Source organism: Anaerobium acetethylicum (genome assembly GCF_900096945.1).
GTDB lineage: Bacteria > Bacillota > Clostridia > Lachnospirales > Lachnospiraceae > Anaerobium > Anaerobium acetethylicum.
Genome location: NZ_FMKA01000014.1, coordinates 1 through 100,039 on the forward strand (window position 1 = coordinate 1; position 100,039 = coordinate 100,039).

Consider the following 100,039-nt stretch of genomic DNA (forward strand, 5'->3'; position numbering starts at 1 on the left):
AGATTCAGGCACGAATACTTTTTGCACTTTTTTTGCTGGTACAAAATTTGTGGAAAAGACCTGCTGATTTTCAATCGGAAGCGATTTAATCAGCAGACACTAAGTATCATATTATATAAACGTTGTCAAAAGGTAGAAGGGGGAGATAAATCATTATGTCATACACAAATTCAAAAAAGGCTGTACTCGCTACTTATGAAATACTGAAAAAGTATTCCACAGAGGAGCATCCATTGAGTAATTTAAAGATTCAGGAGCATCTTAAGAGTGATTATGAGCTCAAAAAAAAGGTACCTGACACCATAAACTGGAGTTTATGGTGTCAGGTACCTTTTTTTACTTTTTTATTGTGGACTACCGTTTACTAATTCAAAATCAAAAAAGTGGATGACAAACCAATGATAATCCACACAAAATTAAAGTCAAAGATTCGTTCAACAACATGAAGTGAGGGCTGCTGGAATTAAGGGATATAATGTTTGTTATGTAAACAGAAGTCCTAAGATCAAGTCATCTATAGTGATAATACAGACAATGGAAAAAGGAGCTGTTCATCGAAGCGGCAAAAATACTTATCGAAAAAGAACGATTCATCAGATTTAAGAAGAACGTGGAGGACGAATCTATCAGCATAATAGAAATAACAAGGATACAAACAAGAACTCCATTAAGGCAAAGAAGCAAAGAACACTGCTGTATATCTAGATATATCAAATATGTGTAAATTTATTTTGTGCAAGATGATGAATAAATAAAAAGAGATAACTGGGAAATTGTCGAATTTTATATGTTTTCATTGCTATTGTTAAACAGATAGCATAAAATTATAGTTATGGTAATTTTGTCCATTTGCGGAAGACTCATATGGAATACTTTATAACAGCAGAAGCAGCCGAAAAGTGGAACATATCTGGAAGATGCATAACAGTATTATGTGATGAAGGAGGAATTGAAGGGGCATTTAGGAAAGGTAGCAGGTGGTGAATTTCTGCAAATGCGGAAAAACCAGAAGAGGGGCATAAATTGCGATATAACAATTAATTGATGTTTACAAGGGCTATATGATGGGAGTTCGGTTCCGGAATTTGGAAAAGTTAAACGCAATAGTCGATTGTATATATAAAGGCATCACGAGCCTGTATATGTAATTTTGTATAGGACTATGTGAGAACTGAATGGCCGGATTTTCCTGATGAAGAAGCAGGTACATTTGGGTATGGCGGTGATCATCGTAAACTTTGCCTTGAGTTAACGGAGAAGAAGATTAAGGGAAATAAGCTGATGGGAATCAGTAGAAACTAAGCAAATACAGATTTGAAATATTATTCAGCTTGAAAATGGGGGTACTGATGCATGTCAGTGATTACGCAGAATAAGCTCTTCGTGGAAGAAGAGAGATATAAAGAAGAAGTATATAGAACCTTTGATGGTATGGCATCTTCAGCTTCATCAGAGGTGAGATTAAAAAAGGCATCCATCACACGTGGAAGTTTTGATGATAAAGAAGCTTTTATGATGCAGGGGCAATTATCCGGTGCCGAAAAGAGAAGACGTGAGATAGAGCAACTTGTGGGTAAATTGTATGACAGGCCCTATTTTTCTCATGTAGAGGTATCGATGGAAGATGATGAGTATGACAGAGAACACTATTTCTTGTCGGACTGCGAGTCATTAAATGAAATGGTACCAGTTGGAAAAGATGGGTATGTTTTGCCATTTAAGCAGGATAGGGAAAGGCCAATTTCGGGTGCTTTATTTCATTGCTATCAGTCGAAAAAGGGCAGTTCGATATCCTATAGGGGACCTCAAGGGGATGAGTTTGTTTTTGTTCCACAGTCGATCTGTGATACGGATATTAAAAAGAGAAAGTTATTAAATGTAATACAGCTATATCCCACACCGGATGTATCTCAGAATTCTGCAGATGAGTTACTGGAATCAAAATTAAAGGAAAATCGAGATAACCCAACACTACGAAATATCATTTCAACTTTACAGCAGATGCAGTTTGAAATTATTAAGACAGATACAAAGACCAACTTTGTTGTCCAGGGATGTGCGGGATCTGGAAAGTCTCAATGTTTGTTGCACAGATTATTCTTTTTAAGAGATGAATTGTCTCAGGATGGCTGGAATGGAGTTCTGTTACTTACGCCTACAAAGTTGTTTAGGCAATATTCAGCTGAGCTTGTTAGAAGATATCAGTTGTCAGATATAGATGACTGTTCAATAGCGGATTTATATATAACGCTATTAAATGCATATGATGTACGATTTAAGGATCGTCAGTATAAATATCAGCTCACTGAGGAGTATTTACCGAATGGGTATTTATTTGCTGTCTACGAAGAGGAAAATGTCGTCAAAATTGAGCATGAAATTGATAATGCTCTCAGGAAATATGTACAGGCCGGTTGTAAGGCATTAGGCATTGAAGAACCTGCTGAGATTACAGCATTGGTTGTTGAGGATATCGTAAAACAATTAGATGAAGAAATGAAGGCATTTGATATCCGTGAGGAAGCTCTGCAGCAAAATGATGAATATCAGGAAAAGAGAAAAGAGTATGAGCAGTTGCTTAAGGATGTTGAGACTAATAAGAAAAAAAAGCAACGTTACACGGATGAAATTGAAAGCATAGCTGCCAGGCGCAGGGAGCTGGATCTGCTCGTTGAAACAGTAAATGAGGTTGAAAAAGAGAAGGCAGACTGGGTACATCAGCGTGAGAAGAGAGTTAAAGATGCGGTCAAAAAACTTGAAGAAGTCAGCAGAAAATTCGAGCGAGGAACAGATTTACAGGCGCCTGCGAAGTATGCGCAACAGTTGTTCATTGTAAAAAATCTGACTGAGGGTAGAAAGTTTTTAGAAGATGAGGAATATTTGGTCTTTTTGGATGAATATATTAGTCAGGCCAAGGCTGAATTGCAGGAGTTTACAAAAGATAAAAAGGTTAAGAATATTATTGATCGATATGCAAAGCGCGAACAGGAAGTTAACGGAAATCTTGAATCCATTTCAGGCGAGATAGAGGAGATGCTTACCAGAATTGAAGAATATTCTGAATGGTTACGAGAAGCTGCCAGTAATTTTGAAGGTGAAGAAGCAAGAATTACTTTATTGCGTTCTGAAATGGAAAGAGCCAGGTATTTCCTGGTTCGTTTAGAGAGTACTGTTTTCGAGCAAGAGGTGTGGAATGCATTGTCGCCTGTCAAAGAGCAGTACGGGATACAGAAAATACAGGTAGAGGAATTAAAGGACGGTAAACATAAGGAGAGCAGAATCTTATATAAATCAGATTTACTGTTTTACATTAGAATATACATGAAGCTGCATCCGGATGCTAACTTACCAGGATATAGCCTTATCTGTATAGATGAAGGACAGGATTTACATAGAGCGGATTATGATATTTTACATGGTCTATATCCAAAAGCTGTATTTAATGTGTTTGGCGATGTGAATCAAGTGCTCCATGCCACATGCGGCATTAGAGAATGGGAGCGACAGACTGGAATATCGACGGTCTATCCGCTTACAACAAACTATAGAAATACGGCTGCTATTGTAGAATTTTGTAACGAGCATTTTGATACTCAGATGGAATATGTCGGAGGCGTAGATAAAAAACAACGCCCGATTGTTGTCACAGATATAGATAACAGTTGGGATCGTATTGCTTCAGAAGATTTGGTAGTAATTGTAAAGGATAGGGAATCATACGAAGAATTCTGTAAGGATGCAGGAATAGAGACTGATAGCTTTGTGTATTTGGATACAACTTCTGTAAAAAGCACGGAAAAGCAAAAAGAGTGTTATTCAATATTTGCGGCAAAAGGACTTGAATTTTCAAACGTTTTTGTCTATGCAAAACATATGACAAAAAATCAGAAGGTGGTTGCGTGTACCAGAGCGATGGGAGGGCTATATTATTATGAATAGCAGAGCGGAAAAATTCCATCTTCAAAATAAGGAATTGGTACAAAACCTATACAATGGATTATGCAGCTTATTAGACAATTTAGAAATGAATACAATGCCAGGCGAAGAAGAAAAAGGGAGCCTGTCTGGTTTGCTGGATTCCTATGCAGAGTCATTAAAACGGCATGAAAAATCGAATATGGCTGTGATAAGGCGGGTAAATGCCCCGGGAGCTGATAGTTTTGATGAAAACAACGTAATAAAAGAACTATCAGGACATAACCAAAGCATAGAACTTTTGCTAAGACTTGGTCGTGAAAAGATGGTTGATGTTGCGGATAAACTGTTATTGGAAGAAAATGGAAAATTATTAGTAAAATGCGGATACTGTGAAGAAATAATAGTTGAGAAAACAGGGCGTCGCTATTATGTGCTGAGTTCAAAAGGTGAGAAATCATTTCGAAATAAGACGATAATCAATCAATTAAGAAAAGACGTCAATTCTGCCATAGTGCCAACAGAAATTATCTTTGAGACAAGCAAGTGGAGCAACATTTATTCGCAAAGAATAGACATGCTAAGTTTTTATTACAAGAATTACAGGCAAACATCCGATTACATTGCGTTTACTTTAGATGAGTTGAAAGAAATGGTTTTTGGATGTGAAATAGAAGACGGCCAGGATGTAAGATATACGTTTGCATGTGTATTTGAGAATGAGAGCAAGGATGAAAACGTGAATCAGTTAAAAAGCCTGGCGGGTTCTGGATTGATTGATCAGATACTTCTCTTAACTGAATCTGGCGAGCAACAGATGGACTTGGTTATAAAAGACGGACTGGATCCACAACTAATACCAGAGTTATCTTATTTCGTTATGCAATGATGGGGAGGGACATATGAGACAATCAGATGCCAGAGTCGAGGAAGTAAAAAGGCAGGCTTTTCAGACAAAGAATAAACTGCTAAATAAACAAATTTTGTCAGAGGAAGAATGTAAACAGCTTAAAACTGCCATTTGTAATTTAATAGCAGAAGAAATACATGAAACGCATGAAATGCAGGGGGAGCGGAGGGGAATGGATATTGATGAATTGCTGGCTGAATTCAATGAATATGCGAATCGCTCGAAGAGTATACTTGAAAGTATGCTTGCCTTGGTTTCTCAAGGACGTATACCAGGTAATGAGGATAGAAAAGAGTTTGAAACGACAATAGAGGAACTTTGTAAGAAATATGACTCAGTGTGTGCAATGGCCAGAGAAGAATTATTAGAGGATGAGCTTCCGGAGACGGGAAGTCCTGTTTTGGGGTATTATGAGGCTATTAAGAATAGTAAGTCAGCACTGCTTCGTAATCAAATGAACGAGGTCAAAGTTACGCTTGAAAGGTTTATATCCGTACAATCACTTTTAGAGCAGTATTCATCTGCTTTGGAACCATTTCAAAAACAGGCTGAGACGCTGCTTGAAAGAATTGTAAGCAGTGAGGTAACTGATTTTTCTGAGGTGAGTGAGGAGGTTGCGGGTCCTCAGTTATTTCTTCGTGCATTAGATTTCGATGACCTGGATTCAGCTGCAGGAAATGATTTGCTCGATTCATTAGAAGCGTATTATCCATCCCGTGTAGCAAGAGGCCTTTCAAAAGAGAGCTATTTCCTTCCAGGTTCGGATTCGGATGAAGTTACTCAAACAGCGGAAAATGCGCAGGAAGTGCCTGGGACTTCAACCTCTGAGGAAGGAACAACAGCCAAAGAGGAAAAGACATCCGAAGAGGAGCAGGCTGAGGAAATAGCTTCAGATATAGAGACTAAAATAGCAATAGCAGATAATGAAACTACTGAAGATAGGAAAGCTTCTGAAGAGGAGAATGAGGAACACTCGGAATTTACTAAGTCAATTGCAGCCAGAGGGCTTATTTTAGATGAGAAAAAGGATTTTGGTATTTTATTAAGCGATATAAGCGAAGCGGAAAACAAGAAGATTTCAGTGAGTGTTTTCTTGAATGATCTTAGAAAGGGAAATGTAAAGGCATTTAAGAGCATAATCCAGCAATTATCCAGATTCGGCCTGATTTCAAAGAGCATACTGGGCTTAAGATTTCATATGCAGGAAGGCACTGCGGAAAGCAGTCTGGATTTCCTGCAGAAAAAGGGTTATCTGAGAAAGTATAAGCTAATACCAGGTGGGGAGTTTTATTGTTCATCTCCCAGACTTGAAAAATCGTTAACTTATAAAGATGCGAGCAAGTTTGTTGAAGTAAGGCAGCTTTCTGTAGATACAATGGGTGTATTAATTGAGGATAAAGAATCCAGCGCAACCGCGAGAATGGCATTTCTCAATCTTTACATCAATAGTAATAGAAATTTCATTGAGAGACAGGTAAAAAAGCAGTCGGCAACGAATATACTTTTTGCAGAGGCATTCTTGTACAGGGCTTATGATACAGACCATCCAGAAGAATCTGAAATTTTAGCAGGTGCATTCTGGACAGGCATTGAGGAGTGTGACCGCTTTATTGCTGGTTTGGAGAAGCTAATTGAGGGTGCGGAGTCTGTTAACAGACTCATTATTGCATCGGCGAATAAAGACTTTGCCAAAAACATTGTCGAGGAGATTCAGCGCTGTAATTTCTCAAAACTGAAGAATGTTCCTATCTACTTGTATACAGTATCAGATGATGTCTACTACTCTTATTACACTGGAAATGAGGCATCGATTGGGGAGATATGGCATGCATTGGCAGACGCTGATCATGAACATGATGATCCGGTGGAATCTGATCCGGAGCCATCGTTTGAAGCAGAGAATGAAGATGACCATGATACTGCTCAAGACACAGATACTGAAGGGCAGGGTAAGCCTGAGCGTAAAGCTGTAGAAAAAACCAGATCGGTATCCGCTAAGAAAGAGTCAGCACAAACAACTAAAATAGCTGAGGCGTATGACACGGAAAGCATGGAAGTGACGCTATGCAGATTGATCAATGAAAAGAAGTATTATTGTGCACCCGCTTATGCAAGAGCACGCTCATTAAAGGATTCTTCGATGATCGAATTGTATGACAGAATCGCTTACGCATTGAATGATCCAATGAAGCGTTGTACATATTCAGCAGATGGTGTGTTTGATTTGATTCCGCAGAGGCATACAGAATTTTCGGACGCATTAGTCGTAGCAATTGGACTGAGAACTTTTTTCTCTAATCAGGTGCGATACGATTACAATATTAAGGCATTTTACAATGCAATAAAAGAGTATCCGGTATTAAGCACATACCCGTCCTTAAGTAATGTTGTATATAAACTTGTAGAGTTTAAGGATGCACAGAAAAAGGGGCTGGATGCTTATGCTGACTATAGGGCAAAGAGCATTTCCCAGTTAGAGGATGAACTGAAGAAGCTTCAAAGGGAAGCAAAGCTTTTCTTTGAAAGCACGATTGCAGTCAAGAAGGTCGAAAAGGCCAATCTGAGAAGATTCCTTGAGACCAAAAAGCTGCTTTTTGATGTGAATGGTGATATTGGCCAGTATATAAAGGCAGTAGCAGATAATGAGAAGGAGATTCAGCCTTTAATTGTTGAGTTTCTGCAAGATAATTTCATCAGAGAAGGAAATATAATATCAGAGGATACAATTGATTCTGATCTGCTTTGGGAGTTTATCTTAAACTATTGGGATCAGGCTGGAGAAAAGATGATGATGAAACTTCGTGCGGACTTAAAGAGCCATTTGCGAAATAACATCGTTAATATTACAACGAAGGCTGTTCAAATCATGATTCGCTGGTGTAGCCTTGTTGATAAGATTAATGACCAAACGGAGGATGCTAGTTCATTGGCATATAGGAAAATCCGTAAGCCATTGATTGCTGATATTGCGGAAGCACTGGACTATATTGGAAAGGATATAAATGCAGCTGAAGTTTCGGACGAGGAAAAAGCAGGTCTTGAAGTAATCAGATATACACTTGATGAGATTGGACATTGCATAGATGGTTCGTATGAAGAATATCAGAAACGCTATTTTTATGTGCCATTCCTATTCACGGATGATGTGCTGCTAGATGAGGCTTTTTGCCCTGATTTAGATGTAAGGTCATCTGAAATGGTTGAACTTCAGCCGGAATACCGTATATTAGAGCATGCAGGAAAAGTATGCAAGCGTCCGATGGATAGATGTTCGGAAATCCTCGAGGACGGTGGAGATGATTATGGTTCAGCACGTCTGCTTGCAGAATATATCGAAGCAACGGATGCGACAGCTGATATTGCATCAATAGAGAGAACTATAGAGGCAGGTGAAGAGTACGCAAAAGAGACAGCTAATCTTAGAAAGGAACAGTTTATAGGAGACCTGGAGCTCGCACAGAGTTATGGCCAGATCGACAACTCAAATTCCACGGAAGATAAGAAGGAGAAAATCCTTCAGATTGTCGATGCGTGGTATGAGAGCTCTCTTGAAAGTTCTAACTATGGATTCTTTAAGCGCATTACGGACAGCTACCTTGCAGAAATACGTAAGGAATCCAAGTCTCGTGAAAAGGACCTGATCGAGCAGCTTGAGGCATTTAAGAATACCAGTATAAAGGGGATTTCGGCAGAAGCCAAAGAGAAAAAGGTAGCCAGGATCCAGGCGGCAATAAAACAGCAGAATTATACAGTCTCTGAAGATCTTCTGGCGCGTGTATGGCAGCAGGATGACGAGCATGAAGAAATCATAGAAGAGGATTTCCTGCGTGAGTTCCTTGAAAATTATACTGATTACTATAAGCCTGTTGCCATGAGCCAGTCAAGTTTTGCCACACTTGTTAGTAGTCGTACCAGAAATAAGGAAGAGCGTGGTGGAAAGAGGCTTGCTGACAATTGGCTTCCGGGAGGAAGCAACCTTGGCAAGGATCGTTTGATTGCACTCCTGTCTGGCTTTGGCTTCAAAGTAAACAACAATTCTGTTCAGGCTCAGAGCTCTATTGGAAAATTCGAGAATTTCCTGGTAAGGAATTTGGTGGTACAGGGAGGAAAAAGAGAAAACTATACACATCCAATTGCTGCATTTGGTTCAGGTGCATCCCAGGAAGGATTCAGAGTAGTATGTATAAATGGCAAATATGACGCCGCGGGTTTGATTGACGTAATGAAGCAAATTGGCAATGCGAAGCATACAATGATTTTATTGGATTGTGCGCTTGATAAGCCTGAGAGACGAATATTGGCCAGAAAGAGCAAGTCGGAACTCGGGGATAAACTGTTTGCTGTCGTGGATAGAACTGTAATGATGTATATGGTAAGAAATTACGATGAAACCAAGGCAAACAGAATGCTTATTTCATTGATAACGCCATTTGGCTACTATCAGCCATATGTATGGGAATCATCAAATGTCATGCCGCCTGAGATATTCATGGGAAGAAAACATGAACTTGAAAGAATCGAGTCAGCGACAGGCGCAAATATTGTATATGGTGGTCGTCAGTTGGGAAAATCTGCATTGCTTAAGAAGGCAAAGGCAGATATTGATGGTGATGAAAACGGTGATCGTGCAGTTCTTATAGAAATTAAAGGATTGAACTATCAAGAAGCCGCAAAGAAGATTGGTCATGCATTGTATGACGAAGGTGTTCTGACATCGGACATTACGACAACGGATTGGGATGAACTTGCCAGAGCAGTGAAGAACCGTCTTCAGTCTGAGAAAAACAGAATACCTTATTTACTCTTACTGCTGGATGAGGCTGATACCTTTATTGAAAGCTGTGAGGAGATAAATTACAGGCCATTTGACTCCTTGAAGGAAATTCAGAGTATTGGTGTAGGGCGCTTTAAGTTTGTAATTGCCGGACTTAGAAATATTGTGCGCTTTAAGCATGAAGCTGCTCTGGGCAACAACAGTGTGCTGACACATCTTGAGGCGATGACTGTAAAGCCATTCCAGCCGGCTGAAGCACGTGAACTTATGGAGATTCCGCTTCATTATTTAGGACTGAAATTTCCCAAAGAAAATGAATCGCTCATTACGCTTATTCTGGCTAGTACAAACTATTTCCCAGGTCTGATTCAGATGTATTGCGCAAAGCTTTTATCGGCAATGAGAAGTAAGGACTATGCTGGATATGATGAGGCAGATACTCCAATTTATGAAATAAGTGAGGAACATATAAAGAAGGTGCTTGCGGATCCTGAATTTATGGATCAGATTCGAGAGAAGTATGTAATCACATTGAAGTTGGATGAAGATAACTATTATTACCTGATTGCACTTATTATGGCATTCCTTTATCACAATAACGGGTACAATGAGGGTTATTCTGCTGATGACATTAAGAATGCTGGTAATGAACTTGATATTGCAAAGATATCAAACCTGGAGGATACAAAGCTGGCTGCATTTATGGAAGAGTTAAAGGAACTGAATGTGCTTAGAAGTACAGATGAGACACGCTATTTGTTTACGAGATTTACTTTCTTCCAGATGATGGGAACAAGAACAGAGATAGACAGCAAGCTTGAAGAGTACATGGAGGACTGAACATGAAGAACATCTGGTGGAATCAGGTTACAAATGCAGTCCAATATGTATCGCAGATTACGCAAAGTATACTTGATGAGAAGAGCATTCTCATCAGGTATACAAGCTGTATGCCCTGGTACGCAGAACTAGAGTCATCAATAATTGAAGCAGTAAAACAGCAGAGTTCAGAAAAGAAATTTGTAAAGACTCCTGCGGCAACTGATCCGGGTGCCTATTTGTTAAGAGAATTCTGTAAGCCGGAAAAGAGAGCAACGTACAGACCAACAAAAGGGTATCCTAAATTTTTTGCGGAAAGTGACGATATCGTTCTTCATGATCGCTATCTGTGGGTACAGATTGATGATGTAAATTGTTTAGAGAACTGGCTTGCTTTTGTTTCTGAATATGTAAAGGAAAGGGGAAAGAATAAAAATACTGCTGTCTTTATCCTGGAGTGGGCAGGCGATGAACAGGCCAGTGTGAAGAAGGGGATAAAAATATTTTCGCTTGATGACTTCATTGGAGACTATGACAGAATTGTTTTTGCGGTTTTGGCATCTTCAAGCATTAGAGAAAGCGCGTTTATCAAGAAGTATATAGCTGAACTAGTGGCTAATGTGGCTGGTAATGATATTGAATTATGTGCGGAATGCATTCAAAATCATAAGCCTTTTCTTGAGAACCCACTGGCATTCATTAGGATGACTGTTGAAGAGAAAGAGCGCAGCGACGGGACCTGTTTTCGCTATACGAAAACCAGTGAAGAGGTCGAACATTTTATATGGCTGGCACAGATAAAAACGATTTATCCCCATTTAGAGGAGTACAGAGAAGAATTTGTTCAAAAGCATTCGAGGGCAATATCAAAGCAACTGCCAATTTCAGCATCATATGGTGAGATTTATAATGATCCAAAAGATGTTGAACTTGGAACATTAAAATATATGGCAGATAATGGATGCTTAACTTTGAGTACCTCTGAATACGAGAATTTGAAAAAATACAAAGATGCCAGAAATAAGTTGTCACATTTGGCGGCTCTATCAATTAATGAAATAAAGGATATGCTGAAATAGCAGTAAAGGGCGTGTATACTAATGTCCACATAAAGGTACCTGACACCATAAACTGCAGTTTATGGTGTCAGGTACCATTATAAAAACGATATTTTCCAGGGGTGAATGATGAACGCTAATGAAATACTGAAAGTATATTTTGGATATGATTCCTTCAGAGAAGGACAAGAAAGTATAATAAGCACCATAATGGCAGGACGAGATGCTCTGGCAATAATGCCAACAGGAGCAGGTAAATCTATCTGTTATCAGGTACCGGCATTACTGTTTCCCGGTATTACTGTCGTTATTTCTCCATTGATTTCCCTGATGCAGGATCAGGTTAAGGCATTGAATGAAGCTGGGATTCATGCAGCATTTATTAACTCGTCGCTCTCAGACTATCAGATTAGCAAGGCTTTAAGTGCAGCTGCTCAAGGGACTTATAAGATTGTTTATGTCGCACCAGAGCGTCTTGAGAGTTGGGAATTTGTTGATTTTGCCAATAATGCAGATATCTCAATGGTAACTGTTGATGAGGCTCATTGTATTTCACAGTGGGGGCAGGACTTTAGACCAAGTTATTTAAAGATAGTTGATTTCGTTAACAGACTTAAGAAGAGACCTGTTTTAAGCGCATTTACCGCTACAGCAACTGAAGAAGTAAAGAATGACATTGCATGTATTTTGAACCTCAGAAATCCGAATATTGTTGTAACAGGATTTGATAGAGAAAACTTATATTATCGTGTCGAAAGTATTAAAAAGAAGGATGATTTTGTTGTGGGATATATTGATGAGCATCCTGATGAAAGTGGCATAATATATTGTGCCACTCGTAAAAATGTCGATGCACTTCACGAATTGCTGTTTAAAAGAGGTGTCCCTGTAACAAAATATCATGCTGGAATTGATAATGATACCAGAAAGAAAAATCAAGATGATTTTATTTATGACCGTGCCCCGGTAATTGTGGCAACCAATGCATTCGGAATGGGTATTGATAAGTCGAATGTCCGCTATGTAATTCATTACAATATGCCACAGAGCATGGAAAGTTATTATCAGGAAGCCGGTCGTGCGGGACGTGATGGTGAGCCATCTCAGTGTGTTCTTCTTTTCTCAGCCCAGGATATTATGATTAACAAATTCCTGTTAGAACGAAAAGATTTTTCGGAGGTAGCGCTCGAGGATATTGAACTGATTCAACAGCGAGATGCAAGAAGGCTTCAGGTAATGGAAGGCTATTGCCGAACCACAAGCTGTCTTCGCAATTATATTTTGGATTACTTTGGTGAAAAGCCAGGAGCGCCATGTGACAATTGCGGTAATTGCCATAGGGAATACCGGGAAGCGGATATGACCAGGGAAGCAAAGTGGGTTATTAACTGTCTTGCTGAAACAAAAGGAAGATATGGGCTCAATATTGTTCTTGGAACATTGCTTGGCGCAAATAGGGCACGTCTTAAAGAACTGGGCACAGTGAATTATAAATCATACGGTATTTTGAAGGATAATACTGAGTCTGAGCTTAGACTTCTGATAAGCCAGATGATTCTTGATGGATATGTTTATCAGACTGAGGATCAATATAGTGTTTTTAGGATGGGAGATATTGCACCATTGCGAGATGAGAATAATCGTGTGATGATTCGTATGTATGAGGAGAAAGAGCCTGATAGAAGAGTAAAGTCTGGGAAGAAGAAAAGTATGGATTTTCTTACAAGTGCAGGATATGTATTGTTTGAAAAACTGCGCAATCTTCGTCTGGAGATAGCAAGAGAAGAATCCATACCGCCATATATCATTTTTAGTGATAAGTCATTGGTTGATATGTGTGTCAGAGTGCCGCAGAATAGATCTGAAATGCTTCAGGTGTCTGGAGTTGGTGAAGCAAAGTTTGACAAGTACGGACAGAGATTTCTTGATGCAATTAGGGACTATCAGGAGGCGCATCCGGATTCTGTAATCAGCATGAAGGAAGATGACGAGGAGCCATTTACCAATGAAAAACCAGAAAAATCAAAAAAGAAGAGTAAAAAAAGTGAATTCTTTCTTGCTGAGACTGATATCGATAAATTCAACTATTCAGATTTGTATTATATCAGCGACATCAAAGATGAAATGAACCGTATCTGTACAGTGGATAATGTGAAGAAGCTTACTGGAACAAAGATATGGGAATATCTTGTATCAGAAGGCTTGACAGAAGAAGCAGATCAGGGTGGCATATTTATCAAGAAGCAGACTGAAAGAGGGTTAGCGATGGGAATAAAGACGATTGAGAAGGTTAGCCAGGCAGGTAATCCGTATATGCTTTTAATGTATCCGGAAAATGTTCAAAAAATGATCCTGGAATATTTTGTTGGGCCAAGACCGGAGACGGAGGAACAGCAGTGAAAAAAGGTACCTGACACCATAAACTGCAGTTTATGGTGTCAGGTACCTTCATTAGGGGGGGAGGAAGCGGCCGCTTCACGATCATCAATCGTGAACGGCGACGGCTTCCTTTTTTATTCATTGCTTACTCGCTGTATATTTCTTCCGTTTCATGAGCACCGGCTGCCCTTTTGTTTTCAGCCTTCATACTAGTATCTGTGGCTGGTTTTTCTATAGTAAAGTTTTCCGCATCTGACAGTACAACATCAGGCATTTCCACACCAGCCATCTCAACAACTGGCTCACCTGCCAGAAAATCGAACTCTGCATTTTTATAGAATCGCTTCACAACCAGAAAACTGAATATCAAAATTGCAGTTACAACAAGTCCGCCCTCCGGACCAAACACGCCGCCATTTATGGCGTTTTCCTTCGGGTATGTTGTTGATATAAGTCCCTGCGTATTGGTTCCGCTGACAGGAAATCCAAATACATTTCCCTGGAAGTAATTCCACGTGATATGGTATCCGATACACATCCAGATGTTTCCTGATTTCAGATACATATAAGCAAATAACAGGCCTACTAAAAATATATTGAAATATGAAACAAAATTGATTCCTGGATTCATGGAATGTAATAATGAAAAAATGATTGAAGACACGATGACTACAACAGGCACATTTCTTGTCTGGCGCAATGCGGACATGATAAAACCTCTTCCATAGATCTCCTCTGCAAATCCAACAAGGATAAAGAGAAGCAGATAGACAAAAGTGTCCGTTGAAACCTGTGGTGTCCAGGATGCTACAACTCCACTTCCAGTCATTACGATAACCGCAAACACAATCGACATGGAAACTGCTCCAAAAAGAAGCCCTGCAGTCAGATCTTTTCCATGTTTTTTAATCGAGCCTAATCCCATATTCGATAGCGGACGTTTCATGATAAATCTCCAAGCAATCAATGGAGTAAAAATCATGATTAATTCCTGAGCAAACATTAGTATCTTTTCAAATGTACCCATTAATTTCAAGCCGTCCTCGGTTGTAAGATAAGTAATAGGATTGAAACCTCTGGCGACAGTCACTCCGGCTAATATTAATCCGCCAATAAAAGAACAGACTACTGTTAATGCAAAAAAGACTGCCGTTACCCCCAGTATCTTCCAGCCTGAGCGGACTTTCCCCTCATAGTTTTTGAACATCATATACCCTCTTTTCTTAAGTTTGTTATAGTAAATCTGGTTTGTTAAAACCCCCTGTTACATATTTTACCTGTAAATATGATGTAAATCAATAAAAATATCCATATAAAGGGGAATGATACATATTTGCTTTTTGTGTTGTATAAAAGAGATAGAAATTGACATATTCACTCGTTTTTGGTATACATAATATATAGAAACGGATTGTTACTTTAAGTAGGCGAGACCAGATACTATCTATGTATGATGCATAGGGCGTATTGGGTCTTTTTTTGTATTGGGGGATACATTCTAAAGAAAGTACAATTCGCTTTTTAAAAAGACAGAATTGCGAGAAGGAGAGGGCGAAGTGAAAAAGAGAATCGAGAAGAAACGAAAGGGTCCGAAAAGCATAGGAAAGCAGGTACTGTCAGTATTTCTTTCCCTAAGTATTGCAATCGGAGGACTGGCGCTCCCGGCTAAGGCAGAGGCGCAGGAAGCACTGGTCAATATTGCACCCGATGCAACGGCGGGCACCTCAGATGGGGCATACGGAGGCAGTGTGATTCAGAATGTAAATGACGGAAATGCCTCAACACAATGGCAGACGGCGGGTGTATGGCCAAGTACAGCAGTATTGCAGCTAGATGGAAGCCATAACATTTCGAAAGTTGTTGTAAAGATTGGAGGTGCTCCGGGAGAGGAATTGAAGAGAAGCGTAAATGTAACTGTCAGGTATGCACAGAACGGCATTACCAGTGATCTGATCACGTTCGGAACCAGGAGAAATCCCGTAAATGCAGACGCAGAGCTGACAGTGGACATCCCGGTTTCCGCATCTCATGTTTATGTGTCGCTGTCGGAGCCGCAGGACACAACGACTGCGACTCCGGGATTCTGGCCTGTGATCAGGGAAATTGAGGTATACGAAAAACAGGATGTCAGTTTATCGGCCTACAGCAATATTGCAAATGAGGCAGCGGTTTCAACGACCGGATCCAGCAATGGAAGCGAGGCAAACCTTACAGACGGAAATACAGGTACACTGTACAAGTTCCATGACGCGGCAATGAGCAGCGAAAAGGAAATCCTGTTATCCTATGGCTCGCCAAGAGCAATGGATGCATTTGGAATTGCATTCGAAAATGTAGGTGCAGCTGACAGTATTGATTTCGCATTTAGATACAGTATCCTTGCGAGGAATGGCAGTGGCGAATATGACACGATTGTTGCGAATGCAGCTGCAAATCGTACAGCCCAGTCATCCCAGCAATATAAATTTATTGAAAAGACTTATTCTGAAGTGAAGATCCTGATGCATTCCTGTACAACAAACGGCGGAACGTCATATGGCTGGCCGGCGGTGGCGGAATTTGAAATATACGGAAGTGCAGAAGCTGCAGACGACAGCAGAAGCATTGCATGGAATAAACCGGTACATGCATCTTCCGGAAAGTCTCTGGCGCAGAATGTCACGGACGGAAGTGTCACTTCGAGCTGGAGAGGCTCTTATTATCCGGCATATGTAGATATTGATCTGGAAAAAAATTATAATCTGAATACGGTAGAGGTATTTACGCCGGAAATCGGCTACTCCCAGTATACGATCTATACAAGCATGGATGGAAGGGATTTTGACAAACTGGCGGAAAAGACAGGCAGAGAATCTGCAAGTCCGGAGACCGGAGAAGTCTATCAGGCAGACGGGAAAGAAGCCCGCATTGTACGTGTATATCTGGAATACAATTCAAAAGAGACGGCGGCTGTAATCAATGAAGTGCGTGTGACTGGTACGGAAAGCACAACTCCGGTTCAGGAAACGCCGCCAGTCAATACGGCACAGTTTTCGGATACCGATTATGCAGTAAATGCTATGGTAACAGATGCAGAAACCTATAGTGAAGTAAACGGCATAATCGAAAGAAGATTAGGTGCAGAATATAAAAACTGGTTTACCCTGGAGCTGGCTGAAAATCCAAAAGCAGGACACGACTATGATTACTATGAACTTTCCATGACAGAGGGCAAGGTTCACGTAAAAGGAAATGATGGTGTTTCTTTGGCAACAGGCATCAATCATTACCTGAAATACTACTGCAATGTAAATGTTTCGCAGGTGGGAGACCAGGTCACAATGCCTGTGGCGATTCCTGCAATTGATGGAACTGTTTTCAAAGAAACAAAGGCAGAAGTACGTTATTCCTATAACTATTGCACCTTGTCCTATTCCATGGCATTCTGGGGCGAACAGGAATGGCGCAATGAATTGGACTGGCTGGCGTTAAACGGCGTAAATGTCGTGCTTGACGCAACAGGTCAGGAAGAAGTCTGGAGACGCTTCCTGGGTAAACTTGGATACGAGCATGAAGATATCAAAGACTTTATTGCGGGGCCAGCCTACTATGCGTGGGCATACATGGCAAACCTTTCGGGATTTGGCGGACCGGTTCATGATTCCTGGTTTGAAGAACGGACAGAACTTGCAAGAAAGAATCAGGAAATCATGCGCAATCTGGGCATGCAGCCGGTACTGCAGGGATACAGCGGCATGGTTCCGACTGATATCCAGGACTACGACCCGGATGCACAGATTATCCAGCAGGGAACCTGGTGTTCGTTCCAGAGGCCTGCGATGCTAGTGACGACTTCAGCAACCTTTGACCAGTACGCGGCAATGTTCTATGAATGCCAGACAGAAGTATACGGTGCAACGAGTGACTATTATGCCACAGACCCGTTCCATGAAGGCGGAAGGACAGGCAGCATGTCTTCGACTGATATTTCGAAAGAAGTGCTGACATCGATGCTTTCAGCGGACAAGGATGCGGTCTGGATCATTCAGGCATGGCAGGGCAATCCTACAACAGCATTGCTGAATGGTCTGGATGCCGTGGCAAATGGCAGCCAGCATGCATTGATCCTTGATCTGTATGCAGAAAAGACGCCCCATTATGCGCAGACCGGAAGCTCCTATGGCGATACGGATGAGTTCGATGATACTCCATGGCTGTTCTGTATGCTGAATAACTTCGGCGGACGTCTTGGCCTCCATGGCCATCTGGACAACCTTGCAAACAATATCCCGGCAGCATTTAACAGGTCCGAGCAGATCGCCGGCATTGGCATCACGCCGGAAGCCAGCGTCAATAACCCTGTATTATATGATTTCCTGTTTGAAACTGTCTGGCAGAGCGATGCCACACAGAACATGGAAGCAGTCAACCTTGATACCTGGTTGAAAGACTATGCAAAAAGGCGCTACGGTGCAGAAAGCGAATCTGCATATGAAGCATGGCTGATTTTACAGGATACCGTCTACAAATCGAGTTTAAACAATTTAGGACAGGGTGCGCCGGAATCAGTTGTAAATGCAAGACCGGCACTCAGCATCGGAGCGGCATCCACATGGGGAAATGCGGTTGTCAGCTATGACAAAGCAGAGCTGGAAAGGGCTGCGGCGCTGCTGCTGGAAGATTACGACAGCTTAAAGAACAGCGAAGGATATCAGTACGATGTCGTGACTGTACTCCAGCAGATCCTTTCAAACAGCGCCCAGGAATATCAGAAGAAAATGGCAAGTGCGTTCAATGCAAAAGATGTGGCGGGTTTTGAAGCGCATGCAGGAACATTTATGAGCATCATCGATAAGATGGAAGAAGTGACCAGTGCAAATGAATACTATCTGTTAGGAAGATGGGTGGAGCAGGCGAAATCACTTGGAACAAATGCTGACGACTTTTCAAAAGAATTGTATGAATTCAATGCGAAAGCCCTCGTAACTACATGGGGATCTTTCAATCAGGCAGAGACCGGCGGGCTGAAGGATTATTCCAATCGCCAGTGGTCCGGCCTGATCAAGGATTTCTACAAAATAAGATGGCAGCGCTGGATCAATGCAAGAACAAACGAACTCAAAGGCGCGGCTTATGAATCAAGCATCAACTGGTTCCAGTGGGAGTGGGAATGGGTAAGAAGCAATTCAGCACAAGGATATACCACGGCTCCGGCAGTAACAGAGCTGAGCGCACTTGGAGCAGAGGTTCTTGAACAATACGGAATACCAAAAAATCCTGCAGCAAATGCCGCGTATGACCTGGCATTAGCAGGCATGACGGCAACAGCCGGAAGTGAACAGGCACCTGGCACAAATAATGCAGAAGGGCCGGCAAAAAATGTTCTGGACAATGACAACAGTACAATCTGGCATAGCGCATGGAGCGGCGCAGACAGAAATAACTTATGGATCGATATCAGCTTAGGAGAAAGCAAAACCGTGAATGGTCTGCGCATGCTCCCAAGAAACGGCGGAGGAAACGGAGTCATCACCCAGTATCAGATCCAGGTAAGCAATGACAACGGAGCAACTTATCAGGAAGCCGCTGCAGGCAGCTGGGTAAATGATGCCAGCTGGAAGTGGGTACAGTTTGATGAAACGGAGGCTACAAACGTCAGACTGTATGCGGTGAATTCCTATTCAAATCAAAGCGGAAAGAATTTTGCCTCGGCAGCTGAAATCAGAATTACGGCGCCTCCAAAAGCAGAACGCGCAGTTACAGGAGTAACGCTTGACACCGCTGCAAAGACCATGACAGCTGCAGGAGAGACCTTCCAGCTGACAGCAACAGTTACGCCTGCAGATGCGGCGAACAAAAATGTCACCTGGATATCTGCAAACACAGCAGTGGCAACCGTAAGCGCTACGGGCCTGGTAACAGCAGTGTCCGACGGAACAGCAGTTATTGAAGCGGTTACAGAAGACGGAAGCAAAAAAGCAACATGCACGGTAACAGTTGCTGTTAAAAAGCTGACTCCCACAGAAAGCTTTATTCAGAGGCTCTACAGCAAAGTATTCGGAAGAGCAGCAGACGATGACGGAATGGGCTATTATACGGAACTGCTTGCCAGTGGCGAAAGAACCGGTGCAGAGGTGGGACGTGGATTTATAGACAGTCCTGAATTTGCTGAAAGGGCACTCAGCAATGCGGACTATGTGGAAGTCCTTTACAGTACTTTTATGAACCGCGCATCAGATGAAGGCGGAAAAGCATACTGGCTGAACTTCCTGGACAACGGCGTATCAAGGGATTTTGTATTCAAAGGATTCGTTGAGTCAGCAGAATTCACGGAAATCTGTGCTTCTTACGGAATCAGCAGGGGAAGTGTGGAGCTGGTAAAATACATGGACAAAAATCCTGCCCTGACCATGTTCACGAACCGTCTCTATGCGGAAGCGTTAGGAAGAGCGGGTGAGGAAGAAGGCCTTGAATACTATACAAAAGAGATCACACTCGGAAATGTGACTCCTGTACAGGCAGCGAAGAACTTTATATTCTCATCGGAATTTGAAGACAAAAAGCTTGGAAATGAAGCCTATGTAAAAGTGCTGTACAAGACCTTTATGGGAAGGGAATATGACGTGGCAGGCCTGGAATATCACCTGGACAGGATGCGCAGAGGCACGACCCGCGAAGAGATCCTCATGGGATTTGCAGATTCGCCGGAATTCGAAACTATTATGAGTACATTTGGCCTGTAAGCCTGAAGGCCTGGTACCTGACACCATAAACTGCAGTTTATGGTGTCAGGTACCAGTAGGTATGTCGAGTTATAGTTAAAATATTAACCGTAACTTGACTTTTTAAGAGAAAAAGATTAATATGTTATCTATGAATAAATTTAAGTTTTTAAGATCCCCTAATGATCTGAATATGGAAATTGCAAATAGAATGAGTGTCAGGAGAAAGGAGAAGAAAATAACACAGGTACAGCTTGCTGATTCTTCCAATGTGAGCTTGGGCTCCGTTAAGAGATTCGAGCGTACCGGAGAGATATCATTATCCTCACTTATTAAAATTGCATTTGCCCTGGGATGTGAAAATGATTTTGATGAATTGTTTTCTAAGAAGGGATATTCATCCATTCAGGAGGTAATTGATGAACAAAAATAAATCGCTAAGTGTAATGTAAAGAAGGAACCAGTGTTCGAAATGACGATTTCACACTGTTTCCTTCTTTGTTTTTTGTGCATTTAAACATAAGAAAAGCTATAATATAAATAGTAATAAAAACCGATAAACACTGTGAGGAAGTCAATAAGGGATAAAAATGAAGTGAAACAGGAAAGGGGAGGGAATTATGCGCATTGAGGGATACAATCAGATCAACAGCATCTACAAGACGGGACAGGTCAAGAAAATCGAAGCACCCGTTAAGACAGGAGCAACAGATCAGGTCCAGATTTCACAGGCGGGACGCGATTACCAGATAGCCAAAAAAGCAGTTGCGGAGACACCGGACGTCAGGGAAGAGCTGGTGGACTCGGTAAAAGCCAAAATTGATGCAGGCACGTACAAGGTGAATGCAGATGATTTTGCTTCAAAAGTAATCGAAAAGTACAAAAAGAACATGCTGTAACAGCATGCAAACCTGACCGGCAGCCTGAAAAGCAGGCTGCCGGTTGTGGGAAAATAGAGAAAAGAGATAATAAAAGCACACAGAGAAATGAGGTATGAAAAGTGGCCAGCCTGATGGAAGAATTGATGGATGTATTAGAAAAGGAAAGTGCTGAGTATGAAGTTCTGCTGGCCCTTTCGACAGAGAAGACGCCTGCAATCGTCTCGGGCGATATACCGGCGCTTCAGACGATCACCGACAGGGAACAGACCGTCGTGTCGAACATAGGCGGCCTGGAACGGAAGCGCGAGGAGATTGTAAAAGATATGGCGATTGTCCTGAACAGGGACAGGGGCAGCCTCAGGATTAAGAATATTATACAATTTTTGGAAAACAGGCCCGAAGAGCAGAAGCGTCTTGCCATAGTGCATGACCGGCTCAGCACTGCGGTCAGGGGAATGGTGAAGATCAACGAACAGAACAGGATGTTGATTGCCCATTCCATGGAAATGATAGAATTTGACTTGAATCTCTTCAGGAGCATGCGACAGGCTCCTGAAGTTGCAAACTATACACGCGGCGCAAACAATGCGGCCGTGCTTACAGGCAGCAGGGGAAGTTTCGACACGAAACAGTAGGAAAATGAGGTAGCATAATGGCAGGAATGGGAAGTTTATATACAGGATTATCAGGCATCCAGGCAGGACAGAATGCCCTGAACACAACTGCGCATAATCTGGCGAATGTGAATACGACGGGATACGTGCGGCAGCAGGTGCTTCAGGGAGATGCGGAATATTTCCGTGCAGGAGAAGCCTCCATCAGCAGGATGCAGGCAGGAATCGGCGTAACCACTGAGGACATCAGGCAGGTAAGGGACTTCTTCCTGGACAAGGCATACAGGACAGAATCCGGCAGGCAGAGCTTTTATGAAACCGGGTACAGCGTCATCGAGGAAGTAGAGACGCTTTTTGGTGAGCTGGAGGGCGTTGCGTTCCAGGGGGCCATGACGGACCTTCGGAATGCCATCTCGGAGCTGGCGAAAGACCCTGCGTCAACAGTGAACAGGAGCCTTCTGAAGCAGAAAGCGGTGTCCTTCATCGAGCGGGCAGCTGCAGTGACGGAAGGCCTTTCCTTTTATCAGGAGAACCTTGACGTCCAGGCAAAAGAGACGATTGCCAGGATAAATGAGCTTGGAAGTACGATCAACAGCCTCAACGGGCAGATCCTGAAAATCGAGGCAGGACGGGTCGAAAATGCAAACGATTTGCGGGATGCAAGGAACAGCGCCCTGGATGAACTCAGCACGCTCATAAAGACCGAATACAAGGAGGATGAAAATGGACTTGTAACGGTAAACGCTGAGGGAGTCCAGTTTGTGACCAAGGATTCTGTATACATGATGGAGGCTGCAGAAGATCCGGCTACAGGGTTCGTGGAACCGACCTGGCCACATCTGAAAGGAGCCAGGGTATTCGATCTTGAAAGCGGATGCTTTTCAGGCAACAACTCTGATATAGGCGGTCTGAAGTCCCTGATCCTTGCAAGGGGAATAAAGGAAGGAAACTATACGGATATCCCCGCTGCGCCTGACCGGGCGGATTACGCATCAGGAGCGGAATATGAGGCAGCCCTGACCCAGTATACAAAAGACAGGGATTACTATAACAGCAGCGTAGAGGCTTCCATACTCATGAATACCATGGCCGAATTCGACCAGCTCATCCACGGAATCGTAACGGGAATCAACGATGTTCTCTGTCCGAATACGGAAATTGAGGGAACGATCGATGGCGTCACCGGCACCTTTACTGTCCTTGATGAGGAAAAGGCCTCCTATGAGAGCGATGGGACCGTCATGGGAACAGAACTTTTTTCCAGGAGCGGCGTGGACAGATATGAACTGAAATCCCTCACTCTGGCCGATGGAACGACCAGGGAGGTTTATTTATACAGGCAGGAAGACCCAGGCGACATTCCGTCGCTCTACAGCGTCAAGAACCTGGAGGTAAATCCGGCGGTCCTGAAAGATATAGGGAAACTCCCGCTGACAACAGCAGAAGGCGATGTGGATTACGACAAGGCCGGGGCGTTAGAGGACATCTGGAGAAAAGATTTTGCATCCCTCAACCCGAATACCCAGGTCGTGAATACGTTCGGAACCTACTACAACAGCCTTGTGTCGGCCATCGCAAACGAAGGCTCCGTATACAGGAGCGTTTCAGAGGCGGAAAGGACAACAATCCAGGAACTGCAGAACCAGAGGCAGTCGGTGGCGGGTGTTTCCTCTGATGAGGAGCTGGCCAACATGATCAAATACCAGAACGCATACAATGCATCGTCGAGATATATGAACGTTGTCAGCGAAATGCTCGAGCAGATCGTGAGCAGTCTGGGTGCATAAAACACCACGAGAGAAAGAGAGGAAAGAAGATGGCATCTACATTTTTCGGACTTAATATTGCATCTTCAGGCCTGTATACCTACCAGACAGCCTTAAATACCACAGGAAACAATATAGCGAACGTGCAGACTGAAGGCTACACCAGGCAGGAGGCGGTGCAGAAGGCATCGGAAGCCATCCGTACCAGCCAGAAATACGGGACCCTTGGTTCGGGAGTTGAGACCACGGAAATCAGGCAGATCAGGAACCTTTATTATGACGTGAAATACTGGAACAACAGCACGAGCCTGGGCGAATATTCCACAAAATCCTATTACATGGCCCAGATCGAGGACTATTTCGAAGAGGTGAATAAGGACGGCTTCACGGCGGCCTTTGACGAGATGTTCAACAGCCTGGAGGAAGTGAGCAAAAATGCTTCCGATGTATCGGTGCGGAACCAGTTCATCAATTCCGCAGAGACCCTGGCGGAATATTTCAACAGTCTTTCCACCGGACTGGGGAACATACAGAAAGACTGCAATGAAGAAATCAAAAACAAGGTGAGCCAGATCAATACCTTTGCCCAGGAAATCGCATCCCTCAACAAGCAGATCAATGTCGTGGAGCTTACCGGGGAAAATGCCAACGACCTGAGGGACCAGAGAGCCCTTCTCGCAGACAGGATTTCCGAAATCGTTCCCATTGAAGTGAAAGAAGGGCGCATGGCGGAAAGCAGTCCGGGCGTCGGGGAAACGGGCGCAACGACCTACGAAATCACCATATCGGGACAGTCTCTTGTGGACACCTTCGAATACAACACCCTGGAGACAGTTCCAAGGGAGACACGGGTGAACCAGTCGGACATGGACGGCCTTTACGACATACAGTGGTCTAACGGCCTTGACTACAGCATGTCGGGAACCGGAGTGGGAGGCGGCCTGAAAGCCCTCACCGATATCCGTGACGGAAATAATGCAGACAACTTCACCGGGAAGATAGGAGCTTTCGGCAGCGCTCCTGCTGAGGATGGACAGGCAGGGACTGTGACCACGGTCAGGATTGAAGGTACGGGATTCACGGACATCAACAAGGCGACGCTTCCGGAAACAGGGACCATCGTGCTGAAGAACAAGGAATACACCTACAGCAGTTTTTCCTATGACAGCGCGTCGCAAACCTATACCTTTACCCTGACGGAGACCGTTGACAACGCATCCCAGGCGGCAATGCAGGGACGTGATGCCAAAGTGGGCGAGGCCGTGGACTATCTCGGCATACCCTACTACATGTCCCAGCTGAACGAATTCGTAAGGGCATTTGCAGGAGAGTTCAACAAGATCCACCAGACCGGACAGGATCTGAACGGCAGCCAGGGCGGCATTTTTTTCACAGGCGAGGATGCCCTGGACAGCACCAGGGAATATGGGCTGACTGTACAGGCGGGTGAAAATGGGACCACCTACAGCTCGAAGGATGACAGCCTTTACAGGCTGACTGCGGCAAATTTTACGGTTTCGGCAAAGCTGCTGGAGGATCCGAAGCTTCTTGCATCCACGACGGACCTCAGCCAGGGCATAAACGGAAATGATGTCGTTGAAAAGCTTCTGAAGCTCAAAAGCGACACAGTCATGTTCCGCGGCGGATATGCCTCTGAATTCCTCCAGTCGGTACTTTCCGACATAGCGGTGGATGCCCAGAAGGCAGACAGCTTCGAAGCGAATTATTCAAATATATCAAAATCCATCGTGAAGCAGCGCCTTTCGGTTTCCGGCGTGGACAGCGATGAAGAGGCCCTCAACCTGGTAAAATACCAGAACGCATATAACCTCAATGCGAAAATGATAACGGTCATGAGCGAAATCTACGACAAGCTCATAAATGAGACAGGCGTATAAGAGACTACAGAATGAGAATAACCAACGGGACTGGTATGTAGGAGACTACAGAATAAGAATAACCAACGGGACTGGTGTGTAGGAGACTACAGAATAAGAATAACCAACGGGACTGGTGTATAGGAGGCAACATAATGAGAATAACCAACGGAATGATGCTCGGGAACTCCCTGACCAATATAAATGCAAACAAGACAACTCTGGACATTCTGAACACACAGATGTCGACCCAGAAGAAGATCGCAAGGCCTTCTGACGACCCGGTCGTTGCAATCAGGGCCCTGAGGCTCAGGAGCAACCTGAACGAACTGAACCAGTACTATGAAAAAAACATCACAGATGCAAATGCCCTCCTGGAAGTGACAGAAGAAGCCCTGACAAACATGAGGGACATCGTAAAGGACGTCTACAGCGGCTGCGTCCAGGGATCCAACGGAACCCTCACAGCCCAGGACCGTTCCGCCATTGCAGAGAATTTCCAGGCCCTGAAGGAGCAGTTCTATGCCGAGGGAAACGCCGATTATGCCGGGAGGAATCTGTTTACAGGATACAAGACTGACAAGGACCTGACCTTCGGAGGCGATGACAGCACGGCTTCCTATAGCATAACGGAAACCTTTTCTGCAGATGACGTGGAGTCTGTCACCTGCATTTCCAATGGGCTTGTCCTGGACAAGAACAATCCGGCGGTGATTGCAGCAGCAGACATGCCGGCAAGCACCACCGTATACAGGATGCGACTTGCTTACAGCGGCCTTGATGGGCTGGCAGGCGGCACAGGCAGCCTCACCTATACGGACAACGACGGAAATATCCAGACCGTGGCCGTTACCGGCTATGAAAGCGCTTCGGATGAAGCATATCTTGCAACCCCGGCTGGCGGAATCAGCTACATTGCCGAGACGGGGGAACTGATTCTGGGAGAGGAAATCAGCAAAACCCTGCGTTCCCTTGAGAAACCTGATTCCATAAGCTTCACTTATGAAAAGACGGGATTCGATCAGGGCGAATTGAAGCCTGAGCATTACTTCGACTGCCAGGACAAGACGGATCCGGGAAACGTCATCCCATATACGAAGGAAGCCCAGAGCGTGGAATACACCATAAACTTCAACCAGAAGCTGAAGGTCAATACCGAAGGCAGCGACGTCCTGACGCATAGTGTTGGAAGAGACATAGACGAAATCCTGGAATCTATAAACGATGTGACGGCGGCAGAAAAAAAGGCGGCCGATATCAAATCCATGCTGGAAGATTCACAGTACGAAGGCAGCAGGCAAGCCCTGACCTCCATGCTCGAGGCAGCGGAAAAAGAACTGACCCTGAAATCCGACAGGATGCAGAAGCTCTTCGAAGCCGCCCAGACAAAATTCCAGAATCATGAAACAGACATAAACCTGCAGATCACGGACGTGGGCAGCAGGGTCAACAGGCTCGAGCTCACCCAGAGCAGGCTGGCAGCCCAGCAGACCAGCTTCGAGAAGCTCCAGTCCGAAAACGAGAATCTGGAGCTGTCGGATGTGCTCATCCAGTACACGGCAGCCAAGAACTCCTACGAGGCGTCCCTTACGGCGGCAAGCAGGATCGTGCAGAAGTCGCTGCTGGATTTCCTGTAGAATTCCAGGCTTTCTGAAACGCCAGGAACCATATGGTCCTGCGTGGCTGCTGTCCCTGCGCTTTTCGTGATTGCCGCTTCGCTGCACGCGAAAAGAAACCTCGTGCTGCGGCGCTATTGAACAGCTGCCATAAAAACAAAAAAATTAGACAAAAATAAAGGAAATAGTAGTACAGAATCCCCGGTTCTATGGTAAAATAAATCGTAGCTATTAAGAACTCCTGTCTTGCGAGGTGTTTTTATGCTGAATAGCTACAATAAGTGGAAGAAGTATTTCAGAATGTGAGGGCATTCAAAAAGGACGTTAACAGAAGGGCGGTGGGGAAGATGCTGGCACTCTCGAGAAAAAAGAATGAAGCGATTGTCATCAACAACAATATTGAAATCACTATTCTTGATATCAAAGGCGATCAGGTGAAAATAGGCATCTCTGCTCCAAAAGAAGTTCCTGTATATCGCAAGGAAATTTATTTGCAGATTCAGGAAGCTAATAAGGCGGCGGCAGATGCAGAAGGACTTGATGCTTTAAAAGAACTTCTTAAATAGTAGGAATAAAAAAAGGACGAAATCCCGAGGGTTTTGTCCTTTTTTGCTGGATAAAAAAGTGAAAGACAGCACTTTGCGGTTAAGTACTCAAATATCATGCCGATATATAATGTGAGTAAGAACAAGTTGTTTCTTACTGGTGATGAGGCAAAGTGGCGCATACAGCCAGTATGCATTGTCACAAAATTCAATAGCAGGATTGCAAAAATGCTGAATATCAGATGAGTGTTGAAAAACACGAAAGTATGATGATTGCAGAATGCGAATGAAAAGACATCAGAGCGGACATCAGAGCGGACATCAGAGCGGACATCGGAGCGGACATCAGAGCGGACATCAGAGCGGACATCAGAGCGGACATCAGAGCGGACATCAGAGCGGACATCAGAGCGGACATCAGAGCGGACATCAAAGCGGACATCGAAGCGGACATCAGAGCGGACATCAGGGCAGACATCAGAGCGGACATCAGAGCGGACATCAAAGCGGACATCATGGGGACATCAGGGGTACATCAGAGCGGAAATTAGGTATCAAAGTTTTAGAAAAAAGCTGCAAAACTGATTTGGGGTCAGTTTGCAGCTTTTTTTGCGCATTATGCGGTCTGCAAATCCGGACATGCCTTTTGGTACAGCGATGCAGGGGTCGGCGGTGGAATAAAGTTCCAGGCAGAGGGCGGTATTCATTCGTGTTATGGAGGGAATGAAATCCCTTCAATTAGAAAAAACGTTTTCCAAAAAACTAAGGAAATCTTCTAAATAACCGATAAACATTTTGAGAACAACAATCAGGGGCATGAAAGCAGGGGTTATGCGGAAGGCCTGAACATGAAGGATTAGGTGAGACGATGAGAATAATGACAAAAGCCTTTGGGGAGGCGGAAATTGACGACAGTAAAAAGCTTCATTTTGAGAACGGAATCATCGGATTCCCGGACATGAAGGATTATGTCCTGCTGTTCGACAGCGAAGGAGAGGACGAAGGAAAGCGTGCTTCCGTCATGTGGCTTCAGTCGACAGAGGAACCGATGCTGGCGCTGCCGGTGATGGATCCGCTGCTTGTGAGCGACTGCTACCAGCCATTCTTTGACGCAGCAGTCCTGTCATCCTTAGGGGAGACCCGGGAAGATCTGATGGTGCTATGTGCGCTGACAGTACCTTCCAAAATAGAGAACATGACAATGAACCAGAAGGCTCCGATCCTGATCAATCCGGCAACGAACAAAGCCTGCCAGATTATCTTGGAAAATCCGGAGCTTCAGATAAAATATCCTGTTTATGAAATTTTAAAAAGACGGCAGGAGAAGGCGAGCGCATAGCAGCCGGAAAAGAGAACTGACAGAAGCAGGAGAGTGCCGCTAACGTAAGGGGAATCTCCTGCTTCATCATGAATGAAAAACGTTAGGAGGAGACATCAATGTCAATCAGAATGTCAGGTATGGTTTCGGGAATGGATACCGACTCTATTGTAAAGGAGCTGGTATCGGCCTATTCGACAAAAAAAACTAATCTTGAAAAGGCCCAGACGAAGCTGGAGTGGAAGCAGGACGCCTGGAAGGAGCTAAACTCCAAGATATACAAGCTCTACAGCGGCAAGCTGAGCGCCATGCGCCGGGATTCCGGATACAGCATGAAGATGGCTTCAGTATCAGACGAGACAAAGGCTTCCGTTACGGCAGGGAACGGTGTGCCGGTCGGAACCCAGACCCTGGAGGTGGAGAGCCTTGCGAAATCCGGGTATCTGACCGGGGGAGTGCTCACGCCTGCCAGCGGGACTGTCAGCAGCAGCACGACGCTGGGGGAACTGGGGATTGCGGCGGACACCTCATTTACCATCAAGGCGGGGGACGGGGCCGAGACGGCAATCGAGCTGAAGTCGGGCACCACGGTTGCGGAGCTGCTGACTTCCATCAGGGCCACCGGGGTAAATGCCAGCTTCGACAGCACCAACCAGAGGCTTTTTATCAGCTCAAAACTTAGCGGCGAAGCGAACAATTTCACGATTTCCGCAGCAGGAGCGGACGCAGCGGCGATTGCGGCAAGCACGGCGGCTCTTGAAAACCTGGGCCTGAACGCAGCCGGCGGCGGATTCAAGGTAGAGGGGACGGATGCCTCCATCCTGCTGAACGGGGCGGAATTCACCTCCCAGACCAATTCCTTCAATATCAACGGCCTCACCATTACGGCTAAGGCGGAGACAGCTGCCGGTCAGGCGGTCAGCATCAACACGGCAACGGACACCGAGGGGATATACAAGGGAATCAAGGATTTCCTTACCGAATACAACACCCTTGTCAACGAGATGGATTCCCTATATAATGCCGATTCGGCAAGGGGATACGAGCCGCTGAGCGACGAGGAAAAGGAAGCTATGACCGACGACCAGATTGCGACCTGGGAGAAGAAGATCAAGGATGCGCTCCTTCGGAAGGACAGCACCCTGGGCACTGTTGGTTCCACGATGAAGAATGCCATGGCCCAGACCGTGGAGCTGGACGGCGTGAGCCACAGCCTTTCGGAATTTGGAATCAAGACCCTGGGCTACTTCGCATCAGATGAGAATGAACGGGGAGCCTACCACATTGATGGGGACAAGGACGATTCGGCGACCTCAGGAAATGAAGACAAACTGAAAGCTGCGATTGCAGCCGATCCGGACGGGGTGATCGGATTTTTCAAGGGGCTTGCGACGAACCTTTATGACAAGCTTGATGCGAAGATGAAGAGCACGTCCCTGAACAGTACCTATAAGATCTACAGCGACAAGAAGATGGCTGCCGATTACCTGGAGTATGAAGATAAGCTGGAGCAATGGGACGAGAAGATCGCGGATATGGAGGACTACTATTATAATCGCTTCTCCGCAATGGAGAAGGCCCTTTCAGACCTGGAGGCCAGCTCGTCGTCCCTTGCGTCTCTGCTCGGAAGCTGATTTAGGAGGGAATTAGAAAATGGAGTTAAAAAATGCATATTCCGCATATAACAATAATAAGATACTGACCGCATCGCCGGCAGAGCTTACCCTGATGCTCTATGAGGGGGCAATCAAGTTCTGCAACATCGCAATCATGGGAATCGAACAGGGCGATATCGAGAAGGCTCACAACAACATCGTCAAAGCAGGGAATATCATCAGTGAATTTCAGACGACGCTGGATGAAAAATACCCGGTGGCAAAGGATTTTGACGCGGTTTACAGCTACCTGATCCAGCGCCTGTTCGATGCAAACCTGTCAAAAGATGCGGCAGTCCTGGAGGAGGTCCTGGAGCACCTGAGGATGATGCGGGATACCTGGAAAGAGGTCATGGTCAGGTCGAGGGCGGTTGCTCGGTAGTGGTGAGGCCAGCAGGATAAGGAAGGATGTGTCCGACAGATGGAAATGATGGGAAACTACATGGATATCATGATAAGAAGCCTGGAAAAGAAGAACGGGATTCTGGAGCAGATGCTGGAGCTGAATGAGGAGCAGGGCAGGATGCTGGCGGAGCCGAAGCTCGACGAGGAAGCTTTCAGGGAGAGTGTCCGGAAGAAGTCGGAAATGGTCGAGGAGATCCGCCTGCAGGATGCCGGATTCGAAAAACTCTATGAGCGGGTGAAGTCGGAGCTTCTCAGGAACAGGGACAAGTACCGGGAAGAGATTCAGGAGATGAAGAGTCTGGTTGCCCTGGTCATGGATCATACCGTGTCTGTCAGAAACCTGGAAGAAAGGAACAAGACGTCGCTGCAGAACAGGTTCTGGAGGGAAAAGCAGGAGATCAGGCAGGCAAAGAAGACCACGCGGGCGGCGGCCAGCTATCTCAAGAGCAGCGGACTCATGGGGTATGTGGAGCCGCAGTTTATGGATAGAAAAAAATAGAAAAATTTTTAAAAAAAGTGGATTTGGGTGTTAAGTATCGGCCGGGGATGACGATATAATAGGTAAGCAGGAGCGGATTGGAGCGTACGGCCAGGATGCTTTTGCAGAAGTTTGCCGATGTGCTGAAAGTAAACATGGCGTTGAAAATTCTTTCGATTTGTTGAAAGTATTCATTGATGAAATTCAACAATAAAGCAACGTTATGCTTACAAGGACAAGTAAAAAGCAACAATTCAACAACTATTCAACATGGTGGTAGGTTCAAAGAGCTTAACTACAAATAAGGACAAGGATGTCTGGAAAACAAAATTCAAGGAGGGATTTTATTATGATCATCAATCACAATATGAACGCTATGAATGCTCATAGAAATATGGGGATGAACACAATTAACACAGGTAAGTCAATGGAGAAGCTTTCTTCAGGTTTAAGAATCAACAGAGCTGGTGATGATGCGGCAGGTCTTGCTATTTCAGAAAAGATGAGAGGTCAGATTAGAGGTCTTGACCAGGCTTCGAGAAATGCTCAAGATGGTATTTCATTAATTCAGACTGCTGAAGGTGCATTAAATGAAACGCATTCAATTCTTCAAAGAATGAAGGAACTTTCTACTCAATCTGCGAATGGTACACTAGATGACACTGTTGATAGAGCTGCTATTCAGACAGAAGTTAACAAGTTAAATGAAGAAATGGATAGAATAGCTTCTACAACTAATTTTAATGGTAAAAAGCTTTTGGATGGTTCTATTGGTGCAGGAGCTACAAGTGTAGCGGGATATGATAAGACTTTAACTTTAGCAACAGCAGCAGCAACGGTTACATCGGTAAACGGAGTTGATGCGAAAGCTGCCGATACAATTACATCAGCTGTAACTGGTTCTGAAGTAACGTTTACATCAACAGATGCAGCAGGAAATGCTACAACTAAAGTTGTGGATATAGCAGATGTTTTAACTGATAAAGAAACAGGGGGAACATTTACGGCTGCTACAGGTAAGCAGGGAGTTATTGACCTTACATCAGTTGGACTAGGTAGAATTGAGTTTACGGCTCAAGATGCGACTGCTGATGCAGCTACACTGGCGGCAGATTTGAATACTTTCTTTACTGCTGGTAAAGCAGTTGTTGGAACCCCTGGAGCAGGTGGTTCATTACAGCTTCAGGTTGGCGACTCAACTGATTCAGCGCAGAAGGTTTCTGTTGATATATCAAGTATGAGTTCATCATCTTTAGGCGTAGGCGGTCTTGATGTTTCAAGTCAAAGCGCTGCTACTGCATCTATAGACAAGGTTAAAAATGCTATAAATGCTGTTTCCACTCAAAGAGCTAAGTTAGGTGCAACACAGAATAGATTAGAGCACACAATTAACAACTTAGGAACAACTAGCGAGAACTTAACAGCAGCGGAATCAAGAATCAGAGACGTAGACATGGCTAAAGAAATGATGACATTCTCAAAGAACAACATTCTTAGCCAGGCAGCTCAGGCTATGCTTGCTCAAGCTAACCAGCAGCCACAGGGCGTTCTTCAGTTATTAAGATAATTGATAAGCTTATAAAAGCAATAATAAGGAGTCAGGGTGAAAACTCTGGCTTCTTTTGTGATTTTTTCGAAAGGGAATAAAGACGCTCCGGTCGCAGGCTCCCTCCGCTAAAGTACCAGGCACCATGTACAAAGTGTGAATGAATAATGAATAAAAAATGAACAAGCGAATTGCGGGCACGAAGATGCAGTGGTATCTGCCTCCGTGAACAGATAATGAAGGTTATTCGGTATCAACAAACAGAACTTCGGGTAAAAGCTACAACACTGATTTTGAAACAGAAAGACGCTCCGGTCGCAGGCTCCCTCTGCTAAGGTACCAGGCACCATGTACAAGATGTGAATGAATAATGAACAATAAATGAACAAACGAATTGCAGGCACGAAGATGCAGTGGTACCTGCCCCCGTGAACAGATAAAGACGCTCCGGTCGCAGGCTCCCTCCGCTAAGGTACCAGGCACCATGCACAAAGTGTGAATGAACAATGAACAATAAATGAACAAACGACTTGCGGGCGCAAAGATGCAGTGGTACCTGCCCCCGTGAATAGATAATGACGGTTATTCGATACCAGCTAACAGAACTTCGGGTAAAAGCCCAAACCCTGATTTTGAAACAGAGTTGCAGCTTTTATGTAACTGGTAGCAGAAAAAGCGTGCAAAGACTTGCATGAAGAAAGTAAGTGGGAGGTGATCGGATGGACATAGCAGCATTATCAATAATAATGAGTCAGTCAAGAGTACAGGAATCAGCTGGCATTTCGGTAATGAAGATGGCAATGGATACAGGAAAAGAATCGGCTGCCCAGATGACAGAAATGATGAAGAACATGGCAGTAGATCCTAATCGAGGACTGCATTTGGATGTTCGAGTATAGGTATTGATGAAGAGAAGAACGAAAGTTAAAGTTGGAATTATATGGATATGAGAGTCATGGCGAATATGGTACAGAGAAAGACTTTCTTCGCTCCTTAGAAGTGCAATGCGAAAATTAGAAAAAGGATTTGCCCAAAAAGATGAATATGAATGAACGTTATTTCAAAATAAATTAGATCAATAGGTGAGAATAATGATGAAAAAGAGAGTTATAAAATAGAATTCAATACGTACCAAGTTAGTAGTATCAATGATAGCGCTGTGTGTTCTACCGCTTATTATTTTAGGGATGGGTTCCTATCAGCAATTAAAATCCAAGCTGGATGAAAAGCTAAGATTGACAAGCACACAGACCTTGTCGCAGATAAATGAAAGTTTGCAGGAATACTTTAATGGAATGACTCAATTGATATCTGTGGCTACGGATAATTATCATATAAATCATATAAATGAAGGCGATCATATAACCTATGCAATCGATTTGCCGAAAAATATGAAGGAAAATAATGCAGATATCCTAAATGTGTATTATGGTCTTGCAGACAAGGGAATACATATATATCCCGAAACCGAATTACCTGATGATTACGATCCTACAACGAGACCCTGGTATCAGGATGCAGTTGCTAAGGAGGGCAATGTGATATTGACAACTCCGTATGAAGACGCTTCTACTGGAGACAATGTTATCACAATAGCAAAAGCAGTAGTGAGCAATGGCAAGGTTATCGGGGTGATTGCGATGGATTGCTCATTATCTACTTTGACGGAGAAGATAGGCCAGAAGAAGGTGGGAAATAGCGGCTATATTTTTCTCGCGGACCAGGAGGGCAAGATCATTGCACATCCTAACAGCGAATTGATCAATACGGATACGGCAGCAAAACTGTCATTTTGGTCACAGGCCAAAAAAAATGATAGCGGTTTTGTTGACTATAATTATAATGATGAAAATAAATTTGGGGTATTTCAGACGAATGCGATTACCGGTTGGAAACTGGTTGCGACTCTTGATGACGAAGAGCTTACGGATGATACGAAATCCATATTAAATACCACGTTCATAATTATTGCGTTGATGGCTTTGATATCAATTGGAGTTTCTGTATTTATTAGTTCTGGAATTTCAAAGAACATATCAATGCTCATGTATGTGTTTTCGAAAGCATCCCATGGAGACTTTACAGTAACAATTAAGACAAAAACAAAAGATGAATTTAAAGACTTGGCAGAGTCGTTTAATATTATGATTAAAGATGTATCAAATCTTTTAGGAAATGTGATCCGTTCAGCGGAAACAGTAGAAGAAACGTCCTCTCATCTGGCCTCTATGTCTTCAGAAGCAACACTTGCCGTAGGTGAAGTTGCAAAAGCAATTGACGAAGTTTCCAGAGGTGCAATTACGCAGGCAGAAGAGACGCAGGAAGGTGTCAATGGTATGGAACGGCTGTCAGTAAAACTGGATGAAATTAATGGGAATTCCGATGAAATGGATTTGATAGCAAATAATACAAAAGCGCTAAGCTCAAATGGTCTTATCATGGTTGAAACATTAATTGAAAAGTCCAATAAGACAAAAGCCGCTACGGATGAAGTGAATCGAATTATTGGGGATATGTATGAAAGTTCATTGCAGATCAGTAATATTTCAGACGCATTGGCAGCAATAACGGCACAGACTAATTTATTATCCTTGAATGCAAGCATAGAAGCCGCAAGGGCAGGCGAGGCAGGCAGAGGGTTTGCTGTTGTTGCCAGCGAAATCAGAAATCTGGCAGAGCAGTCTAAGAATTCGACAGAAGAGATAAAAGCAATTATTGAAGATATTCAGTCTAAAGCTTCTAGTGTGGCGGAATCGATCAAAGGTACAAACTTTGTTGTCCAGGAACAAGATGTTGCGGTTGTCGAGACGCAGCAAATATTTGATAAAATACTGAACTCCATTAGTGAGATGGCAAATAAAGTAAGAGAAATAAGGGAATCAATAAAAATAACAAATGAGAATAAATCGGCATTATTATCATCTATGGAAAATATATCAGCAGTATCTCAGGAAACAGCGTCTGCATCTGAAGAAGTAACTGCTTCCACAGAAGAAATAAATGCAACCATGGAAGAATTCACTAGATATTCTGAAAATCTGAAAAATGTAGCGGATCAACTTGGCGTAGAAGTTGGTAAATTTGTAATACAAAAATAGGGTCCGAATACGAAGGAAAGACTGATAAATTATAAAAGTGAAAATATGTACAGATGATTCAAATAGCGTCAGAACGAGGGGAATAAAAAAATATGAAAATAAAGTGGAAAATTGTGTCGGCATCCATAGGGATTATCGTATTATTGACATTATCAATTGTGTTATTTACTCATGAGAAAGTGAATAGCCTTGTTTTCAGTAAAAACAGTGAGGAATTACAGAATTATTCCAATATGGGGCTTCAGTTGTTCGAACGGTCGTATGAGGGCAGCTGGTCCATAAAGGAGGGCAGACTTTTTAAGGGTGATATACAGATTAATGAAAATTATGAATTGATTGATGGCTTTACAAAAGGGAGCCAGGTTCTTGCCACGGTGTTTCAAAATGATATGAGAATCGCGACCAATGTGCAGGATGAAAGTGGAAAGAGAATGATTGGAACGCGGGCATCTGAGGAAGTGATAGACCAGGTCATTAAACAAGGCAGGCCATATTTGGGCACTGCCAATATTCTTGGAAAGTCCGCCCAGACATATTATATTCCGATTAAGGATGAAGGCGGAACAGTAATTGGGATGTGGTTCGTTGGAATTTATACAGATGTGGTTTCGAAAAAGATTGATGATGCAATGATGATCATTGTCTGTCTGGCAGGCATATTATTAGTGGTCGCTGTTCTTGTAGCATATTTACTTGGGAATACCATTGCCAAAGGTATTAAAAGGATTCAGGACAGGCTGCATCTTATGGAAGAAGGAAAATTTGATTTCTGTTTTGAAGAAAAGCTGCTGAAGCGAAAAGATGAAGTTGGTGCTATTGCGCGTTCATCTTATAACATGCAGAGCAAGATAGCGGAAATAATAAAAAACATCCAGATTGAATCTGAGAATGTAAAAGGGATTTCAAGTCAGACTTTTAAGAGAATGGAAGAAGTGCATAGTAATATTGAAGATATTTTAGCAACAACAGAAGAGTTATCAGCAGGAATGGAAGAGACATCAGCTTCGACAGAAGAAATGAATGCCTCTGCCTGTGAAATTGAATCGGAAGTTTCTGACATGAAAGATCGCACATTACGTGGAGAGAATCTGGCGCATGAGATAAAACGGCGTGCAGGAAAACTGAAGGATGAGACAGGGAAATCGCATCAGAACGCAATTGAAATCTATGATAGGACCAACATACAGTTGCGTGAATCAATCAAGAGGACAGGAGCGATAGAAGAAATTAAGGAGCTGTCACAGACTATTCTGCAAATTACAAGTCAGACTAATCTTCTGGCCCTGAATGCCGCAATAGAAGCAGCCAGAGCGGGCGAGGCCGGCAGGGGATTTGCCGTCGTTGCAGATGAAATCAGAGTGCTTGCAGAAAATTCTAAAAATGCTGTATCAAGGATTAATGATATTACCTATAACGTATCAGAAGCAGTAGAAAGTGTTGTACAAGATTCAAAAGCATTGCTTGATTTTGTGGATAATCAGGTTCTGAACGATTATGAAATGCTTGTAGATACCAGCAGGCAATACGATCAGGATGCGGATTCGGTGCAGCAGGTTGTAACAGAGATTCATATAATTGCGGAGCAGTTATATGAAACGATCCAGCAAATGAGACAGGCTATCGATGAAATTACAACCGCAGCGGGCGAAGGCGCTCAAGGAACAACTGATATAGCAGCAAGAGTAGCAGATATTGCTTCCAAAACAGATGATGTGTTGCATCAATCAATGGAAAATAAAAAAAGTGCAGAAAAACTGGACGAAATGGCGGGCTTCTTTCTGTTATAGGTTTTAAATAACCTGTCGAAGAGGTTAATAGAAAAACATAAAAATCAGAAAAACTTTTAATAAATTTTGAAACCGGGTTATCATTTTGGCTGTATTGTGTTATGCTTTTATTTAAAACAAGTCCTAAGGTTTGTGGTTCTGACTGGATATTTCCGGGTAAAAACCGCAATAAGCAGCAAACATTCCTGGATACAGCAACAGCAGCAATCAGCATCATGGTTATCATTTGGGGATTTGAATATTTTTGTACAATGAAACTATACTTCCTGGACCTTGGAAAGCGGATTTCTGAGAAAATGAAATGAGGAATTTGGTGGTAAAAAAAATAAAAAACAATATGGTTATCATCATGATTATCAGTTTAATCAATATGCTTCTTGTTTTCTTGTTTTATCAAGGCGATCTGATTATAAAAAGAGAAGTATATGGAAAGAATATTGAACATGGAATGACAAAATGCGCTGAAGTTGCCAATGGTCTGGACAATATTATTTACCTTGGCGAAAACATTGTTAATTTTATTGATCGGGATTATCAATATTTATCAGACACAAATAATCTGGATAGTATGAAAGAGATGTTGATAAATCAGACTTTTGAGTTGATCAACCAGAATGAAAAATATTTTGAAAATCTGTATATAGGGTATGATCAATATGTATTCAGTGCTGAAAATGGAGTGTATGAAAACTTTTCGCCTGTCGGAAGGCCCTGGTTCGAGAGTGCACTGGAAAGAGACGGACTGGTTATAACAAGTCCCTATGAGGATTTTTATACAGGTGAGACGGTGATCACGATTTCAAAAAGAATCGGAAATACTGATGGCGTTGTGGGGCTGGATATCCTGCAAACAAAAATACTGGAAATGTTAAAAAGGGAAACGGAGAGTGCGGATAGTATAAAGTTGGGCTTTATTATTAACCGGGATGGAATTATCATTGCAAGAACGGATGGTGAACATACTGGGAAATCAGTTGTTGACAGTTCTCTTGCAAATGCAGATAAGCTGGAACCTTACTATGAACAATTACTGAAGGATGATTCGGGTACAATCATGTTTGATCAGGAAGGCTACGCTTATGGCCTGGTCCACCAAAAAACCGCATCCGATTGGCAGGTCGTGTATGTGGTTGATAAAGAAGTGATGAGCAGTGAAACGATGCTATTAAGGCGTCAGTTTGAAATCTATTTTGTAATATCATTCCTACTGTTAAACTCTGTCGTCATTGTTTATAACTACAAAAGACATAAGGCTATAAAATTGAAAGAACGTGCAGAAAATGCAGAAAAAAATCTGCTGGAACACAAAAAACAGCTGGAAAATCTTGTGAACGAAAGAACGGAGAAGATACTGCTGCAATCGAAAAAGTTAGAGGAATTAAATACTGCAGTTATCGATAATTTGGCTGATGTTGTAGAGTTTCGTGATTTGGAGTCAGGACAGCATATCAAACGAATGAAGAATTATGTGGAAATTGTCATAAAGAAGGCAATAGAGTTATACCCGGAGTATGCCAGTTACCAGGACAAAATCGGTAAGATATGTGAGGCTTCTGCGCTGCATGATATAGGTAAGATCGGAATATCGGACCTGATTCTGTTGAAACCAGGAAAACTCACCATAGAAGAATTCGAAGAGATCAAAAAGCATACGATTATTGGAGGAGAGCTGGCGGCAAAAATCCTGGAAAAATATGATGCGGATTTAAAAGAGTTTGGCTATCAAATATGCAGATATCATCACGAAAGATATGATGGCAAAGGATACCCGGACGGCTTGAAAAATGAAGATATACCATTTTGCGCACAAGTGGTTGGAATTGTGGATGTTTATGATGCCCTGATCGAGAAAAGGGTATATAAGAAGCCATTCAGCCATGAGAAGGCTATTGAAATGATTGTAAATGGAGAATGTGGGAAGTTTTCGGAAAAGATCATAAACACTTTATTGCTGGTGGAGGATGAATTAAAAGCGATCGGTCATGAAAATAATTGATTTCATTCTAAAGGGCGGGTGTGGTGCCCGCCAAACCCACCCGGAACCGGACTTGCGGAACTTTCGCATCCGGTTCTTCGCTTTAAAGCAGCAGAAATGCCCGGGTAATCGGTCTGTCTGAAGCAGGTAGTGGATAACCTTTCCAAAATTCTCCTTGCATTTTCCCCTGTTTAGTGTTAAAATATTTAAATCTCACAGGCAAAAAGGCAAAAAGAGTTGACGAATTAAAGGTGTTTGTGATATATTAGACTAGCGATGGAAGTAGGTCTTTTTTTTATGCCTAAAAACAAGAAACAATTCAACAAACAAAGAAATTTAAGTGGAGGTGGAAGTTGTGCGCGTAAAGATAACATTGGCATGTACAGAGTGTAAACAGCGTAATTACAACAGTACAAAGGATAAGAAAGCTCATCCTGACAGAATGGAAACAAAAAAATACTGTAGATTCTGTAAAACACACACATTACACAAAGAAACTAAGTAAGAAATTAGAAAACTGACAAAGGAAGTGTAGGAATGGGAGAAACTGTAGTTGCAGAAAAAGCCCCCAAAAAGAGCTGGTTCAAAGGTCTTAAAGCAGAATTTAAGAAAATTTCCTGGCCAGACAAGAAATCACTTGGTAAACAGACTACAGCAGTTGTAGTCGTATCTATCTTCTTAGGTGTAATTATTTCCGTAATCGATCTGATCGTAAAATACGGAGTCGAATTCCTAGTAAAATAAAGGCAAAGGTGATTTTATGTCAGAGACAAACTGGTATGTAGTCCATACCTATTCAGGGTATGAAAACAAGGTTAAGGCCAACATTGATAAAACAATTGAAAACAGACATCTTGAGGATCAGATTCTTGAAGTAAGGGTTCCGATGCAGGATGTTGTCGAAGTGAAGAACGGTGCTAAAAAGCAGGTTCAGAAAAAGCTCTTCCCGGGATATGTTCTTATCAATATGATAATGAATGATGACACCTGGTATGTTGTAAGAAACACCAGAGGTGTTACCGGATTTGTTGGTCCTGGATCTAAACCGGTTCCACTCACTGAAGCCGAAATGAAACCATTAGGAATCAGAACAGACGAGATTGCAATCGACTATGGTGTGGGTGACAGTATTATCGTTACCGGAGGAGTCTGGAAGGATACCGTTGGTATGGTTCAGACAATCAATCAGCACAAACAGTGCGTTACAATCAACGTTGACCTGTTCGGCCGTGAAACGCCGGTAGAAATAAGTTTCACAGAAGTTAAAAAAATGTAACAAAGTAAAAGCGTCCGGTATTGCCGGATCGTGGGAGGGAAATCCCCGCAAACACCACATTATTTAGGAGGTGCCTAAAATGGCAAAGAAAGTCACAGGTTATATCAAATTACAGATCCCTGCTGGAAAGGCAACACCAGCTCCACCAGTTGGTCCTGCACTTGGACAGCACGGTGTAAACATTGTACAGTTCACAAAGGAATTCAATGCTAAAACAGCAGATCAGGACGGAATTATCACTCCTGTAGTTATCACTGTTTATGCTGACAGAAGCTTCAGCTTCATCACAAAAACTCCGCCTGCAGCTGTATTACTTAAGAAAGCCTGCAACCTCAAATCAGGTTCTGCAGTTCCTAACAAGACAAAAGTTGCTACAATTACAAAAGCTGAAATTCAGAAAATCGCTGAATTCAAAATGCCTGACTTAAATGCAGGAAGCCTTGATGCAGCAATCAGCATGATCAGCGGAACTGCAAGAAGCATGGGTATCACTGTAGTAGAGTAGCGGATGACCATTGAGTCTGAATATGTTTTTGAACTTAATGCAGAACTAAAAAAGGAAACATCAAACAAACGTGGGAGGGTTTGCTCCCGATAATACCACTAGGAGGTTATTTATATGAAACGAGGAAAAAGATACGCTGAGGCTGCTAAATTAGTAGACCGCGCAACTCTTTACGATACAGCAGACGGTATTGCATTAGCAAAAAAATCTGCAGTAGCAAAATTTGATGAAACAATCGAAGCTCACATCAGAACAGGCTGTGATGGACGTCACGCTGATCAGCAGATCCGTGGTGCAGTTGTATTACCACACGGAACTGGTAAGGTAGTTAAGATCTTAGTTTTCGCGAAAGGCGATAAAGTTGCAGAAGCAGAAGCAGCTGGAGCAGATTTCGTAGGCGGAGAAGAATTAATACCTAGAATCCAGAACGAAGGCTGGTTTGATTTCGACGTAGTAGTTGCTACACCTGACATGATGGGTGTTGTTGGTCGTTTAGGACGTGTACTCGGACCTAAAGGATTAATGCCAAACCCAAAAGCTGGTACAGTTACTATGGACGTTACGAAGGCAGTTAACGACATCAAAGCTGGTAAGATTGAGTACAGATTAGATAAAACAAACATTATCCATGTGCCAATTGGAAAAGCTTCATTCACTGAAGAAAAATTAGCGGACAACTTCCAGACGCTTATCGCTGCAATTGTCAAAGCAAAACCATCAGCAGTTAAGGGACAGTTCTTGAAGAGTGTAACACTTACTTCAACTATGGGACCTGGCGTAAAACTTAACCCTGTTAAGTTCCTGTAATAATTTTGTGTTGACATCTGCAATATAGAATGTTATAATTCAAAACTGTGGAACGCAGTTAATGTGTTCTGCAGTTGTAAAAGCAACAAACTGCCGTAGACAGTAGGTGCCGTAAGGCATAAGTTTGAAACGCCTACCGAGGATATGATTTCTGATAAGAATGAATTCTAAATCCTCTTTGTCTTAGGAGCAATCTGAAGATAAAGAGGATTTTTTTAATCTTAGAGGCGACCGGCAGAAAAATCTTATAAGGAGGTGCACCATTAATGGCAAAAGTAGAAATTAAGAAACCTATCGTAGAAGAAATTTCTGAAAGCATCAAGGACGCACAGTCAGTTGTATTAGTTGACTACCGTGGACTTACAGTAGAACAGGATACGAAATTACGTAAACAGTTAAGGGAAGCAGGTATTACTTATAAAGTTTATAAGAATACAATGATGAACTTTGCATTCAAAGGAACTGCTTTCGAAGCTCTTGCTCCACATTTAGAAGGACCAAGCGCAATCGCAATTTCAACTACTGATGCGACAGCTCCAGCGAGAATCTTAAATGATTTCGTTAAAACAGCTCCAGCATTAGAATTAAAAGCAGGCGTTGTAGAAGGAAAATACTACGACGAAGCAGGCATTAAAATTGTTGCTGCTATTCCATCAAGAGAAGTTCTTCTTGCGAAGTTACTTGGAAGCATGCAGTCACCAATCACAAACTTTGCTCGTGTTATCAAACAGATCGCAGAAGCAAAAGAAGCTTAATCTGGCAGCTTAAGACAGATGACGGGGTCTGGACCATAAGTCCTGAAGAACCCGGAAAAACAGTAATCACAATAAGAAACGGATAACCGTTCTATTGTCAAAACAAAAAAATAATCGGAGGTACAATAAAATGGCAAAATTAACAGCAGCAGAAATGATCGAAGCAATCAAAGAATTAACTGTAGTAGAATTAAATGATTTAGTAAAAGCATGTGAAGAAGAATTTGGTGTATCAGCAGCAGCAGGTGTTGTAGTTGCAGCAGCTGGCCCAGCAGCAGAAGTTGAAGAAAAAACTGAATTCAACGTAGAATTAACTGAAGTAGGCCCTAACAAAGTTAAGGTTATCAAAGTTGTTCGTGAAGCTACTGGCTTAGGCTTAAAAGAAGCTAAAGAAGTTGTTGACGGAGCTCCAAGCATCGTTAAAGCTGACGCAGCTAAAGCAGAAGCAGAAGAAATCAAAGCTAAACTTGAAGCAGAAGGCGCTAAAGTTACTCTTAAGTAATTAAAGCCTTTTTACATTTGGAAATGCCTGCATTCCGGCCTGGCCGGTTGCAGGCATTTTTGCGTTATAAGAGCATGTCCAGTGAAGTTGGTCCATGCCCCTGTAATGCAAAACCCTCCGGGGGATGTGCAGTCGGGCTTTTGGTATATGATTGGCTGCCACGGGAGTTGAAGCGGCGAATCCACTTTTTGTGATTTCATTTGCCAGCCGAAGCACAGCGATGCAAAACATGGCTTGATGAGCAGCTTTATGAAGACGTTGGTACTTAGGCCGCGTATTCTGCGGCCTTACGTACCACTACGCCTTCATCTAAGTGAGAGCGCGCTGCGAATAAACATGTTTTGCATCGCGTCCTGTAAGAAAAAACAAAAAAGCCTTGACAGGTCTTGTGCTTTGTGTTAGCATGGAGAATGCACTATTGTGGTGGCATATGCCTAAGAATGAATGCACTAGTTTAGTCTATCAAAATAACTGCATTTAATATATAAAAAACAAGGGGTGAAACGTCAATGGAGAAAAACAGAATACGTCCTGTAAAAAGTGGTAAAAGTGTTCGGATGAGTTATTCAAGACAAAAAGAGGTACTCAAAATGCCTAACTTAATTGAGGTTCAGAAGGATTCCTATCAGTGGTTTCTGGATGAAGGTCTCAGGGAAGTTTTCGCAGATATCTCTCCAATATCCGATTATAGCGGACATTTAAGTCTTGAATTCGTGGATTTTGTTTTATGTGAAGATGATGTGAAATATTCAATCGAAGAATGTAAAGAGAGAGATTCGACTTATGCTGCGCCGTTAAAAGTCAAAGTAAGACTGTACAACAAACAAACTGACGAAATTAATGAGCATGAGATCTTTATGGGTGACCTGCCGTTAATGACAGCAACCGGAACATTCGTAATCAATGGAGCTGAAAGGGTTATCGTAAGCCAGCTGGTTCGTTCCCCGGGTATTTATTATGCAATAGGTCATGATAAGATTGGTAAAACATTATATTCATCAACTGTTATTCCTAACAGGGGTGCCTGGTTGGAATATGAAACAGACTCCAATGACGTTTTCTATGTTCGTGTTGACAGAACCCGTAAAGTACCGATCACTGTTCTTATCAGGGCGTTAGGCTTTGGTACGAATGCTGAAATCATTGAATTATTTGGCGAAGAACCTAAGATAATGGCGAGTATCACAAAAGATACTTCAGACAGCTATCACGAGGGTCTTTTAGAGTTATACAAAAAAATCCGTCCAGGCGAACCGCTTACTGTTGAAAGTGCAGAGAGCCTTATCACCAGCATGTTCTTCGATCCGAGAAGATATGACCTGGCCAAAGTCGGAAGATATAAATTCAACAAAAAGCTTGCTCTGAGAAACAGAATCAGAGGACATATCCTTTCTAATGATGTAATTGATACGACTACTGGAGAAATCCTTGCAACAGCAGGAACTGAAGTTACGCTTGAACTGGCAGATACAATCCAGAATGCAGCTGTTCCTTCTGTAATGATTCAGGGAGAAGAACGCAATGTGAAGGTTATCTCCAATATGATGGTAGAGATCACTAATTTTGTCGACTGCAATCCTAAGGAATTAGGAGTTACGGAAGAAGTGTTCTATCCTGTTCTTGCTAAAATCCTGGAAGAAAATGAAAGCCAGGAAGACATTTTTGATGCAATCAAAAAGAATATCGCTGAGCTTATCCCGAAACATATTACGAAGGAAGACATCATTGCTTCTATTAACTATAATATCCACCTTGAATACGGAATCGGAAATGCCGATGACATCGACCACCTTGGAAACAGAAGAATCAGGGCGGTAGGTGAACTGTTGCAGAACCAGTACAGAATCGGTCTTTCAAGACTGGAACGTGTTGTAAGGGAAAGAATGACGACTCAGGATCTGGACGGAATTTCTCCGCAGTCCCTGATCAATATCAAACCAGTAACTGCAGCTGTTAAGGAATTCTTCGGAAGTTCCCAGCTTTCACAGTTCATGGATCAGAATAACCCTCTTGGTGAGCTTACTCATAAGAGACGTCTTTCAGCGCTTGGTCCTGGCGGTCTTTCACGAGACAGAGCCGGTTTCGAGGTTCGAGATGTTCACTATTCCCATTATGGAAGAATGTGCCCTATCGAAACACCTGAAGGTCCTAACATCGGTCTGATCAACTCCCTTGCTACCTATGCAAGGATCAATGAGTACGGCTTCATTGAAGCGCCATACAGAAAAATCGACAAAACAGATATCAACAATCCTGTTGTAACTGAAGAAGTTGTTTACATGACAGCGGACGAAGAAGATAACCATCACGTGGCACAGGCGAATGAGCCTCTGGACGAAAACGGACACTTCAAGCACAACAGCGTTTCGGGCCGTTACAGAGAAGAAACACAGGAATACGAAAAGGGCGCATTCGATTATATGGACGTGTCTCCTAAGATGGTATTCTCAGTTGCGACTGCGCTTATTCCATTCCTTGAAAATGATGATGCTAACCGTGCCCTCATGGGATCGAACATGCAGCGTCAGGCCGTTCCACTTCTTATTACAGAAGCACCGGTTGTAGGTACAGGTATGGAACCAAAGACGGCTGTCGATTCAGGTGTATGCGTTGTTGCCCGTAAATCAGGCGTTGTTACAAGATCCACTTCAAAGGAAATCACAATCAAAAACGACGATGGAAGCAGAGATGTTTACCGTCTTACGAAATTTGCACGAAGCAACCAGAGCAACTGCTACAACCAGAAGCCGATTGTGTTTAAAGGCGAAAAAGTCGAAGAAGGCCAGGTTATCGCTGATGGACCTTCCACACAGAATGGTGAGATTGCCCTTGGAAAGAATCCGCTGATCGGATTTATGACATGGGAAGGCTACAACTATGAAGATGCCGTTCTGTTAAGCGAAAGATTAGTACAGGAAGATGTTTATACATCAGTACATATAGAAGAATATGAAGCAGAAGCAAGGGATACCAAGCTCGGACCAGAAGAGATCACAAGGGACGTTCCTGGCGTCGGCGATGATGCTTTAAAAGACCTTGATGAAAGAGGTATCATCAGAATCGGTGCCGAAGTACGTGCCGGTGACATCCTTGTCGGTAAAGTAACTCCTAAGGGAGAGACAGAACTTACTGCAGAAGAAAGACTGCTCCGCGCAATCTTTGGAGAAAAAGCAAGAGAAGTAAGGGATACTTCATTGAAAGTGCCTCACGGCGAATACGGTATTGTTGTTGATGCAAAAGTATTTACCAGAGAAAACGGTGATGAACTTTCACCTGGCGTTAACCAGGCAGTCTGCATCTATATCGCTCAGAAGAGAAAAATCTCTGTTGGTGATAAGATGGCCGGCCGTCATGGTAACAAGGGTGTTGTTTCCAGAATTTTACCTGTAGAAGATATGCCGTTCTTACCTAACGGACGTCCTCTTGATATCGTGCTGAACCCTCTGGGCGTTCCTTCACGTATGAACATCGGTCAGGTTTTGGAAATCCACTTAAGCCTTGCGTCAAAAGCATTAGGATTTAACATTGCAACTCCTGTATTTGATGGTGCAAACGAAGATGACATCATGGATACTCTGGAACTTGCAAATGATTATGTAAACCTTGAATGGGAAGAATTCAAGGCGAAATATGAAAATGATCTTCTTCCTGAAGTAATGGACTATCTCTGGACAAACAGAGCCCATAGAGCTGAATGGAAAGGTGTTCCGCTTTCACGTGACGGTAAAGTCAGACTGAGAGACGGCAGGACAGGAGAATATTTTGACAGTTCGGTAACAATCGGACACATGCACTATTTGAAACTGCATCATCTTGTTGATGATAAGATCCATGCACGTTCAACAGGTCCTTACTCACTTGTAACACAGCAGCCGCTCGGTGGTAAAGCACAGTTCGGTGGACAGAGGTTTGGTGAAATGGAAGTTTGGGCACTGGAAGCTTATGGTGCTGCATACACGCTCCAGGAAATCCTGACAGTTAAATCTGATGATGTGATCGGACGTGTTAAGACTTATGAAGCAATCATCAAGGGAGATAATATTCCTGAACCAGGAATTCCGGAATCATTCAAGGTTCTTCTTAAGGAACTTCAGTCTCTGGGACTTGATGTCAGAGTATTGAGAGAAGATCGTACAGAAGTTGAAATTATGGAAACGATAGATTACGGCGATGCTGACCTGAATACCATTATCGAAGGTGACAAGAATGTTGGTTTTGAAGAGAGTAGATCATACGGAGCACTGGGCTTCAAAGAACAGGTCTTTGAAAATGAAGAGCTTGTAGATTTTGAAGAACCGGAAGACGACGATGAAACATTTTTTGAAGACGAAACAGTTTCTGACGATGATATGTAATTTCAAATAGAAGGGAGTGCCATAGATGCCGGAAACAACAAATAACGAAACCTATCAGCCGATGACGTTTGATGCGATTAAAATCGGATTAGCTTCCCCTGAAAAAATCAGGGAATGGTCAAAAGGCGAGGTAAAAAAACCGGAAACTATAAATTATAGAACCTTAAAACCTGAAAAAGACGGTCTTTTCTGTGAAAAGATCTTCGGACCAAGCAAGGACTGGGAATGTCACTGCGGTAAATACAAGAAAATCAGATATAAAGGTGTAGTATGTGACCGATGCGGCGTTGAAGTAACCAAAGCCAACGTCCGTAGGGAACGTATGGGCCACATCGAGCTTGCAGCTCCAGTTTCACATATCTGGTATTTCAAGGGTATCCCCAGCCGTATGGGTCTTATACTTGACCTGTCTCCAAGGACGCTTGAAAAGGTGCTTTATTTCGCATCCTACATCGTACTTGAAAAAGGAGAGACAAACCTCCAGTACAAGCAGGTGTTGAGTGAAAAAGAATACCAGGAAGCAAGAGATACTTATGGAAATAAATTCAGGGTCGGAATGGGAGCGGAATCCGTACAGGAACTTCTCCAGGCAATCGATCTTGAAAAAGAGGCAAAAGAACTGAAGCACGGTCTCAAGGATGCAACTGGACAGAAAAGGGCAAGAATCATAAAGAGACTGGAAGTTGTTGAAGCTTTCAGAGGTTCAGGAAACAAGCCTGAATGGATGATCATGAATGCAGTCCCTGTAATTCCGCCAGACCTTCGTCCGATGGTTCAGCTGGATGGCGGACGTTTTGCGACATCCGATCTGAATGACCTTTACAGAAGAATCATCAACAGAAACAACCGTCTGCAGAGGCTGTTGGATCTTGGAGCTCCTGATATCATCGTAAGAAATGAAAAAAGAATGCTTCAGGAAGCAGTTGATGCCCTGATCGATAACGGCAGAAGAGGAAGGCCTGTAACAGGACCTGGAAACAGGGCACTGAAATCACTTTCAGATATGCTGAAAGGAAAATCAGGACGTTTCCGTCAGAATCTTCTCGGTAAACGAGTCGATTATTCAGGACGTTCGGTTATCGTCGTAGGACCGGAACTTAAGATCTACCAGTGCGGTCTTCCGAAAGAAATGGCTATCGAATTATTCAAACCTTTTGTTATGAAAGAATTAGTGGCAAACGGTACTTCGCATAATATTAAAAATGCTAAGAAAATGGTTGAAAGGCTTCAGCCTGAAGTGTGGGATGTATTAGAAGATGTCATCAAAGAACATCCGGTTATGCTTAACCGTGCACCTACTCTCCATAGACTTGGTATCCAGGCTTTTGAACCGATCCTTGTTGAAGGTAAGGCAATCAAGCTTCATCCGCTGGTATGTACTGCATACAATGCCGATTTCGATGGTGACCAGATGGCTGTCCATCTGCCTTTATCAGTAGAAGCACAGGCAGAATGCCGCTTCCTGCTGTTGTCACCAAACAACCTTCTGAAACCTTCAGATGGTGCTCCTGTTGCCGTTCCTTCACAGGATATGGTTCTTGGTATCTATTACCTTACACAGGAAAGACCTGGAGCTAAAGGAGAAGGACATTTCTTCAAGAATCTGAATGAAGCAATTCTTTCCTACGAAAATGAAGGAATAACACTTCACTCCAGGATCAATGTCAGGTCAGTAAAAACGGATGCTGATGGAAATGAAGTTATGGGAGTGATCCAGTCGACTTTGGGACGTTTCATTTTCAATGAAATTACGCCACAGGATTTAGGCTTTGTTGACAGGACCAATCCTGAAAACTTATTCAAGTTAGAAGTTGATTTCCACGTAGGAAAGAAACAGTGTAAACAGATACTTGAAAAAGTAATCAATACTCATGGCGCAACAAAGACTACTGAATTTTTAGATGATCTGAAAGCTATGGGTTACAAATATTCTACAAGAGCAGCAATGACAGTTTCTATTTCTGATATGACTGTGCCGCCTGAAAAGCCACAGATGATCCAGGAAGCACAGGATACGGTTGACAGGATTACAAAGAACTACAAACGTGGTCTTATTACTGAAGAAGAGAGATATAAAGAAGTTGTAAACACCTGGAAAGATACGGATGATCGTCTGACGACCGCCCTGCTTACAGGACTTGATAAGTACAACAATATCTTTATGATGGCGGATTCCGGTGCCCGTGGTTCTGACAAGCAGATCAAACAGCTTGCCGGTATGCGTGGACTTATGGCGGATACATCTGGCCGTACAATCGAGCTCCCTATCAAATCAAACTTCCGTGAAGGTCTTGACGTACTGGAATACTTCATGTCAGCCCATGGTGCCCGTAAAGGTCTTTCCGATACAGCCCTCCGTACAGCGGATTCAGGTTACCTGACAAGACGTCTTGTTGACGTTTCGCAGGAACTGGTTATCCGTGAAGTGGACTGCTGCGAAGGAAAAGAAGCTCCGGGAATGTATGTAACTGCATTCATGGACGGAAATGAAGAAATCGAAAGCCTTCAGGAAAGAATCACAGGAAGATATTCCTGCGAAATCATCACAGATGATGAAGGAAAAGTAATCGTTAAGGCAAATCATATGATTACACCGAAACGTGCAGCCGCAATTGTCAAGACAGGCGTTGAAATGGTTAAGATCCGTACAATCCTTACATGTAAATCCCATGTAGGCGTATGTGCGAAATGCTACGGCGCCAACATGTCAACAGGTGAAGCTGTACAGGTAGGTGAAGCAGTAGGTATCATTGCAGCCCAGTCTATCGGTGAACCGGGTACACAGCTTACGATGCGTACATTCCATACGGGCGGTGTTGCCGGCGACGATATCACACAGGGTCTTCCCCGTGTCGAAGAACTTTTTGAAGCCAGAAAGCCAAAGGGTCTTGCTATCATCGCTGAATTCGGCGGTGTTGCAAACATCAAAGATACAAAGAAGAAACGTGAAGTTATCATTACTGATAATGAAACCGGAGAGATGAAGGCATATCTGATTCCTTATGGTTCAAGAATCAAGATCCAGGACGGCGTTACATTAGAAGCGGGCGATGAGCTTACAGAAGGTAGCGTTAACCCACATGATATCCTGAAGATAAAGGGTGTTCGTGCGGTACAGGATTACATGATTCAGGAAGTTCAGAGAGTTTACCGTCTCCAGGGCGTTGAGATCAACGATAAGCATATCGAGGTTATCGTTAGACAGATGCTTAAGAAAATCAAAATTGAAACAAACGGCGATTCCGATCTTCTGCCTGGAACATTGGTTGACGTTCTTGATTTCAATGACATAAATGAAAAATTGATTGAAGAAGGCATGGAACCAGCAGAAGGAAAACAGGTAATGCTCGGTATCACCAAAGCATCCCTTGCAACCGACTCCTTCATGTCAGCAGCATCCTTCCAGGAAACTACAAAGGTTCTTACGGAAGCTGCAATCAAAGGCAAGATCGATAACCTGATTGGCCTCAAGGAAAATGTTATCATCGGTAAACTGATTCCTGCAGGTACAGGTATGAAGAGATACCGTTCTGTAAAACTTGATACAGATACAAAAGAAATCGAGCTTACGGAAGATTTGCTGGAATTTGAAGAAATCGAGAATGGATTCGATGAAGAAGAGCTGATGCTCGAAGAGGATTTCGCGCTCGATGATTCAGAGAACGATGCTGAAGAGTAGAATGTTGATACGGTAATCCGGAAGGAAGACCGAATAGTGAGCAGATCATATTGACAAGCCGGACATTTTGGTGTCCGGCTTGTTTTTTTTGTTTTTGGGAGTAGAGTGTCAAAAGCCCATTTACAAAAGGGGGTTCGTCAATTTGCACAGTTTTTTGTAATGAGGACGTCATACAAAACGTGTTGATTCGCAACGCGCTCTCGCTTAGATGAAGATGTAGTGGTACGTAGGGCCGCAAAACACGCGGCCCAAGTACCAACGTCTTCATAAAGTTGCTCATCAATTCATGTTTTGTATGACTGTGTTGTAGCTGGCAACTGTGCAAATTGACGAAGCTGAACGTTGTAGAGGGCTTTTGACGCGCTAATCTTTATAGGAAATTCCTTGGAATTCCTATAAATCAAAAAAGCTCCGTGAGGAGACGCATGACGTGTAGTCGGGCTTGTATTATTTGACTGACTGGTGCTAGTGATTCCTCTGTGTGAAAACGACAACGGTTACTTTCGTTTTGTTTTCACTTGTTGCATTTTAGTTGTTAATAGGGTAGAATATATGTATGGGATAAAATTTGCAGGTTTCAGATACTATACATAGATTGGAGCGGGGATATGATGAAAAAAAGGATGGATTTTATTATTCAGGAGCTTGAAGAAAAAGGTAGTGTGCGTGTGGCGGATCTGAGCAGACAGCTTGGGTGTTCGGAAGTGACGATCCGGAATGACATCCAGAAGCTTGAAGAAAGAGGACTTCTTGTCAGGACGCATGGAGGGGCTGAAAGTATCGGGGCTCAGCTGAATATAGCTTTTGATGGCGGGAATGTATACAAAAATGGAGATAAAAAAAGGAGAATTGCTGAAAAGGCATATACATACATTGAGAATAACGATACAATCATTCTCGATGATGCCTCAACAAGCTACTATCTGGCGAAGTGTATAAAGGAGAATGCCTCAAAGCACCTTATTGTGATTACGAATTCCCTTGTTGCGGCAGGTATGCTGGCTGATGTGAAGCATGTGGATCTTTTTATGCTGGGAGGCCAGGTTGGTGGAAAACTGGCATCCACAATGGGGGATGTTACGGCAAGATATCTGGAAGAATGCCATGCGAATAAGGCTTTCATCAGTGCTCACGGCATTAATTTCGATGTCGGTATTACATCTATAGGTTCGCCCCAGATGCAGGTGAAAAATGCGATTCTCAGGGCCAGCAATGAGGTGTTCCTGCTGGCTGACAGCAGCAAATTCGGAGGGGGATATATACTTACCGTATGTCCGCTCTCGAGAATTGAGCGTATCATTACCGATGATGAGATCAAGCCTGAATATATGAAAAAGGCGGAAGAATCAGATGTAAAACTTGATATTGTGTAGGGCGGGATATTCGTGTATAATTCATTTAGAATATCATGCTTATAGAAACGGGATTTATGCGCAGCGTCATGTTGCGCCTGTCCTGGTTTAGATAACAAAAATAGAGACCGGAATTCAATTTGCTAAAGAGAAATTGAATTCCGGTCTTTTTTGTTTATAGGAGTGGAGTGTCAAAAGTTCATTTGCAAAATGGTATTAGTCAATTTACACGGTTTTTTGAATGAGGACGTGATACAAAACATGTTGATTCGCACCGCGCTCTCGCTTAGATGAAGACGTAGTGGTACGTAGGGTTGCTGATCAGATGGCGATATTCTGGCTGTAATGCTTCTGTGCATCCCGGATCAGCGTATTGAATGCATCCGCCTCCCATGCGCTTCTGCCGACGAAGAGCCCGTCTATGGATGGCTGGACGATCAGATCGTTTGAATTGCCGGGATTGACGCTTCCGCCATAGAGAACGGGAATTTCCTCTGCGGCCGTTCCGAAAATCTCGAGCAGACAATTCTTGATGATCCGATGTTTCTCTTCGGCATATTCGACGGTTGCCGGTATTCCGTTGACGCCGATTGCCCAGACTGGCTCATATGCAACCAGGATTCGGGATATATTTTCCGGTGAAACGTTGTGGAATCCGACTTTCAGCTGTGTCCGGATAATTTCATCGCTAATGCCGTAATTTTTTTCGTCCAGAGTTTCCCCTACGCATAAAAGAGCGGTGAATCCATGCTCCAGTGCGGTCTTTACCTTCAGATTTTCAGTTGAATCCTTTTCACCGAATATGTGGCGCCTTTCTGAATGGCCGATCATTACAAGGTCCAAAGCCAGTTCCTTGAGCATGAGAGGGGAAATTTCACCAGTGAACTGTCCCTGGTCTTCCCAGCATATATTCTGGGCTCCGAGCTTGACCAGGTTCCTGTCGATGCACCCTGCAGCGCTGCTCAGGGATGTGTAGGATGGAATGACGAACAGTTCCATGTCATTTCTGCTGATGTTGCTTGTAAGGTCTGCCAGTTCCTGCAGATAAGAAGTGGTGTCTTTGATGTTTTTGTACATTTTCAGGTTTGTACCAAAATATAATTTTTTCATATGGCTGCCTCCGTGGCTGCTGTGGGAAAACAGCAGTGTTATAATTTTTGTTTTCGTTGAGATAAGTTTACATCCTATAGAAAGAAAAGGCAAGCTAAAACGAAAACAAACATAAGTTAAAAGATAGAGTTAAAATATTAAAAGAAAGCCATAGAAAGAATAAATGAAGAAAAATATAGCAAAACGCACAATAAACAGTCGATAAAACTAACATATATGACCAAAATGCAAAAAGTACTTGTAATACAAGATGAAATGGTATATATTAAAAACAGTTAAACGAAAGCAAAACGCAAGTTTGCGAAAATCAAAAGAAGTGAAAAAGTATAAACTCGAAAAGAAATGAAAAGGAGAATTGCAATGGGTAATGAAATGTTTAAACCTGTAACTGCCATAACAATGGGTGATCCGGCTGGAATTGGACCGGAAATAGTGGTTGGCACAATGCTCGACCAGGAAATACATGACTGCTGCAGACCGTTTGTAATCGGCAGCATCGACGTGCTTGAGAAAGCGGCAAAAGTACTGAATAAAGACCTGAAATACAATAAGATCTCTGATCCGTCAGAAGCGGAATATAAAATGGGTACTTTGGATGTTCTGGAAACCAAAGACTACGATACTGATACTCTTGAATGGGGTAAGGTTCAGGCACTCGCCGGCCAGATGGCTATCGACTGGATCATGAAATCCATCGAACTGGGTATTGATGGCAAGGTTGATGCAGTTTCTACAGCACCTATCCATAAGGGAGCTATCAAGCTGGTAGGGATAAAGGAACCGGGACATACGGAAATCTATCAGAATGTTACGAATTCTCCTTATGCGCTTACAATGTTTGCGTGCCACAAGTTAAGAGTATTCTTTGTAAGCCGCCACATGTCAGTCATTGATGCCTGCAGATTTGCAGACAAGGATAATGTTCTTGAAAATATCATAAACATCAACAAAGAACTACAGAAAGTCGGAATTGAAAATCCGAAAATCGCAGTGGCGGCATTAAATCCACATGGCGGAGACAACGGACTTTTTGGAAGAGAAGAAATAGACCAGCTCGAACCGGCTGTCAGAGCAGCTCAGGAAATGGGGATCAACGCAGTCGGCCCGTGTCCTGCGGATTCAGTTTTTCATATTGGAAAGTCAGGATGCTATGACGCGATTCTTTCGCTTTACCATGACCAGGGACACATCGCCTGCAAAACATTGGATTTTGAAAAATCGGTAACCCTGACCTTCGGTCTTCCATTTATCAGAAGTTCGGTAGATCATGGAACCGCATTCGATATAGCGGGAAAAGGAATTGCAGGAGAAGTGAGCTTGATCGAATCCACAAAAGTAGTTGCCGAATATGCGGCGCGTATGCGTAGCAGAGCGAATTAGAGCAGATTAAAGAGCGAAACATGATTTCTTTCAGGGAGGAAAAAGTTATGCCATTAATTGGAGCAGTAGCAGATGATTTAACGGGAGCAACCACGACAGGCGTCCTGCTTGCCCGTTCTCGTGCAAGAACAGCAGTATTTTTCAATGAAGAGGCTGCGGAAAGTGCGGAAGATGCAGCGCAGCTGGATGCGATTCTGGTAAGCAGCAACAGCAGGCCGCTTCCGGCCGGCGAAGCATACGAAAAGGTAAAATCGGCAACACAGGCTTTACAGCGTATGGGAGTCAGATATTTTACAAAAAGGATAGACACCACCCTTCGAGGCGGAGTCGGAGTGGAAATCGATGCGATGATGGACTGCATCGGAAATGACGTGGTAGCGGTCGTCGTTCCGGCAATGCCCCAGTCAAGGAGGATTCTGGTTGGCGGGTTCTCGGTGATCGACGGAGTTGCGCTGATCAAGACTCCGGTTGCACAGGATGTGCGTACGCCGGTGCGTGAAAACTATATTCCGAGACTTCTGGCAGGACAGACGAAAAGAAATGTAGGCCTTGTGAAATTGGATGCGGTTCTTGCAGGAACAGTATGCATCAAAGAAGAACTGGCAAAAACCAGAGCGGACGGAAATGAAGTAATCGTTGTGGATGCCATTACCCTTGATGATGTGGAAAAAATAGCAAAAGCCTGTGTGGAACTGGAATGGAACGTTCTTGCAGTCGATCCCGGCGCTTTCACCTCCAAACTGGCATACTGCAGAGGCCTCATACAGCAGGAAGAGGCGAATATCCCTGAAGAAACAGGCGAAGACCTGAATAAAACGGTGCTGATTGCTGCTGGAAGCGCAACGCCTGTTACAAAGAAGCAGATGGAAGTGCTCTGTGAAGATCCGGAAGTGTTCAGGATCAGCATTGACCCGGTCAGGCTCATAGAAGGCGGGGATGACGCAATAGACGAGGTTGCAATTGCCGTTGAAAAGATTGTTGGATATCTGGATGCGGAAATGCTTCCGAAAGCAATCCTGATGGAAACTGCGCTGCATGGTGAATTGCTCGATCTGTCAGAAGAAGATGCAAAAAGAGGATATGCGGACGGCATGAGTGCCGACAGGATCAATTCCGGACTTGGAAGGATCACATCGCTTGTTCTGGAAGAAGCGGGCCGCGAAAAAGTGGCAGGTTTATATACGACAGGCGGAGATACCATGGTTAACGTGTGTTTTCAGCTTGGCGTGAAATGTCTCGAAGTAATCGATTATGTGATTCCACAGACGGATGTCTGCAGGCTGCTTGGAAATTACGAAGGCCTTCCTATTGTTGGAAAGGGTGGCCTCACCGGAACTGAACAGTCGGGCGTTGAAATCGTAAAACGACTATTCAGAGAAGCGGCAAGGCAAGTAGGGTAATATGAGGAGGAAGAAAAAATGAGAATTGCAATAGGATGTGATGAGGCGGCGTACAGTCTGAAGGTTGAAATTATGAAACACCTGGAAAGCACAGGCGTAGAATGTGAAGACTTCGGCGCTGAGGCAGGAGAAATCATCCTTTATCCTGATGTGGCTGTCAATGTTGCAGAGGCAGTTGCCAGAGGTGAGTTTGAAAGGGGGATCCTTGTCTGCGGAACCGGAATCGGTATGGCGATGACGGCGAACAAAGTACCTGGAATACGTGCTGCTGTATGTCACGATCCGTTTTCGACAGAACGGTCCCGAAAGAGCAATGATGCGCAGATTATGTGCATGGGAGAGCGTGTGGTAGGCGTGGAACTGGCCAAATACCTGGTCGATATCTGGCTGAAATGTGATTTCGCCGGCGGCGGATCAGCACCTAAAGTTGACAGGATCATGGAATACGAAAAAATGTATCAGGAAAAAGAGAGAGCTATCTAATTAAAAAGCCCATAGGAGGTTACGATTATGAATGAATCGAAGAAAGAAAAGGATTTAGACCTGCTTAACAAAATGAAAAAAATACCAGGTGGCCTTGTAATTATCCCGTTGGTATTAGCTGTGCTGCTTGCGACACTTTTTCCGCAATCCTTTCAGGTAGGCGGTTATGTAACTGCATTGTTCTATAACGGCAATGCTGCCATGATGGGTCTGTTCCTGATCATGTGCGGATCCACCATTAATGTAAAACAGGTAGGGATGCCTTTATATAAGGGTGTGGCGCTGACTGGAATGAAATTTTTTCTCGGTATAGCTGTTGGCCTTATTGTCGGAAAGCTTTGCGGACCTGCGGGCTTCCTTGGACTTACGCCTTTTGTCATGATTGCAGCGATTACGAACTCCAATGGTTCGTTGTTTATTTCTCTGTCATCACAGTTTGGCGATTCGACAGATACAGGCGCTATTTCAATCTTATCATTAAATGACGGACCGTTCTTTACTTTGGTTGCGTTGGGTGCTACCGGACTTGCGTCCATTCCGATTTCAAGCCTGATTGCAACTCTGATCCCGCTTCTCATCGGTTTTGTATGGGGTAACCTTGATAAAGGCTTCCGTAAAGCATGCGCATCCGCACAGCCGATTATCACCTTCTTTATGACGATTGCAATCGGATCAAAGACAGATCTGAAGACTATCCTCACAGCAGGGGCGTCAGGTATCATACTTGGTGTGATTTCGGTTTCTACCTCAGTAATCTTCTTCTATGTATTTAATCTGTTGCTGAAAAAGAAGGACAGAAATGCAATGGGAGCAGCTATTGGGACAACAGCATTAAACTCAGCCATGACTCCTGCGGCAGTTGCTGAAGCGGATCCTTCAATGGCCAGATACACAGAAATGGCTACTGCACAGTGCGCAACAGCTTCCATCATCACACTTTTCTTCTGTCCATTCATAGTAGCATTCTTTGACAGCAGAATGAGGAAAAAACAGCAGGGCATCTATTCGCCTGAAGGATGGGCTTACGATAAAAGCTCGGATTCGGCAGCGGTAGGAAGTGCCCAGGCGCAGCAGGCATAATCGTAACCAGGTATCATATGATATAAATTAGTAATATTGTTCGGGGGTAAGCCAATGAAGATAAATGTAAAAATGAAAGCGGAATTCATATATGATCTGCTACTTTTCCACACATATTCCAAATTTTCGGGATTTGTTATAAATGTCCTTGGATTTGCGGTTATGGTAACTGGTGGTCTCATGCTTGGAACGGATAAGATAGGAGTTAGCCAGGCTCTTATGTACATGGCTGCGGGTGTGCTGTTTCTCTCGTACACGCCGTTTACGCTGAAAAGCAGGGCGAAAAAGCTTGTAAAAGAACAACGGTACCAGTCTGAAATCGAATACAGATTTGATGAAGATGGGATCAGCGAAGGGATGATGGGGAAAGAAAACCATTATACCTGGAGCCAGGTGGAAAAAGCGATATCCACACCTAAAAACATAGCTTTTTATGTGGGAAATGAAGAAGCGCTCATTATTCCAAAAGAGAGTTTCGGGGAGCATTTCATGTCAGTAATGAAGCTTATCATCGACAATGTTACAATTGATAAGATTTATATAAGAAGATAAAATAAAAAGTTGATTCAATTATATGCCAGATAGTTGTTAAAAAACTGCCAGAGGACGGAAAAACGTCATTTGGCAGTTTTTTTGTTATGTGTAAAGCTGTCCCATAAGATGAAAAATGCTTAGTATGGAAGCATGCTCGTATTTCATTTTGCATAGGGAAGGAGTATAATTATTAAAGAAAAAGACCTTGCAATGTTAAAAATTCTGGTTTGCGGCAGAAGTAACCTTGTGGATATGTCCGGTTGCCTGTTTTGTAAAAGAAATGTTGGAAATGCTGGACGTGCAGCTGTTCATGCGGAATGCATGGATTAAGACGGGAGGTATTGTCATGAAAAAGATAAGAAAAATGCTGAGCCTGGTAATCACAGTGTGTATGGTTTTCGTGCTTGTATCATGCGGCGGAAACGGTGACAAGGATGCGGAAACAACTGATGACAAAGAGACGGAAGAAAGCACGGGGGCAGAAGAGGAAGACGCGAAAGAGACTGATGACGGAGAAAATGGAGAGGATGTCGATGTTGATTTCGGGAAAGGTGTGGAATGGCCGGAAGAATCCATGGGAGACCTGCCTAAGCCTGATGTCAGGGTGACGGCAATAATAAAGGATGAAAGCTCCGGGCAGTGCGTTGTCACATTTTCTGAAATGTCAGAGAAAACTGCCGCTGAATATATCCAGCAGCTGAAAGACCTTGGGTTTGGAAACGGCATGGAAATGGCGGGCGAGGACAGTGTCATATTCAGCGGAACCAAAGTCGACGGCAGTGTGACATTCGCCTACTATACGGAAAACGGTGGGGGAACCATAAGCTATGGTGCGATTGAGACTGAAGAAGTTGTAGATGACACGAAGGATGCGGCGCCGTGGCCAGCTGAGCTGATGGGCGGTGCACCTGAACTGGCGGGCAGGATTACGGATATAACAAATGACAATGACCGTTATATCACCGTATATCTGGAGCGTGTTGAAAAAGCGGATTTCGAAGCGTATCTGGAAGCGCTGGAGGCGGCTGGATTTTCTGTTGATAAGGATAAGACCAGCAGCCTGGATGATATGGACTACAGGGCCTATAATGAAGCAGGGGACTGGATTCGCGCACATCTGCGTATAGAGGGCAGCGGGAATAAGGCGACTGTAGAATTTGAAAAAGCAGACGAATAGTTGTAATAAAATAACTTGACATCCTGATTTTAAATAGCTATAATACTTTAGTGTGTATGAAACTGCTCAAGAGTTAGAAATAGTTCGGCGGCAGACTGCATATGCTCTATTCAGGTTGAATTGAATAAACAGCAACCACAGACAATTTTTGCAGGAGGTGAAAAGAATGCCAACATTTAACCAGTTAGTAAGAAAAGGAAGACAGACAGCTGAAAAGAAGTCTACTGCACCAGCTCTTCAGAAGGGATACAATTCTTTAAGAAAGAAATCAACAAACGTATCCGCACCACAGAAAAGAGGAGTTTGTACAGCAGTTAAAACAGCTACTCCTAAAAAACCTAACTCAGCTCTTAGAAAGATCGCCAGAGTTCGTCTTTCAAACGGTATTGAAGTTACAAGCTACATCCCAGGTGAAGGACATAACCTTCAGGAACATAGTGTTGTTCTTATCAGAGGTGGCAGGGTAAAGGATTTACCAGGTACAAGATACCATATCGTCAGAGGAACACTTGATACAGCAGGTGTTGCTAAGAGAAGACAGGCACGTTCTAAATACGGTGCTAAGAGACCAAAAGACGCTAAGAAATAATAAGTATCACAGAACTATAAGTGCCGGAATTTAGAAATATTGCCCCTGTAGGTTGCAGGTTTAATATATAAAGAATACCGTGCGCGAACACATAGGCAGATGTGAGTACCGAAGATTTAAGAAAACCCCCGGTGTAGAATATGCCGTGAGGAAGAATTATTAAGGAGGGAAGTACCGTGCCACGTAAAGGACATACTCAAAAAAGAGACGTATTAGCAGATCCGTTATACAACAACAAAGTAGTTACGAAGCTTGTAAATAATATCATGTTAGATGGTAAAAAAGGCGTAGCTCAGAAAATCGTATACGGAGCATTTGACAGGGTTGCAGCTAAAACCGAAAAACCAGCTCTCGAAGTATTCGAAACAGCTATGAACAACATTATGCCTGTACTTGAAGTAAAGGCTAAACGTATCGGTGGAGCAACATACCAGGTACCAATCGAAGTAAGACCTGAAAGAAGACAGGCGTTAGCACTTCGTTGGCTTACATTGTATTCTCGTAAAAGAGGAGAAAAAACAATGGAAGAAAGATTGGCTAACGAAATCCTTGATGCAGCAAACAGTGCAGGCGCTGCAGTTAAGAAAAAAGAAGATATGCACAAAATGGCAGAAGCAAACAAAGCATTTGCTCACTACAGATTCTAAATTTTCTGAATGCTGGATGCTGCCTTGTGCGGCATCTGTATATAGAAATGCGTCAAAGGCAGCCGGTTCCGGTTTTGGAATCTGCTGCTTGATGACGTTAATTTATGACAGAAAACAGAACGGCCCGCGGCCGTGTGATAAAATGCAGAAAGCTTCTTAAAGAAGTAAGGAGGAAAAACCTTGGCTGGAAGACAATATCCGTTAGAGAGAACCAGAAATATCGGTATCATGGCTCATATAGATGCAGGTAAGACTACTCTTACAGAGCGTATCTTATTCTATACCGGTGTTAACTACAAGATAGGTGATACTCATGAAGGTACTGCTACCATGGACTGGATGGAACAGGAACAGGAAAGAGGAATCACAATTACTTCAGCCGCTACAACATGTCACTGGACTCTTCAGAAGGAAGCTAAAAAAGCTCCTGGTGCTGAAGAACACCGTATCAACATCATTGATACTCCAGGACACGTTGATTTTACAGTTGAAGTTGAACGTTCATTACGTGTACTTGACGGCGCAGTAGGTGTATTCTGTGCTAAAGGTGGCGTTGAACCTCAGTCAGAAAATGTATGGCGACAGGCTGATAAATATAACGTACCTCGTATGGCATTCATCAACAAGATGGATATCCTTGGTGCAGATTTCTACAATGCTGTAGATATGATCAAAACAAGATTAGGAAAAAATGCAGTTCCTCTTCAGTTGCCAATCGGTAAAGAAGATGAATTCAAAGGAATCATCGATCTCTTTGAAATGCAGGCTTACATCTACAATGATGAAAAAGGCGAAGATATCAGTATCGTGCCAATTCCTGAAGATATGAAGGATGAAGCGGAAGAATACAGACTGAACCTTGTAGAAAAAATCAGTGAAACTGATGATGATTTAATGATGATGTATCTTGAAGGTGAAGAACCTTCAAATGAAGAATTAAAGGCTGCTTTAAGAAAAGCTACTTGTACCTGTACAATTATTCCTGTGTGCTGTGGAACAGCTTACAGAAATAAAGGTGTTCAGAAGCTTCTTGATGCTGTACTTGAATTTATGCCAGCTCCTACAGACATCCCGGCTATCGACGGCGTTGATGACGAAGGAAATGCAGTTGTAAGACATTCATCAGATGAAGAACCATTCTCAGCATTAGCATTCAAGATCATGACTGACCCGTTTGTTGGTAAGCTTGCATTCTTCAGAGTTTACTCAGGTACATTGAACTCAGGTTCTTATGTACTGAATGCTACCAAAGGCAAAAAAGAACGTGTTGGCCGTATCCTTCAGATGCATGCGAACAAAAGAGAAGAATTAGATAAAGTTTATTCAGGTGATATCGCAGCGGCAGTTGGTTTTAAAACAACTACTACTGGTGATACGATCTGTGATGAAAAATTCCCGGTTATCCTTGAATCAATGGAATTCCCAGAACCAGTTATCGACGTAGCTATCGAGCCTAAGACTAAAGCAAGTCAGGGCAAGATGGGTGAAGCTTTAGCGAAACTTGCTGAAGAAGATCCTACATTCAGAGCTCACACAGATCAGGAAACTGGACAGACCATCATTTCAGGTATGGGTGAACTTCATCTTGAAATTATCGTTGACAGACTTCTTCGTGAATTCAAAGTTGAAGCAAACGTTGGTGCGCCACAGGTTGCTTACAAAGAAACATTCACAAAAGCAGTTGATGTTGACAGCAAATATGCAAAACAGTCAGGTGGACGTGGACAGTACGGTCACTGTAAAGTTAAATTTGAACCAATGGATGCAAATGCAGACAAGATATTCGAATTTGTTTCAACAGTTGTTGGTGGTGCGATTCCTAAAGAATACATCCCGGCAATCGGACAAGGTATTGAAGAAGCTTCAAAAGCTGGTATCCTTGGCGGTTTCCCTGTTCTTGGTATCAAAGCGACTGTATATGACGGTTCTTACCATGAAGTCGATTCAAATGAAATGGCATTCAAGATTGCCGGTTCATTAGCATTTAAAGATGCTATGCACAAAGCCGGAGCTGTATTGCTTGAACCGATTATGAAAGTCGAAGTTACAACTCCTGAAGATTACATGGGCGATGTTATTGGTGATATCAATTCACGTCGTGGACGTATCGAAGGTATGGAAGACATCGGTGGCGGCAAGATGATTAAAGCGTTTGTTCCGCTTTCTGAAATGTTCGGGTATTCAACAGATCTCCGTTCAAGAACGCAGGGACGTGGTAATTATTCAATGTTCTTCAATAATTACGATCCAGTTCCGAAGTCAGTTCAGGAAAAAGTACTTTCAGCAAAAGCAAAATAAAAAATTAGGCTTGAAAATATCTCTGATTTGAAATATAATCAGAGATAGCCTAGTGTAAAGACAATATAATAAATTATAGAGCCCAAAGGGCTTCATATTAATAAGAGGAGGACGTAAAAAATGGCTAAAGCTAAATTTGAAAGAAACAAAACACATTGTAATATCGGTACTATCGGTCACGTAGATCATGGTAAGACTACTTTAACAGCAGCTATCACAAAGACACTTCATGAAAGATTAGGTACTGGCGAAGCTGTTGCTTTCGATAAGATCGATAAAGCTCCAGAAGAAAGAGAAAGAGGTATCACAATCTCTACTTCTCACGTTGAGTATGAAACTGCAAACAGACACTACGCTCACGTAGATTGCCCAGGTCATGCCGATTACGTTAAGAACATGATCACTGGTGCTGCACAGATGGATGGTGCTATCCTTGTTGTTGCTGCTACAGATGGTGTTATGGCTCAGACTAAAGAACATATCCTTCTTTCACGTCAGGTAGGCGTTCCTTACATCGTTGTATTCATGAACAAATGTGATATGGTTGATGATGAAGAACTTCTTGAATTAGTTGAAATGGAAATCAGAGAATTATTAGACGAATATGAATTCCCAGGTGATGATACTCCAGTTGTTCGTGGATCAGCTCTTAAAGCTCTTGAAGATCCATCAAGCGAATGGGGAGATAAGATCCTTGAACTTATGGCAGCAGTAGATGAATGGGTTCCAGATCCAGTTCGTGCAACTGATCAGCCATTCCTTATGCCAATCGAAGATGTTTTCTCAATCACTGGTCGTGGTACTGTAGCAACTGGTAGAGTAGAACGTGGTGTTCTTCATGTAGCAGAAGAAGTTGAAATCGTTGGTATCAAAGAAGAAAGCCGTAAAGTAGTTGTAACTGGTATCGAAATGTTCAGAAAACTTCTTGACGAAGCTCAGGCTGGTGACAACATCGGCGCACTTCTTCGTGGTGTTCAGAGAACAGAAATCGAAAGAGGACAGGTTCTTTGTAAACCAAACTCAATCAAATGCCACAAGAAATTTACAGCTCAGGTTTACGTATTAACTAAAGATGAAGGTGGACGTCATACTCCATTCTTCAACAACTACAGACCACAGTTCTACTTCAGAACAACTGACGTAACTGGCGTTTGTAACTTACCAGAAGGCGTAGAAATGTGCATGCCTGGAGATAACATCGAAATGACTATCGAACTTATCCATCCAATCGCTATGGAACAGGGCTTAAGCTTTGCAATCCGTGAAGGTGGACGTACAGTTGGATCAGGAAGAGTAGCAACTGTTATCGAATAATTTTAAGATATTTTTACCCACGACTTCGGTCGTGGGTATTTTTTTGTTTAGAGGAGAGCCTGCGAATTTTTTCTGGATAAAAAATTCTCTCGACAGGAGGTGCAGTCGCGTTTATGGTGTTTGGCTGACTGGCGTCTATCAGCCCTCCGCACTGCAAAGCGCCCTCGTCTTCAGAAGTGAAGACGTGGGAATTGAAGTGGTGATGATACTTGGTTTTTGTAAAAAGTCCATCTTGTTGAATAAAAAAGAATCCCGTCATAAAAACGGGATTCTTCTATATAATAAACTATTTCTGCAATTTGCTATCTGCTTTCCCATCTTCCGGAAGCGCCGCATGGAAGCACGAGTCCGTTGCTTGAAACAGGGAGGCCAAGCTCTTCCGAATGAACGGTTCCATCAAATTCCCTGAGCTCTGTTGCCAGCATGTAGCTGAGCACTGCTGGTGCAAGCCCGGTTGTATAGGAATTGACAAGGAAGAATAAAGGCTTGTCGGTAAGAAGCTGCGCACAGAGTTTGATGAATGGGTGTATGGATTCTTCTATTTTCCAGATTTCTCCTTTTGGGCCTCTTCCATATGAAGGGGGGTCCATAATGATTGCATCATACTGGTTTCCTCTTCTGATTTCCCGTTCTACGAATTTGACGCAGTCGTCAACAATCCATCTGATAGGAGCATCTTCGAGGTTTGAAGATTTTGCATTTTCCTTTGCCCAGGTCACCATTCCTTTTGAAGCATCCACATGGGTTACGGAAGCGCCGGCTGCTGCGGCTGCTAAAGTGGCACCGCCTGTATAGGCAAAAAGATTCAGTACTTTTACCGGTCTGCCAGCGCGTCTGATTTTGTCTGAAAACCAGTCCCAGTTTGCTGCCTGCTCCGGAAACAAACCTGTATGCTTGAAGCTGAATGGCTTGAGGTTAAAGGTCAGCGTTCTGTAATTGATTGTCCACTGTTTTGGAAGATCGAAAAATTCCCATTCGCCTCCGCCCTGGCTGCTGCGGTGGTAATGTCCGTTCATTTTTTTCCATCCCTTGTGATGTTTTGGGGTATCCCAGATTACCTGAGGGTCGGGTCTTACCAGGATATAGTCACCCCAGCGTTCTAATTTTTCGCCATTGGAACAGTCTATAACTTCATAGTCTTTCCAGCCATCTGCTATCCACATATAATAATCACCTTTCTGTGTGCATTTTCGATATGATAATCGTACATATGCAATGTATTCCAGTATTTTCTAATGAGTCAAATTCCTATGCTGCCTTATGATGCGGCATGGTTTCTGTTTAACGGTTTCCTGCTCGTGCAGATATTCCGGACTATGTCCTGAACAGTTATCTGCTCGTAACATATTATACCTAGCCGTCAGTTTGACGTCAAGCACAATAGTTGGCCCCAAAAGCCTGGATGCATTCATATTAGAAAGTAACAAAATGGTTGCAGTATTTTTGTACTAAGCATAAAGAATGGAGCGTAAGTGAAAATGTCGGTTTTATCAAAAAAATGACAGATAAGATTGTGCAAAATGAAAAGTAAAAAAAATAATAAAGTGCTTGTAAAATCAAAGTGAATCATGTATAATGACTTATGTTGTGACATTGATAGCGTAGAAGCGTGAGGTTGCTGCAGTAATGCAGGTGTTCCGTGGAGCGAAGGTCAAGTTATGAAACTGGCGACAAGTCACTGTACAAATTGAATGGTCTACCTCTGGGTAGAAACAACGTGTCTGTATCATATGATACACACGGGAGAGTGTACAGTCACCGCTTGTCGTACTGCAATTAAGTGCGAAAAGGAGGCGACTTTTTTTATGGCAAGTCAAGTAATGAGAATCACATTGAAGGCTTATGATCATCAGCTGATCGATCAGTCAGCTAAAAAGATTATCGAAACTGTTAAGAAAACAGGATCACAGGTGAGTGGACCAGTGCCGTTACCTACTAAGAAGGAAATCATCACAATTCTTAGAGCGGTTCACAAATACAAAGATTCAAGAGAACAGTTCGAACAGAGAACACACAAAAGACTTATCGATATCCTTACACCTACACAGAAAACAGTAGATGCATTATCAAGATTAGAAATGCCAGCTGGTGTATATGTTGATATCAAAATGAAAACTAAGTAAGAAAAAAGAAAAAAGAACAGAATCCTAATAACTAGGATGATTGCGCTGAATGCGTAATCCGCTGTAGATTAAACAGGAGGTTTAAAAATGAAGAAAGCAATTTTAGCTACCAAAGTCGGAATGACTCAGATCTTCAACGAAGATGGAGTATTAACTCCGGTAACTGTATTACAGGCTGGACCATGTGTGATCACACAGGTTAAAACAGAAGAAAACGACGGATACAGTGCAGTTCAGGTTGGTTTTGTTGACAAAAAAGAGAAAATTGTTAACGTTGACAAGAACGGAACAAAAGAAATCAGAAACAGACATGGTGTTAACAAAGCAGAAAAAGGACACTTCGAAAAAGCTGGAGTTTCCAGCAAGAGATTTATCAGAGAGTTCAGATTTGAGAATGCTTCAGAATATTCTGTAGCAGATGAAATCAAGGCTGACATCTTCGCAGAAGGTGACAAGATTGATGTTACTGCTATTGCAAAAGGTAAAGGTTTCCAGGGCGCTATTAAGAGACATGGCCAGTCCAGAGGACCTATGGCTCATGGTTCTAAGTTCCATCGTCATGCTGGTTCAAATGGTGCAGCTACAAGCCCAGGTAAAGTATTCAAAGGCAAAAAAATGCCAGGACATATGGGTGCGAAAAAGATCACTGTTCAGAACCTTGAAATCGTCAGAGTTGACGTTGAAAACAATTTATTGTTAGTAAAAGGTGCTGTACCAGGACCTAAAAAATCTTTAGTAACAATTAAAGAAACAGTAAAGGCTAACTAAGCTTTTATAGGAAAGGAGGAACACACAGATGGCAAACGTATCTGTTTACAATATTGAAGGTAAAGAAGTTGGAACATTAGAACTTAGCGATGCAGTATTTGGCGTTGAAGTTAACGATCATTTAGTACACATGGCAGTTGTAAGCCAGCTTGCAAATAAACGTCAGGGAACTCAGAAAGCTAAGACACGTGCGGAAGTTCGTGGCGGCGGAAGGAAACCTTGGAAACAGAAAGGAACCGGTCACGCTAGACAGGGTTCAACAAGATCACCACAGTGGACAGGCGGTGGAGTTGTATTTGCTCCAACACCAAGAGATTACTCTTTCAAACTTAATAAGAAAGAAAGAAGACTCGCTCTTAAATCAGTATTAACTGCAAAAGTGGCTGAAAACAAATTTATCGTTGTTGATGAAATCAAATTTGACGAAATCAAAACTAAAAAATTCCAGGCTATGTTAGATAACCTCAAAGTATCTAAAGCGCTTGTTGTATTAAACGAAAATGACAAGAACGTAGTTATGTCTGCGAAAAACATTCCAGCTGTTCAGACGGCTTTAACAAATACAATCAATGTATATGATATCTTAAAATACAACACAGTAATCGTAACAAAAGCTGCTGTTGCTACTATCGAGGAGGTGTACGCGTAATGGCAAATATTCAGTATTATGATGTAATCCTCAAACCAGTTGTAACTGAAAAGAGCATGAACGCAATGGGCGAAAAGAAATATACTTTCTTAGTTCATACAGAAGCGAACAAGACTCAGATCAAAGAAGCTGTAGAAAAAATGTTTGCAGGAACGAAAGTAAAAAGCGTTAACACCATGAACTTGGATGGTAAAAAACGTAGAAGAGGCAATACTGTTGGTAGAACTTCTAAAACAAAAAAAGCAATTGTTCAGTTAACTGAAGCAAGTGCTGATATCGAAATTTTTGAAGGTCTGTAAGATTTAAATCTGCAGCCTCGTAGATATCCATGAATGAATAGCGGGCTGAACGGTTCGCTGCAAAACTTGTAACGATAAAAAAGTATAAACGCTAGGATGCGTTGTAGATAACATGAAAGGAGTGAAAAAAATGGGAATTAAAACGTTTAACCCATATACACCTTCCAGAAGACATATGACCAGTTCTGATTTCGCTGAAATCACTAAAGATTCACCAGAGAAATCATTAGTTGTTTCTTTAAGCAAAAATGCTGGCCGTAATAATCAAGGTAAAATCACTGTAAGACACCGCGGTGGCGGATCAAGAAGAAAATATAGAATTATCGACTTTAAGAGAAGAAAAGACGGAATAGCAGCAACTGTAATCGGTGTTGAATACGATCCGAACAGAACAGCTAACATCGCTCTTATCTGCTATGCAGATGGTGAAAAGGCTTATATCCTTGCACCACAGGGACTTACTGACGGAATGACAGTTATGAATGGTGAAACAGCAGAAATCAAAGTTGGTAACTGCCTTCCACTTTCAGCTATTCCAGTAGGTACTCAGATCCATAACATTGAACTTTACCCAGGAAAAGGCGGACAGTTAGTTCGTTCAGCTGGTAACAGTGCTCAGTTAATGGCTAAAGAAGGTAAATTTGCAACACTCAGACTTCCATCAGGAGAAATGAGAATGGTTCCAATCATTTGCAGAGCATCAATCGGTGTTGTTGGAAATGGTGACCATAGCCTGATCAATATTGGTAAAGCAGGACGTAAACGTAACATGGGTATCAGACCTACAGTTCGTGGTTCTGTAATGAATCCTAATGACCATCCACACGGTGGTGGTGAAGGTAAGACAGGAATTGGTCGTCCAGGCCCTTGTACACCTTGGGGTAAACCAGCTCTTGGCTTAAAGACAAGAAAGAAGAACAAGAAATCAAACAAGATGATAGTAAGAAGAAGAGACGGAAGAGCAATCAAGTAAGTTTCGACTTTAAGACAATATTTACATACATCAATCAGTTTATAAGGAGGTTAGAACCTATGGCTCGCTCACTTAAAAAAGGACCATTTGCAGATGCGCACTTACTTAAAAAAGTAGATGCTATGAACGAAGCAGGACAGCACCAGGTAATTAAAACTTGGTCACGCCGTTCGACAATATTCCCACAGATGGTTGGACATACAATAGCAGTTCATGACGGTAGAAGACATGTACCTGTATACGTTACAGAAGATATGGTTGGACACAAGCTCGGAGAGTTTGTTGCAACAAGAACTTATAGAGGACATGGAAAAGACGAAAAGAAATCAAGAGTTCGTTAATAAATGTAATTTGAAAGGAGGTTTCATCCATGGCAAAAGGACATAGATCCCAAATAAAAAGAGAAAGAAATGCTAACGCAGATACCAGACCATCAGCAAAGTTATCTTATGCAAGAGTTTCGGTACAGAAAGCATGTTTCGTTTTAGATGCCATTAGAGGCAAAGACGTTAAAAGTGCGCTTGGTATTTTAGCTTACAATCCAAGATATGCTTCTAGTTTAATAGAGAAATTATTAAAATCAGCAATCGCAAATGCTGAAAACAATAACGGAATGAATGTTGACAACCTTTTCATTGAAGAGTGTTTCGCGGATAAAGGACCTACAATGAAGAGAATCAGACCTAGAGCACAGGGTAGAGCTTACAGGATCGAAAAGAGAATGAGCCACATCACTGTCGTGCTTAATGAAAGATAAGGAGGGCAAAAATGGGACAGAAAGTTAATCCTCATGGCTTAAGAGTCGGCGTTATCAAAGACTGGGATTCAAAATGGTATGCTGAAGCTGATTTTGCAGACTTCTTAGTTGAAGACTACAACATCAGAACATACGTTAAAAAGAAATTATATAGCGCAGGTGTTTCGAAGATCGATATCGAAAGAGCATCTGACAGAGTAAAAGTAATCATCCACACAGCTAAACCTGGCGTAGTAATCGGTAAGGGCGGAGCGGAAATTGAAAAATTAAAAGCTGAAGTTCAGAAAATTACAACTAAGAAATTAGTAGTGGATATCAAAGAAGTTAAAAGACCGGATAAAGATGCTCAGTTAGTTGCTGAAAGCATTGCTCTCCAGTTAGAAAACCGTATCTCTTTCAGAAGAGCTATGAAATCTACAATGGCAAGAACAATGAAAACAGGAGCATTAGGTATCAAAACTGCTGTATCAGGACGTCTTGGCGGAGCTGATATGGCACGTACAGAGTTCTACAGCGAAGGAACTATTCCTCTGCAGACACTTAGAGCAGATATTGATTATGGTTTCGCAGAAGCAGATACTACTTATGGTAAATTAGGCGTTAAAACCTGGATTTACAAAGGAGAAGTTCTTCCTACGAAGGCAGCTAAGGAAGGGAGCGAAGAATAATGTTAATGCCAAAAAGAGTTAAAAGACGTAAACAGTTCCGTGGTTCCATGGCTGGTAAAGCTACCAGAGGAAACACGATTTCAAACGGTGAATATGGTATCGTAGCAATGGAACCGTGCTGGATCAGATCTAACCAGATCGAAGCAGCCCGTATCGCCATGACTCGTTACATCAAACGTGGTGGTAAAGTTTGGATTAAAATATTCCCTGATAAACCAGTAACTACAAAACCAGCTGAAACACGAATGGGTTCCGGTAAGGGCTCATTAGAATACTGGGTAGCAGTTGTTAAGCCAGGACGCGTTATGTTCGAAATCGCAGGAGTACCTGAAGAAATCGCAAGAGAAGCGCTTCGCCTTGCAGTGCACAAGTTACCATGTAAATGTAAAGTAGTTTCTCGCGCAGACTTAGAAGGCGGTGATAACAGTGAAAATTAATAAATTTGTAGAAGATTTAAAAACAAAATCAGCTGCAGAATTGAATGAAGAATTAGTAGCTGCTAAAAAGGAACTTTTTAATTTAAGATTCCAGAACGCAACAAATCAGTTAGATAATACAAGCAGAATCAAAGATGTTAGAAAAAACATTGCCAGAATTCAGACAATCATTACTGAACAGGCAAAGGCTGCTGAATAATCCTATAGGAAGGAGGAATTGTTGTGGAAAGAAACCTGAGAAAAACTCGTACAGGCAAAGTTGTAAGCAATAAAATGGAAAAAACTATCGTTGTAGCTATCGAAGATCACGTAAAGCATCCTTTATACAACAAAATCATAAAGAGAACTTACAAATTGAAAGCACATGATGAAAAGAACGAATGCAATATTGGCGATACTGTTAAAGTTATGGAAACAAGACCTTTATCTAAGGATAAAAGATGGAGACTTGTTGAAATCGTTAACAGAGCTAAATAATAACTTCGTGATACAGGCATTGCGCCTGGATTTATTCAGAGATATGAAAATGCTGCCAGTAAGGTGGCTTGATGAACTATATTTTAAAGGAGGTATATTGGCATGATACAACAGGAAACTAGACTTAGAGTTGCTGACAATACCGGTGCAAAAGAACTTCTTTGCATCAGGGTATTAGGTGGATCTACTAGAAGATATGCTAATATCGGTGATATTATCGTTGCTTCAGTTAAAGATGCAACACCAGGTGGTGTTGTTAAAAAGGGTGACGTAGTAAAAGCTGTAGTTGTACGTACTGTAAAAGGCGCTCGTCGTAAAGACGGTTCTTATATTAGGTTCGATGAAAATGCTGCTGTCATCATTAAAGACGACAAGAATCCAAAAGGAACTCGTATTTTTGGACCAGTAGCTCGAGAGCTGAGAGAAAAACAATTTATGAAGATTGTTTCATTAGCTCCAGAAGTATTATAAGGAGGTGTCCATAGTGTCAGTAATGAAAATCAAAAAAGGCGATACAGTTAAAGTAATCGCTGGTAAAGATAAAGATAAAACAGGCAAGATTATCAACATCAATATGAAAAACAATACTGTATTAGTTGAAGGCGTTAACATGATGACAAAACATGCTAAACCAAGCGCAGCTAACCAGAATGGCGGAATCATCCACCAGGAAAGTCCGATTGATGTTTCTAACGTTATGTATGTTCATAACGGCAAAGCAACAAGAATCGGCTATACAATGAAAAACGATAAAAAAGTACGTGTTGCAAAATCAACAGGTGAAGTAATCGATTAATTTAGAGAGGAGGTCCTGAAAGTTGAGCAGACTTAAAGAAACTTACAAAAATGAGATCGTAGAAGCTATGATCAAAAAATTTGGATATAAAAATGTTATGGAAGTGCCTAAAATTGAAAAGATCGTTATCAATATGGGCGTCGGCGAAGCTAAAGATAATGCAAAATTATTGGACGCAGCTGTTAAAGATCTTGAAATTATCGCTGGACAGAAAGTTGTTACTACAAAAGCTAAAAATTCAGTAGCTAACTTCAAAATCAGACAGGGTATGCCTATCGGATGTAAAGTGACATTAAGAGGCGAAAGAATGTATGAATTCGCAGATCGTCTTATTAACCTGGCTTTACCACGTGTACGTGACTTTAGAGGTGTTAATCCTAATGCATTTGATGGCAGAGGCAACTATGCCCTTGGTATCAAAGAACAATTAATTTTCCCTGAAATCGAGTACGATAAGGTTGATAAGGTTAGAGGTATGGACATTATTTTTGTTACTACCGCTAAAACAGACGAAGAAGCTCGTGAATTATTGACATTATTCAATATGCCATTTACTAAATAGATAGGAGGTAATTTTCATGGCTAAAACGTCTATGAAAGTAAAACAGCAACGTACTCAGAAATTCTCTACCAGAGAATACAGCCGTTGTAGAATCTGTGGTCGTCCACATGCATACTTAAGAAAATACGGAATTTGCAGAATCTGCTTCCGTGAATTAGCATACAAAGGACAAATTCCAGGCGTTAGAAAAGCAAGCTGGTAATTAGAGAGTTAGGAAGGAGGCAACTTAAATGACAATGAGCGATCCAATCGCAGATATGCTTACAAGAATCCGTAATGCAAACACTGCTAAACATGATACAGTAAATATACCTGCATCTAAAATGAAAATAGCTATCGCTAACATTCTTTTAGAAGAAGGTTACATTAAAAAATATGATATCGTAGATGATGGAAATTTCAAAGCAATCAAAATCACATTAAAATACGGTAAAGATAAAAACGAAAAAATCATTTCAGGTCTTAAGAGAATTTCAAAACCAGGTCTTCGTGTTTATGCAAACAGAGAAGAACTTCCAAAAGTACTTGGTGGACTCGGAATTGCTATCATTTCGACAAACAATGGTGTTGTCACTGACAAACAGGCTAGAAACCTCAACGTAGGTGGAGAAGTTTTAGCATTTGTCTGGTAATTTAAAATATACTACTGAAAACAGAGAGGGCACAGGTCCCTTTCCGAGAATTTAAGGAGGTAACGGCATGTCACGTATAGGAAGAATGCCAATCGCTGTACCAGCAGGAGTAACTGTTGAAATTGCAGCAAACAACAAAGTGACTGTAACAGGTCCTAAGGGAACTCTCGTAAGAGAATTACCAGTTGAAATGGAAATCAAGCTCGAAGGAGCAGAAATCACAGTTAGCAGACCAAACGACTTAAAGAAAATGAAGTCATTACATGGTTTAACCAGAACCCTCGTTTCAAACATGGTTACTGGTGTAACTGAAGGATATACAAAAGTCCTTGAAGTTAACGGTGTTGGTTACAAGGCAGCAAAACAGGGAAACAAATTAGTTCTTTCACTCGGATACTCACATCCGGTTGAAATGGAAGATCCAGAAGGATTGGAATCCGTTTTAGAAGGACAGAACAAAATAACTATTAAAGGTATCGATAAAGAAAAAGTTGGCCAGTACGCAGCTGAAATCAGAGATAAGAGAAGACCGGAACCTTACAAAGGAAAAGGTATTAAATATGCTGATGAAGTTATTAGACGTAAAGTTGGTAAGACTGGTAAGAAATAATTAAAGGAGTGACTAAGATGGTTAGTAAAAAATCAAGAACTAAAGTTCGTGTAAATAAACATAGAAAATTACGTAATCGTTTCAGTGGTACAGCTCAGAGGCCACGTTTAGCTGTGTTTAGAAGTAATAATCATATGTATGCTCAAATTATTGACGATACAGTTGGAAATACTTTGGTTTCAGCTTCAACTCTTCAGAAAGAAGTTAAAGCAGAAATTGAAAAGACTAATAACGTTGATGCAGCAGCATACTTAGGTACTGTTATAGCAAAGAAAGCATTAGAAAAAGGTATTACGACTGTTGTCTTTGATAGAGGTGGCTTCATATACCAGGGAAAAGTCAAGGCAGTAGCAGACGCAGCACGTGAAGCTGGTCTGGAATTCTAAACAAGGAGGAGAACACATGAAACGAACAATCGTTGATGCTAGTCAATTAGAACTTAATGAAAAAGTAGTATCAATCAAACGTGTAACTAAGGTTGTTAAAGGTGGACGTAACTTCAGATTCACAGCTTTAGTAGTGGTTGGTGACGGAAACGGACATGTTGGTGCAGGTTTAGGTAAAGCAACTGAAATTCCTGAAGCTATTCGTAAAGGAAAAGAAGATGCTACAAAAAAACTTATTTCTGTAACATTAGATGATAATGCTAGCATATCACATGATTTGATTGGTAAATTCGGAAGTGCTTCCGTATTACTTAAAAGAGCACCTGAAGGTACTGGTGTTATCGCTGGAGGCCCAGCTCGTTCAGTTCTTGAACTTGCAGGAATCAAGAATATCCGTACAAAATCTTTAGGATCTAATAACAAACAAAACGTAGTACTTGCTACAATTGAAGGCTTGAATAATTTAAAGACTCCAGAAGAAGTAGCTAAACTCCGCGGTAAATCTGTTGAAGAGATTTTAGCATAATTAGGAGGGAAATAAAAAATGGCAGATAAATTAAAGATTACTTTAGTGAAATCTACAATTGGAGCTGTTCCTAAAAATCGTAAAACTGTTGAAGCTTTAGGGCTTAGAAAAGTCAACAAGACAGTTGAAATGCCGGATAACGCAGCAATCAGGGGTATGATTCAGAGAGTAAGACATTTAGTAAAAGTAGAAGAAATATAATAGTATAAGAGATAAGGAGGTGTCAGGATGAATTTATCTAATTTACAGCCTGCTGAAGGCTCAAGACAGAGCGATAATTTCAGAAGAGGACGTGGACACGGTTCAGGAAACGGAAAAACTGCTGGTAAAGGACATAAAGGCCAGAAGGCTCGTTCAGGCGGTACCAGACCAGGATTTGAAGGCGGCCAGATGCCGTTATACAGAAGAATTCCTAAAAGAGGTTTCACTAACAGAAACACTAAAGAGATCATTGGTATCAATTTAAGTGCTCTTGAAGGATTCGAAAACGATTCAGTTGTTTCAATCGAAACACTTATGGAATACGGCATCGTTAAAAACCCGAAAGACGGCGTTAAAATCCTTGGCAATGGAGAGTTCACTAAGAAAATCACTGTACAGGCTAATGCATTCAGTGCAAGTGCGGTTGAAAAAATCGAAGCGCTTGGTGGAAAAGCTGAGGTGATTTAATGCTGAAAACACTCCGCAACGCATTAAAAATAAAAGATATTAGAACTAAAATCCTTTATACATTTTTTATGTTAGTAGTCGTTAGAATAGGTGCACAGTTGCCTGTTCCTGGAGTAGACAGAGCTTATTTTGCGAACTGGTTTGCTAGTCAAACCGGTGACGCATTCAATTTTTTTGATGCAGTTACAGGCGGATCATTCTTGTCAATGTCAATATTTGCATTGAATATCACGCCTTACATCACATCCTCAATCATTATGCAGCTTCTGACAATCGCTATTCCGAAGCTGGAAGAGATGCAGAAAGATGGGGAAGATGGTAGAAAGAAAATTGCGGAAATTACCCGTTATGTAACAGTAGGACTTGGTCTGATCGAAGGTATTGCCATGGCAGTAGGTTTCGGACGCCAGGGACTTCTGGAAGAATACAACTTCATTAATGTTTTAACAGTTGTTGCAGCATTAATGGCTGGTACCACATTCCTGATGTGGATGGGTGAAAGAATCACGGAAAAAGGCGTTGGGAACGGTATTTCAATCATCTTGATGATCAATATCATTTCACGTGTTCCAAGTGATTTCACTTCACTTTACGACCAGTTCATGAAAGGCAAAAACCCAGGAATCGCAGCTCTTGCTGGACTCATCATAGTTGCGGTTGTTGTAGTTACAGTTGCCTTTGTTGTGGTATTACAGGGAGGACAGAGAAAAATCCCGGTACAGTATGCGAAAAAGATCCAGGGAAGAAAAATGGTTGGCGGTCAGTCAACACATATTCCTCTCAAGGTTAATACAGCAGGCGTTATCCCGATTATCTTTGCTTCATCCCTTCTGCAGTTCCCAACCGTGATTATGTCAATCATCGGAAAGAATGACATCGGCGGATTCTGGGGACATGTTTTAAAAGGACTCAATTCATCAAACTGGTGCGATTTCAGTGAACCTGTTTATTCGATAGGTCTTTTAGTATATATCGTTTTAGTAGTGTTCTTTGCATACTTCTATACTTCGATTACTTTTAATCCAATCGAAGTTGCAAATAATATGAAAAAGCAGGGAGGTTTCATCCCGGGTATCCGTCCAGGAAAGCCAACCACAGATTACTTGACCAGGATATTAAATTACATTATTTTCATTGGTGCGTCAGGGCTTATTATAGTAGCAGTTGTTCCGATTTTCTTTTCGGGAGTATTCAACGCAAGCGTTTCATTTGGCGGAACATCACTTATCATCATAGTAGGTGTTATTCTTGAAACAATGAAACAGATCGAATCACAGATGCTTGTTCGTTACTATAAAGGATTCTTAAACGACTAAATTTTGACAATAAGTATTATCAGAACTCGGAGCGTATGCCCATACGTTCCGATTTTAGGATAATCTCTGCAAAATAGAATGGTAATCCCGGTATATTTGCAGGTCAGACATTTTATAGTACTTGAGTAACAGAAGTGTTTATAAATGAATGGAGGAAACACCGTGAAAATTGTTATGCTAGGAGCACCTGGTGCAGGAAAAGGTACACAGGCTAAAAAAATTGCTGACAAATGGCAGGTTCCGCATATTTCTACAGGAGATATTTTCAGAGCTAACATAAAGAATGGTACTGAGCTTGGAAACAAAGCAAAGACCTTTATGGATCAGGGACTGCTTGTTCCAGATGAGCTCGTAGTGGATCTTGTAGTAGATCGTGTAAAACAGGAAGACTGTGCAAATGGCTATGTGCTTGATGGTTTCCCAAGAACGATTCCTCAGGCAGCCGCTTTAGATAAAGCGCTTGCTGCTATCGGAGGAAAAATTGATTTTGCAATCAATGTAGAAGTTCCTGATGAAAACATCATAAACAGAATGTCAGGACGCCGTGCCTGTGTAGCATGTGGAGCAACATACCATTTGGTGCATATCCCGACAAAAGTCGAGGGAATCTGTGACAGATGCGGAGCTGAACTTATTTTAAGGGAAGACGACAAGCCTGAAACAGTTAAAAAACGTCTGGACGTTTATCATGAACAGACACAGCCGCTTATTGATTATTATACAAAACAGGGCGTGCTGGAAGAAGTTGATGGCACAAAGGATATGGAAGAAGTATTCGGTGCCATTGTGAAAGTTTTAGAGGCGTAATTATGGCTGTAACAATAAAATCTCCAAGGGAAATTGAACTTATGAGGGAAGCAGGCAGGATACTGTCGATCACTCTTAAAGACTTGGAAAAGGCAATAAAACCGGGAATGTCGACCTTTGAGGTTGATAGGATCGGAGAGGAAATCATCAGAAGCTATGGATGCATACCATCGTTTTTGAATTATAATGGTTTCCCGGCTTCAATATGCGTTTCTCTTAATGACGAGGTTGTACATGGCATACCAAGAAAAGACAGGATAATTCAGGAAGGCGATTTAGTCAGCCTGGATGCCGGAGTAATCTACAAAGGCTACCATTCAGATGCTGCAAGGACATACGGAGTCGGAGAAATAACGAAAGAAGCAGAAAAGTTGATTGAAGTAACAAAACAGAGTTTTTTCGAAGGAATCAAGTTTGCTAAAGAAGGAAATCATTTATTTGATATTTCGGCGGCAATTGGCGAATATGCTGAAAGCTTCGGCTATGGCGTAGTCAGAGACTTGGTAGGACATGGCATCGGATCGGATTTGCATGAATCACCACAGATACCAAATTTCAAGCAGAAACGTAGAGGCTTAAAACTTCAGGCAGGAATGACACTTGCAATCGAACCAATGATTAATGCAGGATGTTATGATGTTGAATGGCTGGATGACGATTGGACTGTTGTTACAGGTGACGGTTCTTTATCCGCTCATTATGAAAATACTGTATTGATTACAACGGGAGAGCCGGAAATACTGACTTTGTAAGAGGAAGGACGTCTGGAAATGCCAGGTTGTACAGAGGTGATCGAATGAACAGATATGAAGTTGGAATGTTAGCCATATCAAAAGCCGGCCACGATTTAAACCACTTATATGTAGTTGTGAAAGAAGAAGGCGAATATGTATTCTTATCGGACGGCAGGATCCGCACATTGGACAGGCCAAAGAAAAAGAAGAAAAAACATATCCAGCCGGTTTGTGAAATCAGCAGCATAATAGCTGATAAGATCAGCAGTGGCAAGAAGATTGAAAATGAAGATATTAAGAGAATTATTAAACTCTATTCAGCGAAGAAAAATGGTTAGGAGGTCAGCAAATGTCAAAAGCGGATGTTATAGAAGTTGAAGGAACGGTTATTGAAAAACTCCCTAATGCGATGTTTCAGGTAGAATTGGAAAACGGTCATAAGGTACTTGCTCATATCAGCGGCAAGCTGAGAATGAATTTCATCAGAATCCTGCCGGGAGATAAAGTTACAATTGAACTTTCTCCTTATGATTTGTCAAAAGGCAGAATTATCTGGAGAGATAAATAAGGACAATATGCCCTTGTTTACCAGATAATCAGGATGTAGATTGAGTACAAATTATACTTGATAATTATTACGTTGGATGGTATAATATGAAGCGAACTTTTTACGAAACACCCTTCGGGTACACCTTGATGCCCGGGAAGATGGGCATACATAGGAAAGGAGGATTTTACTGTGAAGGTTAGATCATCAGTTAAACCTATTTGCGAAAAATGCAAAATTATTAAAAGAAAAGGAAGCGTAAGAGTAATCTGCGAAAATCCTAAACACAAACAGAGACAGGGCTAATAAAAAGACCTGACTGTTTTAAAACAGTGCTGATATTCTGAATGTCTGCACGATCTGCAGGAGCCAAGAGCTCCGAACTATTTATGTAGTGCGGCTGCAGTATGAACCACTAGGATAAGTTGTTCAATGCTGATATGATATACAAATTGAAATGAAACAGAATGATAACAAGGAATGGCTTACGTACACATTTCAGACGTCGATAATGGTTGGCGGGCTACGTATGTTTGTTACCTTACGATTTTATTAATGGAGGTGTAATGCTCACATGGCTCGTATCGCTGGTGTAGATTTACCAAGAGAAAAACGTGTAGAAATCGGATTAACTTATATCTATGGAATAGGTAGAGTAAGTTCAAATCGTATCCTTGCTGAAGCTAATGTAAGTCCTGATACTCGTGTCAGAGATTTAACAGATGAAGAAGTAGGCAGAATTCGTGATGTAATTGACGCAAGTCAGATGGTTGAAGGTGATTTAAGAAGAGAAATCGCTCTTAATATCAAGAGATTACAGGAAATCGGATGTTACAGAGGAATCCGTCATAGAAAAGGTCTTCCTGTTCGTGGTCAGAAAACTAAGACTAACGCAAGAACAAGAAAAGGACCAAAGAGAACTGTTGCAAATAAAAAGAAATAATTCATGACAATTGAATGGGAAAAGAACGTCATTCAATTGCACGTTAACCCATAAGGGAGGTTAGTTTAAAAAATGGCTAAAAAAGTTACCAAAAAAGTGACAAAAAAGCGTGTTAAGAAAAACGTTGAACGCGGACAGGCACATATCCAGTCATCATTTAACAATACTATAGTTACATTAACTGATGCTGAAGGAAATGCTTTATCATGGGCAAGTGCTGGTGGTCTTGGATTTAGAGGTTCAAGGAAATCTACTCCTTATGCAGCTCAGATGGCAGCAGAAACTGCTACTAAGGCAGCTTTAGTACACGGTCTTAAAACTGTAGAAGTTATGGTTAAGGGTCCAGGATCTGGAAGAGAAGCAGCAATCCGTGCGCTTCAGGCATGCGGTCTTGAAGTAACTAGTATCAAAGACGTAACTCCAGTTCCACATAATGGATGCCGTCCACCAAAACGTAGAAGAGTTTAATAGGAGGTGTAATAGAGATGGCAGTTAATAGAGTTCCTGTTCTTAAAAGATGTAGATCACTTGGATTAGATCCAATTTACTTAGGAATAGATAAGAAATCAACAAGAGAATTAAGAAGAGCTAACAAGAAGATGAGCGAATACGGTCTTCAGCTTAGAGAAAAACAGAAAGCAAAATTCATTTACGGTGTATTAGAAAAACCATTCCACAATTATTACCTGAAAGCTAAAAAAATGGCTGGTCTTGCAGGTCCTAACTTAATGGTTTTACTTGAACTTAGATTAGACAACGTAATTTACAGATTAGGTTTTGCTAGAACAAGAAAAGAAGCAAGACAGATTGTTGACCATAAACATGTATTAGTTAATGGCAAACAGGTTAATATCCCTTCATATTTAGTTAAAGCTGGCGATGTTATCGAAATCAAAGAAAAACACAAAGGTTCTCAGAGATACAAAGATATCTTAGAGGTTACAGGCGGAAGACTTGTTCCTGAATGGATTGATGCTGATCAGGAAAACCTGAAGGGTTCAATTAAAGAAGTACCTTCAAGAGAAGTTATCGACGTTCCTGTAGACGAAATGCTTATTGTCGAGTTATATTCTAAATAATCCGTAACTGGATTTTAAAAGGAATATGACTTCCCTCAATATTATGATAACCCAAAGGAGGGGCTTTGTAGTGTTCGATTTTAACAAACCAAAGATTGAGATTGCTGAGATCTCAGATGACAGAAAATATGGAAAATTCGTAGTCGAACCTCTGGAAAGAGGATACGGCACGACTCTTGGCAATTCATTAAGAAGAATTATGCTTTCATCTTTACCAGGTGCGGCAGTAAGTCAGGTAAAAATCGACGGAGTTTTACATGAATTCAGCTCCATACCAGGTGTTAAAGAAGATGTTACAGAAATCATAATGAATATCAAAAGCTTAGCAATAAAAAACAGCAGTGACACAAACGAACCCAAAGTCGCTTATATTGAGGTTGAGGGCGAAGGTGTTGTCACCGCAGCTGATATTCAGGCTGATCCGGATATTGAAATCTTGAATCCGGATCAGGTAATCGCAACACTTAACGGTGATGCAGACAGCAAATTATACATGGAACTCACCATTACTAAAGGCAGAGGCTATGTAAGTTCAGACAAGAATAAAAATGACGAGCTTCCAATCGGAGTTATCTCCGTGGATTCTATCTATACTCCTGTAGAACGCGTTAACCTTGCTGTTCAGAACACACGTGTAGGTCAGATTACTGATTATGATAAACTTACATTAGAAGTATTCACAAACGGAACCCTGGTTCCTGATGAAGCTGTAAGTTTAGCAGCAAAAGTATTGAGCGAACATTTAAGCCTCTTTATTGATCTTTCAGAAAACGCGAAGACTGCAGAAGTCATGATCGAAAAGGAAGACAATGAAAAAGAAAAAGTGCTCGAAATGAATATCGATGAACTGGAATTATCAGTTCGTTCTTATAATTGCTTAAAGAGAGCCGGAATTAACACTGTTGAAGAGCTTACTAACAGAACATCAGAAGATATGATGAAAGTTAGAAATCTTGGACGCAAGTCTTTAGAAGAAGTTTTGGCTAAATTAAAAGAGCTTGGATTACAGCTTAACCCAAGCGAAGACTAATATTAAGATTATATTACGTTGCTGAGCTCGTTAATACTTGAACATCAAGTGTTCGATGCAAGTGCTCAAGTAAGGAGGTAAGAAAGTGGCAGGATATAGAAAACTTGGAAGAACTTCAAGTCAGAGAAAAGCTTTAATCAGAAACCAGGTAACAGCTCTTATCAACAACGGTAAGATTGTTACAACTGAAGCAAAAGCAAAAGAAATTCGTAAAGTTGCTGAAGGTCTTATTGCAATGGCAGTTAAGGAAAGAGACAACTTTGAAACAGTTACAGTTACTGCAAAGGTAGCTCGTAAAGATAAAGACGGTAAAAGAGTTAAAGAAGTAGTAGATGGTAAGAAAGTTTCTGTTTTCGACGAAGTTGAAAAAACAGTTAAAAAAGACAAACCATCACGTCTTCACGCTAGAAGACAGATGCTTAAAGTTCTTTATACTGTAACAGAAGTTCCAGCTGATGCAGCTGGCAAGAAGAAAAACACGAAAGAAGTAGATTTAGTAGATAAATTATTTACTGAAATCGCTCCTAAGTATGCAGATCGTAACGGTGGATACACAAGAATCGTAAAGATTGGCCAGCGTAAAGGTGATGCAGCTATGGAAGTTCTTTTAGAGTTAATCTAAGAACTTATGCCCCCGCTAATTTAGCGGGGGATTTTTTTCGCGAAAAGCAATGAGCAGGGACCATGCAGAAAGGCACGGGCTGCCTGCTTGCAGACAAGACAGTGCAATTCTGCATGGAGTGGGCGAATGCCCGCGAGCCTCTGAAACCAGCTTTGCTGGCTTTAGAGGCTTGTCCCTGCGGACAAAAGGCCAGCAGTCTTTTCTTTTGCTTTTGTTTTTGCTTCATAAACCGCGAAGCTGGTTCATGAGCCCTGTCCCTGCGGCCTGCATACTACCCAAAACCCGAAAAACCTTGCATTTACATATAAATTGTCATAAAATTAAGTTTATTGAAATTGAATTTTACAAGATAGGATGATACAGCATGGGAATCATTGAAGCTGCAAAGCTGGCTTTTGAATATATACGAAGAGATGAAGATGGAAATGTAGAGTCCATTGTAAGAGCTCTTGATGGAATCGACTTAGACGTAAAGAAGGGGGATTTTATTGCCATCCTGGGCCATAACGGATCAGGAAAATCCACCCTGGCGAAGCATATGAACGGAATCCTTTTTCCGACAGAAGGCACACTTCTTGTTGATGGCAAGGACACTGCTGATGAGAGGAATATCTGGGATATCCGGCAGACAGCTGGAATGGTATTTCAGAACCCCGACAACCAGATCATTGGAACAATGGTAGAAGAGGATGTAGGATTCGGCCCGGAAAACATTGGCGTTCCCACGGAGGAAATCTGGAAACGCGTCGATGCTGCCTTAAAGAGCGTTGATATGGTGAAATACCGCAAACATTCTCCGAATAAGCTGTCCGGAGGGCAGAAACAGAGAGTTGCAATAGCAGGCGTAGTGGCAATGCGCCCCAAATGCATCATTCTTGATGAGCCGACGGCAATGCTTGATCCAATCGGGCGCAGGGAAGTAATCGAAACCGTAAAGGAACTGAATGAAAAAGAAGGGGTGACCGTCATATTAATCACCCATTATATGGAAGAAGTGATATCGTCTGACAAGGTATATGTAATGGACGGCGGCAGAATCGTGATGCAGGGAACTCCGAAGGAAATATTTTCAAAGGTCGATGAACTTAAAAAGTACCGTCTTGACGTACCACAGGTGACCCTGCTGGCACATGAACTCCAACTGGAAGGGATAGACCTGCCTGACGGAATTTTGACAATAGACGAGTTGGTGGGTGAATTATGTTGATTTCGGTAAAAAATGTAAATTACGTGTACGGTAGCGGAACAGCCTATGAAACACAGGCGCTTAAGGACATTAATCTGGAGATTGACCAGGGCGAATTCATCGGCATCATCGGGCATACCGGTTCCGGAAAATCCACTCTGATCCAGCATCTTAACGGCCTGATGAAGGCCACTTCGGGGACGATTTTTTTTGACGGAAAAGACATCTATGAAAAAGGCTATTCAATGAAACAGCTGCGCAGCAAGGTCGGGCTGGTATTCCAGTATCCTGAGCACCAGCTTTTTGAGACCGATATATTCAGGGATGTTTGCTTTGGACCAAAAAATCTTGGACTTCCGAAGGAAGAGGTAGAACGACGGGCAAAAGATGCCCTGAGAGAGGTCGGAATTGATGAAAAGCTTTTCGACCAGTCGCCATTTGACCTTTCCGGCGGGCAGAAGAGAAGAGTGGCAATCGCCGGAGTGCTTGCAATGGAACCGCAGGTGCTCATATTAGATGAGCCTACGGCCGGCCTCGATCCGAAAGGCAGGAATGAGATACTTGAGCAGATAAGCATGCTCCACAGGGAAAAGAAGATTACTGTGATTCTGGTGTCTCATAGCATGGAGGACGTGGCAAAATACGTGGACAGGATAATCGTCATGAACCAGGGTGAGCTGATGTACAATGACGCACCCAGGGAAGTGTTCAGGCATTACAAGGAGCTTGAAAAAGTTGGCCTTGCGGCTCCACAGGTAACGTATATCATGAACAGGCTTAAGGAAAAATGTCTGGCTGTGAATACTGATGCCACAACCATAGAAGAGGCAAAAGAAGAGATACTGAAGGCATTGAAACAAAGAAGCATTCATTTGCCGGGAAACAGGTGAAAAAATGATTAGAGATATAACATTAGGACAATATTATCCAATAGATTCGGTGATCCACAGGCTTGACCCAAGGGTGAAGCTGGTGTCGACCCTGATATTCGTAATATCCCTGTTTATGTTTAAAAACTTCAGCGGATATATAGCAGCAACTCTATTCCTGTTTGGAATAATCAAATTGTCAAAGGTACCTTTCAGGTACATGGTAAAGGGCCTCAAGGCAGTATTGATCCTTCTGATGATAACGGTAGTGTTTAACCTGTTCCTGACCCCTGGAAAGCCCATATTCGAGTTCTGGATCGTGACGATTACCGATGAAGGACTGAAAACAGCCGGTTTTATGGCAATAAGACTCACCTATTTAATAATAGGCTCCTCCATCATGACCCTGACCACGACTCCTAACAACCTGACAGATGGCCTTGAAGACCTTATGCGTCCGCTGTCAAAAGTCAGGGTGCCCGTACATGAGATTGCTATGATGATGTCCATCGCTTTACGATTTATTCCGATACTTCTGGAAGAAACGGATAAAATCATGAAGGCCCAGATTGCCAGGGGAGCTGATTTTGAAAGCGGGAATATTGTGCAGAAGGCAAAGAGCCTTGTGCCGCTGCTGGTCCCGCTTTTTGTATCTGCCTTCCGAAGGGCCAACGATTTAGCCATGGCCATGGAAGCAAGATGCTATCGCGGCGGCGAGGGAAGAACAAAAATGAAACCGCTGATTTATCAGGCAAACGATTACCGGGCTTATGCCTTAAATGCGGCATACCTGATTGCAGTCATTGTGATACAGAGGCTCTGAGGAATCAGACAAAATTTATAAGTACAGGTGCAATATGAAGAGAATAAAGATGACCGTTGCGTATGACGGCACGAACTACTGCGGCTGGCAGGTGCAGCCAAATGGAATTACAATAGAAGAGGTTCTGAACACGCATCTTTCCAAATTGTTGAAGGAAGAAATCAGGGTAATTGGAGCCAGCAGGACTGATTCCGGAGTCCATGCCCTCGCGAATGTGGCGGTGTTTGACACGAAGGCCAGGATGCCCGGGGACAAAATATCCTTCGCAATGAACCAGCGGCTTCCTGAAGATATCATAGTGCAGGGATCGGAGGAAGTGCCATCCGATTTTCATCCAAGATACTGCAATAGCGTAAAGACTTATGAATACAAAATCCTGAACAGAACCTTCAACATACCATCTTACCGCCTGAATACTCATTTCGTATATGTGCCGCTTGATGTGGAAGCCATGAAACAGGCCGCCGGATATCTGGTAGGACGGCATGACTTCAGGAGCTTCTGCACCCCGAGAACCCAGGTGAATGATTTCGTAAGAGAGATCTATGCATTGGACGTATCAAAGGAAGGCGATATCATAACCATGAGGATATCCGGCAGCGGCTTCCTCTACAACATGGTGAGAATAATCGCCGGAACACTTATCAGGGTGGGATCAGGATACTATGCGCCTGAATACATCCCGGAAATACTGGAAAAGAAGGACAGAAATGCCGCAGGACCCACAGCTCCGGCAAGGGGTCTCACCCTAATAAAGATCGATTACCCGCTTGACGAGGATGAGATAACGGATTGATAAGCTGTTGAGGGCCTGATGAAAAACCTGATAAGGACCTGATGAGAAATCTAAAAATCATCTAAAAACGGGTTGACACACCAGGCACGGTATTATATAATGTATCGGTATGACAAAGTCAAGAAATGTCCGAGCCAAAGCCCCGGTTAAGGCATTTTACATAATAATAATATTTGATTATCTAAGGAGGTACACCCATGAAAAGTTATATGGCTAGCGCAGAAACAATTGAAAGAAAATGGTATGTAGTTGACGCTACAGGATATACATTAGGACGCATGGCATCCGAAATTGCAAAAGTATTAAGAGGAAAGAACAAACCTCAGTTTACACCGCATATGGATGCTGGTGATTATGTAATCGTAATCAACGCTGACAAGATTAAAGTAACTGGTAAGAAAATGGATCAGAAAATCTACTACAATCATTCAGATTATGTAGGTGGAATGAAAGAAACTACTCTTAAGGAAATGATGGCAAAGAAACCTGAAACAGTTATCGAACTTGCTGTTAAAGGAATGCTTCCAAAAGGACCTTTAGGAAGATCAATGATCAAAAAATTACACGTATACGCAGGTGCAGAACACGGACATGACGCTCAGAAACCTGAAGTATTAGAATTCAAATTTTAATTAGAGTATCTGAAAGGAGGAAATTACATTGGCTAAAGCAAAATTTTACGGAACCGGAAGAAGAAAAAAAAGTATTGCAAGAGTATACTTAGTACCTGGAACAGGTAACATTACTATAAATAAAAGAGGAATCGACGAATACTTAGGACTTGAAACACTTAAAGTTATCGTTCGTCAGCCATTAACATTAACAGAAACACTTGATAAGTTTGATGTTATTGTAAACGTACACGGAGGTGGATACACTGGCCAGGCTGGTGCTATCAGACACGGTATCTCAAGAGCATTATTACAGGCAGACGGAGAATACCGTCCAGCTCTTAAAAAAGCAGGTTTCTTAACAAGAGATCCAAGAATGAAAGAAAGAAAGAAATACGGACTCAAAGCAGCACGTCGTGCGCCACAGTTCTCAAAGAGATAGTCTGCGGTCAACGCAAACATCACGAAAAGCCCGATTTTACAAGGGTTACAGACGTTGTGGGTTGTTGTCAAATGTGCTGGATTTCAAACGGTATGCAACACATATGCAACAGGTATGCAACAAAAATATTAAAGATATGTATTGGACATTTTCTGGTGAGCAATCACTGGAAAGTGTCCTTTCTTTTTGTGTCTAAACCTTATTGATAGCATCGACAAGTTCATTAATATCAAAGTGGGTGTAGACTTTTTCTGTCAGCGTCATAGCACCAGAGTGTCCCACAATCTTCTTGATAATCGTCTGATCCACACCAGCTTCTGCCAGCATGGAAATTGCTGTATGCCGGCAACAATGCGGTGTTCGATTGATTTTAAGCTGTTCCATGAGAGGAAAGAAGTAGCTGTCATAGTAATTGCGGTACAGGAAGTGCTTTCCGTCTTCGGTGTGAAGTAGATATTTGCAATCGGGACATGAAGCAAACCAAGCCTTGTAGAAAGGCAGCACCTTGTCAGCGATAGGAACTTTTCGTATGCCATTATCTGTCTTGCTGCTGACCACATCGAAATACTGTTCTTCTAAGTGAACATTTTCCTTTTTTAAATCTAAAAATTCTGAAATCCTCACTCCGTTATACAGAAGCATAAGGACAATCTGGTAATACTTATCTTCTTTCTGTTTCCAGATGCGGCCAATCTCTTTCTTTTCAAATTTGTTGCGGTCATACTTGTTTGGGTTGCGGTCTTTGTACTGAACGACATCTACAAAGCTGGAATAATCTTTGTTGCAGATATCGTTCTTAATTGCAAAGTCGTAAAGCTGATTAAACAATACTTTGATTTTTTTCAGAGTAGGGAAGTTCTTGCCACAGGTGTCAATCACTGTCTGTAAATCTACTAGCTTTAAGTCTTTAAAAACCTTGTTGTAAAGGCTTCCACATGTCTTATAAGCAGCTGTATAGCCGTTTACATTGGAAGCTGACACAGTCGGATACTTCCGATCAGACCATTCCTCGTACACATCTGTAAAGGTCATTTTAGCGGCTTTGGTATCAAATGGGTTGTTGTTATAATCGGCAAGCATCTGCAAGCCCTCGGCTTTTGTTGGCGCATAGCCTATAACAAGAAACTCCTGTACCTGCCTGTCCTTTTCCTTATCATATCGAAAACCATTTGTTTTTCGGACAATATAAGGATTTCTCCTTTTCCCGGAAAGTTTTACAACGCTTCCGTATCCGTTGGGTAACTTCATAGCACATCCATCCTTTCACAATTTTCTATTTATATCATGGAGCATATGCTCTCATAATACCGATTATTCGGCAGACGGCTTTGGAGGAAAGCGCTCATTAATTAGAGCATTTCTTCGCTTTAATCTGGTTGTAAGATCCAATTCTTCAAATTCCTTGTTTTTCAAAACAGCATCAGAATAGTACGCGGACGTCTTATTCTCCCAATCCCTATAAGTTTCAAGAGAAAGCCAGTATTGTTTCAAACTTTCTCTTTGATTTGCAAATTCTTCTAAAAAGAGACACATAGACGCATTGTAAGGCGCTTCGGGATCATCTCCGTCAAAGGTAATGGAACATCTCCATTTACCAGTATATTTAGGCTTTTCAACGTTAATCTCAAAATTGATATCAGCCTTTTCGTCCAAACGGAACAGAAATTCCATAATATCAGCAAGACACTTTATATCTGCAATGCCAGATTGATAACCAATAAGGTAAGTCGCGGTAGTATCGAGATTCTTAGCTAATGCGTGGATCATTGCGAGGGAAGGTTCAATTTCTCCGTTTTCATATTTTTGAATGGTTCTAAGAGACTTTTCCAGCATTTTAGCAAGCTCTGTCTGGCTGAGTCCTTTGGCTTTTCTCTGTTCGCGAATTCGTTTTCCGATTTCTTCTGTTTGACTGCTCATAAGACCTGTCCTTTCTGAATATTGATTGAGTTTATTTTTCAAGTATAACATATGAAAATACGCATTACAAGTGCATAAATGTAAGCAAAAGTGCATAAAACATTTAAAAAACTATTGACATGTGTATTTGTAGTGATTATAATTTTAAATATACGAACTAAAAGTGCATATTTAAAAGGAGGGGAATGAGGATGGACATTGATGGGATTAAAATGCAGATATTGATGGGAAAGAAAAATTTCAATATCGCAAAGTTGGCAGAGAAGAGCCAGGTATCAAGACAGACCATTTCCTGTATTAAAGCAGGAAAAAGCTGTACGCCAATTATCGCATGTAAGATAGCGGAAGCTTTAGACGTGGATGTGACAGAAATTTTGAGCATTAAAAATTAAGGGGGATGTGCTTATGGCAGAACAAAAACTATATGTGGAATTACCATGTTTTACAGGGAGGAATGTACCGATAGCAGAGATAGCTAAGGCAATCGGAAAGGATGCCCAGTATGTAAGAGTGGGATTGCAACAGGGGGTATTGAAGTTTGGAGTTGCAATGAAGATGGAAAATTCAAACGATTATAACTACTATTGTCCAGACCGTAAAGTCTGGGAAGAAACAGGTTATTTCAGAAGCAAGTTATCCAATGCAGGATAGACAGAAGGATAGCAGAGACTGTAGACAACTTAAGGAGGGAATAAAATGACAGGAAACAAAAAAATGACTGTTCCAGATGCATCTATTGGCGTAGATGCGGAACAGCCACTTGCTAAAAATTACAATGCAAGTATAACAAATTTCGGCACACAAAACAATCTTCAGGACATAAAAAGCCCAGTTAATTCTGGGCACCTGAATTCTGGGCAGGCTGGTTTGGAAACTATCTCAATGGATGAACTGTATGATGCAGTTTACCCACCCAAGATACCGATTGTAGATGGACTGATTTATAACGGAACATATCTCTTTGTAGGAGCACCGAAAGTTGGCAAATCATTCTTCATGGCTCAGCTGGGGTATCACGTCAGCAAAGGCATTCCACTGTGGGGATACCCGGTTCAAAAAGGAACAGTTTTATACCTTGCTTTGGAAGATGATTACGCAAGACTTCAAAAGCGCTTATCTAGGATGTTTGGTACGGAGAGCACGGACAATTTCTTTTTTGCCACCAAGTCAAAGAATTTAAACGAGGGATTGGAAGAAGAATTGAATCAGTTTGTAAGGGAACACAAGTATCTAAGACTTATCATCATAGATACTTTACAGAAGGTCAGAGAAGTCGGTGGGGACAAGTTCAGCTATGCTAATGATTATGAGATTGTAACAAAGTTAAAGAAATTTAGTGACGAGCATGGTATCTGCTTTCTGGTGGTGCATCACACAAGAAAGATGGAGTCCTCTGACAGCTTTGATATGATCTCAGGAACAAATGGTCTGCTGGGTGCTGCGGACGGAGCTTTCATCATGCAGAAGGAAAGACGTACCGAGAATAAGGCAGTTCTGGAAGTGGCAGGACGTGACCAGCAAGACCAGAGGCTGGAGCTGAATTTCAATCGGCAATTGTGTATCTGGGAGCTAACAAAGGCAGAGACGGAGTTATGGAAAGAGCCAGCTGATCCAATGCTGGATGCTATAGCAAAAATCATAACAGAGCAACGGCCCGAATGGAGAGGGACAGCATCGGAATTGTTGGTGCTGTTACCAGAAGTGGATACGGCCCCGAATAGTCTGACCAGAAAACTGAACATCAGCGTGGAAAATCTGCTTCTGGAATACAATATCCGTTATGAGAGTACAAGGGGGCATGATGGAAGAATGATTACTCTGACGTTTCAGCCAAAAACAGAAGAATAAGGAGAAGTCTACCATGATGAAGCAGGGGATGTGTACGAAGATTTTTGAAGATCTATTCAATGAGGAACTTTTGAATGCTGCAGACGCATACGACTTTAAAACCCTGAAAACAGAAGTTGAAGCTGTTATTAACAAGGCGTTAGAAGATTATGCACTAGTTCATAAGGCGGGAATTAATATTGACTAGGCAGTAAGGCATAATACCAAAAGCATGAGTATGTGACGATTAGTGACGGTTGCGACGGTATATTCTATATAGGTAAATAACCGTCACAATCGGCGCAACCGTCACGGAGGTGATTGGAAAGGAATTGAAATGAAAAACATTCAGATACCGGAAGAACTCTTTATTGCATTGGCGAAATACCATTTGCTGGATATAGAGGAAGTCCAGCCAGAGATAAAAAAGGGATTGATGGATAAAATGGATTCAATCACGATGCGGTTGCTATACTCCAAATACAAAACGGCACCGACAGAGGAAGAAAAAGAGAAAGCCAGAAAGGAGTATCTGGATAAGCGTGGAGTGCTAGAAGGCTTCCGATGGTAATTCGTCCCTAACTATCGATAACAGGAGCGTGGCACGCTCCTGTATATAGCAGACAACGAGAATGTCGGATTGGAAGACGATGCAATTATGATTAAACCGGAAGAGCTTGGAAGCTGGATAACGGATATCCTCATGAGCTGGATCCGTTTGCTGTGAGTGATAAACAATCACTCAAACCGGGCGGATGATTGCAGAAAAGTGACTCACGCCTGTAAAGTGATTGCAGAAAGTTCACTCACTGCTGAATGGGCGGCCGGGTGGGAGAATTTTAGACGGAAATCTATTAAAAGCCCTCGGCGTATGAGAGCGAAATACACCCATCGCACAAATCTTCGATTTGTACTCTGTGTCTTTCGCCCTGCCGGGGGCTTATTCATTCCCTTCGGGAATGGAATTACCAATAAATAATATTTATACGAAAGAGGGTGGCATATGCCAAGGCATTCATTTATTCAAATGGCAAAGCTGACTGATTTAAAAGGTCGTATTGATTACGTTACTAACCCAGATCGTCAGGAGAATTTATACGCAACATATAATACAGCAGACATTCAGTTCTGGAAAATGCTCGCCAAAGAAAACCAAGAGGATTTCAAAAGGAGTGGAACAAAAGGAAACTGCATTGAAGCAAGAGAATTTATCGTTGCTTTACCAGAGAATTTTATTGATTATGATAAAAATCGGCCTTTTAAAACAATCGTAGATTTTTTTAAAAGGGAGTATGGGGTGGAATGTTTTGCGGGACTTCATCACAATAAATCTATGAGCAATTATCATATTCATATGATTTTTGCAGAGCGAAAGCTATTACCTGAAATTATGGAGAAAATTGCTACCAGAAATATGTTTTTCAACGAGGCGGGGAAGCATGTTCGCACTAAGAAAGAAATTTTAGACGAAGATGGCGAAATCAGAGCTGGTTGTACAATTATTCCCAAAGGCGAAGCTTATGAAAGGCATTTATTTGCACCAAAGATAGAATATTTTAAAGACAAGGAATTTCTGAACGAGGCAAAGTATAAGCTGACCAAGTTAATCAATCAGTATGTGAAAGAGGAGGACAAGAAGCTGGCGGTTTTTGATAAATCTGGTCCTTATCTGCCTACGAAAAAGATCGGGAAAAACAATCCGAAAGAAAGGCAGATTAAAGCAGATAATGAAGTGAGAAAGCAATGGAATCATACGGTTGATGAAGCGTTACTTACTGGACTTATTGAGACAGAAATTGTTGTGATGAAGCGAGTGCAGATTTCGGAAAAGGTAAAGGAGTCTATTCAGACTTATGGAGATTTTTCTTATCTTTTTAAGAGTATTGTGGAGGCAGCTATTAATTTTTTGAAAGAGATTATCAGTAAGTTTTTGGTACCACCAAAGCCAGTGTTTCATGGAGATATGGAAAAGTTCAATCGGATGGAAGAACAAAGGCAAGGATTTATGTGTTTAGTAAAGCAGATCAAGACCATTAATGGTCTGGAAATACAGCCGATGAAAGCACGTTATGAATTGCTTAATCCGGTGTTTAAAGCGAAGGAGCGAAAGGAATTGGCGAAGAAGCTGAATGTAGCAGTTATGCATAAGAATAATTTGGAGCTTCAATTATCGTCTATGATTGAAAGTGCTGGGTATCAGAGTATAGGGGGATTTATGGAGGATTATAATCGGTTTTCTGAGGAGGTTAGTCGGTATAAGGAGGAAGTTGGCGATTGGGTAAGGGGGTGTCGGGTGATAGAGATAAAGAATAGATATGTGAAAGAACAGAATGATGAAGGGATAAACAATCCCAAAGAGAAATATCGAAATGCCCGATAAAATATAAAAAATTACAATTAATTTCATGCAGAACAATTTGGAAATATTATAAATTCTTGGTGGCTTGAATCTGACAAGTGTGATAGAATTAACTTGGGTTTTATCATCTTTTGGATAAATCCAAGTTGATTTGAATCATAGCATTTAATGACTATGAGATGGCACGAGAGAGTTTTAGGGGACTTTGTATGTGCTACAATACCCATAAGGAGACCTGTTAATGAAGATAATACTATTAAGTTTTAAACCAGAGTGGTTTAAAAAAATAAAAAATAGAAGCAAGATATATGAATACAGAAGAAACTTTGCAAACGAAGAAGTTATGGCATAAGGACTGGAGGTAGTTATGGACATTTCAACATTAAATGTATTGGCAGAACTGGGTGCTAATTTAACATCACTGGCAGTAAAAGGAACGGCAACAGCTATGCATAGCAAAATCGAGTCAGTTAAAACGGAAAGAAACGTAGAATCATTAAGAGCAACATATGATGAAATGATTAATCAACTTTTATCCGAACGTGAAGAAGCAATTAGAATTGCGCAGGTATATAAAGCTGAACTAGAAAAAGTGGAAATTAGCGATGATGATATAGAACATTTGCATAATACTGTAACTAAGGTTTTAGAAATTATGAAAATCATGTCCCCAAACGCTACATCACTAGATAGTTTTGAACAATTAAAAGAATTAATAAGTATTGATACGCTAAAAACAATGCAATTACTTGGGTTTAATTACAAAGCGGCAATAGGTGAACCATTGACAGAGTTGTGTGCGAGCGCTATAGGGAATATGGGACGAAAAGGAAATGTTTCTCGAAGAAAATGAATCTAAGGCTAAATTTTGATGAGGTTTTTTTGTTTCAGGAAATTATTTACACGATTAGAAGAAAGGAGTAAGAAGTGAAAGATATTTTTTTAAGTAGACCTAGTTGGGTTGAATCAAAATATGATTTAGGTCTTAGTGGCTTTACCAGTCAGTTGGGTATGCTTGACTTAAGCCCCAAAACAGTAGGTACAAATGTTTTTCCTACGACTAGCCCTATGGATACCGTGATAGATTTAATGAAAAAATGTGCTGGGACAATAGTGGTTGGATATCCTCAGATTACTATGGAAAGCGGCTATGTTAAGGAACAAAAAATCTCCGATATACGAATGTTTGCTACAGAATGGAATCACATAGAAGCGGCGCTTGCATATAGTTTGAACATGCCTCTTTTAGTAATACATGATACTTCTATTACGAGAGGTGTTTTTGATAGAGGGGCTTTGAACTCATTTATTTATTCTGTAGATATGAGCAATAAAGACTGGTTTGCAGCGAAAGAAATACAAGGCGTATTAAAAGAATGGGCGGATACATTAAAGTAATTATATAAGATATTTGAAAATTAAAAAGGGGGAAGATGTAAAATAATATGAGGAAGGCATTAGTGGTTGGTATAGATGATTATTCGGGAGCAAAATTGCAGGGGTGTGTTAATGACGCAAAAGCTGTTGCAGAAATTCTTGAATATAATGAAAATGGTAGTAAAAATTTTGATGTAGACTTGTTGACTGACATATCTTCAAAGGCTATGCTGGTTGAAGCAGTTAGAAAATTGTTTTCAGGTAATGCAGATGTAGCATTATTTTATTTTTCTGGGCACGGTTATGTAGACGAAATAGGAGGTTATTTGGTTACAACGGATTTTTCCAGAGGTGATATGGGGGTAGCTATGTCAACAGTTTTGAAGTTGGCAAATGATTCGAAATGCAAAAATAGAATAATCATCTTAGATAGTTGTTATTCGGGAGAAATGGGAAAGACTGGATTTGAAGGAGAATGTAGTGTTATTAGCGATGGAGTTACAGTATTAACAGCGAGTCTACCCGTAGAAAGTGCTATTGAAATAAATGGGCATGGAGTATTTACTAGTTTGTTAATAGCTGCTTTAAATGGTGGAGCTTCAAATATTATGGGGAAAATCACACCAGGAAGTATATATTCCTATATAGATCAAGCATTAGGAGCTTGGCAACAGAGACCAGTATTTAAAACTAATATTTCGCAGTTTGTGTCTATTAGAGATATGAATGCAAAAGTTCCGTTAAATGTAGTAAGAAGTATTGTGGAGCTGTTTCCGGAAACAACATCCGAATATAAGTTGAACCCATCATATGAGTTTACAAATAGTAATCAAATAGAGCATACATTGATTGAGCCATTAGCCAACGAAGAAAATGTTAAAGTTTTTAAAATGCTTCAAAAGTTGGAAGGTATAGGAGTTATAGAACCAGTGGATGAGGAACATATGTATTTTGCGGCAATGAATTTTAAAAGTTGCAGATTAACTGCTGTAGGACAATATTATTGGAAACTTGCAAAAGACAAACGAATATGAGGGGTGAAATGAAAAAGAGGATATTTATTAGTTTTGATTATGATCATGATGTGGATAAAAAAACATGCTGATTGGACAATCGAAAAACCCGGATTCGCCATTTGAAATTATTGACATGTCAATAAAAAAATAACTTTCAAGTAATTGAAAAGAAAGTGCTAGAAGGAGAATAAAAGGATGTGATGTAGTTGGTGTTATATGTGGCGAATATACAAATGCAGCAACAGGTGTTACTGCAGAGTTAAAGATAGCGCAAGAAGAATGAGTTGATTATTTTTCACTATATGGAAGAAGTGGTAAAAATTGTGTTAAGCCGCAACAGGCTATATATATAACGATATCATATATAAGTGGAGTTGGGATAATTTGAAATTATTAATGGGAGGTAAACGCTAATTATGAATTATAAAGTATTCATCTCACATAAAAAAGAAGATGAGGAAGCAGCTTTAGAAATAAAAAGTACCTTGGTTGAAAGTGGTGTTGAGGCGTATTTAGATGTATTGGACAATACAATATGTGGGGACGGAGAAAAATTGACTAACCATATTAAGGAAAAAATCAGAGAATGTACAGATATAATCGTAGTTTTGTCAGAAAAAACGAAATTTTCCTGGTGGGTTCCTTTTGAAATTGGTATGGCATCACAAAAGGATATGCCTATTGCAAATTATTTGTTAAATACTCAGGCTCTTCCAGATTACTTAGAATATTGGCCGAGATTGAAAAATAAGATGGATGTAAAAAAATATGTGGAAACACGAAAATCTATTGCTAGCAAAATAGTAAATGAAAGAGCATTTGGAACTCCGATTCAGTTTTCAAATACTATATCTGAAACGCAGAGATTTTATTCAGAACTCAAGAAAAAACTATAAGACTAATGGCAAGGAGATGATTCGTCATTTTACTAGTGAACAAAAATCAGGAAAAAAATATACAATATATTTTTGAACAATACAAATTATATGTGGAAATGGCAGATAGAGTATGTCAGAGAAGAGCTAGTACAAATACTTTTTTTCTTTCTATAAATACAGCGATTTTGACAGTGGTTGGAACTGTGGGATTTGATATTAAAAAATATAGTCTAGTTATTTCGTTAGTAGGAATCATATTGTCATATACATGGTTTTATATTCTTCACAGCTACAAATTACTGAATTCAGGTAAATTCGAAGTTATTCATCAAATTGAAGAAAAACTACCCTTAAATCTTTACGGGTATGAATGGAATATACTTGGTGAAGGTAAGATACGATCAAAATATTGGCCTATATCGCATCTTGAAAAAATTGTTCCTGTGTTGTTTGGAGTTGTATTTGTGATTTTTGAAGTTATTTCTATTATTGGAGGTTGGTAAAATGAGCTATAATTTGTTTATAAGTCATTCATGGGCATATTCGGATGCATATGATAAATTGGTGTCAATGCTTGATGCCGCAAGTTATTTTGAGTATAAAAATTATTCTGTGCCTAAAAATGATCCTATTCATAATGCAAACAATGATATTCAATTATATAATGCAATTAAAAACCAAATGCAATATGCGAATGTTATTTTAATAATGGCAGGAGTGTATTCGTCTTATAGCAAATGGATAGATAAAGAAATTTCTATTGCTAAAAACGAATTTTACACACCCAAAAAAATAATTGCAATAGAACCATGGGGGTCGGAGAAAACCTCGCTTAAGGTTAAAAACAATGCAAATAAAATTGTGGGTTGGAATACTAATTCCATAGTAAGTGCAATTAGAGAATTATCTTAAACAAATTTTACTATGATATTATTGTACCTAAGGCTATAAAAAAGCCTGAGAAACTTCCAAAGTAGAAATCTGTTTTTGGAGTTGCAGTAATATTTTGATAAAGTATGAAAGCGTGAAGGTTATTTTCATGTGACAATAAAATGACAACACTTTTTGGTGGAAAGAGAAATAATAGGAGCAAACAGTGCATAAATGAACTAAAAATAATATAAACCAGTATATAAAAACATAAAACACCTGATAACAAGTTTAAAATTAGGAGTTTAAACAGATAAAGAAGACAATCGAACTTGTGGGGGTGGATCCAAATGTTAAGACTCCGGGAAAAAATATTTTGTGGGGATGAAATAGAAACTTGGAATCGCCCAGGCCATTATGGGAAATCAGGATATTATAATTCTGGACGAACCCTGTAATGCACTGGTCTATAAAGTAAATAAAGAGATTACGAAAATCTTATTAGGACTGAAAGAAGAAGGCAGAACGATTCTTATGACAAGCCAACGCAGTGAGTAGTAACGAGAAGTACCCCGTATAAAACAGATATGCAACAATAGATAGCTCATCCCCTTTGTTTTCGGGCTTTTCTGCTTCTCTAAATGTTCTCAAAGAGATAATATCTGCAAGATATCAAGCCCTCGAAACCCTTGTGTTTCGGGGGTTTTCTTATGTCTGGAATCCGTTAGATTGCGGATTTATTGTGAATCAAATAAAAAAGCGGTTTGTACGTGAGTGTACAGGCCGCTTTTTTATAGGTATTGTGCAAGTTAAATTCAATCACGTCGGCAGTTTTTCATCTGCCGGAGGCAAGGACATCAGCGTATATATTTGCAGTGACACCAATATCTGAATGACCGAGGTGTTCTGAAATTATCTTAAGATCCACACAGATATGAGTAACTTCATCTGGTGTTTAAGCAAGGGAGAGAAAGGAAATGGAAATTCATAAACGATATGAGCGCGACGAGGCTTTTGAGCGACCTGTGAACATACAATATCAATCAAGGAAGTAAAATATGCTGAAAGCAGTAAAGAAAATGCATGTAATATGGGGTAAAGGAACATATACCTTTATATGTAAAAAAATGGTTTCGTCCGTGTTGGGTTTATGATAGGATAAAATTGTGTTTAATATAAGGGGAACTAACGGATAAAAATGGAGAAAACATGAAGCCTAAGTAATAGGATGAATTATATTCCTATTATATGATGGTTCAGTTGCAGTGAGTTATCATTGCAAGCTTTATTCTTCATTA

Annotated in this window: 100 protein-coding genes and 1 other annotated feature; of the genes, 95 read left to right on the top strand and 5 right to left on the bottom strand. The window is 41.7% G+C overall.

The window, feature by feature from the left end:
* The first annotated feature begins 864 nt into the window (after nucleotides 1–864).
* From BJR36_RS21040 to recQ, 7 genes are all read left to right on the top strand, one after another.
* Nucleotides 865–984 carry a DNA-binding protein gene (locus tag BJR36_RS21040; protein ID WP_334292926.1) on the top strand — a complete coding sequence of 40 codons (120 nt, stop codon included), beginning with the start codon at nucleotides 865–867 and terminating at the stop codon, nucleotides 982–984.
* Nucleotides 985–1,164: 180 nt separating this feature from the next.
* Nucleotides 1,165–1,302: a hypothetical protein gene (locus BJR36_RS21155; RefSeq protein ID WP_408605720.1), complete on the top strand. Its 138-nt coding sequence runs from the start codon at nucleotides 1,165–1,167 to the stop codon at nucleotides 1,300–1,302.
* Nucleotides 1,303–1,353: 51 nt separating this feature from the next.
* Nucleotides 1,354–3,939 (top strand): helicase domain-containing protein, encoded by a 2,586-nt coding sequence (locus tag BJR36_RS11340; RefSeq protein ID WP_091234270.1) that lies wholly within the window; start codon nucleotides 1,354–1,356, stop codon nucleotides 3,937–3,939.
* Nucleotides 3,932–4,804 carry a hypothetical protein gene (locus BJR36_RS11345; protein WP_091234273.1) on the top strand — a complete coding sequence of 291 codons (873 nt, stop codon included), beginning with the start codon at nucleotides 3,932–3,934 and terminating at the stop codon, nucleotides 4,802–4,804. Before BJR36_RS11340 ends, BJR36_RS11345 begins: the two co-directional genes overlap by 8 nt.
* Nucleotides 4,805–4,817: 13 nt before the next feature.
* Nucleotides 4,818–10,439: an ATP-binding protein gene (locus BJR36_RS11350; RefSeq protein WP_091234276.1), complete on the top strand. Its 5,622-nt coding sequence runs from the start codon at nucleotides 4,818–4,820 to the stop codon at nucleotides 10,437–10,439.
* Nucleotides 10,440–10,441: 2 nt separating this feature from the next.
* Entirely contained in the window at nucleotides 10,442–11,497 is a 1,056-nt protein-coding gene (locus tag BJR36_RS11355) for a hypothetical protein (protein WP_091234279.1), read from the top strand.
* Nucleotides 11,498–11,605: 108 nt separating this feature from the next.
* Nucleotides 11,606–13,876: a DNA helicase RecQ gene (recQ, locus tag BJR36_RS11360; RefSeq protein ID WP_091234282.1), complete on the top strand. Its 2,271-nt coding sequence runs from the start codon at nucleotides 11,606–11,608 to the stop codon at nucleotides 13,874–13,876.
* Nucleotides 13,877–14,000: 124 nt separating this feature from the next.
* Here the strand turns inward: recQ and BJR36_RS11365 are convergent, their stop codons facing one another.
* Nucleotides 14,001–15,062 (bottom strand): CPBP family intramembrane glutamic endopeptidase, encoded by a 1,062-nt coding sequence (locus tag BJR36_RS11365; RefSeq protein WP_169823672.1) that lies wholly within the window; start codon nucleotides 15,060–15,062, stop codon nucleotides 14,001–14,003.
* Between the two features lie 349 nt (nucleotides 15,063–15,411).
* On the opposite strand from BJR36_RS11365, the gene BJR36_RS11370 reads away from it, so the two are divergent.
* From BJR36_RS11370 to BJR36_RS11510, 27 genes are all read left to right on the top strand, one after another.
* Nucleotides 15,412–20,577, top strand: a complete 5,166-nt coding sequence (locus BJR36_RS11370) for an alpha-N-acetylglucosaminidase TIM-barrel domain-containing protein (RefSeq protein ID WP_091234292.1) — start codon at nucleotides 15,412–15,414, stop codon at nucleotides 20,575–20,577.
* 172 nt (nucleotides 20,578–20,749) lie between these two features.
* Nucleotides 20,750–20,989: a helix-turn-helix domain-containing protein gene (locus tag BJR36_RS11375; protein ID WP_242875539.1), complete on the top strand. Its 240-nt coding sequence runs from the start codon at nucleotides 20,750–20,752 to the stop codon at nucleotides 20,987–20,989.
* A gap of 187 nt (nucleotides 20,990–21,176) precedes the next feature.
* Complete coding sequence (flgM, locus tag BJR36_RS11380) at nucleotides 21,177–21,455, top strand: flagellar biosynthesis anti-sigma factor FlgM (protein WP_091234296.1); 279 nt, start codon at nucleotides 21,177–21,179, stop codon at nucleotides 21,453–21,455.
* Between the two features lie 113 nt (nucleotides 21,456–21,568).
* Nucleotides 21,569–22,072: a flagellar protein FlgN gene (locus BJR36_RS11385; protein WP_091234530.1), complete on the top strand. Its 504-nt coding sequence runs from the start codon at nucleotides 21,569–21,571 to the stop codon at nucleotides 22,070–22,072.
* A gap of 17 nt (nucleotides 22,073–22,089) precedes the next feature.
* Nucleotides 22,090–23,838, top strand: a complete 1,749-nt coding sequence (gene flgK, locus BJR36_RS11390) for a flagellar hook-associated protein FlgK (RefSeq protein ID WP_091234299.1) — start codon at nucleotides 22,090–22,092, stop codon at nucleotides 23,836–23,838.
* A gap of 29 nt (nucleotides 23,839–23,867) precedes the next feature.
* Complete coding sequence (gene flgK, locus BJR36_RS11395; protein WP_091234302.1) at nucleotides 23,868–25,715, top strand: flagellar hook-associated protein FlgK; 1,848 nt, start codon at nucleotides 23,868–23,870, stop codon at nucleotides 25,713–25,715.
* A 134-nt stretch (nucleotides 25,716–25,849) separates the two neighbouring features.
* Nucleotides 25,850–27,331: a flagellar hook-associated protein FlgL gene (gene flgL, locus BJR36_RS11400; protein ID WP_091234305.1), complete on the top strand. Its 1,482-nt coding sequence runs from the start codon at nucleotides 25,850–25,852 to the stop codon at nucleotides 27,329–27,331.
* A gap of 326 nt (nucleotides 27,332–27,657) precedes the next feature.
* Nucleotides 27,658–27,876 carry a carbon storage regulator CsrA gene (gene csrA, locus BJR36_RS11405; protein ID WP_091234533.1) on the top strand — a complete coding sequence of 73 codons (219 nt, stop codon included), beginning with the start codon at nucleotides 27,658–27,660 and terminating at the stop codon, nucleotides 27,874–27,876.
* An 847-nt stretch (nucleotides 27,877–28,723) separates the two neighbouring features.
* Nucleotides 28,724–29,194 (top strand): flagellar assembly protein FliW, encoded by a 471-nt coding sequence (gene fliW, locus BJR36_RS11415; protein ID WP_091234310.1) that lies wholly within the window; start codon nucleotides 28,724–28,726, stop codon nucleotides 29,192–29,194.
* Between the two features lie 98 nt (nucleotides 29,195–29,292).
* The gene (fliD, locus tag BJR36_RS11420) at nucleotides 29,293–30,807 is read left to right on the top strand and encodes a flagellar filament capping protein FliD (protein ID WP_091234313.1); all 1,515 of its coding nucleotides are present in this window, start codon (nucleotides 29,293–29,295) and stop codon (nucleotides 30,805–30,807) included.
* 19 nt (nucleotides 30,808–30,826) lie between these two features.
* Complete coding sequence (gene fliS / locus BJR36_RS11425; protein WP_091234314.1) at nucleotides 30,827–31,210, top strand: flagellar export chaperone FliS; 384 nt, start codon at nucleotides 30,827–30,829, stop codon at nucleotides 31,208–31,210.
* Nucleotides 31,211–31,249: 39 nt separating this feature from the next.
* Nucleotides 31,250–31,732 (top strand): hypothetical protein, encoded by a 483-nt coding sequence (locus BJR36_RS11430; protein WP_091234317.1) that lies wholly within the window; start codon nucleotides 31,250–31,252, stop codon nucleotides 31,730–31,732.
* A 328-nt stretch (nucleotides 31,733–32,060) separates the two neighbouring features.
* Nucleotides 32,061–33,278: a flagellin N-terminal helical domain-containing protein gene (locus tag BJR36_RS11435; protein WP_091234319.1), complete on the top strand. Its 1,218-nt coding sequence runs from the start codon at nucleotides 32,061–32,063 to the stop codon at nucleotides 33,276–33,278.
* Between the two features lie 698 nt (nucleotides 33,279–33,976).
* Nucleotides 33,977–34,156: a YjfB family protein gene (locus BJR36_RS11440; protein ID WP_091234321.1), complete on the top strand. Its 180-nt coding sequence runs from the start codon at nucleotides 33,977–33,979 to the stop codon at nucleotides 34,154–34,156.
* Between the two features lie 288 nt (nucleotides 34,157–34,444).
* The gene (locus tag BJR36_RS11445) at nucleotides 34,445–36,355 is read left to right on the top strand and encodes a methyl-accepting chemotaxis protein (protein WP_242875542.1); all 1,911 of its coding nucleotides are present in this window, start codon (nucleotides 34,445–34,447) and stop codon (nucleotides 36,353–36,355) included.
* A gap of 92 nt (nucleotides 36,356–36,447) precedes the next feature.
* The gene (locus BJR36_RS11450) at nucleotides 36,448–38,142 is read left to right on the top strand and encodes a methyl-accepting chemotaxis protein (RefSeq protein ID WP_091234324.1); all 1,695 of its coding nucleotides are present in this window, start codon (nucleotides 36,448–36,450) and stop codon (nucleotides 38,140–38,142) included.
* A 301-nt stretch (nucleotides 38,143–38,443) separates the two neighbouring features.
* Nucleotides 38,444–40,138, top strand: a complete 1,695-nt coding sequence (locus BJR36_RS11460; RefSeq protein WP_091234329.1) for an HD domain-containing phosphohydrolase — start codon at nucleotides 38,444–38,446, stop codon at nucleotides 40,136–40,138.
* Between the two features lie 334 nt (nucleotides 40,139–40,472).
* The gene (gene rpmG, locus BJR36_RS11465) at nucleotides 40,473–40,622 is read left to right on the top strand and encodes a 50S ribosomal protein L33 (RefSeq protein WP_091234331.1); all 150 of its coding nucleotides are present in this window, start codon (nucleotides 40,473–40,475) and stop codon (nucleotides 40,620–40,622) included.
* Between the two features lie 32 nt (nucleotides 40,623–40,654).
* Nucleotides 40,655–40,861, top strand: coding sequence for a preprotein translocase subunit SecE (gene secE / locus BJR36_RS11470; RefSeq protein ID WP_091234333.1), 207 nt, complete (start codon nucleotides 40,655–40,657; stop codon nucleotides 40,859–40,861).
* 16 nt (nucleotides 40,862–40,877) lie between these two features.
* Nucleotides 40,878–41,393 (top strand): transcription termination/antitermination protein NusG, encoded by a 516-nt coding sequence (nusG, locus tag BJR36_RS11475; protein ID WP_091234336.1) that lies wholly within the window; start codon nucleotides 40,878–40,880, stop codon nucleotides 41,391–41,393.
* A 79-nt stretch (nucleotides 41,394–41,472) separates the two neighbouring features.
* On the top strand, nucleotides 41,473–41,898 hold the full coding sequence (rplK, locus tag BJR36_RS11480) for a 50S ribosomal protein L11 (protein WP_091234338.1): 426 nt from the start codon (nucleotides 41,473–41,475) through the stop codon (nucleotides 41,896–41,898).
* A gap of 114 nt (nucleotides 41,899–42,012) precedes the next feature.
* Nucleotides 42,013–42,705: a 50S ribosomal protein L1 gene (gene rplA, locus BJR36_RS11485; RefSeq protein ID WP_091234341.1), complete on the top strand. Its 693-nt coding sequence runs from the start codon at nucleotides 42,013–42,015 to the stop codon at nucleotides 42,703–42,705.
* A gap of 75 nt (nucleotides 42,706–42,780) precedes the next feature.
* Nucleotides 42,781–42,930, top strand: a sequence feature (ribosomal protein L10 leader region).
* 41 nt (nucleotides 42,931–42,971) lie between these two features.
* On the top strand, nucleotides 42,972–43,460 hold the full coding sequence (rplJ, locus tag BJR36_RS11490) for a 50S ribosomal protein L10 (protein WP_091234343.1): 489 nt from the start codon (nucleotides 42,972–42,974) through the stop codon (nucleotides 43,458–43,460).
* A gap of 130 nt (nucleotides 43,461–43,590) precedes the next feature.
* Nucleotides 43,591–43,962 (top strand): 50S ribosomal protein L7/L12, encoded by a 372-nt coding sequence (rplL, locus tag BJR36_RS11495; RefSeq protein WP_091234345.1) that lies wholly within the window; start codon nucleotides 43,591–43,593, stop codon nucleotides 43,960–43,962.
* A gap of 509 nt (nucleotides 43,963–44,471) precedes the next feature.
* Nucleotides 44,472–48,317 (top strand): DNA-directed RNA polymerase subunit beta, encoded by a 3,846-nt coding sequence (rpoB, locus tag BJR36_RS11500; RefSeq protein ID WP_091234348.1) that lies wholly within the window; start codon nucleotides 44,472–44,474, stop codon nucleotides 48,315–48,317.
* A 25-nt stretch (nucleotides 48,318–48,342) separates the two neighbouring features.
* On the top strand, nucleotides 48,343–51,996 hold the full coding sequence (gene rpoC, locus BJR36_RS11505) for a DNA-directed RNA polymerase subunit beta' (protein ID WP_091234350.1): 3,654 nt from the start codon (nucleotides 48,343–48,345) through the stop codon (nucleotides 51,994–51,996).
* Nucleotides 51,997–52,604: 608 nt separating this feature from the next.
* On the top strand, nucleotides 52,605–53,369 hold the full coding sequence (locus BJR36_RS11510; protein WP_091234354.1) for a DeoR/GlpR family DNA-binding transcription regulator: 765 nt from the start codon (nucleotides 52,605–52,607) through the stop codon (nucleotides 53,367–53,369).
* A 300-nt stretch (nucleotides 53,370–53,669) separates the two neighbouring features.
* On the opposite strand, the gene BJR36_RS11515 is transcribed toward BJR36_RS11510, so the two are convergent.
* Nucleotides 53,670–54,458, bottom strand: a complete 789-nt coding sequence (locus tag BJR36_RS11515) for a triose-phosphate isomerase (protein ID WP_091234357.1) — start codon at nucleotides 54,456–54,458, stop codon at nucleotides 53,670–53,672.
* 360 nt (nucleotides 54,459–54,818) lie between these two features.
* Here BJR36_RS11515 and pdxA point away from each other — a divergent pair, with 360 nt between their 5' ends.
* From pdxA to tuf, 10 genes are all read left to right on the top strand, one after another.
* Entirely contained in the window at nucleotides 54,819–55,838 is a 1,020-nt protein-coding gene (pdxA, locus tag BJR36_RS11520) for a 4-hydroxythreonine-4-phosphate dehydrogenase PdxA (protein ID WP_091234360.1), read from the top strand.
* A 47-nt stretch (nucleotides 55,839–55,885) separates the two neighbouring features.
* On the top strand, nucleotides 55,886–57,238 hold the full coding sequence (locus BJR36_RS11525; protein WP_091234363.1) for a four-carbon acid sugar kinase family protein: 1,353 nt from the start codon (nucleotides 55,886–55,888) through the stop codon (nucleotides 57,236–57,238).
* An 18-nt stretch (nucleotides 57,239–57,256) separates the two neighbouring features.
* Nucleotides 57,257–57,721: a ribose 5-phosphate isomerase B gene (rpiB, locus tag BJR36_RS11530; protein WP_091234365.1), complete on the top strand. Its 465-nt coding sequence runs from the start codon at nucleotides 57,257–57,259 to the stop codon at nucleotides 57,719–57,721.
* 27 nt (nucleotides 57,722–57,748) lie between these two features.
* Nucleotides 57,749–58,801, top strand: coding sequence for a 2-keto-3-deoxygluconate permease (locus tag BJR36_RS11535; RefSeq protein ID WP_091234366.1), 1,053 nt, complete (start codon nucleotides 57,749–57,751; stop codon nucleotides 58,799–58,801).
* Nucleotides 58,802–58,855: 54 nt separating this feature from the next.
* Complete coding sequence (locus BJR36_RS11540) at nucleotides 58,856–59,353, top strand: YcxB family protein (protein ID WP_091234369.1); 498 nt, start codon at nucleotides 58,856–58,858, stop codon at nucleotides 59,351–59,353.
* A gap of 328 nt (nucleotides 59,354–59,681) precedes the next feature.
* Nucleotides 59,682–60,512, top strand: a complete 831-nt coding sequence (locus BJR36_RS11545; RefSeq protein WP_139133548.1) for a DUF6591 domain-containing protein — start codon at nucleotides 59,682–59,684, stop codon at nucleotides 60,510–60,512.
* 166 nt (nucleotides 60,513–60,678) lie between these two features.
* Nucleotides 60,679–61,101, top strand: coding sequence for a 30S ribosomal protein S12 (gene rpsL, locus BJR36_RS11550; RefSeq protein ID WP_091234374.1), 423 nt, complete (start codon nucleotides 60,679–60,681; stop codon nucleotides 61,099–61,101).
* A 176-nt stretch (nucleotides 61,102–61,277) separates the two neighbouring features.
* Entirely contained in the window at nucleotides 61,278–61,748 is a 471-nt protein-coding gene (gene rpsG / locus BJR36_RS11555; protein ID WP_207648858.1) for a 30S ribosomal protein S7, read from the top strand.
* A gap of 180 nt (nucleotides 61,749–61,928) precedes the next feature.
* The gene (fusA, locus tag BJR36_RS11560) at nucleotides 61,929–64,046 is read left to right on the top strand and encodes an elongation factor G (RefSeq protein ID WP_091234379.1); all 2,118 of its coding nucleotides are present in this window, start codon (nucleotides 61,929–61,931) and stop codon (nucleotides 64,044–64,046) included.
* Nucleotides 64,047–64,166: 120 nt separating this feature from the next.
* Entirely contained in the window at nucleotides 64,167–65,360 is a 1,194-nt protein-coding gene (tuf, locus tag BJR36_RS11565; RefSeq protein ID WP_091234382.1) for an elongation factor Tu, read from the top strand.
* 302 nt (nucleotides 65,361–65,662) lie between these two features.
* On the opposite strand, the gene BJR36_RS11575 is transcribed toward tuf, so the two are convergent.
* Nucleotides 65,663–66,523 carry a class I SAM-dependent methyltransferase gene (locus BJR36_RS11575; protein ID WP_091234387.1) on the bottom strand — a complete coding sequence of 287 codons (861 nt, stop codon included), beginning with the start codon at nucleotides 66,521–66,523 and terminating at the stop codon, nucleotides 65,663–65,665.
* A gap of 642 nt (nucleotides 66,524–67,165) precedes the next feature.
* Between BJR36_RS11575 and rpsJ the strand changes: the two genes are divergently transcribed.
* The 38 genes from rpsJ to rpsI all read left to right on the top strand — a co-directional run bounded on the left by rpsJ (nucleotide 67,166) and on the right by rpsI (nucleotide 88,497).
* Nucleotides 67,166–67,483 (top strand): 30S ribosomal protein S10, encoded by a 318-nt coding sequence (gene rpsJ, locus BJR36_RS11580; protein ID WP_091234390.1) that lies wholly within the window; start codon nucleotides 67,166–67,168, stop codon nucleotides 67,481–67,483.
* An 87-nt stretch (nucleotides 67,484–67,570) separates the two neighbouring features.
* On the top strand, nucleotides 67,571–68,251 hold the full coding sequence (rplC, locus tag BJR36_RS11585) for a 50S ribosomal protein L3 (protein ID WP_091234392.1): 681 nt from the start codon (nucleotides 67,571–67,573) through the stop codon (nucleotides 68,249–68,251).
* A 28-nt stretch (nucleotides 68,252–68,279) separates the two neighbouring features.
* A complete protein-coding gene (gene rplD, locus BJR36_RS11590) occupies nucleotides 68,280–68,900 on the top strand; it encodes a 50S ribosomal protein L4 (RefSeq protein ID WP_091234395.1) in 621 nt (206 codons plus the stop codon).
* On the top strand, nucleotides 68,900–69,199 hold the full coding sequence (gene rplW / locus BJR36_RS11595; RefSeq protein WP_091234398.1) for a 50S ribosomal protein L23: 300 nt from the start codon (nucleotides 68,900–68,902) through the stop codon (nucleotides 69,197–69,199). Before rplD ends, rplW begins: the two co-directional genes overlap by 1 nt.
* Before the next feature lie 130 nt (nucleotides 69,200–69,329).
* Nucleotides 69,330–70,172, top strand: a complete 843-nt coding sequence (gene rplB / locus BJR36_RS11600; protein WP_091234401.1) for a 50S ribosomal protein L2 — start codon at nucleotides 69,330–69,332, stop codon at nucleotides 70,170–70,172.
* 59 nt (nucleotides 70,173–70,231) lie between these two features.
* Nucleotides 70,232–70,513, top strand: coding sequence for a 30S ribosomal protein S19 (rpsS, locus tag BJR36_RS11605; protein ID WP_091234405.1), 282 nt, complete (start codon nucleotides 70,232–70,234; stop codon nucleotides 70,511–70,513).
* A 29-nt stretch (nucleotides 70,514–70,542) separates the two neighbouring features.
* Complete coding sequence (rplV, locus tag BJR36_RS11610) at nucleotides 70,543–70,929, top strand: 50S ribosomal protein L22 (protein ID WP_091234408.1); 387 nt, start codon at nucleotides 70,543–70,545, stop codon at nucleotides 70,927–70,929.
* An 11-nt stretch (nucleotides 70,930–70,940) separates the two neighbouring features.
* A complete protein-coding gene (gene rpsC, locus BJR36_RS11615; RefSeq protein WP_091234412.1) occupies nucleotides 70,941–71,597 on the top strand; it encodes a 30S ribosomal protein S3 in 657 nt (218 codons plus the stop codon).
* Nucleotides 71,597–72,034 (top strand): 50S ribosomal protein L16, encoded by a 438-nt coding sequence (gene rplP, locus BJR36_RS11620; protein WP_091234415.1) that lies wholly within the window; start codon nucleotides 71,597–71,599, stop codon nucleotides 72,032–72,034. Before rpsC ends, rplP begins: the two co-directional genes overlap by 1 nt.
* Nucleotides 72,024–72,233 carry a 50S ribosomal protein L29 gene (rpmC, locus tag BJR36_RS11625; protein ID WP_091234419.1) on the top strand — a complete coding sequence of 70 codons (210 nt, stop codon included), beginning with the start codon at nucleotides 72,024–72,026 and terminating at the stop codon, nucleotides 72,231–72,233. The genes rplP and rpmC overlap by 11 nt, the downstream gene beginning before the upstream one ends.
* Before the next feature lie 23 nt (nucleotides 72,234–72,256).
* The gene (rpsQ, locus tag BJR36_RS11630; protein ID WP_091234422.1) at nucleotides 72,257–72,511 is read left to right on the top strand and encodes a 30S ribosomal protein S17; all 255 of its coding nucleotides are present in this window, start codon (nucleotides 72,257–72,259) and stop codon (nucleotides 72,509–72,511) included.
* A 102-nt stretch (nucleotides 72,512–72,613) separates the two neighbouring features.
* Nucleotides 72,614–72,982, top strand: coding sequence for a 50S ribosomal protein L14 (rplN, locus tag BJR36_RS11635; protein ID WP_091234426.1), 369 nt, complete (start codon nucleotides 72,614–72,616; stop codon nucleotides 72,980–72,982).
* 13 nt (nucleotides 72,983–72,995) lie between these two features.
* Entirely contained in the window at nucleotides 72,996–73,307 is a 312-nt protein-coding gene (rplX, locus tag BJR36_RS11640; protein ID WP_242875540.1) for a 50S ribosomal protein L24, read from the top strand.
* A gap of 22 nt (nucleotides 73,308–73,329) precedes the next feature.
* The gene (gene rplE / locus BJR36_RS11645) at nucleotides 73,330–73,869 is read left to right on the top strand and encodes a 50S ribosomal protein L5 (protein WP_091234429.1); all 540 of its coding nucleotides are present in this window, start codon (nucleotides 73,330–73,332) and stop codon (nucleotides 73,867–73,869) included.
* 16 nt (nucleotides 73,870–73,885) lie between these two features.
* Complete coding sequence (locus BJR36_RS11650; RefSeq protein WP_091234432.1) at nucleotides 73,886–74,071, top strand: type Z 30S ribosomal protein S14; 186 nt, start codon at nucleotides 73,886–73,888, stop codon at nucleotides 74,069–74,071.
* A 28-nt stretch (nucleotides 74,072–74,099) separates the two neighbouring features.
* A complete protein-coding gene (gene rpsH / locus BJR36_RS11655) occupies nucleotides 74,100–74,501 on the top strand; it encodes a 30S ribosomal protein S8 (protein ID WP_091234435.1) in 402 nt (133 codons plus the stop codon).
* Between the two features lie 67 nt (nucleotides 74,502–74,568).
* A complete protein-coding gene (gene rplF / locus BJR36_RS11660) occupies nucleotides 74,569–75,111 on the top strand; it encodes a 50S ribosomal protein L6 (protein ID WP_091234438.1) in 543 nt (180 codons plus the stop codon).
* 17 nt (nucleotides 75,112–75,128) lie between these two features.
* On the top strand, nucleotides 75,129–75,497 hold the full coding sequence (rplR, locus tag BJR36_RS11665) for a 50S ribosomal protein L18 (protein WP_091234441.1): 369 nt from the start codon (nucleotides 75,129–75,131) through the stop codon (nucleotides 75,495–75,497).
* Between the two features lie 16 nt (nucleotides 75,498–75,513).
* Nucleotides 75,514–76,023 (top strand): 30S ribosomal protein S5, encoded by a 510-nt coding sequence (gene rpsE, locus BJR36_RS11670; RefSeq protein WP_091234444.1) that lies wholly within the window; start codon nucleotides 75,514–75,516, stop codon nucleotides 76,021–76,023.
* An 18-nt stretch (nucleotides 76,024–76,041) separates the two neighbouring features.
* The gene (gene rpmD / locus BJR36_RS11675) at nucleotides 76,042–76,224 is read left to right on the top strand and encodes a 50S ribosomal protein L30 (protein ID WP_091234447.1); all 183 of its coding nucleotides are present in this window, start codon (nucleotides 76,042–76,044) and stop codon (nucleotides 76,222–76,224) included.
* A gap of 27 nt (nucleotides 76,225–76,251) precedes the next feature.
* Nucleotides 76,252–76,692: a 50S ribosomal protein L15 gene (gene rplO, locus BJR36_RS11680; protein ID WP_091234450.1), complete on the top strand. Its 441-nt coding sequence runs from the start codon at nucleotides 76,252–76,254 to the stop codon at nucleotides 76,690–76,692.
* Complete coding sequence (gene secY / locus BJR36_RS11685; protein WP_091234453.1) at nucleotides 76,692–78,008, top strand: preprotein translocase subunit SecY; 1,317 nt, start codon at nucleotides 76,692–76,694, stop codon at nucleotides 78,006–78,008. Before rplO ends, secY begins: the two co-directional genes overlap by 1 nt.
* A gap of 162 nt (nucleotides 78,009–78,170) precedes the next feature.
* On the top strand, nucleotides 78,171–78,815 hold the full coding sequence (locus BJR36_RS11690) for an adenylate kinase (protein WP_091234538.1): 645 nt from the start codon (nucleotides 78,171–78,173) through the stop codon (nucleotides 78,813–78,815).
* A gap of 2 nt (nucleotides 78,816–78,817) precedes the next feature.
* Nucleotides 78,818–79,567 (top strand): type I methionyl aminopeptidase, encoded by a 750-nt coding sequence (gene map, locus BJR36_RS11695; RefSeq protein ID WP_091234456.1) that lies wholly within the window; start codon nucleotides 78,818–78,820, stop codon nucleotides 79,565–79,567.
* A 44-nt stretch (nucleotides 79,568–79,611) separates the two neighbouring features.
* The gene (locus BJR36_RS11700) at nucleotides 79,612–79,887 is read left to right on the top strand and encodes a KOW domain-containing RNA-binding protein (RefSeq protein WP_091234459.1); all 276 of its coding nucleotides are present in this window, start codon (nucleotides 79,612–79,614) and stop codon (nucleotides 79,885–79,887) included.
* Between the two features lie 11 nt (nucleotides 79,888–79,898).
* Nucleotides 79,899–80,117 carry a translation initiation factor IF-1 gene (gene infA / locus BJR36_RS11705; RefSeq protein WP_091234462.1) on the top strand — a complete coding sequence of 73 codons (219 nt, stop codon included), beginning with the start codon at nucleotides 79,899–79,901 and terminating at the stop codon, nucleotides 80,115–80,117.
* Between the two features lie 171 nt (nucleotides 80,118–80,288).
* Complete coding sequence (gene rpmJ, locus BJR36_RS11710) at nucleotides 80,289–80,402, top strand: 50S ribosomal protein L36 (RefSeq protein WP_073105013.1); 114 nt, start codon at nucleotides 80,289–80,291, stop codon at nucleotides 80,400–80,402.
* A 268-nt stretch (nucleotides 80,403–80,670) separates the two neighbouring features.
* Nucleotides 80,671–81,039, top strand: coding sequence for a 30S ribosomal protein S13 (gene rpsM, locus BJR36_RS11715; protein ID WP_091234464.1), 369 nt, complete (start codon nucleotides 80,671–80,673; stop codon nucleotides 81,037–81,039).
* 72 nt (nucleotides 81,040–81,111) lie between these two features.
* On the top strand, nucleotides 81,112–81,507 hold the full coding sequence (rpsK, locus tag BJR36_RS11720; protein ID WP_091234466.1) for a 30S ribosomal protein S11: 396 nt from the start codon (nucleotides 81,112–81,114) through the stop codon (nucleotides 81,505–81,507).
* 17 nt (nucleotides 81,508–81,524) lie between these two features.
* Nucleotides 81,525–82,118, top strand: coding sequence for a 30S ribosomal protein S4 (gene rpsD / locus BJR36_RS11725; RefSeq protein ID WP_091234468.1), 594 nt, complete (start codon nucleotides 81,525–81,527; stop codon nucleotides 82,116–82,118).
* Nucleotides 82,119–82,188: 70 nt separating this feature from the next.
* Nucleotides 82,189–83,148: a DNA-directed RNA polymerase subunit alpha gene (locus BJR36_RS11730; RefSeq protein ID WP_091234469.1), complete on the top strand. Its 960-nt coding sequence runs from the start codon at nucleotides 82,189–82,191 to the stop codon at nucleotides 83,146–83,148.
* Nucleotides 83,149–83,233: 85 nt separating this feature from the next.
* Nucleotides 83,234–83,770 (top strand): bL17 family ribosomal protein, encoded by a 537-nt coding sequence (locus BJR36_RS11735; protein ID WP_091234472.1) that lies wholly within the window; start codon nucleotides 83,234–83,236, stop codon nucleotides 83,768–83,770.
* 364 nt (nucleotides 83,771–84,134) lie between these two features.
* Nucleotides 84,135–84,977 carry an energy-coupling factor transporter ATPase gene (locus BJR36_RS11745; RefSeq protein ID WP_091234475.1) on the top strand — a complete coding sequence of 281 codons (843 nt, stop codon included), beginning with the start codon at nucleotides 84,135–84,137 and terminating at the stop codon, nucleotides 84,975–84,977.
* Complete coding sequence (locus BJR36_RS11750; protein WP_091234478.1) at nucleotides 84,971–85,846, top strand: energy-coupling factor transporter ATPase; 876 nt, start codon at nucleotides 84,971–84,973, stop codon at nucleotides 85,844–85,846. Before BJR36_RS11745 ends, BJR36_RS11750 begins: the two co-directional genes overlap by 7 nt.
* Before the next feature lie 4 nt (nucleotides 85,847–85,850).
* Nucleotides 85,851–86,648, top strand: a complete 798-nt coding sequence (locus BJR36_RS11755; protein WP_091234480.1) for an energy-coupling factor transporter transmembrane component T family protein — start codon at nucleotides 85,851–85,853, stop codon at nucleotides 86,646–86,648.
* A 34-nt stretch (nucleotides 86,649–86,682) separates the two neighbouring features.
* Nucleotides 86,683–87,444 carry a tRNA pseudouridine(38-40) synthase TruA gene (gene truA, locus BJR36_RS11760; RefSeq protein ID WP_091234483.1) on the top strand — a complete coding sequence of 254 codons (762 nt, stop codon included), beginning with the start codon at nucleotides 86,683–86,685 and terminating at the stop codon, nucleotides 87,442–87,444.
* Between the two features lie 197 nt (nucleotides 87,445–87,641).
* Entirely contained in the window at nucleotides 87,642–88,076 is a 435-nt protein-coding gene (gene rplM / locus BJR36_RS11765; RefSeq protein WP_091234485.1) for a 50S ribosomal protein L13, read from the top strand.
* Nucleotides 88,077–88,104: 28 nt separating this feature from the next.
* The gene (gene rpsI, locus BJR36_RS11770) at nucleotides 88,105–88,497 is read left to right on the top strand and encodes a 30S ribosomal protein S9 (protein ID WP_091234488.1); all 393 of its coding nucleotides are present in this window, start codon (nucleotides 88,105–88,107) and stop codon (nucleotides 88,495–88,497) included.
* Nucleotides 88,498–88,689: 192 nt separating this feature from the next.
* On the opposite strand, the gene BJR36_RS11775 is transcribed toward rpsI, so the two are convergent.
* Both BJR36_RS11775 and BJR36_RS11780 read right to left on the bottom strand, forming a co-directional pair.
* The gene (locus BJR36_RS11775) at nucleotides 88,690–89,745 is read right to left on the bottom strand and encodes a tyrosine-type recombinase/integrase (RefSeq protein ID WP_091234491.1); all 1,056 of its coding nucleotides are present in this window, start codon (nucleotides 89,743–89,745) and stop codon (nucleotides 88,690–88,692) included.
* A gap of 63 nt (nucleotides 89,746–89,808) precedes the next feature.
* Nucleotides 89,809–90,465 carry a helix-turn-helix domain-containing protein gene (locus tag BJR36_RS11780; protein WP_242875541.1) on the bottom strand — a complete coding sequence of 219 codons (657 nt, stop codon included), beginning with the start codon at nucleotides 90,463–90,465 and terminating at the stop codon, nucleotides 89,809–89,811.
* Between the two features lie 140 nt (nucleotides 90,466–90,605).
* Between BJR36_RS11780 and BJR36_RS11785 the strand changes: the two genes are divergently transcribed.
* The 13 genes from BJR36_RS11785 to BJR36_RS20335 all read left to right on the top strand — a co-directional run bounded on the left by BJR36_RS11785 (nucleotide 90,606) and on the right by BJR36_RS20335 (nucleotide 99,299).
* Complete coding sequence (locus tag BJR36_RS11785) at nucleotides 90,606–90,806, top strand: helix-turn-helix domain-containing protein (RefSeq protein ID WP_091234497.1); 201 nt, start codon at nucleotides 90,606–90,608, stop codon at nucleotides 90,804–90,806.
* A gap of 13 nt (nucleotides 90,807–90,819) precedes the next feature.
* A complete protein-coding gene (locus BJR36_RS11790) occupies nucleotides 90,820–91,065 on the top strand; it encodes a hypothetical protein (RefSeq protein ID WP_091234500.1) in 246 nt (81 codons plus the stop codon).
* A 45-nt stretch (nucleotides 91,066–91,110) separates the two neighbouring features.
* Entirely contained in the window at nucleotides 91,111–92,262 is a 1,152-nt protein-coding gene (locus tag BJR36_RS11795; protein ID WP_091234503.1) for an AAA family ATPase, read from the top strand.
* 13 nt (nucleotides 92,263–92,275) lie between these two features.
* Nucleotides 92,276–92,449: a hypothetical protein gene (locus BJR36_RS20330; RefSeq protein WP_169823675.1), complete on the top strand. Its 174-nt coding sequence runs from the start codon at nucleotides 92,276–92,278 to the stop codon at nucleotides 92,447–92,449.
* Nucleotides 92,450–92,578: 129 nt separating this feature from the next.
* A complete protein-coding gene (locus BJR36_RS11800) occupies nucleotides 92,579–92,812 on the top strand; it encodes a complexin-2 (protein ID WP_091234506.1) in 234 nt (77 codons plus the stop codon).
* Between the two features lie 432 nt (nucleotides 92,813–93,244).
* On the top strand, nucleotides 93,245–94,621 hold the full coding sequence (locus tag BJR36_RS11805; RefSeq protein ID WP_091234509.1) for a MobA/MobL family protein: 1,377 nt from the start codon (nucleotides 93,245–93,247) through the stop codon (nucleotides 94,619–94,621).
* A 346-nt stretch (nucleotides 94,622–94,967) separates the two neighbouring features.
* Entirely contained in the window at nucleotides 94,968–95,453 is a 486-nt protein-coding gene (locus tag BJR36_RS11810) for a hypothetical protein (protein ID WP_091234514.1), read from the top strand.
* 74 nt (nucleotides 95,454–95,527) lie between these two features.
* Entirely contained in the window at nucleotides 95,528–95,998 is a 471-nt protein-coding gene (locus BJR36_RS11815; protein WP_091234516.1) for a hypothetical protein, read from the top strand.
* Nucleotides 95,999–96,045: 47 nt separating this feature from the next.
* Nucleotides 96,046–97,011, top strand: coding sequence for a caspase family protein (locus BJR36_RS11820; RefSeq protein ID WP_091234519.1), 966 nt, complete (start codon nucleotides 96,046–96,048; stop codon nucleotides 97,009–97,011).
* A 398-nt stretch (nucleotides 97,012–97,409) separates the two neighbouring features.
* Nucleotides 97,410–97,889, top strand: coding sequence for a toll/interleukin-1 receptor domain-containing protein (locus tag BJR36_RS11830; protein ID WP_091234521.1), 480 nt, complete (start codon nucleotides 97,410–97,412; stop codon nucleotides 97,887–97,889).
* Nucleotides 97,890–97,924: 35 nt separating this feature from the next.
* Nucleotides 97,925–98,374, top strand: a complete 450-nt coding sequence (locus tag BJR36_RS11835; RefSeq protein ID WP_091234525.1) for a RipA family octameric membrane protein — start codon at nucleotides 97,925–97,927, stop codon at nucleotides 98,372–98,374.
* Nucleotide 98,375: 1 nt separating this feature from the next.
* Entirely contained in the window at nucleotides 98,376–98,783 is a 408-nt protein-coding gene (locus BJR36_RS11840) for a TIR domain-containing protein (RefSeq protein WP_091234526.1), read from the top strand.
* A 375-nt stretch (nucleotides 98,784–99,158) separates the two neighbouring features.
* The gene (locus BJR36_RS20335) at nucleotides 99,159–99,299 is read left to right on the top strand and encodes a P-loop NTPase family protein (protein ID WP_169823676.1); all 141 of its coding nucleotides are present in this window, start codon (nucleotides 99,159–99,161) and stop codon (nucleotides 99,297–99,299) included.
* Nucleotides 99,300–100,039: the final 740 nt, after the last annotated feature.

Excerpts from the sequence above, each read along its gene's own strand:
- BJR36_RS21040 (WP_334292926.1), top strand. The coding sequence starts at position 865 with ATGGAATACTTTATAACAGCAGAAGCAGCCGAAAAGTGGAACATATCT.
- BJR36_RS11340 (WP_091234270.1), top strand. The coding sequence starts at position 1,354 with ATGTCAGTGATTACGCAGAATAAGCTCTTCGTGGAAGAAGAGAGATAT.
- BJR36_RS11345 (WP_091234273.1), top strand. The coding sequence starts at position 3,932 with ATGAATAGCAGAGCGGAAAAATTCCATCTTCAAAATAAGGAATTGGTA.
- BJR36_RS11350 (WP_091234276.1), top strand. The coding sequence starts at position 4,818 with ATGAGACAATCAGATGCCAGAGTCGAGGAAGTAAAAAGGCAGGCTTTT.
- BJR36_RS11355 (WP_091234279.1), top strand. The coding sequence starts at position 10,442 with ATGAAGAACATCTGGTGGAATCAGGTTACAAATGCAGTCCAATATGTA.
- recQ (WP_091234282.1), top strand. The coding sequence starts at position 11,606 with ATGAACGCTAATGAAATACTGAAAGTATATTTTGGATATGATTCCTTC.
- BJR36_RS11365 (WP_169823672.1), bottom strand. The coding sequence starts at position 15,062 with ATGTTCAAAAACTATGAGGGGAAAGTCCGCTCAGGCTGGAAGATACTG.
- BJR36_RS11375 (WP_242875539.1), top strand. The coding sequence starts at position 20,750 with ATGGAAATTGCAAATAGAATGAGTGTCAGGAGAAAGGAGAAGAAAATA.
- flgM (WP_091234296.1), top strand. The coding sequence starts at position 21,177 with ATGCGCATTGAGGGATACAATCAGATCAACAGCATCTACAAGACGGGA.
- BJR36_RS11385 (WP_091234530.1), top strand. The coding sequence starts at position 21,569 with ATGGAAGAATTGATGGATGTATTAGAAAAGGAAAGTGCTGAGTATGAA.
- flgK (WP_091234299.1), top strand. The coding sequence starts at position 22,090 with ATGGCAGGAATGGGAAGTTTATATACAGGATTATCAGGCATCCAGGCA.
- flgK (WP_091234302.1), top strand. The coding sequence starts at position 23,868 with ATGGCATCTACATTTTTCGGACTTAATATTGCATCTTCAGGCCTGTAT.
- flgL (WP_091234305.1), top strand. The coding sequence starts at position 25,850 with ATGAGAATAACCAACGGAATGATGCTCGGGAACTCCCTGACCAATATA.
- csrA (WP_091234533.1), top strand. The coding sequence starts at position 27,658 with ATGCTGGCACTCTCGAGAAAAAAGAATGAAGCGATTGTCATCAACAAC.
- fliW (WP_091234310.1), top strand. The coding sequence starts at position 28,724 with ATGAGAATAATGACAAAAGCCTTTGGGGAGGCGGAAATTGACGACAGT.
- fliD (WP_091234313.1), top strand. The coding sequence starts at position 29,293 with ATGTCAATCAGAATGTCAGGTATGGTTTCGGGAATGGATACCGACTCT.
- fliS (WP_091234314.1), top strand. The coding sequence starts at position 30,827 with ATGGAGTTAAAAAATGCATATTCCGCATATAACAATAATAAGATACTG.
- BJR36_RS11430 (WP_091234317.1), top strand. The coding sequence starts at position 31,250 with ATGGAAATGATGGGAAACTACATGGATATCATGATAAGAAGCCTGGAA.
- BJR36_RS11435 (WP_091234319.1), top strand. The coding sequence starts at position 32,061 with ATGATCATCAATCACAATATGAACGCTATGAATGCTCATAGAAATATG.
- BJR36_RS11440 (WP_091234321.1), top strand. The coding sequence starts at position 33,977 with ATGGACATAGCAGCATTATCAATAATAATGAGTCAGTCAAGAGTACAG.
- BJR36_RS11445 (WP_242875542.1), top strand. The coding sequence starts at position 34,445 with ATGGGTTCCTATCAGCAATTAAAATCCAAGCTGGATGAAAAGCTAAGA.
- BJR36_RS11450 (WP_091234324.1), top strand. The coding sequence starts at position 36,448 with ATGAAAATAAAGTGGAAAATTGTGTCGGCATCCATAGGGATTATCGTA.
- BJR36_RS11460 (WP_091234329.1), top strand. The coding sequence starts at position 38,444 with ATGAGGAATTTGGTGGTAAAAAAAATAAAAAACAATATGGTTATCATC.
- secE (WP_091234333.1), top strand. The coding sequence starts at position 40,655 with ATGGGAGAAACTGTAGTTGCAGAAAAAGCCCCCAAAAAGAGCTGGTTC.
- nusG (WP_091234336.1), top strand. The coding sequence starts at position 40,878 with ATGTCAGAGACAAACTGGTATGTAGTCCATACCTATTCAGGGTATGAA.
- rplK (WP_091234338.1), top strand. The coding sequence starts at position 41,473 with ATGGCAAAGAAAGTCACAGGTTATATCAAATTACAGATCCCTGCTGGA.
- rplA (WP_091234341.1), top strand. The coding sequence starts at position 42,013 with ATGAAACGAGGAAAAAGATACGCTGAGGCTGCTAAATTAGTAGACCGC.
- rplJ (WP_091234343.1), top strand. The coding sequence starts at position 42,972 with ATGGCAAAAGTAGAAATTAAGAAACCTATCGTAGAAGAAATTTCTGAA.
- rplL (WP_091234345.1), top strand. The coding sequence starts at position 43,591 with ATGGCAAAATTAACAGCAGCAGAAATGATCGAAGCAATCAAAGAATTA.
- rpoB (WP_091234348.1), top strand. The coding sequence starts at position 44,472 with ATGGAGAAAAACAGAATACGTCCTGTAAAAAGTGGTAAAAGTGTTCGG.
- rpoC (WP_091234350.1), top strand. The coding sequence starts at position 48,343 with ATGCCGGAAACAACAAATAACGAAACCTATCAGCCGATGACGTTTGAT.
- BJR36_RS11510 (WP_091234354.1), top strand. The coding sequence starts at position 52,605 with ATGATGAAAAAAAGGATGGATTTTATTATTCAGGAGCTTGAAGAAAAA.
- BJR36_RS11515 (WP_091234357.1), bottom strand. The coding sequence starts at position 54,458 with ATGAAAAAATTATATTTTGGTACAAACCTGAAAATGTACAAAAACATC.
- pdxA (WP_091234360.1), top strand. The coding sequence starts at position 54,819 with ATGGGTAATGAAATGTTTAAACCTGTAACTGCCATAACAATGGGTGAT.
- BJR36_RS11525 (WP_091234363.1), top strand. The coding sequence starts at position 55,886 with ATGCCATTAATTGGAGCAGTAGCAGATGATTTAACGGGAGCAACCACG.
- rpiB (WP_091234365.1), top strand. The coding sequence starts at position 57,257 with ATGAGAATTGCAATAGGATGTGATGAGGCGGCGTACAGTCTGAAGGTT.
- BJR36_RS11535 (WP_091234366.1), top strand. The coding sequence starts at position 57,749 with ATGAATGAATCGAAGAAAGAAAAGGATTTAGACCTGCTTAACAAAATG.
- BJR36_RS11540 (WP_091234369.1), top strand. The coding sequence starts at position 58,856 with ATGAAGATAAATGTAAAAATGAAAGCGGAATTCATATATGATCTGCTA.
- BJR36_RS11545 (WP_139133548.1), top strand. The coding sequence starts at position 59,682 with ATGAAAAAGATAAGAAAAATGCTGAGCCTGGTAATCACAGTGTGTATG.
- rpsL (WP_091234374.1), top strand. The coding sequence starts at position 60,679 with ATGCCAACATTTAACCAGTTAGTAAGAAAAGGAAGACAGACAGCTGAA.
- tuf (WP_091234382.1), top strand. The coding sequence starts at position 64,167 with ATGGCTAAAGCTAAATTTGAAAGAAACAAAACACATTGTAATATCGGT.
- BJR36_RS11575 (WP_091234387.1), bottom strand. The coding sequence starts at position 66,523 with ATGTGGATAGCAGATGGCTGGAAAGACTATGAAGTTATAGACTGTTCC.
- rpsJ (WP_091234390.1), top strand. The coding sequence starts at position 67,166 with ATGGCAAGTCAAGTAATGAGAATCACATTGAAGGCTTATGATCATCAG.
- rplC (WP_091234392.1), top strand. The coding sequence starts at position 67,571 with ATGAAGAAAGCAATTTTAGCTACCAAAGTCGGAATGACTCAGATCTTC.
- rplD (WP_091234395.1), top strand. The coding sequence starts at position 68,280 with ATGGCAAACGTATCTGTTTACAATATTGAAGGTAAAGAAGTTGGAACA.
- rplW (WP_091234398.1), top strand. The coding sequence starts at position 68,900 with ATGGCAAATATTCAGTATTATGATGTAATCCTCAAACCAGTTGTAACT.
- rplB (WP_091234401.1), top strand. The coding sequence starts at position 69,330 with ATGGGAATTAAAACGTTTAACCCATATACACCTTCCAGAAGACATATG.
- rpsS (WP_091234405.1), top strand. The coding sequence starts at position 70,232 with ATGGCTCGCTCACTTAAAAAAGGACCATTTGCAGATGCGCACTTACTT.
- rplV (WP_091234408.1), top strand. The coding sequence starts at position 70,543 with ATGGCAAAAGGACATAGATCCCAAATAAAAAGAGAAAGAAATGCTAAC.
- rpsC (WP_091234412.1), top strand. The coding sequence starts at position 70,941 with ATGGGACAGAAAGTTAATCCTCATGGCTTAAGAGTCGGCGTTATCAAA.
- rplP (WP_091234415.1), top strand. The coding sequence starts at position 71,597 with ATGTTAATGCCAAAAAGAGTTAAAAGACGTAAACAGTTCCGTGGTTCC.
- rplN (WP_091234426.1), top strand. The coding sequence starts at position 72,614 with ATGATACAACAGGAAACTAGACTTAGAGTTGCTGACAATACCGGTGCA.
- BJR36_RS11650 (WP_091234432.1), top strand. The coding sequence starts at position 73,886 with ATGGCTAAAACGTCTATGAAAGTAAAACAGCAACGTACTCAGAAATTC.
- rpsH (WP_091234435.1), top strand. The coding sequence starts at position 74,100 with ATGACAATGAGCGATCCAATCGCAGATATGCTTACAAGAATCCGTAAT.
- rplF (WP_091234438.1), top strand. The coding sequence starts at position 74,569 with ATGTCACGTATAGGAAGAATGCCAATCGCTGTACCAGCAGGAGTAACT.
- rplR (WP_091234441.1), top strand. The coding sequence starts at position 75,129 with ATGGTTAGTAAAAAATCAAGAACTAAAGTTCGTGTAAATAAACATAGA.
- rpsE (WP_091234444.1), top strand. The coding sequence starts at position 75,514 with ATGAAACGAACAATCGTTGATGCTAGTCAATTAGAACTTAATGAAAAA.
- rpmD (WP_091234447.1), top strand. The coding sequence starts at position 76,042 with ATGGCAGATAAATTAAAGATTACTTTAGTGAAATCTACAATTGGAGCT.
- rplO (WP_091234450.1), top strand. The coding sequence starts at position 76,252 with ATGAATTTATCTAATTTACAGCCTGCTGAAGGCTCAAGACAGAGCGAT.
- secY (WP_091234453.1), top strand. The coding sequence starts at position 76,692 with ATGCTGAAAACACTCCGCAACGCATTAAAAATAAAAGATATTAGAACT.
- map (WP_091234456.1), top strand. The coding sequence starts at position 78,818 with ATGGCTGTAACAATAAAATCTCCAAGGGAAATTGAACTTATGAGGGAA.
- BJR36_RS11700 (WP_091234459.1), top strand. The coding sequence starts at position 79,612 with ATGAACAGATATGAAGTTGGAATGTTAGCCATATCAAAAGCCGGCCAC.
- infA (WP_091234462.1), top strand. The coding sequence starts at position 79,899 with ATGTCAAAAGCGGATGTTATAGAAGTTGAAGGAACGGTTATTGAAAAA.
- rpsM (WP_091234464.1), top strand. The coding sequence starts at position 80,671 with ATGGCTCGTATCGCTGGTGTAGATTTACCAAGAGAAAAACGTGTAGAA.
- rpsK (WP_091234466.1), top strand. The coding sequence starts at position 81,112 with ATGGCTAAAAAAGTTACCAAAAAAGTGACAAAAAAGCGTGTTAAGAAA.
- rpsD (WP_091234468.1), top strand. The coding sequence starts at position 81,525 with ATGGCAGTTAATAGAGTTCCTGTTCTTAAAAGATGTAGATCACTTGGA.
- BJR36_RS11745 (WP_091234475.1), top strand. The coding sequence starts at position 84,135 with ATGGGAATCATTGAAGCTGCAAAGCTGGCTTTTGAATATATACGAAGA.
- BJR36_RS11750 (WP_091234478.1), top strand. The coding sequence starts at position 84,971 with ATGTTGATTTCGGTAAAAAATGTAAATTACGTGTACGGTAGCGGAACA.
- BJR36_RS11755 (WP_091234480.1), top strand. The coding sequence starts at position 85,851 with ATGATTAGAGATATAACATTAGGACAATATTATCCAATAGATTCGGTG.
- truA (WP_091234483.1), top strand. The coding sequence starts at position 86,683 with ATGAAGAGAATAAAGATGACCGTTGCGTATGACGGCACGAACTACTGC.
- rplM (WP_091234485.1), top strand. The coding sequence starts at position 87,642 with ATGAAAAGTTATATGGCTAGCGCAGAAACAATTGAAAGAAAATGGTAT.
- BJR36_RS11775 (WP_091234491.1), bottom strand. The coding sequence starts at position 89,745 with ATGAAGTTACCCAACGGATACGGAAGCGTTGTAAAACTTTCCGGGAAA.
- BJR36_RS11780 (WP_242875541.1), bottom strand. The coding sequence starts at position 90,465 with ATGTTATACTTGAAAAATAAACTCAATCAATATTCAGAAAGGACAGGT.
- BJR36_RS11785 (WP_091234497.1), top strand. The coding sequence starts at position 90,606 with ATGGACATTGATGGGATTAAAATGCAGATATTGATGGGAAAGAAAAAT.
- BJR36_RS11790 (WP_091234500.1), top strand. The coding sequence starts at position 90,820 with ATGGCAGAACAAAAACTATATGTGGAATTACCATGTTTTACAGGGAGG.
- BJR36_RS11795 (WP_091234503.1), top strand. The coding sequence starts at position 91,111 with ATGACAGGAAACAAAAAAATGACTGTTCCAGATGCATCTATTGGCGTA.
- BJR36_RS20330 (WP_169823675.1), top strand. The coding sequence starts at position 92,276 with ATGATGAAGCAGGGGATGTGTACGAAGATTTTTGAAGATCTATTCAAT.
- BJR36_RS11800 (WP_091234506.1), top strand. The coding sequence starts at position 92,579 with ATGAAAAACATTCAGATACCGGAAGAACTCTTTATTGCATTGGCGAAA.
- BJR36_RS11805 (WP_091234509.1), top strand. The coding sequence starts at position 93,245 with ATGCCAAGGCATTCATTTATTCAAATGGCAAAGCTGACTGATTTAAAA.
- BJR36_RS11810 (WP_091234514.1), top strand. The coding sequence starts at position 94,968 with ATGGACATTTCAACATTAAATGTATTGGCAGAACTGGGTGCTAATTTA.
- BJR36_RS11820 (WP_091234519.1), top strand. The coding sequence starts at position 96,046 with ATGAGGAAGGCATTAGTGGTTGGTATAGATGATTATTCGGGAGCAAAA.
- BJR36_RS11830 (WP_091234521.1), top strand. The coding sequence starts at position 97,410 with ATGAATTATAAAGTATTCATCTCACATAAAAAAGAAGATGAGGAAGCA.
- BJR36_RS11840 (WP_091234526.1), top strand. The coding sequence starts at position 98,376 with ATGAGCTATAATTTGTTTATAAGTCATTCATGGGCATATTCGGATGCA.
- BJR36_RS20335 (WP_169823676.1), top strand. The coding sequence starts at position 99,159 with ATGGGAAATCAGGATATTATAATTCTGGACGAACCCTGTAATGCACTG.